This is a genomic window from Paragemmobacter kunshanensis (genome assembly GCF_011059185.1).
GTDB lineage: Bacteria > Pseudomonadota > Alphaproteobacteria > Rhodobacterales > Rhodobacteraceae > Paragemmobacter > Paragemmobacter kunshanensis.
Genome location: NZ_JAALFE010000019.1, coordinates 1 through 85,058, shown reverse-complemented (window position 1 = coordinate 85,058; position 85,058 = coordinate 1). Strand labels below are relative to the sequence as shown.

The following is an 85,058-nucleotide window of genomic DNA, read 5'->3' as shown; positions in this document are numbered from 1 at the left end:
GCCGTCAACGCCATGATTTATATGCGAAATATCACGATTACGACAGCGAAATCAGCGACTTACTTGGAGAATGTGGGATGAAGGGCCAGCGACCGAACCAGCGGCCGACCGCGCTGATCTTTCAGAACCTGGCGCTGTTTCCCCTCATGTCGATCTGGGAGAATATCTCCTTCGGGCTGGAGGTGCGTGGTGTCGACAAGGCAACCCGCCGCGCCAAGGCCGAGGAATTGCTGAGACTGGTCGATCTGCCCGATGCCGCGGACAAGATGGTAAGCCAGCTTTCCGGCGGGCAGAAGCAGCGGGTGGCCATCGCGCGCGCCCTGGCGGTGGAGCCGCAGGTGATGCTGCTGGACGAGCCGCTTTCCGCGCTGGACCTGAAGCTGCGCCAGCACATGCGGGCCGAGTTGCGCGCGATCCAGAAGCGGACGGGGGTGACCTTCATCTACATCACCCATGACCAGGGCGAGGCGCTTGCCATGTCGGACCGGGTGGGGGTGATGAGCCAGGGGCGCATCCAGCAGATCGCCGATCCGCGTGAGATCTACAACAATCCGGTGAATGGCTTTGTTGCCTCTTTTGTCGGTGAAAACAATGTGTTCGCCGGTGACATTGGCACGGTAAGCGAAGGTTTCGCGAACCTTTCCACACCGCATGGCACCTTCCGCGCCCGGATGGCGCCGGGTGTTTCCGGCAAGGGCGTGAAGCTTTATGTCCGGCCGGAACACACGATCATCACCGAAAACCAGCCGGCCGAGAATGCCATCCACGGACGGGTGGAAGAGATCTCCTTCGAGGGCAATTTCATCGCCGTTCATGCCGTGACCGACAGCGGGATGAAGATGGTGGCCGAGTTGCGCAACGACGGCACCTCGCCCGTTCCGGCCATCGACACGCAGGTCTGGATGAGCTTCGACGCCGCCCGCGCCGCCATCCTGCCCGACGCATCGACGAGGGCCTGATCCATGCAGGACCTACTCCGCCGCTATGGGCCGGTTCTGACGGGGTTCATCATCCTGATCGTGGCCTTCTGGCTGCTGATCCTGGTGATCATCCCGAACATCACGCTGTTCGAAAGCTCGTTCCGGCCCTATCTGCCGGTGTCCGAGATCGGCGGGCCGAAGGATACCTATTCGCTGAACAACTATCTGAAGGTGTTCAACGGATCCATCGAGACGTCGTTCCTGGGGCTGAGCTTTCAGGTTCCCGTCCATGTCCTGACCTTCTGGCTGACGATCTGGTATTCGGTCGTGGTGACGGCGCTGTGCTTTGCACTGGCCTATCCGGTGGCCTATTACATGGCCAAGATCGCCAATCCCCGGTCGCTGCCGACGCTGACGCTGCTGCTGTTCGTGCCGCTTTGGGTATCCGAGGTGCTGCGGGCCTTTGCCTGGTGGATCATCCTGGCCTTCAAGGGGCCGCTGAATTCGCTTTTGCTGTTCATCGGTGCCATCGACAAGCCGATCCGCTGGATCACCGATTATGACGCTGTGATGATCGGGCTGGTCTATACCTATATCCTGTTCATGCTCTTCCCGCTCTACAACGCCATCTCGTCGCTGGACACGAACCAGATCGAGGCGGCCGAGGATCTGGGCGCGCCCTGGTGGAAGATCCATTGGCGGATCGTGCTGCCCCATGCAAAGCCCGGGGTGGCATCGGGGGCTGTGATGGTGTTCATGCTGTCTGCCGGTTCCCTTCTGGTGCCGTCGATCCTGGGATCGACCACGTCGCAATGGTTCACGCAGACCATCCAGCAATGGATGAACGATGCGCTGGATTGGAATACGGCCTCGGCCTATGCCTTCCTTCTGCTGTTCCTTTGCACGGCCTTTGTCAGCCTTGTGATGTGGGTCTTCCGCGTCAAGCTTTCCGATATCGCGAAATGAGGGGGATGGACTGATGTACAAGTTCCGCCAATCCCTTGCGCATCTCTACATGGGCGCATTCCTGATCTACCTGCTGATCCCCCTTCTGGTGATGGCCGGCGCGGCCTTCAACGATTCAAAGCTGCCCTCGATCGTGCCCTGGCGCGGCACGACGGGGCGGTGGTTCGTGGAACTGGCCGGGGATGAGCGGATGTGGCTGGCCTTTCGCAACACCCTGCTGGTGGCGGTGGCGGTGGCCTTGCTGGCGATTGTCGTGGGGACTGCGGCGGCCATCCTGATCAACTCCATCTCGGGGCGGGTTCGGACGGTGATCTACGGGATGATGATTTCCACGATCCTAATCCCCGGCGCGGTCATCGGCATCTCGACCCTGCTGATGTGGAACAAGATCGGAGTGCCGCCCGGATTGCATCTCTCGGTGCTGGGTCAGGTCAGCTATATCGCTGCAATGGTTATGCTTTTGGTGCTGGCGCGGTTGCAGAGTTTCGATCCCGCGCTGGAGGAGGCGGCGCTGGATCTGGGGGCGAGTCATGGGCAGGTGATGCGGCGGATACTGTTGCCGCATCTTTATCCGGCGATCGGGGCCGGGGCGGCGGTGGCCTTCTTTCAGTCGATCGAGAATTTCAACGTCACCCAGTTCACGCGGGGCGGGGCGGATACGCTGACGGTCTATGTCTTTTCCAAGGTGCGCGCGGGAATTACACCTACGATCAATGCCTTGGCCGTCATCATGATCGGCATCACCATCGTGGCGGCGATCCTGTATGAGCTGCGCAGACGCCGGATCGAACGCATGATGGCGCGGGTGTCGCCCGAATAGGGCGGCCCCTTTTCGCCGCTTTTCCCCGGAAAGGGCATGTCAGCAGCCGGTGCAGACGGCTGGTGCAGACGGCTGTGCATACGCACGCTGCACGCATGTCCTGTTAACCATGCCGGCCGACCCCGGCCCGGGCGGCCCGGCTAGTGCCAGCCCCGGGGGCCGTTCGACCAGAGGGCCACGGCATCGGGCTGGAACCGGCCAGAGGTATCGGCGCGGAAATGGGTGATCGAGGCCCCGCCGCCCGGCGCGAGGTCGATCAGCGAGAAGGCATTGCCATCGCCGCGCCTGCGGGTGGAAAGGCAGGTGCCCGCCTGCACCGACAGAAGGCCCGGCGCTTCGGGGATCGGGGCGACATGGGTGAAATGCAGATGCCCCGACAGCACCATTTCCACCCCCATGGCGACCAGCGCCTCGCGCGCCTGCCCTGCCCCGCGCAGCGAGGCGGGTTCCGACCGGGGGGGCGAGGGCGGATGATGCATGGCCACGATCCGGCGGCGGTCGCCATGGCGGGCAAAGAGGGCTGCCAGATGGTCAAGCTGGGCCTCGCGGATGCGGCCATCCTTCCAGGCATGGGGATCGGCGGTGTTGATCCCGGCGATGACGGCATCGGGGGTGACGATCTCGGCCTGAAGCGGCAGGGCAAGCCCGCGCCGCCAGTCACGCCAGGGATCGAACAGCCGCAGCGGCAGGTTCCAGAGCGGCGCATCATGATTGCCCGGGATCACGAGGCGCGGCCCGGGACAGGCGGCGAGAAAGCGCCCTGCCGCCGCATATTGCGACGGCAGGGCGCGCTGCGTCACATCGCCGGACAGGACAACGGCATCGGGGCGCAGATCGGCCAGGCAGGCGGCCAGCGCCGCGACAAGGGCGGGCTCTTCGGTCCCGAAGTGGGGGTCGGACAGATGGGCGATGCGCGTCATGTGGTGACGCGATCCACGGCGTCGGGGATGATGATCGACAGGGCATCGGGCCGGATCTCGAATTCCAGCGGGGCCAGCATGCGGCGCTTTTCCCCATCGAAGGCCACGCGGGGGCGGCGGCGCGGGGTGCGGATCGTCAGGCTGTGGGCGCTGAAGAGTTCGACATCGGTACCCGCGACAAGGCGCTTGCGGGCAAGGTGGAAGGCCAGCTTGATCAGGTGCCAGCGCGTGCCCGAGCGGGCGACGAAGACGGCGAAGCGGTCATCGCTGATGATGTCGGCCCCGGAAAGGCCGAAGCGTTCCAGCTGATAGGCCGAGCGGGCGATGAAGATCAGCGGGGTGCGCAGGCTGCGCGTGCCCTCTTCGGTTTCGATGGTCATCCGGGGCGTGCGCTGGGCACGGATGATCGTGGCAAGGACCGTCCAGTAGGCCAGGATGCGAAAGCGGCCGTAGCGGGCATACATCGCCTCGCGCTCCGACAGGATGCGGGGATAGAGGCCGAGGCTGACATTGTTGAGGAAAAGCTGATCATTCACCATGCCCACGGAGATGCGGTGGGGGTGGCCTGCGAGGATGGCGCGGGCCGCGGCCTCGGGGTCTTCGGAGAGGCCCAGCCCGCGCGAGACGAAGTTGAAGGTCCCGAGCGGCAGGATGGCGAGATTGGCCCCCGTGCCGATCAGGGCCTGTGCGATGCCGGTGACGGTGCCGTCGCCCCCGGCGGCGACGATGGTGGTGAAGCCGTCGGCAAGGGCCTGTTTCACCGCATCGGCGAAGGTCTGGCCTTCGGTCAGGCGGCGCAGGGGGACATCGGGGCCGAAGACGGCCATGGCCTTGCCGATCGCGCTGCCGTCGCGGCTGGCGCGGCCCGATCCGGGATTGGCGAGGACGCACAGGCTGTGGCGATCAACGGGCATCCGGGGAAGATAGCCGGATGCCAGACGGTTGGAAGGGGTGTTTCGACGGCTTCACCCCTTTGTCAGGGCGTCGAAGAGGCGGGCCACGCCTTCGGCGCCGGGATCGTTGAAGCCTGCCAGCTTGTCCGCCGTGAGATAGGAGGCGCGGCCTGCCTTGGCCCGCGTCATGGCGGCGGTGGCATCGGCCCCCTTGCGGGCAGCGGCGGCGGCGGCGGGCAGGCCCTGCGGGAGGGCGGCGAGTGCCGGGGACAGCGCGTCGATCATGGTGCGATGGCCGGGGGCGGCCCCGCCCACCTGCATCACCCGGTCAAGCCCGGCGGAAAGCGCGCCGATCCAGTCCTTGCCCGAGGCCGAGGCATCGCCCGCGGCGGCGAAGAAGATCGCCAGCAGCACCCCGGAGGAGCCACCCATGGTCTGTGACAGTTCGATCCCGATGGCGCGGTAAAGCTGCGTCGGGTCGGCAAGCGGCAGGCGATCCAGCGCCGCATGAAGCGCCCGCGCCGCCCCGGCAAGGGTGGAGCCGGTATCGCCATCGCCCGATTTGGCATCGAGCGCGTTCAGATCGGCTTCGCAGGCCACAAGGGCCTGGCAGCAGCGTTCGAGCAGGGCGCGATGGGCGGGATGGGGCGAGGGGACGGGCTGGATCGGGGCCAGCCCATCGGGCAGCGGGCGCAGGTCCGGGGGCGCGAGCCTGGCCAGTGGCGGCCAGGCGGGTGGCGCGGCGGGGGCGGCAAGATGGGCCACCTCTTCGCCCGTGACAGGCAGGAGCGAGACGGAAAATCCGTGCATGTCGAGCGAGGTCATCAACGGGGCGGGGCCGATCATCCATTTCACCCTGCCCCCCAGCGGGGAGCGGGCGAGTTCCTCGGCCAGGACCGACATTTCGAGGGGGGTGGTGGAGCCGAGATTGTTCAGAAGCGCGGCGTGGTCCCCTGCCCCGACATGGGGAAGGAGGCGGTCCACCACCATGGCCATGGCGGCGCGGGCACCCGAGAAATCCACCTGTTCCACCCCGGCCTCGCCATGGATGCCAAGGCCAAGCTCGGCCTTGCCCTGACCGATGCGGTCTTCCTTGGGCGATCCGGGCACGGTGCAGGTATCCAGCGACATGCCGATGGAGATGGCGCCTGCGATGATGCGCTGGGCGGCGGCGGTGATGGTGTCGAGATCGGCCCCGGCTTCGGCCATGGCGCCGGCGATCTTGTGGACGAAGAGCGTGCCCGCGACGCCGCGTGCCTGCGGCAGATCGGGCAGCGCCACATCGTCATCGACGATGACCATCGAGACCTTAAGCCCGAAGGCGCGGGCGCGTTCGGCAGCAAGGCCGAAATTCAGCCGGTCGCCGGTGTAGTTCTTGACGATCAGCAGGCAGCCCGCCTTGCCGGTGACGGCCAGTATCCCGGCCAGCACGGCATCGACGGACGGGCTGGCGAAGACATCGCCGCAGACGGCGGCGGTCAGCATGCCCTGCCCCACGAAGCCCGCATGGCTGGGTTCATGCCCCGACCCGCCCCCCGAGACGAGGGCGACCTTGGACCTGTCCCAATCCGCCCGGACCGCGACCTTGATATGGGGATAGCCGTCAAGCCGCGCGAGACGCCCGTTCGAGGTGCGGATCAGGCCATCCAGCGCCTCGGTGACCAGGGTTTCCTTGCTGTTCATGAACTGCTTCATGGCGGGCTCCTGTCAGATGCGGTTGCCGCTGGCGTCAAACCAGAGCGGGTTTTCGGGGCGGATCGAAAGCTGCTCGCCCGGGGCAAGGGTGGTGTGCGGATCGGCAAGGGTGACGATCTCATGCGCGCCCATGGTGAGGTGCAGGCGGGTCTGATCGCCCAGATGTTCCACGCGGCGCACGGTGGCGGGCTGGCCTTCGCCGAGGATGACATGTTCGGGACGCAGGCCGATCTGGGCGGCCCCGGCGGGCGCGGGACCGAAGGCATCGGCGGGCAGAAGGGTGATGCGGGGCTGGCCGAGGCGGCTGGCGACATAGGCGGAGACGGGGTTTTCATAGATCTCGCGCGGGGTGCCGAATTGCACGAGTTTTCCCTGATCCAGCACACCGACATGGGTGGCCATGGTCATCGCCTCGATCTGGTCATGGGTGACATAGAGGAAGGTCGCGCCCAGTTCGGCATGGATGCGCTTGAGTTCCACGCGAAGGTCGGCGCGGAGCTTGGCATCGAGCGAGGAGAGCGGTTCATCCATCAGGTAGATGCGCGGATTGCGCACAAGGGCGCGGCCGATGGAGACGCGCTGCATCTCGCCCCCCGAAAGCTGGGTGGCCTTGTTGTCAAGCTTGTGGGCGATGTGCAGCACCTCGGCCACTTCGGCCACCTTGCGGGTGATCCGGTCCTCGGGCCAGTTCAGCACCGGCGAGCGCAGGGGGAAGGCGAGGTTCTCGCGCACCGTCAGGTGGGGGTAGAGCGAATATTGCTGGAAGACCATCGCCACGTCGCGCTGGGCAGGCGTATCGGCAAGGACGGAGCGGCCGTCGATGGCGATGTCGCCCGCATCGGGCCGGTCGAGGCCCGCGATCAGGCGCAGGGTGGTGGTCTTGCCCGCCCCGGTGGGGCCGAGCAGCACGACGAAGGCCCCGTCGGGGATCGTGAGGCTGACATCGGCAAGGGCGCGGGTCGCGCCGAAGGTCTTGGTCAGGCCGGAGAGGCGGATGTCAGCCATGATGCACCCCCGCATTCGCCGCCGTGCGCAGCGCCCGGCCCGAGCCGCCGTCGAAGACCGACAGGGTGCGGGCGTCGAAATCGAGGCCGACCGTTTCCCCCGGCCGGGCGACCTGCCCCGAGGGGATGCGCGCCTTGACCGGCCCATGGGCGGTGGAAAGCGTCACGATCTGGGTCGTGCCCAGATATTCCGCCGCCTCGACCCGGCCGCGGCAGGCGGCATCGTCGCGGAAGGAGACATGTTCGGGCCGCACGCCCAGAACCAGCGCGCCCCGCGCGCTTTCCTGCAATTCCGGCACCGCGGCGGCGAAGCTGCCCAGATCGAGGCGGGTCGCGCCGGCCTCTGCCACCCCATCGAAGCGCAGGAAGTTCATCGCGGGGCTGCCGATGAAATCGGCCACGAAGAGCGTGGCGGGATGATCGTAGATGTCCTGCGGCGTGCCGAACTGTTCCACGACGCCATGGTTCATCACGACGATCTTGTCGCCCATCTGCATCGCCTCGAGCTGGTCATGGGTGACATAGACGGTGGTGGCCCCCATCCTGTCATGCAGGGCGCGCAGCTCTTCGGCCATGCGTTCGCGGAATTCGGCATCCAGCGCGCCGAGCGGTTCATCCATCATGAAGGCCTTCGGATTGCGCACGATGGCGCGGCCCAGCGCGACGCGCTGCCGGTCGCCGCCGGACAGGCCGCCGACCGGCTTGTCGAGGATCGACTCGATCCCGAGGATGCGGGCCACCTCGGCCACCTTGGCCGCGATCTGCGCCCGGGGCACGCCCTGGCTGACCAGCGGATAGCTGATGTTCTTGCGCACGTTCAGGTGCGGGTAGAGCGCGAACATCTGGAAGACCATGGCGATGTCGCGCTGGCTGGCGGGGCGCTGGCTGACATCCTCGCCGTCGATCAGGATCTGGCCGGAGGTGGGCAGTTCCAGCCCGGCGATCATGCGCAGCGTGGTGGTCTTGCCGCAGCCCGAAGGGCCGAGCAGCATGAAGAATTCGCCGTCGCGGATGGTGAAGCTGGAGCCCTTCACCGCGGTGAAGGCGCCGAATTCCTTGCGCAGGTTGCGGATGACGATTTCGGCCATGGCTATTCCGGGAAATGCGAGACGATGATGAACATCACCGTTCCGGCAAGGGTGACGAGGAAGCTCCAGGTATAGAGCGCCAGCGCAAAGGGCTGCATCAGCATGAAGACGCCCAGCCCGATGAGCAGCGTGGCCAGCAGTTCCCAGGGGCCGCGGCGCAGGCGGAGCAGGCCGGAGAGGAAGCGGGTCATGGCCGACCCCCACGAATTTTCTGCGAAAATTCAGGGGTCGCGGTGCGGGAGGGAGAATGGGGCGTCATTTGCGGACGGCTCCGAAGGTGATCCCGCGCAGGAGGTGTTTGCGCAGAAGGATGGTGAAGATCATCACGGGCAGCAGGAAGATCGTGGCGCCTGCCGCGACGGCGGGCCAGTCCTGCCCGCCCACGCCGATGATCGTGGGGATGAAGGGGGGCGCGGTCTGGGCCGTGCCGGAGGTGAGCAGCACCGCGAAGGCATATTCGTTCCAGGCGAAGATCAGGCAGAAGATCGCGGTGGAGGCGATGCCGGTGGCCGCCTGCGGCAGGACCACCTTCCGGAAGGCCTGAAACCGGGTGTAGCCGTCGATGAGTGCCGCCTCCTCGTATTCGCGGGGGATTTCGTCGATGAAGCCCTTCAGGAGCCAGACGGCAAGGCTGATGTTCACCGCCGTGTAGAGCAGGATCATGCCCAGATGCGTGTCGGACAGGCCCAGTTCGCGATACATGAGGTAGATGGGGATCGCCACCGCGATGGGCGGCATCATGCGCGTGGAGAGGATGAAGAACAGCAGGTCATCCTTCAGCGGCACCTTGAAGCGCGAGAAGGCATAGGCGGCCAGCGTGCCGAGGAAGATCGACAGAAAGGTCGATCCGAAGCCGATGATCACCGAATTGAGGAAGCGTTCGCCAAAGCGCGAGGGGCCGGCGATGACCATGCCGCTTTCGCGGACGATCGCGTCATACCAGGTTTCGGGCGGGGGGAGGTTCTGGAACTCCTCGGCCGCGACGCGGGTGCGGGTGGTGAAAAGGTTCACATAGCCTTCGAGCGAGGGTTCGAAGACGACCTTGGGCGGATAGGAGATGCTGTCCGGGCCGGATTTGAACCCGGTGGAGATGATCCAGAGGAGCGGCAGGAGGGTGATGACCGCATAGAGCGTGACAAGGAGGCCCGCGACGAGTTTGGAGCGGCCCGTGGGTTCGGTGACGGAATAGGCGGTCATCTTTCCTTAACCTTGTTCAGGGCCTTCACATAGATGGAGGCAAGGCCGAAGACCGTCACGAAGAGGATGATGGCATAGGCGGAGGAATAGCCGGTGCGCCATTTCTCGAAGGCTTCGCGTTTCAGGTCGATCGAGGCGAGCAGGGTTTCGTTGCCGGGGCCGCCGCCGGTGAGCAGGACCACCATGTCGAACATCTTGAAGTTCTCGATGCCCCGGAACAGGACGGCGAGCATCAGGAAGGGCAGCACCATGGGGATGGTGATCGTCCAGAACTGCCGCCATTTGGAGGCGCGGTCGATTTCGGCCGCCTCGTAGATGTAATCGGGGATGGAGCGCAGGCCCGCGAGGCAGATGAGCATGACGAAGGGCGTCCACATCCAGGTATCGACGAGGATGATCGACCATTTCGCAAGCCCGCCGGGGCCGAGCATGGAGAAGGAGGAGGCCGGGGTGCCGGTGACGAGTTCAACGACGTAATTCACGAGGCCGATCTGGGGCTGGTAGAGGAAGGTCCAGAAATTGCCCACCACGGCGGGCGAAAGCATCATGGGCAGGACGATCAGCGTCGTCAGCAGATCGTTGCCCTTGAACTTGCGGTTGATGAGCCAGGCGAGGGTGAAGCCGATCAGGACCTGGAAGAAGAGTGTCCAGAACAGGAAATGGGCCGTGGTCTGCATGTTGGCCCAGATGCCGTCATCGGTGAGGATGCGGATGTAGTTGCGCAGGCCGACCCATTCCACCTCTTCGTTGGGGCGGTTGGCGCGGTAGTTGGTGAAGGAGAGGCGCACCGTCCAGATCAGCGGGAAGATGTTGATCGCGAGGAGCAGGAAGATCGTGGGCGCCACGAAGAGCCATGCGATGGCCCGGTCGGACAGGCCGCGGATGCGGCGGGCGAGCGGGTCGGGCGTGGCGCGGGCGGCGGCGGCGATTGGGTCTGTCATGAACTCGATTCCCTGCGGGAGGAGAGGGCCGGGAAGGCCCCCTCACCCTGCCCTCTCCCCCGGGGGGAGAGGGTTGCGTTGCGCTTGGAGTGCACCTTTGAGCCCGGCCCGTGGACCGGGTGCCCTTCCCCTCTCCCCCTGGGGGAGAGGGGTCGGGGGTGAGGGGGCGCGGGTCAGAGCTTGCCTTCGTCCTCGAAGACTTCGGTCCAGTCCGCGATCAGCCCGTCGAGGGCCTCTTGCGCGGTGCCCTGATCGGCCACGACATAGTTGTGCAGCCGTTCCTGCATCGCCAGAAGCAGCGAGGCATAGGCCGGTTCCTGCCAGAAGTCCTGCACCGCGCCCATGGCTTCGAGGAAGTCGCCCGCGAAGGGGGCGGTGTTCACGAAGTTGGGGTCTTCCAGCACGGCCTTGTGGCAGGAATAGCCGCCCATGGACCACCATTTCTTCTGTACGTCGGGCTGGGCGAACCATTTGATATAGGCCAGCGCGCCATCCATGTTGTCGGTGTAGGAGACGACCGAGATGCCCTGACCGCCCAGCGTGGAAGCGGGCTGGTTCTGGGGCGGGTTCACGAAGAAGTCGATCTTGTCGCCCCCGGTGTTCGGATCGGCATAGAGGCCGGGGAAGAAGGCGAACCAGTTCATCGCCATCGCCACCTGGCCCGATTTGAAGGCATCGAGCGACTGTTCCATATAGGCGTTGTCATAGCCCGGAGGCGTGCCGGTCTTGTAGAGTTCCTTGTAGAATTCCAGCGCCTCGACGGCGGCGGGCGAGTTCACGGCGCCTTCCATGTCGTAGCTGCCGGGGGTGTTTTCATATTTGAAGCCCCAGGCATAAAGCGCGCCGGTCGCGCCCATCGTGATGCCCTCGGAGCCGCGTTCGGTGAAGATCGAGGCGCCATAGACGGTCTGGCCGTCGATTTCGCGCCCCTGGAAGAATTGCGCGATTTCGAGGAGTTCCTTCTGGGTCTTGGGTTCGGCAAGGTCGCGGCCGTATTTTTCCTTGAATTCGGCCTGGATCTCGGGACGGGCGAACCAGTCCTTGCGGTAGAACCAGCCGTTCGCATCGCCCATGGCGGGCAGCGCGTAGTAGTTCGGGTCGCCCTTGGGCCAGGTGGAATAGGCATAGACGGTCGCCGGGGCGAAATCGTCCATGCTGATGCCTTCCTTGTCGAAGAAGTCGTTCAGCTTGACGTAATGGCCGTTTTCGGCAGAACCGCCGATCCACTGGCTGTCGCCGATCAGGAGATCGCAGAGCTGGCCGCCGGAATTGAGTTCGTTCAGCATGCGGTCGGCGAAATTGGGCCACGGCACGAATTCGAAATTCATCTTGATGCCGGACTGCGTTTCGAAATCCTTCGACAGTTCGACAAGCGCGTTGGCGGGATCCCATGCCGCCCAGCAGAGGGTCAGTTCACTGGATTGCGCGGATGCCATGCCCGCGACAGAGAGCGCCGCCGCCGAGCAGGCGGCAAGAAGTCTGGCCTTCATCGAAATTCCTCCCGGTTCAGTTGATTGGTTCTTGGCGGGCCCGTTCAGGCAGCTTTCTGCTGCGGGCCTTCTCTGACCTGACGATATGCCTGCTGATCCGAGTCTGTCCACCAATTTATGAGGTACGTTCCTCAAAAATGACAGAAGGTTAGCAAATCATTTAAATACAGGTATTTATCCAATATCAGGCAGCGCGGATATGGCAGTCGTCGGCAGGTTCGGGGGGCAGGTTCTCGCGGATCACCACCTCGATCCGCAACTGTTCCTGCCCTTCGTCGATGGGTTGACGGTCGGCCTTGGCGCGCAGGACGCGCAGGGCCGAGCGGGCCAGATGGCCGGGATTCTGCGCGATGACGGCATCGAGATGCCCTGAGCGAAGGGCGGATCGGCTGTGCGGCGTCAGTTCATGGCCGATGACGACAAAGCGCCCGAGCAGATCCCTGTCGCGCAGCAGTGCGGCCAGCGCGCGGTGGCCCGAACCCAGCAGGTAGATGCCCACCACATCGGGGGTGGCTGCGAGACGGTCGCCGACGATGCGGTGCAGCACATCGGGGGCGCCGTGGGTTTCCAGCGTGGGCATGGCATCGAGATCGGGGAAATCGGCCTGCAGCACCTCGTCAAAGCCGCGGCGGCGTTCGATGCTGTCGCGCAGCAGCATGCTGTCGGCGATCAGCAGGACCCGGCCCTTCAGCCCGCGGCAGAAGCGGCCCATGAGGACGCCCGCCGTGCGGCCCGCGGCATGGCTGTCGATGCCCACGAAATGATCACGCCCCGTATTGGGCAGATCCGAGCCCAGCGCGACAAGGGGGATCCCCCTGCCCCGCAGCGCGCGCACTGCGTCCCGCACGATGGGCGTTTCGGGGGCCATGAGGGCGACGCCCGCGGTATCTTCGGGCTGCAGTCGGGCCAGGCGGGCGGCGAGGATGTGCATGTCTTCGGGCGGATAGCGCAGCAGTTCCAGTTCCGTCCGGCTGGCGGCGGCAAGGGCCGCGGCCTCGGTCAGGGCGGTGGCGAGGGTCTGGACGAACTGGCTGTCGGTATCGGGCAGCAGGGCCACCATGCGGTAGGACCGGCTGCGCGCGAGGTTGGCGGCGGCAAGGTCGCGGACATAGCCCAGGCGATCAATGGCCTGATGGACGGCGAGGATGGTCTTGGGGCGCACGCCGGGGCGCGCGTTCAGGACACGGTCCACCGTGGCGAGGCTGACGCCCGCTTCGCGCGCGATGTCGTTGACGGTGGGACGTGTCATCCTGCGGACCTGCACTGGAACCATTGGCCTGCCTTCTTTATCGGCAGCATCCTGAGGTACGTCAATCAATCCGTTGGGCAATCCGTTGGGCAATCCGTTGGGCAATCCCTTTGGCAATCCCCTTGGCGGGGTCGCGCGCGGCATGCAAAAGGCCCGCCCCCAAGCGCGAGGGGCGGGCCTTCGGGCCGCGCGGGTTGGCGATCAGGCCTGAACGCGCGGGGTGCCGTGGCCGACGAGGCAGACGATGCTTTCGATGCCGGTGGCCGAGATCGGCTTGGGCAAGAAGCCGTTCATGCCTGCGTCAAAGCAGTTGCGGCGCGAGTCGTCGTCGATATGGCGGGTCAGCGCCACGATGGGCACCGTGGCCCCGCGGCGCGAGCTGGTGCGCAGGTTGCGCGTGGCGGCCAGGCCATCCATGCCGGGCATGGACAGATCCATCAGGATAAGCCCGATGTCATCGCTGTCGGCATAGGTGGAGAGGGCCTGATCGCCATCTTCGGCCTCGATCACCTCATAGCCGCGCGCCTCGATCAGGACGCGGGCGACGAGGCGGTTGATCGCGTCATCATCGACAACCAGAATGCGGGGGCGGCCTGCGGGGGCGGGGCGATAAGCTGTCACGTCGTTGATCCTGCTTTGGCTGTCTTGTGCTGTGGGCATGGCACTGGCCTGCAAATGGGGTGGCGGTCTGGTCTGGTCCTGCCCGCCGCGACATCGGGTAAATCCGTGGCCGCGCCGGTCGTTTGACAAAGCTGCGCCCCTGATCCGGGTCTGGCAAGATGGGCAAAGGGCTGGGCCGGGCCGTAGTCGGGCCGTATGACCGTGCCGTTTAGGCCCGTAAACTTTGGTTTATGCCGGGATTTCGCCGGTTTGCGGGGGATCGTTTCGCGGATTCGAAACAGTCCCGCCGCTGGGGCGGGATCGTTTCCGGGATGGGGAAAATGCGGCTGGCGGCGCTATTCGGCGACGGGTGCCCAGAGGACGCTGTCGATTCTGGGGGCGCCGGTGGCGAGCATCACGAGGCGGTCGAATCCCAGCGCGATTCCCGATGCGGGCGGCATCAGGGCGAGGGATGCGAGGAAATCCTCGTCCAGCGGATAGCGTTCGCCATAGACGCGTTCCTTTTCATCCATCTCAAGGCCGAAGCGGCGGCGCTGTTCGGCGGGATTGGTGAGTTCGCCGAAGCCGTTGGCCAGTTCCACCCCGCAGGCATAGAGTTCGAACCGTTCGGCCTCGCGCGGGTCATCGGTGCAGGCGCGGGCAAGGGCCGCCTCGGCGGCGGGATAGCGGTCGAGGATGGTGATGCGACCCTGGCCGAGATGGGGTTCGACATGGGCGACGAGGACCTTGGAGAGAAGATCGGACCATGTGTCATCGGGCGAGAGCGCCATGCCCTGCCCCGCCATCTGCGCGGCGAGCGCGTCGCGGTCGGTGCTGCCATCGGGGTGGATGGTGGCGAGGAGGTCGAGGCTGGCATGGCGGGTGAAGGCTTCGGCGACCGAGAGGCGTTCGGGCGGGGCGAAGGGGTCGCAGGTCCGGTCGCGGAAGCGCAGGAGGGGCGCGCCGGTGGTGGTGGCGGCAAGGCGGAGGAAGGTGACGGTATCCTCCATCAGTGTGCTGTAATCCTCGCCCACGCGATACCATTCCAGCATGGTGAATTCCGGCGAATGCAGCGCGCCCCTTTCGCGGTTGCGCCAGACATGGGCGAAGGCATGGATGCGGGTTTCGCCTGCGGCCAGCAGTTTCTTCATCGCGAATTCGGGGCTGGTATGCAGGTGCATCCGGCGCGATGTGCCGTCATGGGACAGGGCATCGGTGGAGAAGGCGTGCAGATGCGCCTCGTTCCCCGGGGAAACCTGGAGAGCGGCGGGGTCCACCTCGGTGAAGCCGTGGTCATCGAACCAGCGGCGCAGGGCGGACTGGATGCGGTTGCGCGCGAGAAGGAGCGGGCGGCGGTCGGCGTGGCGGGCGGGGTGCCACCAGGCGGTTGCGGCTGTATCGGTCATGTCGGGCAAGGCTCCGGCGCTTTCGGTTTGAGATTTGGCGCGAGATGCGATAGGTGCAGCGCCAATCGCCTGCTGGATTATGCGGGCCTTTCTGAAACCGCAAGGAAACGACCCGTGAAAGTCATCGCCTCTTCCCTTCGCAAGGGCAATGTCGTCGAGATGGACGGCAAGCTGTATGCCGTGCTGAAAGCCGAAAATTTCCACCCCGGCAAGGGCACCCCCACCACCAGCGTCGACATGCGCCGCATCTCGGACGGGGTGAAGGTGTCGGAGCGCTGGCGCACGACCGAGATGGTGGAAAAGGCCACGGTGGACGAGCGGGAATACGACTATCTCTATAGTGACGGCGAGGGCTATCACTTCATGGAGCCCAACACCTATGAGCAGCTGACCGCGACCGAGGATGTCGTGGGCGAGGATGCGGTCTTCCTGACGGAAGGCATCAAGGTTTACCTGCGCACCTTCGAAGGCGTGCCGATCGCGCTGGAACTGCCGCAGAAGGTGGTGGTGGAGATCACCGAGACGGAGCCGGTGGTGAAGGGGCAGACGGCCTCGTCCTCCTACAAGCCCGCGATCTGTTCGAACGGGCTGCGCGTGATGGTGCCGCCGCATATCGGGGCGGGCACGCGGATCGTGATCAACACGGACGACCATTCCTATGTGGAACGCGCGAAGGAGTGATCCTTCACGCCGGACGGGACAAGGGGGGCGCCTTCGGGCGCCCTTTTGCTTTGCGCGCCTCCCTGCAGGTTGAGGGCCTGCCGCTGCGCGGCGTTCCGCCGTGCTGCGGCGCGGCATGGGCACGCAGAAGAAAGTTTCGCGCCTTGAGCAAATGCGCGCCCATGCCGGGAGAATTTCCGGCAGGATGATGCCGAGAGGGAGGATATTCCAGATCACGGCCGAATTTCAGGAACCGAAACATCCCGTGATGGGGTAACCTGTAGAGGAATCGACTCGGAGGAGTGCTGCCCATGCCCAAGACCCAGACGATTGCCCGCCCCAGCGTCCAGCGCCCGGCAAGAGCGGGGCAGATGGGGGCGATTGCCCTGTTCCTGATGGCCTATCTGGCGATCCTTGCCGTGATGTTCGCGCCGGAGGGCTATTTCATCACCGAAGCCGTCCCGGCCGTGGCGGAGTAAGCGCCGCCCCTGCCCTGCCTTGCTGTCCGTGACCCCATTCTGAAACATCGCAGACACGATCCGCCGCCCGTCGACCGGGCGGCGGCCGCTTCGGCTTGCCGCCCTGCCGGGCCTGTTCTAATCAGGACAGGATAGAAGAAGGCGGACCATGCGTATCCTGATCACCAATGACGACGGCATCAACGCCCCCGGGCTTGAGGTTCTGACCGAGATCGCTGCGGCGATTGCCGGGCCGGAGGGCGAGGTCTGGACCGTGGCCCCCGCCTTCGAGCAATCGGGCGTGGGGCATTGCATCAGCTATACCCATCCGATGATGATCGCCAAGCTTGCCCCCCGCCGCTTTGCCGCCGAGGGCAGCCCCGCGGATTGCGTGCTGGCGGGGATCTATGACGTTTTGCAGGGGGCGCGGCCCGACCTTGTGCTTTCCGGCGTGAACCGGGGGAACAATTCGGCCGAGAACGTGCTGTATTCCGGCACGATCGGGGGCGCGATGGAGGCGGCGCTGCAGGGCATCCCGGCCATCGCGCTGTCGCAGTTCTTTGGCCCCGAGATGGACGGGCTGGCCGACCCCTTCGAGGCGGCGCGGCAGCATGGGCCGGGCGTGGTAAAAGCGCTGCTGGAGCGCGGCATCTGGACGAATGACGATTACCGGGTGTTCTATAACGTGAACTTCCCGCCTTTGCCCGCCGCGCGGGTGAAGGGGGTGAAGGTGGCGGCGCAGGGCTTCCGGCGCGACACCTCGTTCAGTGCCGAGGCGCAGCTTTCGCCCACGGGGCGGCGCTATCTGTGGATCAAGGGCGGGCCGCAGCAGACGCCCACCCTGCCCGGAACGGATGCGGCGGTGAACCTGCAGGGGCATGTCTCTGTCACGCCGATGCGGGCGGATCTGACGGCGCATGACCTGCTGGCCGAGCTTGAGGCGCGGCTGGCATGACAGGGGGCGCGGACTTCGACGAGGACGGGTCCGCTGCCGAACGGAAGATGCGGTTTCTCTATGCGTTGCGATCCCGCGGGGTGACGGACAGCCGCGTGCTTTCGGCGATGGAGGTGATCGACCGGGGGCATTTCGTGCGCGGGCTGTTCGCGGAACGCGCCTATGAGGACATGCCGCTGCCCATCGCCTGCGGCCAGACGATCAGCCAGCCCAGCATCGTGGGGATCATGACACAGGCCCTGGCCGTGCAGCCGCGCGACAAGGTGCTGGAGGTGGGCACGGGGTCGGGCTATCAGGCCGCGATCCTGAGCCAGCTTGCCCGCCGCGTCTATACGGTGGACCGGCACCGGCGGCTGGTGCGCGAGGCGGATGCGCTGTTCCGGGCGCTGGATCTGACGAATATCACGGCCATCACCGGGGATGGCAGTTTCGGCCTGCCAGACCAGGCGCCCTTTGATCGCATCATCGTGACGGCGGCCGCGGAAGACCCCCCAGGCCCCCTATTGGCGCAACTGAAAACCGGCGGTATCATGGTGCTGCCCGTCGGGCAGTCGGATACGGTGCAGAGCCTGATCAAGGTGACGCGGACCGAGCGCGGATTTGACTATGACGAACTTCGGCCGGTGCGCTTTGTGCCGCTGGTGGAAGGGATCGGAACGGAATGAACGGAATGGCTTCGGGGTTTCAACCCGGACCGACGGCAGAGAGGCAGACAATGACCTTCGCACCCCTGACGCTGCGCGCCCTTGGCCTGACTTCGGCCCTGGTGGCGCTTTCGGCCTGCACCGGCGGGCAGCCGGGCATGCTGTCCGATCTGGACTGGGATTTCCGGGGCGGAAGTGCCCTGGACACGACCGATGCCGCAAGGCAGGCCACGGCGGCGCGGCCGATGCCGGATGCGAACGGGCTGATCAGCTATCCGGGCTATCAGGTGGCGGTGGCGCGGCGCGGCGATACCGTGGGCAGCGTGGCGGCGCGGGTGGGCATCAATCCGGCGGAACTGGCTGGCTACAACGCGATCCAGCCCAACGCGCCCCTGCGCGAGGGCGAGGTTCTGGCCCTGCCCCGGCGCGTGGCCTCGACCGGGCCGGGCACGGCCGTGGCTGCGGGCGGTGTGATCGGCAGCGGCAATGTGGCGGCGGCCCCGCTGCCTTCGGCCGGGGGCGGCGCGGTCAGCGTGACCAGCATCGCCACCACGGCGCTGGATCGGGTGGACAGCGGCACGGCCACCCCGGCGGCGAGCGCCCGCCCCGATGACAGCGCGCTGGGGGCCATGGCCCCGACGCGGCATCAGGTGAAGCGGGGCGAGACGGCGTTTTCGATCGCACGGATGTACAATGTCTCGGCCCGGGCGCTGGCGGACTGGAACGGGCTGGGCGCCGATCTGGAAGTGCGCGAGGGGCAATATCTGATGATCCCGACGCCGTCGGGCGCGCCGCCGGAGAAGCCCGTCGAGGTGGTGACGGCACCGGGGGCTGGTTCGCCCACGCCCGAGCCGCCCTCGGCCGCGAAGCCCCTGCCGGATGAAGAGACGAAGCCCGCGGCACAGGCGGCGAAGGACAAGCCCGCCTCGCCCGATCTGGGGCAGCAGCGGACGGCCGCCTCGGCGGCGCAATTCGCCATGCCCGCCAGCGGCAGCATCATCCGCGGCTATGCCCCGCCCAAGAACGAGGGCATCGACATCGGTGCCCCGGCGGGCGCGCCGGTGATGGCGGCGGCGGCGGGGACGGTGGCCGCGATCACCCAGGACACGGCGCAGACGCCGATCATCGTGATCCGCCATGAGGGCGGGTTGCTGACGGTCTATGCCGGGGTGGCGGGGATCACGGTGAAGAAGGGCGACAAGGTGACAAAGGGCCAGACCATCGCGAATGTGCGGTCCGGCAACCCGTCCTTCCTGCATTTCGAAGTGCGGCGCGGCGCGGCCAGCACGGACCCGATGCCCTTCCTGAAGTGAGGCGGGGCCAGGTCAGCCGATCCGCTGGACCAGCACCTTGTCGATGCGGCGGTCGTCGAGGTCGATCACCTCGAACCGCCAGCCTTCGGTGGATTTCGCCTCGCCCAGGGCGGGCAGGCGCCCGAAGAGGTTGAGAACCAGCCCCGCCACGGTTTCATAGCCCCCTGCCGTGTCGCGCGGAATGCCGATGCGGTCGCAGAATTCGTCGGCGGGCATCCAGCCGGAAACGAGAAGGCTGCCATCCGCGCGTTCGACGAGGGCGGGTTCGGCCTCGGTCTGGATGGCGACGGTGCCGGTGATCGCCTCGAGGATGTCGCCCGAGGTGATGATGCCTTCGAAATTGCCGTATTCGTCATAGACGAGGGCAAGGTGATGGGCGGAGCCTTGCAATATGTCCATCACCGCGATGGCATCGGCCATGTCCGACACGACCGGAACTTCGCGCAGGAGGCGGGCGGGATCGAGCGATTGCTTGCGCGAGAGGGCATCGAACGCCTCGGACAGCAGGATGATGCCCAGAACCTCGCCCGTGTCGGGGTTCTGGACGGGCATGCGGGGGCGGGCGATGCGGCGGATGGCGGCGATGGTTTCGGCGGGCGAGGCGGTGATGTCGAGCATCTGCACCTCATGCCGCGGGGTCATCAGGGCCCGGGCGGACCGGTCGGCAAGGCGCATGACGCCGGCGAGCATCTCGCGTTCCTCGGGTTCGATGATGCCTTCATGGTGCGCTTCGGTCAGGAGGGAGTGGACCTCCTCTTCGGTCACGCGGGCGCCCTTGTCGCCGGTCGCGCCGATGAGCCAGAGCAGCGCCTTGCCGGACCGGTCGAGGAACCAGACGACGGGGGCGGCGATGAGGGAGAGCAGGCGCATGGCCGGGGCGACGCGGATCGCCACGGCCTCGGGGTTGCGAAGCGCCAGTTGCTTGGGGACGAGTTCCCCCACGATGAGCGAGAGATAGGTCAGCAGGATGACGACACCGCCCACGCCAAGCGTGGCGGCAAGGTCGGGATCGACCCCCTGCCCCGCCAGCCAGCGCGACAGGCGCGCGCCCAGCGTGGCCCCGGAAAAGGCCCCCGACAGCACGCCCACGGCGGTGATGCCGATCTGCACGGTCGACAGGAAGCGGCCCGGATCTTCGGCAAGGCGCAGGGCAATGGCCGCGCCGCGCGACTTGCCCTCAAGCGGTTTGAGGCGGGCCGGGCGGGCCGAGACGATGGCGAGTTCGGACATCGCCAGAACCCCGTTCAGAACGATGAGGCCAAGGACGATGAGGATTTCGGAAAGCATGCTGTCCTGAACGGAACGGGGAAAGCCGGGAAGGTAGGTGCCCGGCCTGCCCGGCGCAAGGGCCGTCAGGCGATGCGATGGCCTTCGCGGGCGGCAAGGTCACAGAAGAACTGCCAGGCCACCCGGCCCGAGCGCCCCCCGCGCGTGGCCTGCCATTCGATCGCCTCGGCGCGGAGGCGGTCTTCGGCGACGGTCAGGCCATGCGCCGCGCAATAGCCGCGGATCATGTCGAGGTAATCGTCCTGCGAACAGGGATGGAAGCCCAGCCAGAGACCGAAACGGTCGGAGAGCGAGACCTTTTCCTCGACCGCTTCGGAAGGGTTGATCGCGCTGGAGCGTTCATTTTCGATCATGTCGCGGGGCATGAGGTGGCGGCGGTTCGAGGTGGCGTAGAACAGCACATTCTCGGGCCGGCCTTCGATGCCGCCATCCAGCACGGCCTTGAGCGATTTGTAATGCTGATCGTCATGGCTGAAGGAGAGATCGTCGCAGAAGAGGATGAAGCGCAGATGCGGGGCGGCGCGCAGGTGCTGCAGCAGACGGCCGACAGAGGGCAGATCCTCGCGGCTGAGTTCGACGATCTTCAGATCATGCCCTTCGGCGCGGATCGCGGCATGCACCGCCTTGACGAGCGAGGATTTCCCCATGCCACGCGCGCCCCAGAGCAGCGCGTTGTTGGCAGGCAGGCCCCGGGCAAAGTGGCGGGTATTTTCCACCAGCGTGTCGCGCGAGCGGTTCACGCCCACCAGAAGGCCGATATCCACCCGCGAGACCCGGGTGACGGGTTCAAGGCGATCGGGATCGGTATGCCAGGCAAAGGCCTCGGCCGAGAAATCCGGGGCGGGCATCGGGGCCGGGGCCATCCGCTCCAGCGCGGCGGCGATGCGGGCGAGAAGGTCTTCGGTCATGCCTTGGTCGCGGGTTCGGTTTCGTCTGTTTCCTCATCCTCGTCGATCCAGGTGCCATCGGCGCGCATCCGCGCCTCGCGCTGGCGTTCGATGCGGCGGATCAGGAGGATGGACACTTCGTAAAGCGGGTAGATCGCCCCGAACATGATGAGTTGCGACATGACGTCGGGCGGGGTGACAAGGGCCGCGACGACAAGGATGAGGACGATGGCATAGCGGCGCATGGCCGCCAGCCCGCGCGAGGTGACAAGCCCTGCCTTGCCCATCAGCGTGAGAAGGACCGGAAGCTGGAAGCAGAGGCCGAAGGCCAGCACGAAGCTTGTGGTCAGCGAGAGATACTGTTCCATCGAGCCCTGGAAGACGATGCCCGCAGGCGCATCCTCGCCCACCACGCCCGAGGCGGCATCGCCCCCGAAATTCTGCTGGAAGTTCAGGAAGAAATTGAAGGCGATGGGAAGAACGACGTAATAGGCGAAGGCCGCGCCGATGAAGAACATGATCGGAGAGGCAAGAAGGAAGGGCAGGAAGGCCTGCTTTTCGGACCGGTAAAGACCGGGCGCGACAAAGCGCCAGAGCTGGAAGGCGATGATCGGGAAGGACAGGGCAAAGCCGCCTAGGACCGAGATCTTGACCGCGACGAAGAAGCCTTCCTGCAGCTTGATCAGCACCAGCCCGCAATCCTGCTGGCGTTCGGCCAGCGCATCGCAGATCGGATGGGTCAGGAAGTTGAAGATCGGGTTCCAGACGGTGAAGCACAGCACCATCGCCACGATGAAGGCCGCAAGCGAATAGAGGATCCGGTTGCGAAGTTCCGCGAGGTGTTCGATCAGCGGGGCGGAGCTGTCGTCGATATCGTCCTGTCCGGCGCTCATGCGGGCTTGTCCTCGGATTTGCGGGCCCGGGGGGCCTTGGCGGGCTTTGCCTCTGGCGCAGCGGCCGCCTTGGGCGTTGCGGCCTTGGCTGCGGGCGCCTTGCGCGGGGCCTTGGCCGGGGGCGCCGCCGGGGCGGCGGCGGGCGCGGCTTCACCGGCATCGACGGCGCGCAGTCTGGCCGCGGCCTCTTTCGCGATGGCGGCTTTCTGCGCCTGCTTTTCGGCAAGCGCCCGGGTGGCGGGGCCGGGTTGCGGGGCGGGGGCCGGGGCCGGGGTTGCGGGCGCGGCAGGCGCGGCCACCGGTGCGGCGGCAGCCGGGGTGACGGCTGGCGTTGCCGGGGTTACCGGGGGCACGCGGGCGGGCGGCGGGCTGGTGGGTTTGGCCGCGTTCTTCAGCGGATCCCATTTCTCGAACTTGTCGGCGGCACTTTTCACCGCATCCAGGCCCATCGCCTTGGGCGAGGTCACCTTGCGCAGATCCTTTGCCACGTCATCGACGCCGGATTCCTTGGCCGCCTGTTCCATGGCCCGCGAAAACTCGCGCGCCATGGAGCGCGCCTTGGCGGTGAAGCGGCCAAGGGTGCGGAACATTTCGGGCAAGTCCTTGGGGCCGATGACGATCAGCGCCACCACCCCGATGACGAGCAGTTCCGCCCATCCGAAATCCATGCCTGTCTCTCCGTCCTGTCAGGGCCTGCAGTGAAGGGCCGGGTTCAGGCCTTGTCCTTGTCGGCGGCGGCGGGCGTCACGTCGCGTGCGACCTCGGCGCTTTCATTCTCAAGCTCGGCCTTGCCGTCGTTCACGCCCTTCTTGAAGGCGGTGATGCCTTTGCCCACCTCGCCCATCAGCGACGAGACCTTGCCGCGCCCGAACAGCACAAGCACGACGATCGCGATCAGGATCAGGCCCATCGGGCCGATATTGTTGAACATGGTCAGCTCCATCCGTAGGGGCCCGTGGCGGGCCCGATCCCCGTTCTGAGGGTGATGTTTAGGCCCGCTTTCCGCGCGCTTCAAAGGGGAATGGGGTTTCGCCGCGGTTCAACTGACAGTATTTTGTCAGTAGCAGCCTGCGGAAGGACCAGATGAAACGCGATGACCGTCTTTACGATCTGATCCAGATCATGCGCGACGGGCGGCTGCATACGGCCGCGGAACTGGCGGCGGCGGTGGGGGTCTCCACCCGCACGATCTGGCGCGACATGGCGGTGATGGCGCGAACCGGCCTGCCGGTGGAGGGGGAGCGGGGGCTGGGATATATCCTGCGCTCGCCCCTGATGCTGCCGCCCACGCTGCTGACGGTGGATGAGCTGGAGGCGCTGGTGGAAGGGCTGCGCCATGTGGCCGAGGACGAGGCCAATCCCCGCGCCCGGGCGGCGCGGATGCTCTTGGGCAAGGTGGCCACGCTGATGCCGCAGGCGGGGATCGAGACGGCGGGGTGAAGGCTGCTGACAGGGGATGTCGGTTGGGGTCTGGCAAAAGGGGGCATCGGAGCCTTGAGAGGAGAGACCCATGCGCCGGAGACTGACCGTTTCGCTGATTGCCGCCCTGACGGTGCTGCCGCTGCCCGCCCCTGCCGATGGCGGGCGCGGGGGCGTTGCGCCCTGTGTGGAGGTCGTGACCTTTCGTCTTGTGGCAGGCAGCGAGCCTGCGGCATTTCTGGAGGCGGCGCGCGCGACCGAGGCGCCCTTGCGAGGGCAGCCCGGTTTCCTGCGGCGGCGGCTGGTGCTGGGGGCGGATGGGCAATGGACCGACTGGGTGGAATGGCGCGATGCGGCCAGCGCGCAGGCGGCGGCCGCGGCGATGATGGAGGTCCCCGCCTTTGGCCCCTTCATGGCGATGATCGACGGTTCCAGCGTTGTGATGCGCCACGAGGCGCTGGCCTTCGCGATGGATTGACGGGCGCGCCCTGCCCCGCCACGCTTTGCCCATGCGCCGCACAGACCGCCTGTTCGACCTGATCCAGATCCTGCGCGACGGGCGGTTGCACACCGCCCGCGACATGGCCGGGCGGCTGGAGGTTTCCACCCGCACGCTGTGGCGGGACATGGCGACGCTGATCGCCGGGGGCCTGCCGGTGGAGGGTGAGCGGGGCGTGGGTTACATCCTGCGCGAGCCGATCACCTTACCTCCGCTGACGCTGACGGAAGAGGAGACGGAGGCGCTGATCCTGGCATTGCGGTTGCTGGCTGAGGGTGCGGATCCGGGGATGGCCGGGGCGGTGGAGCGGCTGTCGGGCAAGATCATGGCGGTGCTGCCCGCATCGCGGGCGACGCGGGCGGAGCCGCCGGTCTGGATCTTTCCGGGCGAGGAGGCGCTGGCCGCAGCCCGGCATCTGCCGGACCTGCGGCGCGCGATACGGCTGGGGGCTGTGATGGAGCTGGCCTATGCGGATGGCGAGGGGCGAAAGTCCCGTCGGGAGGTGCGGCCGCTTGTCCTGGAGTTCTGGGGGCGGGTCTGGACGCTGGCCGCATGGTGCGAGACGCGGGGGGATTTCCGCAGTTTCCGGGTGGACCGGATTGCCAGCCTGCACGACACGGGGCGTGTTCAGGCACCTGAGGCAGGGCGCGATCTGGCGGCGTGGCGGGCGCGGATGGGGATCAGCGGCTGACAGGGAAGACGAAGCAGCGGTCGCGCCGGATCATCAGCCAGAGCGCGGTGCCCGGTTTGGGCAGGAAGACGCCCGGCACGCTGGCGGTAAGGATGGAGCCGTCATGCTCCATCCGGAAATCCACCAGCGATTCCCGGCCCAGATAGCGCGCGCGCTGGATCACGCCGCGCGCGGGGGTGCCGTCCTGGGCGGTTGGATTGGGGCCGCGCCCGCCGCGATCGAAATCGATCTTGAGGTGCTGGGGGCGGATGACGATCTCCACCTCGGCCCCGTCGGCATGGCCGGGGGTGAGGAAGGCACCGAAGGGCGTATCGGTCAGCGCCCCGCGCGAGGTGCCGCGGATCACGTTGATGTCCGAGAAGAAGGCGGCGGCGGCCTTGTCCACGGGGGCGTTGTAGATGTTGTAGGGCGCGCCGCGCTGCACGATGCGGCCGCCGCGCATCAGCGCGATCTCGTCGGCCATGCGCATCGCCTCGTCCGGTTCATGGGTGACGAGGAGGACGGCGGTGCCTTCCTCCTTCAGCAGGTCCAGCGTGGCATCGCGGATGCCGTCGCGCAGGCGGTTGTCGAGGCCGGAGAAGGGTTCGTCCATCAGCATGACCCTGGGGCGCGGGGCCAAAGCGCGGGCAAGGGCCACGCGCTGCTGTTCGCCGCCCGAAAGCTGATGCGGATGCTTGGGGCCATAGCCGGTGAGGTTCACCCGTTCGAGCAGTTCCTCCACCCGCCGCGCCTGCAGCGCCCTGTCGCGCGGCAGGCCGAAGGCCACATTCTGCGCCACGGTCAGATGCGGAAAGAGCGCGAAATCCTGGAACATGAGTCCGACCGAGCGCGCCTCGGGCGGGCGCGTCGGGCCATCGCCGCAGACGGGCTGGCCGTCGATGCGGATGATGCCGGCATCGGGCTGCTCCACGCCCGCGATCATGCGCAGCGTCGTCGATTTGCCACAGCCCGACGGGCCGAGCAGGCAGGTCACCTGCCCCGCCGCGACGCTGAGCGACACGTCGTCCACCACCGGCCTGCCGCCGAAGGCGCGGGTCAGGTTGCAGATCTCGAGGCGCGGGGGGGAGGGGTCGGGCATTCTATTCCTAGGGAATTGATCGGAATTCTGCCTATCAGCCGGGACAGGACAGGGCAAGCCGGAGGCACCATGTCCTGCGGCCTGCCGGGGCGTGAAAATTTTTCTCCGAAAAATTTTCGGCCCGCGCTGGCGCGGGCCTTCTCGGGGCGGGCTGGCGGGGGCACGGCCCCCGCCGGAAAATTTTTCGACGAAAAATTTTCGCCCTGTCAGAGGGTCGCGAGGGTCTGGCCACCATCGAGCAGGATGTTCTGCCCGACGATGAAGCCCGCCTTCTGCGAGCAGAGAAAGGCGCAGGCCGCGCCGAATTCGGCCGGGTCGCCGTAGCGGCGGGCGGGGATCGTGGCTTCGCGCCGGGCGCGGGCCTCTTCCATGCCGATGCCTTCGGCCTTCATCACGCCCTGGTCGAGCGAGGTGGCGCGATCCGTGGCATGGATGCCGGGCAGAAGGTTGTTGATCGTCACGCCGAAGGGCGCGACCTGGCGCGAGGTGCCCGCGACATAGCCCGTCAGCCCCGCCCGGGCGGAATTCGACAGGCCCAGCACGGCGATCGGCGCCTTCACCGATTGCGAGGTGATGTTGACCACGCGGCCCCATTTCCGCTCGATCATCCCCGGCAGCAGCGCCTTCATCAGGGCGATGGGCGTGAGCATGTTGGCATCCAGCGCGCGGATGAAATCGTCACGGGTCCAGTCCGACCACATGCCAGGCGGCGGGCCGCCGGCATTGGTGACGAGGATATCCACCGCGCCCGCGGCCTGCAGCACGCGGTCGCGCCCCTCATCGGTGGTGATGTCGGCGGCGATGGCGGTGACATTGACGTTGTGGCGGGCGCGGATGGCGGCGGCCGTGGCCTCCAGCGCTTCGGCCCCGCGGGCGTTCAGGACCAGGTCAACCCCCGCTTCGGCCAGCGCCTCGGCGCAGCCCTTGCCGAGCCCCTTGGACGAGGCACAGACCAATGCGCGTTTTCCCCGGATGCCCAGATCCATGTCGATCTCCCCTGTTTTCCTGTTGTGAACCATGCCTAGCGCCCCGGGCGCGGGGCGGCAAGGGTGGCGGCTGCACGCGGGCCGCTGCGGCCCAGTGGACGCGCGCCGCGCTTTGGGCTAATGCGCGGGCATGCTGGACAATCGCCCCACCCTTCCGCCCGAAATCGCCCGCCGCCGGACCTTTGCCATCATCGCGCATCCGGACGCGGGCAAGACGACGCTGACCGAGAAGTTCCTGCTGTTCGGGGGCGCGATCCAGATGGCGGGTCAGGTGCGCGCCAAGGGCGAGGCGCGGCGGACGCGGTCGGACTTCATCAAGATGGAGCAGGAGCGGGGGATTTCCGTCTCGGCCAGCGCCATGTCGTTTGATTTCGGGACGTACCGGTTCAATCTGGTGGATACGCCCGGCCACAGCGATTTCTCGGAAGACACCTATCGCACGCTGACCGCCGTGGATTGCGCGGTGATGGTGATCGACGGGGCGAAGGGCGTGGAAAGCCAGACGCAGAAGCTGTTCGAGGTCTGCCGCTTGCGCGACCTGCCGATCCTGACCTTCTGCAACAAGATGGACCGCGAGGCGCGCGACACCTTCGAGATCATCGACGAGATTCAGGAGAATCTGGCGATCGACGTATCGCCCGCCAGTTGGCCCATCGGCCAGGGGCGCGAGTTCCTGGGCTGTTATGACATCCTGAACGACCGGCTGGAACTGATGGACCGGGCGGATCGGAACCGGGTGGCGGAGACGATCCAGATCAACGGGCTGGAGGATCCGAAGCTGGCCGAGCATGTGCCGGCGGGCCTGCTGGCCAAGCTGCGCGAGGAACTGGAGATGGCGCGGGAACTGCTGCCCGCCTTTGACCGCGCGGCGCTGCTGAACGGGTCGATGACGCCGATCTGGTTCGGATCGGCGATCAATTCCTTTGGCGTGAAGGAATTGATGGACGGGATCGGGAAATACGGCCCCGAACCCCAGCCCCAGCCCACGGCCAGCCGCAAGGTGGCCCCGGAAGAGGCGGCGGTGACGGGCGTCGTCTTCAAGGTGCAGGCCAACATGGACCCCAAGCACCGCGACCGGGTGGCCTTTGTGCGCCTCGCCTCGGGCCATTTCGAGCGGGGCATGAAACTGCTGCATGTGCGGTCGAAGAAGATCATGGCGGTGTCGAACCCGGTTCTGTTCCTAGCCGCCGACCGGGAACTGGCCGAAGAGGCCTGGGCGGGCGACATCATCGGCATTCCGAACCATGGCCAGTTGCGCATCGGGGATGCGCTGACCGAGGGCGAGGCGCTGCGCTTTACCGGCATTCCGTCCTTCGCGCCGGAACTGCTGCAGGGCGTGCGGGCGGGCGATCCGATGAAGGCCAAGCATCTGGAAAAGGCGCTGATGCAGTTTGCCGAGGAAGGCGCGGCCAAGGTCTTCAAGCCGATGATCGGGTCGGGCTTCATCGTGGGCGTCGTGGGGGCGCTGCAATTCGAGGTGCTGGCCAGCCGGATCGAACAGGAATACGGCCTGCCGGTGCGGTTCGAGCCGTCGCAATTCACCAGCGCGCGCTGGGTGGCGGGCCCGAAGGAAGAGGTGGACCGCTTCGTCAATGTCAACAAGGGCCATATCGCCACCGACAATGACGGCGACATGGTCTATCTGACGCGGCTGAGATGGGATATCGACCGGGTGGAGCGGGACTATCCCGATCTGCGCTTGACCGCGACCAAGGAAATGATGGTCTGATCCCTGCCGGGCGTCGCCCGCCCGACATCAGATCCTGAGGCGGGTGCAGGCGAAGAGGATGTCGAGCCTGCGCCCTTCGAGATAGCCCTCCAGCGTGCCGGGCACGGGAAAGAGCGCGTCGACCCAGCCCGCCTCTTCGCCTTCGGGCAGGCGGCGGGCGAAGAACTCCAGATGTTCCCGCGCGGCGGCGCAGGCGGCGGGGGCCTCGATCCCGCTGCGGCGGGCGGTGCGGAGCAGGTCTTCGGCCAGCGGCACGTCGAGCCAGAGGATCGTGCGGGCATCGGCATAGGCGGCCATATGCGTCTGTTGGCCCTTGGGCATCGAGGACCAGTAGAGATCGAGCGTCTGCGCCAGTTCGGGCGAGGGCAGGATCAGCACCGGCCCGCGCCGCCCATCCGCCGTGGCGATGGCGAAATCCACCACGGCGCGGGCGATCAGCCGGTGGAGCGCAAAGGCCTGGGGGGCGGCGGCCACCGCTTCGGGGCTGGCACGGTAGAGCGACATCCATTGCTGCGCGAGGAAGAAGCGGTCGGGCAGTTCCTCGATCAGGTCGGGCATGGACATGTAGGGTTTCATCGCCTGCCGCCGCGAGGTGGTGACGACGGGAATGCGCAGGACGACCGGCCCTTCCAGCAGGTCGCGGCGCAGGACGATTTCAAAGGCGAAACGGATTTCCTCGCCGCTCTTGCTGTCGCCGGGGGGCAGTTGCAGGCCGCCCACCACGACGCGCAGGCGCGCATAGGGGCCGTCGAACTGGCTGTCGGGCAGCATGAGGGACAGGATGGCGCTGCCTTCGGGGGCCTCTTGCGGCAGGGCGGCCAGTGTGGCGCCCGAGAAGACATCGGTGATCGTCAGATCGGGGGCGGGGGCGGGCAGGCCCGCTTCGAGATGGGTGAATTCGAAGCGCAGTTCGGTATCGGCCCGCGCGATGCCGGCCAGCCAGAGCAGGGCGGCGGCCAGAAGGAGGACCGTGGGGCGCAGGGCGGATGGCATCATGCGGGCTTTCTGTTGGTGGATGGCAGGGCAAGGCAGGCGCCGAGGATCAGGGCATCGGCGAGGCGGAGGAATTGCAGCAGTTGCATCAACCCGTCGCGCACGGAGCCGTAGCTGGCGAAATCCGGCGGCAAGGTCTGCGAGATGTAGTCAAGCACGGTGTCATCGCCGAGGAGTGGATGAACCGCGTCGGAGGTGAGGTGCAGTTCGGCCCAGAACAGCAGCAGGAACAGCGTGAAGCAGAGGGCGGCCAGGTAGATGGCCTTGTCGCGCCCCTGGGTGACAAGGCCGTTGGAGGCCACGATCCGCGTCAGCACGAAGGAGCCGAGGCCGGTGGAAAGCTGCATGGCCTGGCTGTATTCGGCCCAGTCCGATGACAGCACCGCCTGCACGCGCAGCATCAGAAAGACGATGCGGGCGAAGATATAGGGATCGCCCAGCGTTTCGGCGAAAGGGTCGGCCTCGTCGGCCAGAAGCGCATCGGTGACCGGGGCCTGCCAGCAGGCATCGAGAAACGTGCCCCAGCAGCCATGGACGGCGACCAGATAGGCGATCCAGGGCAGGTGAACCAGCATGACGCCTGCGAGGATGGCCAGAAGAAGCAGACGCTGGTTATGCGACGCGGCGGCCGATGTGGCGGGGCCGGGTGCGGGGGGCGCGGCGGGGGGCGCGGCGGGGGGCGCAATCGGGGGCGCGAAGGCGGCGGGGGACGCTGCCGCAAGGCCGCCGCCACCCGATGCCGGCAGATAGATCGGCGGGCCTGCCGCCGCGCCATCGGGGGCGGGCAACCAGACGGCATAGTAAAGAAGTGCGGGCGCAAGGGGCGGCGTGGGCAGGCTGTCGGCGGAAGGCGGGGGGGACGGCACGGGGGCCGGGGCTGCCGCATCCGGGCCGCCCTGCCCCGGCTGCGCCGAGGCTACCGGATCGGTCGCCTGTTGCGCCGTTTCCATCCTGCACCAACCCACTCGTCACAACTACCACCGGAAACTTGGTATCTTGGGCTTTCGCAGCCTGTCAACCTTGCCAATCCTTGACCCTGCGCGGCAATTCCGCTACACGCGCGGCAAGTGGCAAGGCCACCCATGACGCCGGGGCGCCCGGAGAGCAGCGTCCCTTCACCTTTGCGGGCCGATCCCGCATCTGCAAGGACGCTTATGACCAAGTTTTCCGACCTCGCGCTGGATCCGCGCGTACTTCAGGCCATCGCGGAAGCGGGCTATGAAACCCCGACCCCCATTCAGGCCCAGGCCATCCCGCATGCGCTGCAAGGGCGCGACGTGCTGGGGATCGCACAGACGGGCACGGGCAAGACCGCCAGTTTCACCCTGCCGATGATCACCCTGCTGGGGCAGGGCCGCGCGCGGGCGCGGATGCCCCGGTCGCTGGTTCTGGCGCCGACGCGGGAACTGGCCGCCCAGGTGGCCGAGAATTTCGACATCTATGCCAAGCATACCAAGCTGACCAAGGCGCTGCTGATCGGCGGCGTCTCCTTTGGCGAGCAGGACAAGCTGATCGACCGGGGTGTCGACGTGCTGATCGCCACGCCCGGCCGTCTGCTGGACCATTTCGAACGCGGCAAGCTTCTGCTGACCGGCGTGCAGATCATGGTGGTGGATGAGGCCGACCGGATGCTGGACATGGGGTTCATCCCCGATATCGAACGCATCTTCCAGCTGACGCCCTTCACGCGGCAGACGCTGTTCTTCTCGGCCACCATGGCGCCCGAGATCGAACGGATCACCAATACCTTCCTGTCGAACCCGGCCAAGATCGAGGTGGCACGGCAATCCACCACCTCGGCCACGATCGAGCAGAAGCTGATCCAGTTCCAGCCGACGCGGAAGGATCGCTCCTTCACCGAAAAGCGGGCCGTGCTGCGGGCGCTGATCCGGGCGGAAGGCGAAAGCTGCACCAATGCCATCATCTTCTGCAACCGCAAGATGGATGTGGATGTGGTGGCGAAGTCGCTGAAATCGCACGGCTTCAACGCGGCCCCCATCCATGGCGATCTGGACCAGTCGCAGCGCATGCGGACACTGGACGGGTTCCGCGATGGATCGCTGCATCTGCTGGTGGCCTCGGACGTGGCGGCGCGCGGGCTGGACATTCCGGCGGTGAGCCATGTGTTCAACTTTGACGTGCCGAGCCATCCGGAGGATTATGTCCACCGGATCGGGCGGACCGGCCGGGCGGGGCGTCTGGGCAAGGCCTTTACGATTGCCGTGCCGTCGGACGAGAAATACCTGTCGGCCATCGAAAGCCTGGTCAAGCAGCAGATCCCGCGCGGCGAATTGCCCGAGGGGCTGGATCTGGCCGGCGAAGGCAGCGACCGCCCGCGGGAAGAGCGTGGCGGCCGCAGCGGTGGCCGGGATCGGGATCGGGATCGCAGCCGCGGACGGGGCAACCGGGACGAGCGCCCTGCCCCGCGTGAGGCGCGGGCCGAGGTGGCGGCCCCTGCCGCCGCCGCAGAAGCCCCGGTCGAGGCAGAAGTTGTGGCCGCAGCCCCGGTTCGCCGGGAAGAGCGTCCGCGCCGCGAGGATGACCGCCCGCGCCGCGAAGAGGAACGTCCCCGCCGCGACGAAGACCGGCGCGACCGGCGCGATGATCGCCGCAGCCGCGACCGCGACGATCGGTCCGGCCCGCCGGTGGTGGGCATGGGGGATCATGTCCCCGATTTCATCCTGCGCAGCTTCAAGATCGCAGGCCCCTCGGCGCAGGACGAGGGCGAAGACGCGCTCGCCGCGAACGGCACCGAGGGCTGACATCGGACGGAACCAAAAGGAAAGGGCCCCGAATTCGGGGCCCTTTCCTTTTTCCCGGCGGCAGTTGCCCTGCGCCCGGGACTATTCGGCCATCAGGCGGCTGACGACGACCGTCACCTCGGGCTTCTTTCCGATCTCTTCCATCGCGACCTGGCGGATGATGCGGCGCAGCGCCTCGTCCAGCTTGTCATCGTCGCGGAGGATCTTGCGCCCTGCCCCATCGAGGAACTGGGCAAGCTCGGCCTCCATCACCTCGGCCAGGGGGCCGGAGCGGCCCTTGGAGGACAGGCCCATGATCTCGACCCAGGCGTCGCCCAGAACCTCGGCCTCGTCATCGAGGATGACCGTCACCATGACATGGCCGTTCAGCGCCATGCGGATCCGGTCGCGGATCACGCCTTCCAGCGCGCCGACATGGGCGGTGCCATCCAGATAGACGCGCCCGGTTTCCACATGGCCGACGACGACCGGCGCCTCGCCCGACAGATCGACCATCATGCCATTGGTGACCACGGCAGAGGCAAGCCCGGCCTCGGCCCCGATGCGGGCATGTTCGCGCAGGTGGCGGTGTTCGCCATGCATGGGGATCAGCATGTCGGGCAGCAGCAGGCGGTGGACATGTTCCAGATCGGGCCGATTGGCATGGCCCGAGACGTGATACTTGCCGCCGCCGTCATCCATGACATCGACGCCCATTTCCGAGAAGTTGTTCATGATGCGCAGGACATCGCGTTCATTGCCCGGAATGGTCTTGGACGAGAAGAGGAAAAGGTCGCCCTGCTTCATCTCCATCCCCAGATACTTGCCGCGCGAGAGCTGCGCGCTGGCAGCGCGGCGTTCGCCCTGCGATCCGGTCACGATCAGCATCAGGTTGCCGCGCGGGATATCGGCGGCCTCTTCGGGGCTGACGGTGCGGGGGAATTCGGTCAGGACGCCGGATTGTTCGGCAGCCGCGACCATGCGCTTCATCGCCCGGCCCATCAGGCAGACGGACCGATCCGCCGCGCGGGCGGCTTCGGCCAGGGTCCGCAGGCGGGCGACGTTCGAGGCGAAGGTGGTGGCGACCACCAGCCCGCCCCGCCCGGCCACCAATTCGCGGATCGGTTCGCGGATGGAGCTTTCGGAGCGGCCGGGATGGAGCGAGAAGACATTGGTCGAGTCGCACATCAGCGCCTTGACCGGGCGTTCCGCCGCAATCTCGGTGAAGCGGGCGTCATCCCAGGGCTCGCCCACGATGGGGTTGTGATCCAGCTTGAAATCGCCCGAATGCACGATGCGGCCTGCGGGCGTGTCGATCAGCAGCGCGGCGCTTTCGGGGATGGAATGGCTGACCGGCACGAATTGCACCTTGAACGGCCCCGCCGTCACCGTTTCGGGGCGCGGAAGGACCGTGCGGATCATCTCGACCGGAAGGCCCTGCTCTTCGAATTTCAGCCGCCCGATGGTGGCGGTGAAGCGGCGGGCATAGACGGGCTTTTGCAGTTTGGGCCAGAGATGCCCCAGCGCGCCGATATGGTCCTCATGGGCATGGGTGATGAAGATCGCCTCGAGCCGGTCGAGATTGTCTTCCAGCCAGCCCAGATCGGGAAGGATCAGGTCCACCCCGGGGGTTGTGTCCATGTCGGGGAAGGTCACGCCCATATCGACCAGGATCAGACGTTCCTTGCCCGCCGGACCATAGCCATAGACATAGGCATTCATGCCGATCTCCCCGGCACCACCGAGGGGAAGATAGATCAGCCGGTTTGCAGTCATGCGGTTTCCAGTTCCTTGTTGTAGCGGTCGATGAGCATCAGGCCATGCATGGTGAGGTCATCTTCGACGCTGTCAAATAGTTCGGTATCCTGCGCGAAAAGGGAGGCGAGGCCGCCTGTCGCAATCACTTTCATCGGGCGGTCGCGTTCCTTGCGAACCTCGCGCACGATCCCTTCGACAAGGCCGATATAGCCCCAATATACACCGGATTGCATGCAGGCCACCGTATTCGTGCCGATGGCGCGGGCGGGGCGGCTGATATCGACATGCGGCAGGGCGGCGGCGGCCATGTGCAGCGCCTCGAGGCTGAGGTTGACGCCGGGGGCGATGACGCCACCGATATAGGCGCCGTCGGTATCGACGACGTCGAAGGTGGTGGCGGTGCCGAAATCCACGACGATCAGATCGCCGCCATGGCGATCATGGGCGCCGACGGTGTTTACGAGGCGGTCAGGGCCGACGGTGGTTCCCTGATCCACGCGCGGCGCGACGGGCAGGCGGCATTCCGGCTTGCCCACGACAAGGGGGCGGCAGTCGAAATAGCGGTTGCAGAGGACGCGCAGGTTGAACACCACGCGCGGCACGGTGGAGGAGATGATCGCATCGGTGATCGTGGCCTCGGTCCTGGTCAGCATCATCAGGGAGGACAGCCAGACGTGATATTCATCCGCCGTCCGCTTGTGATCGGTCGCGATGCGCCAGGTGGCGATGAAGCGGTCGCCGGTCCAGATGGAAAAGACGGTGTTGGTATTGCCGCAGTCGATGGCGAGGAGCATGGGTGTTCCCCTGTCAGAAGAAGACTTCCGCCGCCGGGATGGCGACGGGGCCGTGGGACTGGCGCAGGATGAGGGCGCCGGTGTCGTCGATGGTCTCAAAAGTGCCTTCGCGGGTTTCCGTGCCGGTACGGGCGCGGATGGTTTCGCCAAGGCGGGCGGCATGGGTCAGCCATGCGGTGCGGAGGGGGGCGAAGCCTTCGGTAGTGAAGGTCGCCTCCCATCGTGCATAGGCGGGGGCGAGGGCGTCGAGGAAGGTTTCAGGCGTCACGCGCAGGCCGGTTTCGGCCAGCAGCGTGACGGGGGGCACGGCGCCCGACTCCATCAGCGCGGGGTCCGGCGCGGCGATCAGGTTGACGCCGATCCCGATGGCGAGGTGCTGCACACCCTGCCCTGCGCCGCTGCTTTCCAGCAGGATACCCGCGACCTTGCCGCCGTTCAGCAGCACGTCATTGGGCCATTTGAGCGCGAATGCCTGCGGCAGGCCGGTCAGCGCGACAAAGGCATCGCGCAGCGCAAGGGCCGCGGCGAAGGAGCGGAGGGCGACTTGCGATGCGGGTTCCGTGGGGTGCAGCAGCAGCGTGCCGTGGAAATTGCCGCGCGGGCTGTCCCAGGCGCGGGCGCGGCGGCCACGGCCTGCAGTCTGCTCGCCTGCCAGAATCCAGCAAGGCCCCGCGCTCTGCGGGGCCAGCCGGAAGGCATGGGCGTTCGTGCTGTCGACCGTATCGAGGATGTGGCGCGCCACATCCTTGGGCCAGGCGTCAGCGGACAAGGGCTTCCGCCGCGATGGCGGCTGCGGGTTCGATGCCGAAGAGATTCACGATCCCCGCCACCATGATCACCGCCACCGCCACCAGCATGGCCCATTGCGCGGGGGCCATGCGGGAGTCCATGCCATCCGACTCCTTGCCGAAATACATGAAGAAGACGATGCGGAGATAGTAGAAGGCCCCGATGACCGAGGCCACGGCCCCGGCAAGCGCGAGCCATGTCATGTTCGCATCGACCGCCGCTTTCAGCACATAGAACTTGCCGAAGAAGCCGACCATGGGCGGCACGCCGGCAAGGCTGAACATCAGGACCAGCATGGCAAGCGCCTTGAGCGGCTCTTTCCGGGCGAAGCTGTTCAGGCTGTCGATCGAGGTGACGGGGCGGCCGTCCTTTTCCATCGACAGGATGAAGGCGAAGGTGCCGACGTTCATCGTGACATAGATCGCCATGTAGATCAGCATGGCCTGCACGCCTTCGGCCGTGCCGGAGGCGAGGCCCACCAGCGCATAGCCCATATGGGCGATGGAGGAATAGGCCATCAGGCGCTTGATGTCGCGCTGGCCGATGGCCGCGATGGCGCCAAGGAACATGGAAATCACGGCCAGCGCCGCCAGAACCTGCGACCAGTCGCCCGGGATCGCCCCGAAGGCATCCCAGGACAGGCGGGCCAGCAGGGCCATGGCGGCGACCTTGGGCGCGGTGGCGAAGAAGGCGGTCACCGGCGTGGGAGAGCCTTCATAGACATCGGGCGTCCACATGTGGAAGGGCGCGGCAGAGACCTTGAAGGCAAGGCCCGCCAGCATGAACACAAGGCCGAAGAGCAGGCCCAGCGGCGCGCCATGTTCCAGCGTGGACAGAATGCCCGAAAACAGCGTGGTGCCCGCATAGCCATAGGTCAGCGAGGCGCCATAAAGCAGGATGCCCGAGGAAAGCGCGCCGAGGACGAAGTATTTCAGCCCCGCTTCGGTGGATTTCACGCTGTCGCGGCGGATTGCGGCGACGACGTATAGCGCCAGCGATTGCAGTTCGAGGCCCAGATAGAGCGCCATCAGATCGCCGGCCGAGACCATCATCATCATGCCGACGACCGAAAGCGCAAGCAGGATGGGATATTCGAAGCGCAGCAGATCGCGGCGGATCATGTAATCCTGGCTCATGATCAGGACGGCGGCGGCCGAGACAAGGATCGTCACCTTGGCAAAGCGCGCGAAAGGATCGTCGATGAACATGCCGCCAAAGGCGGCACGCTCACCCTCGCCCCCCGCCCCGATCCAAAGCGCGAGCGCGAGGAACAGCCCGGCCGTGGCCCAGCTGATCAGGGGGGCGACCTTGTCCTTGGTCGTGTAGACGCCGAACATCAGCGCCGCCATGGCATAGACGGCCAGCACGACCTCGGGCAGGACGGTGGAGAAATCTTGCGGGGTCATCTCAATCGTCCCTTCAGTTCTGGGCAAGCTGCGCGCCGTCGGTGACGGGCAGCGCGGCCTGATAGTCGGTGATCAGCGCCGAGACGCTGGGCCCGATGATATCGGTCACCAGCGCGGGATAGACGCCGAGAAGCAGGGTCATGGCGACGAGGGGGGCGAAGATCGCCTTCTCGCGGCGCGTCATGTCGGTGATGGTCTTGAGCGCCTCTTTCAGCAATTCGCCCATGACGACCCGGCGATAAAGCCAGAGCGCATAGGCCGCCGAAAGGATGACGCCCGTGGTGGCGATGGCGGCGACCCAGGTGTTCACCTGGAAGATCCCCATCAGCGTCAGGAATTCGCCGATGAATCCGCTGGTGCCCGGCAGGCCCACATTGGCCATGGTGAAGAACATGAAGATCAGCGCATAGGCGGGCATCCGGTTCACGAGGCCGCCATAGGCATCAATCTCGCGCGTGTGCATGCGGTCATAGATCACGCCGACGCAAAGGAAGAGCGCGCCGGAGATGAAGCCATGGCTGATCATCTGGAAGATCGCGCCGTCGATGCCCTGCTGGTTCGCGGCAAAGATGCCCATGGTCACGTAGCCCATATGCGCGACCGAGGAATAGGCGATCAGCTTTTTCATGTCGGACTGCGCCAGCGCCACGAGCGAGGTATAGACGATGGCGATGGCCGACATCCACAGCACCAGCGGCGCCAGCAGGTCGGATGCCACCGGGAACATCGGCAGCGAGAAGCGCAGGAAGCCGTAGCCCCCCATCTTCAGCAGGATCGCGGCCAGCACGACCGAGCCTGCGGTGGGCGCCTGCACGTGGGCATCTGGCAGCCAGGTATGCACCGGCCACATCGGCATCTTCACCGCGAAAGAGGCGAAGAAGGCCAGCCACAGCAGCGTCTGCATGCCGCCCACGACATGGATGCCCAGCACCTGCATGTCCTCGGACCCGAAGTTGTGGGCCAGAAGCGACGGGATGTCGGTGGTGCCCGCATCCATATACATCGCGATCATCGCGACCAGCATCAGGACCGAGCCGAGGAAGGTATAGAGGAAGAACTTGAAGGCCGCGTAGATACGCTCCTTCCCGCCCCAGATGCCGATGATCAGGAACATCGGGATCAGACCCGCCTCGAAGAACAGGTAGAACAGCACAAGGTCCAGCGCGCAGAAGACGCCGAGCATCAGCGTTTCCAGCATCAGGAAGGCGATCATGTATTCCTTCACGCGATGCTCCACCTCCCAGCAGGCGGCGATGGTCAGCGGCATGAGGAAGGTGGTCAGCATCACGAAGAGGACCGAGATGCCATCCACGCCCATCTTGTATTTCAGGCCGAGGATCCAGTCATATTCCTCGACGAACTGGAAATCCGTGTTCGAGGGATCGAAGCCCAGCAGCACGAAGAGCGAGACGAGGAACGTCGCCGTGGTGGCCAGAAGGGCGAGCCATTTGGCATTCCGCTGCGCCGCCGGATCATCGCCCCGCAGAAACAGGGCAAGGATGGCCGCGGCGACAGCCGGAATGAAGGTGATGATGGAGAGGAGGTTTTCCATATCAGTGCGCGCCCCCCGAGAGCGTCATCCATGTGATCAGGGCGGCGATGCCCAGAACCATGGCAAAGGCATAGTGGAACAGGTAGCCGGACTGCGCGCGTGACGCGAGCCGGGTGAAGAAGGGGATGATCCCCATGGCGACGCCGTTGATCGACCCGTCGATCACCGCGCCATCGCCTTTCTTCCAGAGGAAGCCGCCAAGCCATTTCGCGGGACGAACGAAGACCCAGTCGTAAAGCTCGTCGAAATACCACTTGTTCAGAAGGAAGAGGTAAAGCGGGCGCTGCTGCTCGGCCAGTTTGCCGGGCAGATCGGGGCGGCGGATGTAGAACTGGAAGGCCAGAAGGAAGCCCAGCACCATCGCCACGAAGGGCGAGACCTTCACCCATTTCGGCACGAGATGCGCCTCGTGCAGGACGTGGTTGTCGGGGCCGATGAAGATGGCGCCCTGCCCCGGTTCGGGCTGCGGGAAGGCATGGCCTTCGGCCGCGGCTTCGCCATGCGCTTCGCCTTCGGTGGCGGCGGTGGCGGCGTGGGTTTCGGCGGCTTCGCCTTCCGTTGCCGTGGTGGCGGCGTGGGCATCGCCTTCGGCGGCGGCATGTTCACCCTCGGCTGCGGCATGTTCCGCGACGGGCAGGCCGAACCAGGACCGGACCTTGCCCTCATCCCCGAAGAAGCTGTTGTACCAGATCATGCCCGAGAAGACCGCGCCAAGGGCAAGCACGCCCAGCGGCACCAGCATGACGGCGGGGCTTTCATGCGGTTCGTGATGGCCGTGGCCATGATCGTCATGGCCGTGGCCGTGGCTGTCATGGCCGTGGTGGCCGTGGCCCTGCGCGCGGCTTTCCCCGTAGAAGGTGAGGAACATCAGACGCCAGGAATAGAAGCTGGTCATCCCCGCCGCCACGACAAGCAGCCAGAAGGCATAGTGGCTGCCCACATAGGCGCTTTCGATGACCGCGTCCTTCGACAGGAAACCGGCAAAGCCGTAATGCGTCAGCGGGATGCCGACCCCGGTGATGGCCAGCGTGCCGATCATCATCGCCCAGAAGGTGAGCGGGATCTTCTTCCGCAGGCCGCCATAGTTGCGCATGTCCTGTTCGTGATGCGTGGCATGGATGACCGAGCCCGCGCCAAGGAACAGCATCGCCTTGAAGAAGGCGTGGGTGAACAGGTGGAACATGGCCACCGAATAGACGCCCACACCCGCCGCCACGAACATGTAGCCCAGCTGCGAGCAGGTCGAATAGGCGATCACGCGCTTGATGTCGTTCTGCACAAGGCCGACGGTGGCGGCGAAGAAGGCCGTGGTGGCCCCCAGCACGGTGATGAAGGCCGTGGCGGAGGGCGCGAATTCGTAAAGCGGCGACATGCGGCAGACGAGGAAGACACCCGCCGTCACCATGGTGGCCGCGTGGATCAGCGCGGAAACCGGCGTCGGGCCTTCCATCGCGTCGGGCAGCCAGGTGTGCAGGATGAGCTGCGCCGATTTCCCCATGGCCCCGATGAAGAGCAGCACCCCGATCAGGTTCGCGGCATTCCATTCCCCCCAGAGGAAGGTGAGATTGGTTTGCGCCAGTTCCGGCACCTTGGCGAAGATCACGTCGAAACTGACCGAGTCCGTCAGGAAGAACAGCGCGAAGATCCCCAGCGCAAAGCCGAAATCGCCCACGCGGTTGACGACGAAAGCCTTGATCGCGGCGGCATTGGCCGAGGGTTTCTTGTAATAGAAGCCGATCAGCAGATAGGAGGCGACCCCCACCCCTTCCCAGCCGAAGAACATCTGGACGAGGTTGTCGGACGTCACCAGCATCAGCATGGCGAAGGTGAAGAAGGAGAGATAGGCGAAGAACCGGGCGCGGTAGGGTTCATCGTCGCGCCAGTTGTCGTCATGCGCCATGTAGCCGAAGCTGTAGAGATGGACGAGGGCCGAGACCGAGTTCACCACCACCAGCATGATCGCGGTAAGCCGGTCCAGCCGGATCGCCCATTCCGTGGCAAGGCTGCCGCTTTCGATCCAGCGCATCAGCACGACCTGTTCGGTCACGCCATCATGGGTAAGGAAGATGATCCAGGAAAGCAGCGCCCCGAGGAAGACCAGCGCGGTGGTCAGCACCTGCCCGGTCTTTTCCCCGATGAAGCGCCAGCCGAAGCCGCAGATCAGCGCGCCGATCAGCGGCGCAAAGAGAATGATCGTTGCCATTCGGATCAGCCTTTCATCACGTTGACGTCTTCCACGTCGATCGTTCCGCGGTTGCGGAAGAAGACGACGAGGATCGCAAGGCCGATGGCGGCCTCGGCGGCGGCGACGGTCAGGACGAACATGGTGAAGACCTGTCCGACAAGATCGCCAAGATGCGAGGAGAAGGCGACAAGGTTGATGTTCACGGACAGGAGCATCAACTCGATCGACATCAGGATCACGATGACATTCTTCCGGTTCAGGAAGATGCCGAAGATCCCGATGACGAAGAGCGCCGCGGCGACCGTCAGGTAATGTTCAAGTCCAACCATCTCTCTCGTTCCCTATGGGGCTTGATGCCCCGTCAGTTCGTTTGGGCCGCACCGGCGGCCAGTTTCGTGCATTGCTCGGCCCCGCCCGGCGCAAGGGTGACGGGCACGCCTGCAGCGCGGAGGCTGGCTTCTGTCGCGGCCAGATCGGCAAGACCGACCTTGAGCCGAAGCCGCGCCTGTTCCACGGCGGCGGTATTGTCGTAATCCGGTCCGCGGCGGGCCTGATCGGCGCTGGCGCGGGTGACGCCCGCGCTGAGGGCCGTCTGCGTGCCGCAGTCGATGATGGCAAGGCGCGTTTCGCTATAGCTGTCGCGACGCGGGCCGCGGCAGATTTCGGTATCCGACTTCGTCACGAAGCGCCGCGCCGGATCGCCGAGGACGGCAACCGTTCCATCCGCCTCGCATTTGGTGGCAAGGCCCATGTCCACGGCCTGATCGTCCGAGACGCAGCCCGACAGGGCGGCCAATGCGGCAAGGGCCAGCACGGCGGCAAAGCCGCGCGCGGGTCCTTTCGTCTGCATCCACTGTCCAACCATCTTCGGTTCCCTCGGGCCTTTTGGCCTTGTCTGGTTTCCGGGCGTCACCGCCCGGCCGTAGGGCGGGGTTCACCCCGCCTTGAAGGGGTTCACCCCGCCTTGATCAGAGCCCCTGCCCCGGCTTCACGTCCTTCAGTTCCATCGCCTTGGCCGGATCGCGCCACATCTGCGCCAGCACGTTCTGCCGCTTCACATCCTTACGGTGGCGCAGCGTCAGCAGGATCGCCCCGATCATCGCGACCAGCAGCACCAGGCCCGAAGCCTGGAACAGGTAGATATACTTGTCATAGATCAGCAGACCCAGCGCCTTGGTGTTTTCCACCTGCGCCGCATCGGGGGCCACGGCCTGACGCAGGCCCATCGCGCCTTCGGCCTGGATCCAGGCCCCGACGCCAAGCGAGATCTGCATCAGGATCACCACCCCGATCAGCAGCGCGAGTGGCATGTATTTCGCCATCTCGCCCTTCAGTTCGGCAAAGTCGATGTCCAGCATCATGACGACGAAAAGGAACAGCACCGCCACCGCGCCGACATAGACGATGATCAGCAGCATGGCCACGAACTCCGCCCCCAGAAGGACGAAGAGCCCCGCCGAGGACAGGAAGGCCAGGATCAGCCACAACACCGAATGCACCGGGTTCCGGCTGATGGTGACCAGAAGGCCCGCCGTCACGGTGACGATGGCGAAGGCATAGAAGGCGTAATCTGCAACGCTCATGCGTCTTTCTCCTGAACTTCCGCGAAGACGGACTGGGCAATCTCCAGCGCCTTCTGCATGGCGGGCAGGCCGCCGAACATGCTCATCTGCCAGATCACTTCGGCGATCTCGCGTTCCGTGGCGCCCGCTTCCAGCGCGTGGCGCACCGCCAGCTTCAGCTGCGGTTCGGCCTGTGCGCCCAGCACCGTCAGCGCGGCGATGGTGACCAGAAGCCGTGTCTTGGCATCCAGACCTTCGCGGTTGAAGGTCTTGCCGAACCACATTTCCATCATGTCCTTGGACATGGTCGGAAAGAGCTGGTCGAAGCCCTTCACCGACATGTTCTCCAGCGCAGGGTTGAAGGCGCGGACCATTTCCTGGCCCTGCTCCATCATCTGCTGGATCATCTTGGTGAAGGCGTCAGTCATCTGCGCTCACCGATAGGGCGCGTCGAGTTCGAGATTGCGGGCAATCTCGGCCTCCCAGCGCGCGCCGTTCTCGAGGAGCTTTTCCTTGGTGTAGAACAGTTCCTCGCGGGTTTCGGTGGAGAATTCGAAGTTCGGGCCTTCGACGATGGCATCGACGGGGCAGGCTTCCTGGCAGAAGCCGCAATAGATGCATTTCGTCATGTCGATGTCATAGCGCGTGGTGCGGCGGCTGCCGTCCTCGCGCGGTTCGGCGTCGATGGTGATGGCCTGCGCGGGGCAGACGGCCTCGCACAGCTTGCAGGCGATGCAGCGTTCCTCGCCATTCGGATAGCGGCGCAGGGCGTGTTCGCCGCGGAAACGGGGCGAGAGCGGCCCCTTTTCATGCGGGTAGTTCACCGTCGCCTTGGGGGCGAAGAAATACTTCATGCCAAGGGCAAAGCCCTTGATGAAGTCCTGCAGCAGGAAGTAGCGCGTGGCGCGGGTCCAGTCGATATTCGCCATTTTCAGCCTCCGATCGTCCAGCGGGCCCAGAAGCCGCCAAGCACTTCGAATTTCGCAAGGAAGGCCACGATCACGACCCAGGCGAGCGACAGGGGAAGGAAGACCTTCCAGCCGATCCGCATGAGTTGGTCATAGCGGTAACGGGGCACGATGGCCTTCACCATCGCGAAGAGGAAGAAGAAGAAGGCCATCTTGGCCACCATCCACCACCAGCCATCGGGCAGGCCCGGGATGGGCGACAGCCAGCCGCCGAAGAACAGGATGCTCATCAGCGCGCACATGAGGTAGATCGCGATGTATTCCCCCGCCATGAACAGCAGGAACGGGGTGGAGGAGTACTCAACCATGAACCCCGCGACGAGTTCGGATTCCGCTTCGGGCAGGTCAAACGGCGGGCGGTTGGTTTCGGCCAGCGCCGAGATGAAGAACAGCGCCACCATCGGCAGATGCGGCAGCCAGTACCAGTTCAGAAGGCCGAGGTTGCCGTCCTGCGCCTGCACGATGGCCGAAAGGTTCATCGACCCGGTGGAGATGATGATGCCGATGATGATCAGGCCCAGCGACACCTCATAGGAAATCATCTGCGCGGCAGAGCGCAGCGAGCCGAGGAAGGGGTATTTGGAGTTCGACGCCCAGCCGCCCATGATCACGCCATAGACTTCGAGCGACGACATGGCGAAGACGAAGAGGATCGCCACGTTGATATTGGCCAGCACCCAGCCATTGTCGAAGGGGATCACCGCCCAGGCCATCAGCGCCAGCACGAAGGAGAGCATCGGCGCAAGGAAGAAGACCGGGCGATCCGCCCCGGCGGGGATCACGATTTCCTTGAAGACGTATTTCGCGGCATCGGCCACCGTTTGCAGCAGGCCCCAGGGCCCCACCACGTTCGGCCCGCGCCGCATCTGCACCGCCGCCCAGATCTTCCGGTCGCCATAGACGAGGAAGAGCATGGAGAGCATCACGAAACCGACGAGCAGCAGCGTCTGCGCCGCCACCAGAACCGCCGTTCCCATCCCTGTTGCGAAGAAATCCGTCATGATGCCTTTCCCTCAGACAGTCGGTATCCCGAGCGAGCCGCAATCGCGCACCATCACTTCGGCGTCGATTGTCCTGAAGCCCCTCGGAAGGGCGGCAGAGATGGTATAGACCGCATCCCCCCGCCAGATTTCACCTGAACGCGCCACGGTCGTGCGCACATGCCGCGCAAAGCCCGCGCCGCGGATCAGCGCATATTGGGCCGCCGCGCAGCGCGCATAGGCCTCGACATCCGCATTGTCCCGCGCGCCTTTCATGGCGACGCGGAAATTCACCAGATCCCCGTCCAGCAGGATCGTCTCGATCCCCTGATAGGACGGGTTGAAGCTGCCCATGCTGGACACGCCCGCCGCAGGCGCGCAGGCCGACAGGGCCGCTGCCGCGACCCCTGCCCTTGCGATGATGCCTGCGCGATGTGCCATTCCGGGCTGCCTCATTCCGCCGCCAGCGCAACGCGGGCGCGTTGCGCCGCCATGGCCGACAGCTCGCCCATCAGGGCAGAGGCGCGGGCAACGGGGTTCGTGAGGTAGAAGTCCTTGATCGCAGTGCGGAAATCGGCCTTGGCGGGGGCCTTCACCTCCAGCGGCTGCCATGCGTTTTCGGCGACTTCGTCCACGCGGCCCAGATGCGGATGGGCCGCCACCAGCGCACGGCGCAGCGCGGCCATGCTGTCCCAGGGCAGCGTCGCGCCGAGTTCGGCCGACAGCGCGCGCAGGATCGCCCAGTTCTCCTTCGCCTCGCCGGGTGCGAAACCGGCGCGGAGCGCCAGTTGCGGGCGGCCTTCGGTGTTGACGAAAAGGCCGTTCTCCTCGGTCCAGGCCGCGCCCGGAAGGATCACGTCGGCGCGCATCGCGCCACGGTCGCCATGGCTGCCCTGATAGATGACGAAGGGACCGGGGGCGATTTCCACCTCATCCGCGCCAAGGTTGTAGATCACCTCTGCGCCTTCGGTCGCGGCGGCAAGGCCGCCTTCGGTGACGGCCCCCACGTCCAGCGCGCCGACACGCGACGCGGCGGTGTGCAGGACCAGAAGCTTCGCGCCCGTGGCAGAGCACAGAGCCATCGCCTGCGACAGCACGGCCTCGCCATCCGCCTCGTTGATCGCGCCTTGGCCGATGATCACGACGGCGAGCTTGCCGTCAGGTCCGGCCTTCTGCGCCTCGGCCACGAGGGCGGTCAGCGCGGCGCGGTCGGTGCCGGCGTGGTGGTAGTCATAGGTCAGATCGACCGCAGGCCCGACCAGCGCGACCTTGGCTCCCAGCGTCCAGGCCTTGCGGATGCGGGCGTTCAGGACCGCCGCCTCGACACGCGGGTTGGTGCCGATCAGCAGGATCGACTTCGCGCTGTCGATATCCTCGATGCAGGCAGTGCCGACATAGGCCGAGCGGTTGCCCGCAGGCAGGCGCGCGCCATCGGTGCGGGCTTCGATCTTGCCGCCCAGACCTTCGACCAGTTGCTTGAGGCTGAAGATCGCCTCGACCGGGGCCAGATCGCCGACAAGTGCTGCAACCTTCCTGCCCTTCATGGCAGCGGCGGCAGCGGCCAGCGCCTCGCCCCAGCCCGCCTTCCGCAGCTTGCCATTTTCGCGGATATAGGGCGTGTCCAGACGCTGGCGGCGCAGGCCGTCCCAGACGAAGCGGGTCTTGTCGGAAATCCATTCCTCGTTCACGCCGTCATGGTTGCGCGGCAGGATGCGCATGACTTCGCGGCCCTTGGTATCCACGCGGATGTTCGACCCCAGCGCATCCATCACGTCGATGGTTTCGGTCTTGGTCAGTTCCCACGGACGCGCGGTGAAGGCGTAAGGCTTCGACGTCAGCGCACCGACGGGGCAGAGGTCGATGATGTTGCCCTGCAGGTTACTGTCGAGCGTCATGTTGAGGTAGGAGGTGATCTCGCTATCCTCGCCGCGCCCGGTCTGGCCCATCTGGGTGATGCCCGCGACTTCGGTGGTGAAGCGGACGCAGCGCGTGCAGGAGATGCAACGCGTCATCTTGGTGGCCACCAGCGGGCCAAGGTTCAGGTCATCCGACGCCCGCTTCGGTTCGCGGTAGCGCGAGAAGTCCACGCCGTAAGCCATCGCCTGATCCTGCAGGTCGCATTCGCCGCCCTGATCGCAGATCGGGCAGTCGAGCGGGTGGTTGATGAGCAGGAATTCCATCACCCCTTCGCGGGCCTTCTTGACCATCGGCGACTTGGTCTTGACGACCGGCGCCTCGCCATTCGGGCCGGGGCGCAGGTCGCGGACCTGCATCGCGCAGGAAGCGGCGGGTTTCGGCGGACCGCCCACGACTTCAACAAGGCACATCCGGCAGTTGCCGGCGATCGACAAGCGTTCGTGATAGCAAAAACGGGGGATTTCCACGCCCGCAACCTCGGCCGCCTGGATGATGGTCATGGCACCATCCACCTCGACCTCGATGCCGTCGATGTTGATCTTCTTCAGGTTAGACATGAGCCCGGTCCTTCCGCAGCAGCCCGTTCACCGCGTCGCGCAGGCGGGCCAGAAGCCCCCCGAACGGCGCGCGGGTCGCCTGTTTCGTCTCGTCCTGCCCCGAGAGGGACAGATGTTTCACGCGCGCCTCGATGTCGCGCATAGCCTGTTTCGGGTCCTGGTGTCCGTAGCACATGCCCGTCACTCCGCCGCCACTTGGGTGCAGCGGTGGGATTTCCACAGCTGCGCCTGTTCCATAGGTGCCGGGGCCTGCATCGCTTGGGTCATTCGGTATCCCTCAGCAGATAACCGATCAGCGACTCCTTCGCGATCTCTTCCCGCCCGATGCGGCAGTATTCGGCTTCCTTGCCGGGTTCCGCCCCCTTGGCCTTCAGCCACTCCGCCGCCTCGGCCTTGCCGCGCGCCTTTTCGGTGTCCGACGTGACGAAGGCGCGGATTTCCGCGACCGAATAGCCCTTCTCCTGCGCATAGGCGCGCAGCTTGTTCAATTCACCGAGCGCGCGCAGCTTGCGCGGTTCCAGCGCGGGGCAGTTGTCGGCGATGGCATCGCCGATGAAGCCCTGCAGCAGGATGTGGTTGATATGCGGTTCCTTGTTGATCGGCAGGTCGGCGGCAAGGGCCGGGGCGGCGATCATCAGGGTGGCGAGGGTGAGCGACAGTTTCATGGCCTTCTCCTTGGCAGTTCCTGCCAAGGATTTGGGGGAGATGCGCCCTGCTATGCCATCACAAGCGCGGGTGTGGGCGGATGTCATCGCATAACGGGTCATGCGCAGCCCTCCACATAGACCCATGCGCCGCCCTGATAGCGGTCATAGATCGACGGGCGCAGGGATTTGCCCAGCGCGGCGCATTCCGCCTCGGCCTGCTTCCTTGCGGCGGCGCCTTCCCAATTCGCGTAGGGCGCGCCTTGGCGCACCACGGTCAGGGGCGCAGCCGCTTCCGGTGCGACAGGAACAGCAGACGCGCACGCAGAAAGGCTGACCATTGCGCCAAAGGTTCCGATCCGGGTGAGATTTTCGATCAACACTTCTCCTCCAGCCGGACCAAGTGCCCTTCGCATCCGCTGTCCACAAGCCAACCGTCGCCCTCGCGCACAGCCGGACGTGTTTCGCTCACACGAGCATCAAGGTGCATGCAGACAATATCCGCAGACATTATCGCAATGACGTTGGCACTAGAGCCCGTTAAGCCGTCTGCCGGAGAAATCATTACGCCGAAACGGCGACTTTCTTCATCGAACTGGACGATTTCGATCAAACGATCTTTACCCTCAACGGTCTGGGTTGAACGACGCAAATCGATGTGGAACTCGCCACACTGACGCAACAGCGGATCAGCAAACACCATCTGGCCGGTAGCAAGACCGGTCAAGGAGGCGGTAATGATCGTAGCTTGATGCGTCATATGAATTTATTCCGCCGCGACCGCCGAGAGGCGGCCCGTCTTTTTCGCCTTGATGCGATCCTCGATCTCATCCCGGAAGGCGCGTACGAGGCCCTGGATCGGCCATGCCGCCGCGTCGCCAAGGGCGCAGATCGTGTGGCCTTCGACCTGCTTCGTCACGGACAGCAGCATGTCGATTTCCTCGACCTCGGCCTCGCCGCGGACCAGACGATCCATCACGCGCATCATCCAGCCCGTGCCTTCGCGGCAGGGGGTGCATTGGCCGCAGCTTTCATGCTTGTAGAACTTGGACAGCCGCCAGATCGCCTTGATGACGTCGGTGGACTGGTCCATCACGATCACCGCCGCCGTGCCGAGGCCCGAGCGCTGTTCGCGAAGCCAGTCGAAATCCATGATCGCGTCATCGCATTGCGCCTGCGTGAGCAGCGGCACCGACGATCCGCCGGGGATCACGGCCTTGAGGTTCTTCCACCCGCCGCGCACGCCGCCGCAGTGGCGATCCAGCAGTTCCTTGAGCGGGATCGACATCGCCTCTTCGACCACGCAGGGGTTGTTGACGTGGCCCGAGATGCCGAAGAGCTTTGTCCCCGCGTTGTTCGGGCGGCCGAAGCCTGCGAACCATTCGGGGCCACGGCGCAGGATGGTGGGGACCACCGCGATGGATTCGACGTTGTTCACCGTGGTCGGGCAGCCATAAAGGCCCGACCCTGCCGGGAAGGGCGGCTTCATCCGGGGCATGCCCTTCTTGCCTTCGAGGGATTCCAGCAGCGCGGTTTCCTCGCCGCAGATATAGGCACCTGCACCGTGATGCAGATAAAGGTCGAAATCCCAGCCCGACTTCGCGGCGTTCTTGCCCAGAAGGCCCGCGTCGTAGCATTCGTCGATGGCAGCCTGCAGCGCCTCGCGCTCGCGGATGTATTCGCCGCGGATGTAGATGTAGCAGGCATTCGCGCCCATCGCGAAGGAGGCGATCAGGCAGCCTTCGATCAGGGTATGCGGATCGTGCCGCATGATTTCCCGGTCTTTGCAGGTGCCGGGTTCGGATTCGTCGGCGTTCACCACCAGATAGGACGGGCGACCATCGCTCTGCTTGGGCATGAAGGACCATTTCAGACCCGTCGGGAAGCCCGCGCCGCCACGGCCCCGCAGGCCCGAGGCCTTGACCTGTTCGATGATCGTGTCGCGGCCACGCTTGATGATGTCGGCGGTGCCGTCCCAATGGCCGCGCTTCTTCGCCCCGGCAAGGGTGCGGTCATGCATCCCGTAGAGGTTGGTGAAGATGCGGTCCTGATCCTTGAGCATGTCTTGCCCCTCAATTGCCCCGGCGCTTGCGCCAGATCCCGTATGTCACGACCAGCGCCCAGATGAACGCGGCGATGGCTGCGAGGTCGAAGAGGAAGGCGAAGCGGGTTTCCCAGCCGAACCTTCCCCCGAGAAAGCTTGCCCCCATCCACAGGACCATGGTCCCCGCCAGCACGAAGGCGACGCTGCGCGCCTGCCGTGCAAGGGCCTTGTCCTGATCGCTGGGCGTAGCCATTCCCGCCTCAGTAATCGTTCGTCTTGGCGCGGCGGAGGAATTCCTCCAGCCCCACCTCGCCGATCAGTCTGGCCTGTGCCACCCATTTGTCGCGGGTGACGCGGCCCTTGAACCCTTTCAGGTTGCCGTCCATCCATTCCACTTCGGCCGCGCCCCATTGCGCGATCTGGTCGATGTGGAAAATTCCGTTTTCATTCAAGACCTTTTCCAGCGCGGGGCCGATGCCTTCGATGACCTTCAGATCATCGGCGGCCCCCTTGCGCGCGGCCTTCAGCGCCTTGGGCTTCGTGCCGCCGACGGGGGGCGTGGCCTCCGCGGGCTTGGCGGCCTTGGGCTTGGCGGCGGGGGCGGCCTTGGCGGCGGGCGCGGCAGGGGCCGGGCTGGAGACGGGTGCCGCCGTCGGTGCAGCTGCCGGTGCAGCAGCGGGTGCAGCAGCAACGGGGGCCGACATCACCGCCACGGGCGCCACCACAGCTTCGGGCATGGGGGCGGCGGCGGCCGGCGCGGAAGCGGCTTCGGCGGCGGCGGGTTCGGGATGCGCGTCGGCTTCCGGCTTGGGGATGCGGTCGGCAGCGCCCCAGGGCATGCCCAGCACAAGCCCGGCCACAAGGGCGATGACCACCCCGAAGAAGCCGGAGGTCGTGTAATCGAACTGGCCGACCACCTTTGCCACCGCAAAGGCAATGACCCCGGCCGCGATGGCGATCAGCCATCCCGACAGTGACGGAGCATTCAGGTTTTCGACTCGTTTCATGCGCTTGTCCCTATTCCCGGGGCGTCAGGTCCGCCCCTTCCGTTACCGTTCAGTCATTCCTTTTCCGTCTTTTTCGCGCGCGGGGCGCGGGTCTTCTTTTCGGTGGCCGGGGCCGTTTCCGGCGTGGCTGCTTTCTTTGCGGCAGGCTTTGCCGCGGGCTTGGCCGCAGCCTTCGGCGCGGCTTCGGCCTTTTCAGGCGCGGCGGCCTTGGCGGCCTTCGGCCTTGCGGCGGCGGCAGGCTTTGCGGCCTTGCCCAGCCAGGGCGTCAGGATCGGCACTTCGGTGCCGTCGATCCGCTTCACCGTATCGCCGATATCCACCGCAAGCTGGGCCGAGGCATTGTATTGCTGGCGGCCGGATTCGAACTCCTTGAGCGAGGTCAGCCCCGACAGCGGTTCGGCCGCATAGCGGCCGTTCTGCGGGCCGGGGACCGGCACTTCGCCCTTGGAGAAGCGGGCGATCAGGTCGCGCAGCTTCGCGGCGGTCAGATCCTCATAGTAATCCTTGCCGATCTGGGCCATGGGCGCATTGGCGCAGGCGCCCATGCATTCCACCTCTTCCCAGGAAAACTTGCCATCCGCCGACAGGCTATGCGGCGCGGGGGCGATCAGTTCCTTGCAGACGGCGATCAGTTCCTCGGCCCCGCAGATCATGCAGGAGGTGGTGCCGCAGATCTGGATATGGGCAACAGAGCCAACGGGTTGCAGCTGGAACATGAAGTAGAAGGTCGCCACTTCCAGCGCGCGGATATAGGCCATGCCCAGCATGTCGGCCACGCATTCGATGGCCTTGCGCGTCAGCCAGCCTTCCTGTTCCTGCGCGCGCCACAGAAGCGGGATGATGGCCGATGCCTGACGGCCTTCGGGATATTTGGAAATCTGCCCTTTCGCCCATTCCAGATTGGCGGGCGTGAAGGCGAAGCTGTCCGGTTGGACGGGATGCAGGCGGCGCAGCATTAGCGGTCGATCTCCCCGAACACGACATCCATCGTGCCGATGATGGCGGATACGTCGGCAAGCTGGTGGCCCTTGCAGATGTAATCCATGGATTGCAGGTGCAGATATCCCGGCGCGCGGATCTTGGCGCGATAGGGTTTGTTGGTGCCGTCGGCGACGAGGTAGACCCCGAATTCGCCCTTGGGCGCCTCGACCGCGGCATAGACCTCGCCCGCGGGGACGTGGAAACCTTCGGTGTAAAGCTTGAAGTGATGGATGAGCGCCTCCATCGAGGTTTTCATCTCGGCCCGTTTCGGCGGCGTGATCTTGCCACGGGCCAGCACATCGCCCTTTTCCACCCGCAGTTTCGCGATGGCCTGCCGGATGATCGAGGTCGACTCGCGCATTTCGGCCATGCGGCAGAGATAGCGGTCATAGCAATCGCCGTTCTTGCCGACAGGGATCTTGAAGTCGAATTCATCGTAGCATTCATAGGGCTGGCTGCGGCGCAGGTCCCAGGCGAGGCCCGATCCGCGCACCATGACGCCGGAATAGCCCCAGGTCTGGATATCCTCTTCGGTGACGATCCCGATATCGGCATTGCGCTGCTTGAAGATGCGGTTTTCCGTCAGCAGCGTGTCGATGTCGTCCAGCACCTTGGGGAATTTCTCGGCCCAGGCGTCGATATCGTCCAGAAGCGCGGGCGGCAGATCCTGATGCACCCCGCCGGGGCGGAAATAGGCCGCGTGCAGGCGCGCACCGCAGGCCCGTTCGTAGAAGACCATCAGCTGTTCGCGCTCTTCGAACCCCCAGAGCGGGGGCGTCAGCGCGCCCACGTCCATCGCCTGTGTGGTGACGTTCAGCAGGTGGTTCAGCACGCGGCCGATTTCGGAGAACAGCACGCGGATCAGGCTGGCCCGGCGCGGCACGATGGTGCCGGTCAGCTTTTCGATGGCCAGGCACCAGGCATGTTCCTGGTTCATCGGGGCCACGTAATCCAGCCGGTCGAAATAGGGCAGGTTCTGCAGGTAGGTCCGGCTTTCCATCAGCTTTTCGGTGCCACGATGCAGCAGGCCGATATGCGGATCGCAGCGTTCCACGATCTCGCCGTCCAGTTCCAGGACAAGACGCAGCACACCATGGGCCGCCGGGTGCTGCGGCCCGAAGTTGATGTTGAAGTTGCGGATCTTCTGTTCGCCCGTCAGGGCATCGTCGAAGCTGCCGTCCATCATCCGTGAACCTCTGTCATGTTCTGCCGCCAGTTGCCCGGAAGATCCGGGAAATGGCTGGCGACGAATTCGTATTGCGGCGCAAGCGCCACCCGCGCCCGCGCCCGCAGATCATCGGGCAAGGAAAGCGGCGTGCCTTCATGCACGCGATGTTCGAAATCCCCGGCGATATCGGAAATCCCGAGAAAGGCCTGCAGCCGCGACAGGCCCGGCAATGTCATCATCTCTTCCTGGAACTGGATCAGCAGCCGGTCGGGCGCCACGGCCGCGCGCAGGCGGGAAATCGCGCCGATGTAATCCTCGCGGTCGCGCACGCCGTCGCGGATCGCGGTGATCATCGTCTCCATCATCCGCGCCGCCAGGGCCGGGAATTCCGCGATATCCCCCATCCGCCGCGCCGCCAGCATCCGCGCCTGCGACCACAGCCGCGCGACGGGATCGCGCAGCAGATAGAGAAAGCGCGTCCGCGGCGCGACCTCGGACATGCGGTGAAGCCGTGCCTCGGGCAGAAGGGCATAGGCGGGGGTTATGTCCGCCACCAGCGGGCGTGCGCCCCGGCCATTCGACAGATAGCCGAGATAGGCGTCGAGATTCTCGCCCTCGGCCCCGATCACGGCCTTCCAGTCCAGCGCATCGCGCAGCTGCCGCTCCAGCGAGGGGCGCGGGTTGCCGTCGGCGATGGCGGCGCGCAGAAGCGCGATCTTCTCGCGCAGCAGCTTGCGAAAGCGGCGCTGCGTGCCGGATTCGAGCATGTCGAAGTAATGCAGTTCCTTGATCGAGCGGAGGTGACAATCCGGATGCCGGTGCAGATGGCGATAAAGCCAGGACGTGCCTGCCTTTGTCGCACCCACACAGAACAGGACTGTTGGCGTTCCGCTCACGGATCAGGCCTTCTTCTCGTCGCCGGGCAGGATGTATTCCGCCCCTTCCCAGGGCGACATGAAATCGAACTGGCGGTATTCCTGCACCAGCTTGACGGGTTCGTAGACGACGCGCTTTTGCGCCTCGTCATAGCGGACCTCGGAATAGCCGGTGGTGGGGAAATCCTTGCGCAGCGGAAAGCCGCGGAAGCCGTAATCGGTGAGGATGCGGCGCAGGTCGGGATGGCCCGAGAAGAGGATGCCGAACATGTCGAACACTTCGCGTTCGAACCAGTTGGCCGAAGGGTGGATCTCGGTCAGCGAGGGCACCATCCCTTCGGTATCCACCGCGATCTTCAGGCGGATGCGGTGGTTCTGATACATCGACAGGAAGTGGTAGACGACATCGAACCGCTCGGCCCGTTCGGGATAATCCACGGCCGTGATGTCCACCAGGCTGGTGAACCGGCAGGCGCTGTCGGTGCGCAGGAATTCCACCAGGGACAGCAGGTGGTCCGGCTCGACCTCGAGCGTCAGTTCGCCATGCGCCACCCTGGCCGCGCCCACGGCATCGGGCTGCTTGAAGGTGATATGCGCCGCCAGTTCTTGCAGGGCTTCGGACATGCCTGATCTTCCTCAGCGGGTGATGGTGCCGGTGCGGCGGATCTTCCGCTGCAACTGCAGGATGCCGTAAAGCAGCGCCTCGGCGGTGGGCGGGCAGCCCGGGACATAGATATCCACGGGAACCACCCGGTCGCAGCCGCGCACGACGGAATAGGAGTAGTGGTAATACCCCCCGCCATTGGCGCAGGATCCCATGGAGATCACATAGCGGGGTTCCGGCATCTGGTCATAGACCTTGCGCAGGGCCGGGGCCATCTTGTTCGTCAGCGTGCCTGCGACGATCATCAGGTCCGACTGCCGGGGCGAGGCGCGCGGCGCGGTGCCGAAGCGTTCAAGGTCATAGCGCGGCATGGAGGTGTGCATCATCTCCACCGCGCAGCAGGCGAGGCCGAAGGTCATCCAGTGCAGGCTGCCGATCCGCGCCCAGTTGATGATGTCCTCGGTCGAGGTCAGCAGGAAACCCTTGTCCTGCAATTCGCGGTTCAGGGCCTGGACGGCGACCTCGTGATCGCCACCCGCCTGGTTGGCGGACGTGCTCACTCCCATTCCAGGGCTCCTTTCTTCCATTCATAGGCAAAGCCGATGGTCAGCACGGCCAGGAAGACCATCATCGACCAGAACCCCGTCATGCTGATGTCGCCGAAGGCGACGGCCCAGGGGAAGAGGAAGGCCACTTCCAGATCGAAGATGATGAAGAGGATCGACACGAGGTAGAACCGCACGTCGAACTTCATCCGCGCATCGTCAAAGGCGTTGAAGCCGCATTCATAGGCGGACACCTTTTCCGGGTCCGGATTGCGCACCGCCAGCACCGCCGCCGCCAGCATCAGCACAAGGCCAAGGCCGACCGCGATGGCCAGAAGAATGAGTATGGGAAGATACTCTCGGAGGATTGGGTCCACGAGGCGCTCCTTCGGCTGGCGACATGCGAGCTGCGAACCACTGGCGGGCCGCTTGATCTCTCGCGCATCGTTTACTCTTCCCCCCGGGCGGGGTCAACCGAAGGCAGGGCGAAAAGCGGGTGGAAAGGGACAGGAATTCGGCTTTGTATGCCATGGCACACAAGGCGGGATGCCGCGGCGCGGCACCGGCAGGGAACGGATATCGCGAAGCGAGTCGCCGAGCGTTTCTGTCGGACAAGCCGCAATCTGCCGCCCGGCGACCAAGGCACTGGCATCCGGGGCGGCTTTGCGATTGTCTCGCCCCATCCCCGACCGAGGAGCCCCATGATGCCCATCCTGCCCGGAACGCCTGCCCTGCCCCGCCGCCCTGCCCTTGCCGCGCTGATCCTTTCGGCCTTCCTTGCCCCCTTTTCCGCGGGGGCCGAGGAGGTGGGCAGCATCGGCGTGGACTGGATCGGCAATGACATCCTGATCGAAGCCCTGCCGGATCCCGACGTGGCGGGGGTGACCTGCCATCTGGCTTATTTCGAACGCTCCACCATCGACCGGCTGGTGCAGGGAAACTGGTTCGAGGATCCGTCGAATTCCTCCATCGCCTGCCGCCAGACCGGGCCGATCACCCTGGGCGACATCCGCCGCGGGCCGGAGGGGGAGGAGATCTTTTCCGAGCGGCAGTCGCTGCTTCTGAAGTCGCTTTCGATCACGCGCATCTATGACGAGGCGAACCGGACGCTGATCTATCTGGCCCATGCCCGCGAGGTGACGGAAGGATCGGCGAAGATGTCGATCTCGACCGTGCCGCTGTGGAATGCGCAGGGCGTGGAATAGGCGTCACGGACCTGCGGTCTGCCCAGAGGGACTGCGAATTTTCTGCGAAAATTCAGGGAGTGACGAATTTTCTGCGAAAATTCTCATGCCTGCGGCATGGCAAGACGCTTGCATGGCGGGGACATGATCCTTCGCAGAAGGATCGCCCTGCAGAATTTTCGCAGAAAATTCGTATCCTCAATCGGCCAGAGGAGCCGCGGTTGCCGCCTCTTCCCCGGATTGCTGCACGGCCAGAACCTCGGCCCGGATGATGCGGGCGATCAGCGCGCAATCCTCGGGCGTGAAGGTCAGCGGCACGCGCATGTCGATCAGGCCTGCAAGCACCCGGTCGGTCTGCGGCAATGGTGCAGGATCGGCATAGCGCCAGTGATCGTAGCGGCTGGTGAAGGCCACGGGATCGGGCGCGCCGAACCATTTCAACTCGACCCCGCGCGCAGCGCAGCGGGCGATCACCGCCTGGATGCGCCCGGCCGGCCAGTCCCGCAGCAGGAACTGGAACGAGGAGCCGACATAGACCTCATGCGCGGGCCGCGGGATCAGGTGCAGGCCCGGCGTCTCGGTCAGGCCCGCCTCCAGGCTGCGGTAGAGCAGGCCCCAGCGCCGCACCCGATCTGCCAGCAGAGGCAGTTGCGGGCGCAGGATCGCCGCGCGCAGATTGTCCATCCGGCCCGAAATGTTGGGCGTGTCGAGGCGGATGCCTTCAAAGGCTTCGGGCGGGGGGGCGGCGCGGTGGCGGGCATAGAGCATGTAGCTGCCCGACAGCAGCACGGCGCGGGCGGCGACCTGCGGATCGTCGGTGATCAGGAAGCCGCCCTCGCCGGAATTGACGTGCTTGTAGGTCTGCATCGAATAGGCCGCGACCTTGCCATGTCGGCCCGAGGGGATACCCTTCCAGGTTGCGCCCATCGTATGGGCGCAATCCTCCACCACGGTAACGCCAAGCCTGTCGCAAAGCGCCATCAGGCGGTCCATGTCGCAGACATGTCCGCGCATGTGCGACAGCAGAAGGACGCGCGCGCCCGAGGCATTGGCCTGCTGTTCCAGATGGGCGAGGTCGATGGTCAGGTCTTCGGCGACCTCCACGAAGACCGGCACCGCGCCGATCGAGGCGATGGCGCCGGGCACCGGGGCAAGGGTGAAGGCATTGGACAGCACCCTGTCCCCCGCGCGAACCCCGATGGCGCGCAGGGCACAGGCCATGGCATAGCCGCCCGAGGCCACGGCAAGGCAGTAGCGCGCGCCGGTGAGGGAGGCGAATTCCTCTTCCAGAAGCGCGGTCTCGGACAGTTCGCCGGGGGCGGTGTTGTAGCGATGCAGCCGCCCATGGCGCAGCACGGCGAGCGCGGCCTCGATGCCTGCGTCGGGGATGGGCTCCTGCTGGGTGAAGCTGCCCGTGAAGCGTTCCATCAGCGCACCAGCCTTTCCGCAAGTTCCGGCAGTTCGTCGAAATGATCGAGCAGCGCATCAGGATCAAGGCGCGCGATGTCGCGCCCTTCGGGGCCGAAGGTCACCAGCGCGACCGGCACCCCGGCCGCGCGGGCGGTCTTGCGATCCGTGTCGGTGTCGCCCACCAGCATGGAGCGCGCGACCTGCCCGCCCGCACGTTCGACCGAGGCCGCATAGGGTGCCACGTCCGGCTTGCGCGTGGGCAGCGTATCGGCCCCGATCAGCACATCGAACAGGCTGCGGATGCCGAGGCGGTTCACCAGCGTTTCGGCCAGACCTTCGGGCTTGTTGGTGCAGATCGTGGTGGCAAAGCCCCTGCCCCGCAGCACCTCGACCGCCGCGATTGCGCCGGGATAGAGGCGGGTATGGGTGTCGATGCCCTCGGCATAGGCCGCCAGAAGGCGGGGATATTGCGCGTCGATCATCGTCTCGGACACCGCGCCCAACCGGGAAAAGCCCAGCCGCAGCATGGCCCTTCCGCCGTGAAAGGCGGTCAGCGTATCGGCGGGGGTCAGCATGTCGCCATGCCCCAGATCGCGGAAACAGGCATTCGCCGCGGCCAGCAGATCGGCCGAGGTATCCGCCAAAGTTCCGTCCAGATCGAAGACCACAGTCCGCATCGCTTGAAATACCCCGTAAACAGGTGTGAAGCGGGCAAGGCTTGCGGCCCGCCCGGATGGGGGTAAAACGGGCGCAAGGATAAGGGAAGGGGCAGCATGTCGGTTTCTTTGGTCATTCTGGCGGCGGGACAGGGAACGCGGATGAATTCCGACCTGCCCAAGGTGCTGCACAAGGTCGGGGCCGCCCCGCTGCTGCATCACGCGATGCAGGCGGGCCGCGCGCTGGAGCCGGAAGTGACGGTTGTCGTGACGGGCCATGGGGCCGAAGCGGTGGCCAGGGCCGCCCGCGCCTTTGACGAGGATGTGCAGACCGTCGTGCAGGAAGAGCAGAAGGGCACCGCCCATGCCGTGCTGCAGGCGGCCCCCCTTCTGGAAGGGGTCAGCGGCGATGCGCTGGTGCTTTACGGCGACACGCCCTTCGTGCGGCCCGAGACCCTGCAGGCGATGCTGGCCGCGCGCAGGCGGCATGCGGTGGTGGTGCTGGGATTTCACGCCGCCGATCCGGGGCGTTATGGCCGGCTGATCGCCGAGGGCGAGGTGCTGGAACGGATCGTGGAATGGAAGGACGCGACCGAGGCGGAGCGGGCCGTCACCCTGTGCAATTCCGGCGTCGTCTGCGCCGAGGCGGCCGTGCTGATGCGGCTTTGCGCATCGGTGGGCAATGCCAATGCGGCGGGCGAGTTCTACCTGACCGATATCGTGGCACTGGCGCGGGCCGAGGGGCTTTCGGCCGGGCTGGTGCTGTGCGACGAGGCCGAGACGATGGGGGTGAATACCCGCGCGCAACTGGCCGAGGCGGAGCGCGCCTTCCAGGCGCGGGCGCGGGAGGAGGCGCTGGAGAACGGTGTCACGCTGACCGCACCGGAAACGGTGATCTTCGCGCTGGATACGGTGGTGGGGCGCGATGCGGTGATCGGGCCGAACGTGATCTTCGGCCCCGGCGTGACCATCGAGAGCGAGGCGGAGGTCAAGGCGTTCTGCCATCTTGAGGGCTGCCATATCAGCCGGGGCGCGCAGGTCGGCCCCTTTGCCCGGCTGCGCCCCGGAGCGGAACTGGCCGAGGATGTGCATGTCGGCAATTTCGTCGAGATCAAGAACGCGATCCTGGACGAGGGCGTGAAGGTGGGCCACCTGACCTATCTGGGCGATGCCGAGGTCGGCGAATTCACCAATATCGGCGCGGGCACCGTCACCTGCAATTATGACGGCGTGATGAAGCACCGCACGGTGATCGGCAAGCGCGCCTTCATCGGATCGGACACGATGCTGGTGGCCCCGGTTGCGGTGGGCGATGGCGCACTGACGGGATCGGGTTCGGTGATCACCGAGGACGTGCCCGCCGAGGCCGTGGCCATCGGCCGGGCGCGGCAGGTCAACCGCGCGGGACTTGCGACGAAATTGTTCGAAAAGTTAAAATCCATAAAGGCCAGCAAGGCAAAAGGGCATCAATAATGTGCGGAATTGTAGGGGTCTTGGGCAATCACGAAGCGGCTCCGCTGCTGGTGGAGGCGCTGAAGCGGCTGGAATATCGCGGCTATGACAGCGCCGGGATCGCCACGGTGAACGGCGGCCGGCTGGACCGCCGCCGCGCGGTGGGAAAGTTGGTGAACCTGTCGGATCTACTGGTGCATGAGCCGCTCGCCGGAAAGGCGGGCATCGGACATACCCGCTGGGCCACACATGGCGCGGCAACCGTTACCAATGCCCATCCGCACCGTGCGGGGCCGGTGGCGGTGGTGCATAACGGGATCATCGAGAACTTCCGCGAATTGCGCGAGGAACTGGCGGCGGCGGGCCATGTGCAGGAAAGCCAGACCGACACGGAAACCATCGCCCTGCTGGCGCAGATGCACATGCTGCGCGGGATGACCCCGGTGGAGGCCGCGCGCGCGACGTTGAAGCGCCTGCACGGGGCCTTTGCGCTGTGCTTCCTTTTTGATGGCGAGGATGACCTGATGATCGCCGCCCGCAAGGGCAGCCCGCTGGCCATCGGCCATGGCAAGGGCGAGATGTTCGTGGGTTCGGATGCCATCGCGCTGGCCCCGATGACCGACCGGATCACCTATCTGGAAGAGGGCGACTGGGCGGTGATCACCCGGGCGGGGGCCGAGATCTTCGATGCCGAGGATCGCCGGGCCAACCGGGCCGAGACGCGGATCCAGATCGACAGCGCCCGGATCGAGAAATCGGGCTACAAGCATTTCATGGCGAAGGAGATCGCCGAACAGCCCGTGGTCATTGCGGATGCGCTGAAGCATTACACGGGCGGCGGGGTGAACCCCGCCCTGCAATTGCCGGAAGGCGTTGATTTCACGGGCGTCGACCGGGTGATGATGGTGGCCTGCGGGACGGCGTCTTATGCCTGCCATGTGGCGAAATACTGGTTCGAGCAGATCGCGGGCCTTCCGGCGGAAGTCGATATCGCGAGCGAGTTCCGCTATCGCGATCCCGTCCTGTCCGAGAAATCCTGGGCGGTCTTCGTCAGCCAGTCGGGCGAGACGGCGGATACCCTGGCCGCGCTGCGCCATGCGAAGGAAAAGGTGGCGAAGGTCGTGTCGGTGGTGAATGTGCCGACATCGTCGATCGCGCGGGAAAGCGACCTGAGCCTGCCGATCCTGGCGGGGGTGGAAGTGGGCGTCGCCTCGACCAAGGCCTTCACCTGCCAGTTGACCGTGCTGGCGCTGATGGCGATCAAGGCGGGGCTGGACCGGGGGCGGCTGACGGCGGATCAGGCGGGGGAACTGCTGGTCGGCTTGCGCAACCTGCCGGGGCTGATGAACCATGCGCTGGCCCTGTCGGCCCCGATCGCGGCGATTGCCGAGGAACTGGCCGAGGCGCAGGACGTGCTGTTCCTGGGGCGCGGGGCGATGTTCCCGCTGGCCCTGGAGGGGGCGCTGAAACTGAAGGAAATCAGCTATATACACGCCGAAGGTTATGCTTCGGGCGAACTGAAGCACGGCCCCATCGCCCTGATCGACGCGCGGGTGCCGGTGATCGTTCTGGCGCCGCGGGACGCGCTGTTCGACAAGACCGTGTCGAACATGCAGGAGGTGATGGCGCGGCATGGCAAGGTGCTGCTGATTTCCGACGCGCAGGGCGTGGCGGAGGCGGGGCATGGGGTCTGGCGGACGCTGACCCTGCCGGAAGTGCCCGCCGCGCTGGCGCCGATCCTCTATGCGGTTCCGGCGCAGTTGCTGGCCTATCACACGGCCATCGCCAAGGGCACCGATGTGGATCAGCCGAGGAACCTGGCGAAATCGGTGACGGTGGAATGATCGCCGGGGCGCTGGCGCGGCTGGAAGCGCTGGGGGATGCGGAGAAGGCCGCCGAGATGGCGGCCTATCACAAGATCGCCCGGCGATATCTGGGGGTTGCGGTGCCGCAGATCGAGGAACTGGTCGCCGAATGGCGCGCGGCGCTGTCGGTGGAGGAGCGCGTGGCGCTGGCGGGCGGCCTTTGGGAGACGGGCGTGCATGAGGCCATGGTGGCGGCGGCAAAGCTGCTGACCCAGGCGCGGCTGCGGCCCGATCAGGCCGCCTGGGAGATGATCTGCGGCTGGACCGAGGGCTTTGAGGGCTGGGCGGTGGCCGATCATGCGACCATTGCCGGGCAGAAGCGGCTGGTGGCCGATCCGGCGCGGATCGAGACGGTGGCGGGCTGGACGGCAAGCGGAAACATGTGGACCCGCCGCGCGGCGCTGGTGATCACCCTGCCCTTTGCCAAGATGAATTTCCCGAAGGAACAAGAGCTTGCCATCCGCGAGCGGGCCTTGGGATGGGCGGCCGACTTTGTGGCGGATCGCGACTGGTTCATCCAGAAGGCCGTGGCCTGGTGGCTGCGCGACCTGTCCAAGCATGACGCGGCGCGGGTGCGGGTGTTCCTCGAAGGCCCCGGCGCGGGTCTGAAGAGCTTTGCCCGCAAGGAAGCGGCGCGATACCTCTAGCGGCGGCCTGCGGCATCGGCCCCCGGGGGCTTTGCCCCCGGACCCCCAGGGTATTTTTCCCAAGATGAAGACCGGTTGCTTCGGCAAGGGCGCGTTAACCTTAATGCAGGATTAAGGAGGCGCGCGGCGGGGGCTTGTCTGGCGGCCATCCCCGCGCCTTTCGGGCAGGCACCGGCCTGGGTGGGGATTGCGCGTCGGATCCATCGGGCGGAGCAGCGACGAAGGTCTGACGCGGGCGGGGGGGAAAGCGGCGTTTCGTGGCTTGCGAGGGTGGGGGATAGTTCTTAACCTTGTGTCATGGATGCGCGCCCTGCCCCGCTGATCGACCCTTTCGCCCGACCGATTTCCTATCTGCGGGTGTCGGTGACGGATCGCTGCGATTTCCGCTGTGTCTATTGCATGGCGGAGAACATGACCTTCCTGCCCAAGGCGGACCTCTTGTCGCTGGAGGAGCTGGACCGGCTCTGTTCGGCCTTCGTGCGGCTGGGGGTGGAGAAGCTGCGCATCACGGGGGGGGAACCCCTGGTGCGCAAGGGGATCATGACCTTTTTCCGCGCCATGGCGCGGCATCTGGAGAGCGGCGCGCTGAAGGAACTGACGCTGACCACCAACGGATCGCAATTGCGCAAGCATGCGGCAGAGCTGGTGGCCTGCGGGGTGCGGCGGATCAATGTCTCGCTCGATACGCTGGATGCGGAGAAGTTCGCGCAGATCACCCGCTGGGGCCGTCTGGCGCAGGTTCTGGACGGGATCGCCGCCGCGAAGGAGGCCGGGCTGCGGGTGAAGATCAATGCCGTGGCCTTGAAAGGCTTCAACGAAGACGAGCTTTTTCAACTGGTTGACTGGTGCGCGGCCGAGGGGCATGACCTGACTTTCATCGAGGTCATGCCGATGGGGGATCTGGGGAACGAGGACCGGCTGGATCAGTACTGGTCGCTGAAGGACCTGCGGGCGCGGCTGGCGGAGCGGTTCACCCTGCACGATCTGGCCGAGCGGACGGGGGGGCCTGCGCGCTATGTCCGGCTGGAGGAGACGGGGCAGAAGCTGGGCTTCATCACGCCGCTGACGCATAATTTCTGCGAAAGCTGCAACCGGGTCAGGCTGACCTGCACGGGCGAGCTTTACATGTGCCTGGGCCAGGAAGACATGGCCGATCTGCGCGCGCCCCTGCGGGCGAGCCCCGATGATGCGGTGGTAGAGGCGGCGATCCGGGCGGCCATTGCCAAGAAGCCCAAGGGGCATGACTTCGACTATTCCCGCGCCGGGGTGCGGGGGACGATGTCGCGGCATATGAGCCATACGGGCGGTTGAGGCGACACGGCCTAACCCATTGGGAACGCTGTATTTACCTTTGCCTTTTGACCAAAGTGGCGGTGCCGCGCCCGGTGCAGACAGCCGGTGCAGACGGCGGTGCAGACGCGCGCCCTGGCAAGAAGCCATTAACCATGACTTGAACGGACAGGCTGTCGCATGGGGCAGCCCGTCGCAGCGCCCTCGAATCCGGGGCGGGAGGCCCTATCTGAGGTGCAGTCAGAAAGGTGAGTCATGGATACGCTTTTGCTTTCCCGCATCCAGTTCGCGGCCAATATCTCTTTCCACATCCTGTTTCCGACGATCACCATCGCGCTGGGATGGGTGCTTCTGTTCTTCAAGCTGCGCTTCAACCGGACGGGGGAGCGGAAATGGATGGACCTGTATCTGTTCTGGGTGAAGGTCTTTGCGCTGTCCTTCGCGCTGGGGGTGGTGTCGGGGATCACCATGTCCTTCCAGTTCGGCACCAACTGGCCGGGCTTCATGGAGGTGGTGGGGAATGTGGCGGGGCCATTGCTGGCCTATGAGGTGCTGACGGCCTTCTTCCTTGAGGCGGTCTTCCTTGGGATCATGCTGTTCGGGGCAAGCCGCGTGCCGGGCTGGCTGCATACGCTGGCGACCTTCCTTGTTGCCTTTGGCACGACGATGAGCGCCTTCTGGATCCTTGTGCTGAATTCCTGGATGCATACGCCGGTCGGCCATGAATTGCGCGACGGGATCGTGCATGCGGTGGATTGGTGGGCGATCATCTTCAACCCGTCGATGCCTTACCGCCTGTCGCATATGCTGCTGGCGAGCGGGCTGACGGTGGCCTTCCTGATCGCGGGGCTGTCGGCCTGGCGCTGGCTGCGCGGGCATCGCGGGGCGGAGGTGGAGACGGGGCTGCGCTTTGGCGTGATCCTCGGCGCGGTGCTGATCCCGATCCAGATCCTGGCGGGCGACATGCATGGGTTGAACACGCTGGAGCATCAGCCGGCCAAGGTGGCGGCGATGGAAGGCAACTGGGAGACGCAAGGAAACGTGCCGCTCTTGCTGTTCGCCCTGCCCGATGAGGAGACGCGGAGCAATGCCTTCGAGGTGGGGATTCCGTCGATGGCCTCGGTCATTCTGAAGCATGACCCTGCGGGGGTGGTGCCGGGGTTGAACGATTTCATCACGGCGGAGGGCGAGGTGATGCATCCGCCGGTGGCGCCTGTCTTCTGGTCCTTCAGGGTGATGGTGGGCATCGGGATGCTGATGCTGGTGATCAGTTGGGCGGGGGCGTGGATGCTGTGGCGGCGGGGCGTCGAGGGGATGCCGCGGCCCTATCTCTGGGGCCTGACGGGCATGACCTTCGCCGGATGGGGTGCCACGCTTGCGGGCTGGTACACGACCGAGATCGGGCGGCAGCCCTGGCTGGTGCAGGGCGTGCTGACGGTGGAGCAGGCGGTGGGCGACATTGCGGGGGGGATGGTCCTGTCCACGCTGCTGGCCTATGTGGCGATCTATGTCGCGCTGCTGGCGGCCTATGTGGGGGTGATCTTTCACCTGGCGCGGAAGGGCGGGCGCTATGATGCGCCCGTGGCCAGCCCCGGCATGCAGCCTGCGGAGTGATGGCGATGTTCGATCCCGAAGCTCTGCCCTTGATCTTTGCCGCCCTGATGGGGGTGTCGATCCTGCTTTATGTCGTGCTGGACGGGTTCGACCTTGGGGTCGGCCTTCTGTTTCCCTTTGCCGAAGAGGCGGAGCGGGATCGCATGATCGCCTCGATCGGGCCGTTCTGGGATGCCAATGAGACATGGCTGGTTCTGGCCATCGGCATCCTGCTGGTGGCCTTCCCCGTGGCGCATGGGGATATCCTGACCGCGCTTTATCTGCCCGTCGCCGTGATGCTGATCGGGTTGATCCTGCGGGGGGTGGCCTTCGAATTCCGCGCCAAGGCGCCGCTTGGGCACAAGCGGCCCTGGGATGCGGCCTTCTGGGCGGGGTCGTTGATGACGGCGCTGGCGCAGGGCTTCATGCTGGGCATGTATGTGATGGGGCTGGAATGGACATGGCCCAAGGTGGCCTTTGCCGCGCTGACGGCGGGGGCGCTGGCCGTGGCCTACAGCTTCATCGGGGCGGCCTGGGTGATCCTGAAGACCGACGGGGTCTTGCAGCGGAAGGCCGTGGATTGGGCCAAGGGCGGCATCTGGGGGATGGTGCTGGGGATGGGGGCGGTGTCCGTCGCCACGCCTTTGGTGAGCGCGCGGATCTTCGACAAGTGGTTCCGCTTCCCCGAGATCGTGGCGCTGGCCCCCCTGCCGCTGATGTCGGGGCTGCTGGTGGCGCTGCTCTGGATTGCGCTGCGGCGGCTGCCGACGGCGAATGACAGTTTCGCCTGGTTTCCCTTTGCGGGGGCGGTGGTGCTGATGGTGCTGGGCTTTTTCGGGATGGCCTACAGTTTCTACCCCTATATCGTGCCGGAGCAGTTGACGATCTGGGACGCGGCGGCCAGCACGGAAAGCCTGTCGATCATCCTTGTCGGCACGCTGGTCGTGCTGCCCATGATCCTTGGCTATACGGTGCTGGCCTATGTGATCTTCCGCGGCAAGGCCACGAAGCTGTCCTATGACTAGATCCGCAGGGTGACGGCGATCAGGGCGAGGGCTGCGGGAAGCGCCTGGATGAAGAGGATGCGGCGGCTGGCGGTGGCCGAGCCGTAGAGGCCCGCGATCAGGACGCAGGCAAGGAAGAAGATGGCGAGGGGGCGTCCCCATGAGGTGACGCCCTCGGCCACGGCCCAGAAGAGGCCCGCGGCGAGGAAGCCGTTGTAAAGGCCCTGATTGGCGGCGAGGGTCTTGGTTGCCCGCGCGAAATCCTCACTCGTGCCAAAGGCGCGGCGGGTGCGGGGATGTTCCCAGCGGAACATCTCCAGCACCATGATATAGACATGCAGCGCCCCGATGGCGGCGGTGAGGCCCGCCCCGATCATGCGGCGGGCATCCGGCTTTCCACCATCCCGGCATACCAGCTTGCGCCGAAGGGGATGACGTTGTCGTCGAAATTGTAGGCCGGATGGTGGACCATCGCCGTGTCGCCATTGCCCACGAAGATATAGGCGCCGGGGCGTTCGTTCAGCATGAAGCTGAAATCCTCGGCCCCCATCAGGGGGGCGGTGTCGGGATCGACCTGGCCCGAGACCTGACGCGCCACCTCGACCGCGTAATCGGTGTTCTCATCGGCATTGATGGTGACCGGATAGCCGCGGGCATAGTTGACCGTGGCGGTCGCGCCCAGAGCCAGCGCCGTGCCGGAAACGATTTCCGCGATGCGGGTTTCGACGAAATCCTGCACCTTGTGATCCATGGTGCGGACCGTGCCCTTCATCTTCACCACCTGCGGGATGACGTTATGGGCGGTCGAATCCGTTTCCACGGTGCAGACCGACACGACGACCTGTTTCAGCGGGTCCACGTTGCGCGACGCGATGGTTTGCAGCGCCACGACGATATGGGCCGCGACCACGGTGGTATCCACGCAGTCATGCGGTTTGGCGGCATGGCCGCCCTTGCCTGTCACGGTGATCTCGAACTGGTCGGCGGCGGCCATCAGCGCGCCCTTCCTGATCGCGAAATGGCCCACGGGGATGCCCGGCATGTTGTGCATGCCGTAAACCTCCTGGATCCCCCAGCGATCCATCATGCCATCGGCCACCATCTCGCGCCCGCCACCGCCGCCTTCTTCGGCGGGCTGGAAGATGACGATGGTGGTGCCGTCGAAATTGCGGGTTTCGGCCAGGTATTTGGCCGCGCCCAGCAGCATGGCGGTATGGCCGTCATGGCCGCAGGCATGCATCTTGCCGGGGGTCTTGGAGGCATAGGGGACGCCCGTCTGTTCGATGATCGGCAGCGCATCCATATCGGCGCGCAGGCCCACGACGCGGCCCACCGTATTGGTCTTGCCCTTGATCACGCCCACGACGCCGGTGCGACCGATGCCTTCGACCACCTCGTCACAGCCGAACTGGCGCAAGAGATCGGCCACCTTGGCCGCGGTGCGGTGGACGTCGAACAGCAGTTCGGGATGTTCGTGGAAATCGCGCCGCCAGGCGGTGATCTCGGGCAGCAATTCGGCGAAGCGGTTCTTGACGGGCATGGGCGTTCTCCTTTCGCGCAAGGGTAGCGCAGCCCCGCCCGGGCGCAAGCAGGATCAGCCGAAGCGGCGGCGGGCATCCAGCGCAAGGCCGGTGCCGACCGATCCCAGCATGTCGCCCGTGGCAAGCCGCGCCTGCGGCAGGGCGGCGGCCACAGTGGCGCGCAAGAGCGGCAGTTGCGACGAGCCGCCGGTAAGGAAGACGGTGGCGATGCGATCCGGCCCCAGCCCCGCCGCGGCGATGGTGCTGCCGATCAGCGCGCCGATGCGGGCGACGGGGGCGGCGACGGCCTCTTCGAAACGGTCGCGCCGGGCCATCGGGTTGGGCCCGCCCGTCAGCGCGGAAAGGGCGAGGCGCGTGGCCTCCTCGCCGGACAGGGCGATCTTGGCACGCTCCACCTCCATCGCCAGGGCATGGCCATGGCGCCCTTCGACCACGCGGATCATCCGGGCGATCCGTTCGGGATGGTCCGCCTCATGCGTCAGTGCCTTGAGATCGGCCATCACCCGCTGGCTGTAAAGGCTGTTGATCCGGTGCCAGGTCGCCAGGTCCTGCCAGTAATGGCGCGGCATGGTCCCTGCCCCGCCCCGGGTCGGGGAGAGATAGCCCAGATGCGGCATCACCTCGGCCAGCGAGAGCAGGCGGTCGAAATCCGTGCCGCCGACGCGGATGCCGTCATTGGCCAGGATATCGCCCGCACGCTCGGCCAGCCGCGCCCGCAGGGGCGACAGCCGCAGAACCGACAGGTCGGATGTCCCGCCGCCGATATCGAAGACCAGCACGATCTCTTCCCGCTCCAGCCGCTGTTCGTAATCCAGCGCCGCGGCGACGGGTTCGAACTGGAACTCCACATCGCGAAAGCCGCAGTGACGCGCGATCTCTTCCAGCACGGCCTGCGCGGCGGCATCCCCGGCCGGATCGTCATCGACGAAATGCACCGGGCGGCCGAGCACGACCTGGGTCAATCCGGGCTGGACGGCATCCAGCCGCTGGCGCAGATGGGCGATGAAGCGCTGCAGGATGTCGCGGAAGCTGACGGCGCGATTGCCCACCGCCGTGCGCTCCTGGATCAGCCCCGATCCCAGCGTCGATTTCAGCCCGCGCATCAGGCGGCCCTCATCCCCTTCCAGATAGGCCGAAAGCGCGGCGCGGCCGAAATCGGGCGCCTCCCCATCGGCATGGAAGAACACGGCCGAGGGCAGCGTCACCTGATCCCCTTCCAGCGCGATCAGCCGCGCGCCGCCCGCATCCGCCAGACCGACGGTGGAATTCGAGGTGCCGAAATCCAAGCCTGCAAAGACCGCGCCCATATCCACTGCTCCTGACCGGGGAGGCGCGGCCTAGCCTGCCCCACCTGCCCTGTAAAGCTCTGCCCCCTTCATCCTGGCAAAAACACCCCGGGGGTTTGGGGGCGGCGCCCCCATCAGCCGAGCCGGACGCGCGGCACGCGCGGGAGGCGAGACAAAAGGCTTGCGCGGCCCCTTGGGGGGCGCGCTCCGCATGATTACAGCGAGGGGCCGGGGATGAGCCGCGACCCGTCGGTAAAGCGTGACAGGCGGAAGCGGGTCAGGTCATGGCCCGGATCGCCCCCCGCCACCAGATCGGCCACCACGCGGCCCATGCCGGGGCCGATGCCGAAGCCGTGGCCGCTCATCCCCGTGGCGATGGTCAGGCCCGGCAGGGCCGCCACCCGGTCCACCACGGGCACGACATCGGGCATGGTGTCGATCATGCCCCCCCAGGCCGCGCGCAGGCGGGGGCGGCCCATGCCGGGGAAGGCCTCGGCAAAGGCGGCCTGCACGCGGGCGATCCGGTCCATGTTCGGGGCCGGGTTCAGCACGCGGATGCCTTCGAAGGGCGAAACCTCGTCCCCGCCCCAGCGCCGCCTGGTGCCCCAGGCATCGGGAAAGCCCGCAGGGGCCATGGGGCGAAAGCCGGTGGAGCGAAAATCCTTCTTCAGCACCGGCAGATAGGTGAAGAAATCGCGAAAGGCGTCGGGGCCGACAAAGAAATCATGCCCCGATCCCGGCGCGATGGAATAGCCGCCATCCTGGCGGCGGCGGAAGGCGAAATCGTCGTCGCAGGCATTGCCGGGAAAGATCTCGGCCATGGGTTCGGTCGCGGCGACCGAGGCCAGCACCGCCAGTTGCGGGATATGCACCCCATGCGCCCGCAGGAACAGCGCCGACCAGGCCCCCCCCGCCACCACGACCTGATCGCAGGCGATGCGGCCTGCTTCCGTGAAGACCCCCGCCACGCGGCCCGCCTGCACATCCAGCCGGCGGATGGCGCAATTCTCCACCACCACCGCGCCGCGCGCGATGGCCCCTTCCACCAGAAGGGGCACGGCCTGCCACGGCTCGGCCCGGGCGTCAGAGGGCGTATGCAGCCCCGCGACCCAGGGCTTGGCGCTGCCCTTCAGCCGCTCTGTTACCGCGCCCGATCCCATCATGTGGGTATCCACGCCATGCGGACGGGCCTCGTCCAGCCAGGCTTCGAACCTTTCCACCTCGGCCTCGGTCTTGGCGAGGTAGAGGACACCTTCCTGCCGGAAGCCCAGGCCTTCGCCCATTTCCTGCGCCAGCGATTTCCAGATACGCAGGCTTTCCATCATGATGGGGAGTTCGCCCATGTCGCGGCCCTGCTGGCGGATCCAGCCCCAGTTGCGGCTGGATTGTTCGCCCGCGATGCGGCCCTTTTCGCAGAGCGTGACCTTGAGGCCCTTTTCGGCCAGGAACCAGGCCGTCATCACCCCGATGACGCCGCCGCCCAGCACGACAACATCGCAGGCGGCGGGGGGTGGGCCGGGAAAGCGGATGGGGGAGGCGTCGGAGATGGGGAAGCGCATCATCGGGAAAGCTCGTCCAGCAGGCGTTGCATGAAGCGGTGGCCCGCCTCGAATTCGGCAAGCGACAGCCATTCATCGGGCTGATGCGCCTGGGCGATGTCGCCGGGGCCGCAGATGGCGGCGGAATAGCCCGCCTCCTGGAACTGCCCCGCTTCGGTGCCATAGGAGACGACGCCCGTGGCATTGTCGCCGGTCAGGCGGCGGCAGATCGCCTCGGCCGCGCCGTCCTGTTCGGGTTGCAGGGCGGGGACGCCGAAGAAACGGTCAAGATGGATGCCCGCCTCGGGGCGGATCTGTTTCATCGCGGCGTCGATGCGCGCGGCCTCGGCGATGAAGGCCTGGGCGTGGGTTTCCACCTCTTCCCCCGGCACGACCCGCATTTCGAGGGCAAAGCGGCAATCGGCGGCGGTGATGTTATGCGCCGTGCCGCCCTGGATCATGCCGACATGCAGCGTGGTGAAGGGCGGATCGAAGGGCAGCGCCTGGGCGCTGCGGGGCTGGCCCTGGATCCATGCATTGCGGTCATTGGCCCATTGGATCAACCGCGCGCCTTCCATGATGGCCGACACGCCATAGGGCAGCAGCGAGGAATGCACCTCGAACCCTTTCACATGGACGTGGAACCCCGTGCCGCCCTTGTGGCCGTTGATGACCTTCATCAGGGAGGGTTCGCCGATGATGGCGGCGGCCCCTTTCGGAACCACCCCCTGCATGGCGGCGATCATGGGCGGGGCGCCGGTGCAGCCCACCTCTTCGTCATAGCTCAATGCGATCTGGAGCGGGCGTTTCACCCCGCGCTGATGCGCCTCGACCAGCGCCCAGAGGGCGAGGGCGTCGAATCCCTTCATGTCGCAGGTGCCGCGGCCATAGAGGCGGCCGTCGCGTTCCGTCACCGTCCAGGGATCCGAGGTCCAGTCCTGCCCTTCGACCGGGACGACATCGGTATGGCCCGACAGGACGACCGCCCCCTCTTCCCACGGCCCGACATGGGCGAAAAGCGCGGCCTTGGTGCCATCTTCGTGCCAGTGGCGATGCGCCGTGATGCCGTGGGAGGCGAGGTAGTCCTCGACCCAGTCGATCAGGGGAAGGTTGGTGTCGCGGCTGACGGTGGGGAATTTTACCAGTCGATCAAGGATCTGGCGCGGCGACAGCGTGACGGCGGCGGGCATTCGGTGCATTCCCCTTTGTTGCCGCCAAGGTGGCGGCAAGCCGCCGGGCGGTCAAGGCCCGCGGATGTGACGCAAGGTCAGGCTGCACAAGCGGCTTGCGACAAGGCGAAAAATCTCTAACACTCGCCCCAACACGGCCCGGAGAGGCGCCCGCGCCCTTTCGGAATAACAACAAAAATCAGTGACCTTGGGGGGTCTGCATATGCCCGATGGGGCGGAACCTGTCCTCGATGTGCGGGGTCTCAAGACCGTTTTCAAGACGCGTGGCGGCGAGATACATGCCGTGAACTCCGTCAGTTTCCACCTGCGCCCCGGCGAGATGCTGGGCGTGGTGGGGGAAAGCGGATCGGGCAAGTCCGTCACCATGATGTCGCTGATCGGGCTTTTGCCTTCGCCCCCGGCCGAGGTGCGGGGGGGCGAGGTGCTGCTGGGCGGGCGGGACCTGCTGAAGCTGGCGCCGCGTGAGTTGCAGGCGGTGCGGGGCGCGAAGGTGGGCTTCGTGTTCCAGGACCCGATGACCAGCCTGAACCCGGTCTTTTCGGTGGGCAACCAGATCATGGAGCCGCTGATCAAGCATATGGGGATGACGAAGCGCCAGGCCGAGGATCGCGCGGCGGAACTGCTGGCGCTGGTGGGCATTCCGGATGCGCGGAAGCGGCTGAAAAGCTATCCGCACCAGTTTTCGGGCGGCATGCGCCAGCGGGTGATGATCGCCATCGCGCTGGCCTGCGACCCGGATGTGCTGATCGCGGATGAGCCGACCACGGCGCTGGATGTGACGATCCAGGCGCAGATCATCGAGCTGGTGAAGGAGTTGCGCCAGAAGCTGGGCATGGCGATTGTCTGGATCACCCATGACCTTGGGGTGATCGCGGGCATCGCGGACCGGGTGATGGTGATGTATGGCGGGCAGGTGGTGGAACAGGCCCCGGTGCGGGAGTTGTTCGCCAATCCGCAGCATCCCTATACGCGGGCGCTGTTGAAGACCGTGCCCTCGTTGACGGGGGAACGCGCGGCGCGGCTGGAGGTGATTCAGGGCCAGCCGCCGATCCTGTCGGGCGCGCCGGTGGCCTGCCCGTTCCGGGCGCGCTGCGCCCATGCCCATGATCGCTGCGAGGCGGAGAATCCGCAGCGGCGGGCCATCGACGGCCTGCCCGTCGGTCAGGGCCATGACGTGGCCTGCCACTGGAGCCCGGAGGTGCGCCATGGCTGATGGCGGATCACCCGGCGCCCTGCGCAAGCCGCTGGTCAGCGTGCGGGGATTGAAGATGCACTTCCCCATCTACGCGGGCATCCTGCGCCGCAAGGTGGGGGCGGTGAAGGCGGTGGATGGCGTGTCGTTCGACATCCTCGAGGGGGAAACCCTTGGACTTGTGGGCGAATCCGGCTGTGGCAAATCCACGGTGGGGCGTGCCCTGCTGCGGCTTTATGAACCGACCGCCGGTCAGGTGGTGATCGGGGGCGAGGATATCGCCAGCCTGCCGCCCGATGCGCTGCGCAGGAAGCGGCCCATGATGCAGATGGTGTTCCAGGACCCGCAGGCGAGCCTGAACCCCCGCATGACGGTGGCCGCGATCATCGGCGAGCCGCTGGACGAACATACCGACTGGGACGAGGACAAGAAGACCGCGCGGGTCTATGAACTGATGGATCAGGTGGGCCTGAACCGCCGCTTTGCCAACCGCTATCCGCATGAATTTTCCGGCGGGCAGCGGCAGCGGATCGGGATTGCCCGCGCGCTGGCGCTGAACCCGCGCTTCATCGTCTGCGACGAACCCATCGCGGCGCTGGACGTATCCATCCAGGCGCAGGTTGTGAACCTGCTGGAGGATCTGCAGGACAGGCTGGGGCTGACCTATCTTTTCATCAGCCATGACCTGTCCATGGTGCGCCATATCGCCGACCGGGTGGCGGTGATGTATCTGGGCCAGATCGCCGAACTTTCCCCGCGCGAGGCGCTTTATGCCCGCCCCCTGCATCCCTATGCCAGGGCGCTGCTGTCCGCCGTGCCCGAGGCCGACCCCACGCTGGAGGCGACGCGGCAGCGGATCATCCTGAAAGGCGACGTGCCGTCGCCCGCCAATCCGCCCAAGGGATGCAATTTCTGCACGCGCTGCCCGCAGGTGATGGCGGTCTGCCGCGATGTCGAACCGGAACTGGCCGAGGTGGAACCCGGGCGTTTTGTCGCCTGCCACCTGATGGCGATGGATACAGCCGGGGGGCATGCATCCCCCGGTGCCGAGGTGCGCGAGCACAACCAACAAGGAGAAGTGAAATGAAATTCAGAACCGCCCTTCTGGGCGCTGCGGCGGCCTTCGTGCTGGCGCCTGCGGCCCATGCCGAACGGGGCGCCGACGGCGAGGTAAAGATCTTCTATTACCAGGCCGTGTCGACGCTGAATGCCTATCTGTCCTCGGGGACGAAGGACGTCGAGGCCGGGTCGCTGGTGCTGGAGCCGCTGGCGGGCTTCGATCAGGACGGCCAGCTTTTCCCGCGTCTCGCGCAGGATATCCCCACGGTGGAGAATGGCGGCGTTGCGGCCGACCTCACCTCGATCACCTGGAAGCTGAAGGAAGGCCTCGTCTGGTCGGATGGCACGCCGGTGACCAGCGCCGATGTGAAATTCACCTATGAATACTGCACCGCCCCCGATGGCGGCTGTGCGCAGGGCGCGAAATACGAAGGCATCGCCTCGATCGAGACGCCCGATGACCTGACGGTGATCGTCAAGTTCGAAGGGCCGAAGCCCTATCCCTATCAGCCCTTCACCGGCGGCACCGCGCCGATCCTGCAGAAGGCGCAGTTCGAAGCCTGCCTTGGTGCTGCCGCGCAAAGCTGCGTGGAGCAGAACTCCAAGCCCATCGGCACCGGCCCCTTCATCGTCACCGATTTCAAGGTGAATGACGTGGTCACGCTGGAAGTGAACCCGAATTATCGCGACGCGGCCAAGCCCGCCTTCGGCAAGGTCACCATCAAGGGCGGCGGCGACGCGCTGGCGGCGGCCTCGGCGGTGATGGAGACGGGCGAATTCGACTATGCCTGGAACACCCAGATCAACCCCGATCAGCAAAAGCAGATGGAAGCGGGCGGCAAGGGCACCTTTGTGAACGCCTTCGGCACGCTGGTGGAGCGGATCGAGATCAACATGACCGACCCCTCGCCCGCCCTGCCGGAAGGCGAGCGGTCCACCGTCAAGCATCCGCATCCGATCTTCAGCGATCCGAATGTGCGCAAGGCGCTGTCGATGGCGATCGACCGTCAGGCGCTGGTGGATATCGGCTATGGCGGCGCGGGTCGCCCGACCTGCAACCTGGTGCCGGCCCCGGCCTATCAGGCCTCGGACAATACGGGCTGCCTGACGCAGGATGTCGAAGGGGCCAAGGCCCTGCTGGCCGAAGCCGGCTGGACCGACACCGATGGCGACGGGATCCTGGACAAGGACGGGAAGAAGTTCTCGATCCTCTATCAGACCTCGGTCAATGCGGTGCGGCAGGACTTCCAGGCGCTGATCAAGGGCTGGTGGAATGCCATCGGCATCGAAGTGGAACTGAAGTCGATCGACGCCTCGGTCTTCTTCGGCGGGGATGCGGCTTCGCCCGACACCTTCCAGAAGTTCTATGCCGACGTGGAAATGTACGCCAACAACTTCGACGGCACTGATGCCGAGCCCTACATGTCGCAATACCTTTGCGACAAGATCCCGGGCCCGGAAAACCAGTGGCAGGGCGAGAACATCAACCGCTTCTGCGATCCGGCCTATGACGCGCTGGTGAAGGAGCTGTCCACCACCTCGGGCATCGAGGCGCGGGGCGAGCTGGTGAAGAAGCTGAACGACATGCTGACCAAGGACAGCAATGTCGTCATCCCGCTGGTGGATCGCGGCCGTTTCTCGGCCAAGTCCAACACGCTGGACGGCTTCGTGATGAACTCGTGGGATACCGAGCTGTGGAACGTCCAGGACTGGACCCGCGCGAAGTGATCTGAACGACAAGGGGCGCGCGCGGCGGCATCCGCCAGCCGCGCGCGCCCGCCTGTTTCCAGCCACCCCCTGTTCGGGACGCCCATGCTGACATTCACGCTTCGGCGGTTGCTGACCGCCATACCGACCCTGCTGCTGATCAGCCTGGTGATCTTTCTGCTGGTCGATCTGGCCCCGGGAAGCCCGCTTTCGGATGTGCCGCTGACCGTGCCGCCGGATGTGCGCCAGAAGATGCTGGAGGCGATGGGGGCGGATCAGCCGGTGATGGTGCGCTATTTCCTGTGGCTGAAGCAGTTCTTCTGGATCGAGCCGCTTTACGGCATCGACGCCCTTCTGGGCACGGATTTCGCGCAAGGCGCGCAGCGGATCATCAGCTGGCAATCCAAGGTGCCGGTGTTCCAGATCATCGGCGAACGCCTGCCCCAGACGCTGACGGTGGTGGGGACGGCCTATCTGATCGGGGTGCTGATCGCGCTGCCCATCGGCATCTATTCCGCCTATCGCCAGTATTCCTGGTTCGATCAGGCCGGCACCTTCTTTGCCATGGCGGGCTTTTCGGTTCCCACCTTCTTTACCGGCAACCTGCTGATCCTGATCTTCGCGGTGAACCTTGGCTGGTTCCCGACGATCTATGACACCAACCTTGAGGTGGTGGACTGGGCCAGTTTCACCAAGATGCTGGCGCAGATGGCCCTGCCCGTGACGGTGCTGGCGCTGTTCAACGCGGCCGAGATCAGCCGCTATACCCGGTCTTCGGTGCTGGAGAATCTGGGGCAGGATTACGTGCGCACCGCGCGGGCCAAGGGGATGGGCGAGCAGAAGGTGGTGCTGAAGCATGTGCTGCGCAATTCGCTGATCCCCGTGGTGACGGTGGTGGCGCTGGGTCTGCCCACGGTTTTCGGCGGGGCCATCGTGACCGAGCAGATCTTCAAGATCAACGGGATCGGCGCGGCGCTGATCGGGGCGATCAACGTGTCGGACCTGCCCACCGTGCAGACCGTGACCTTCATCTTCGCGGTGCTGATCGTGATGTTCAACCTGATTGCCGACATCCTTTACGGCATCCTTGACCCGAGGATCCGCTATGACTGAGACCGCCGTGCAGATAGAAAAGGTGCGTGGCCCCTGGGGCGATGTCTGGGCGCAGTTCCGCAAGCACAAGGGCGCGATGACGGCGCTGTTCCTGCTGGGGGGGCTGGCGGTGTTCTGTCTGATCGGGCCGCTGGTCTGGCGGATCGACCCGAACTTCATCGAAAGCGACACGGTGAAAATGTTCAAGATGCGCAATCAGGGGCCGAGCCTGGCGCATCCGCTGGGGACCGATCAGCTGGGCCGCGACATGCTGGCGCGGATGATGTTCGGGGGGCGCATCTCGCTGGCCGTGGGGACGGTGGCGATGCTGGTGGCCATCTTCATCGGCACGACAGTAGGGGTGATGGCAGGCTTCTTCCGGCGGATCGACGGGCTTCTGATGCGGCTGACCGACCTCTTCCTTGCGCTGCCGCTGCTGCCCCTGCTGCTGGTGATGATCTTCCTGTTCCGCGACACGGTGGCGGGCATCCTTGGCCCGCGGCTGGGGACCTTCCTGCTGATCGTCATGGCCATCGGGCTGACAAGCTGGATGCAGGCGGCGCGGGTGGTGCGGGGCGAGGTGCTGGCGCTGAAGGAACGCGAATTCGTGCTGGCGGCGCGGTCGATCGGCACGCCATCGCGGCGGATCATCACGCGGCATATCCTGCCCAACGTGCTGTCGCCCGTTCTTGTGGCGGCGACGCTGGGGATCGCCGCGGCGATCATCACGGAATCGGTGCTGTCCTTCCTGGGCCTCGGCTTTCCGCCGGATTTCCCGACCTGGGGGCGGCTCTTGTATGACGGGATCGCCGAGATCCGGACCTATCCGGAGCGCGTGATCTGGCCGGGGCTGGCGATTTCGCTGACGGTGCTGAGCGTGAACTATATCGGCGACGGTCTGCGCGACGCACTGGATCCGCGCATCCGCGGGCGCTGAGGCGCCCGCGCCCGGGGGGGGCGATTTTTCTGCGAAAAATCGGGGGGGGGCTGTGGCCCCCCCTGCCCTTTGGAAGGCCGTCAGTCGAAATGGGTGCGGATGCGGCGGACCATCAGCCAGACCGCCAGCAGGACCAGCGGGGTCAAGAGTGCCATCAGCGCGCCGTGTGACAGATGCGCCTTGTGCGCCAGCGGTTCCAGCGCATAGGCGGCCAGGTTCACCGCATAATAGCTGATGGCAACGGTCGAGAGCCCCTCGACCGTGCGCTGCAGGCGCAGTTGCAGATCGGCGCGCTTGTCCATGCTTTCCAGCAGTTTCTGGTTCTGCGCGCTGCGTTCCACATCGACCCGCGTGCGCAAGAGTTCCGCCGCGCGTTCGGCCCGTTCGGCCATGCTGCGCAGCCGCGCCTCGGCCGATTTCACCGTGCGCATGGCGGGATCGTAGCGGCGCATCATGAATTCTGCAAAGGTCTGGCGACCCTGGATGCGGGCCTCGCGCATCACCTCGATCCGCTGGGAGACGATGGCCTCATAGGCCGCGGTCGCGCCGAAGCGGAAGGAGAACTGCACGGCAAGGCTTTCCAGTTCCGACGAGATCGTCAGCAATTCGTGCAAAGCCGCCTCGGGCGAGCGTTCGGTCGTATCCAGCGCCGAAACCAGCGCCATCAGCTGCGGGTCGAGCGTGTTGAGCCGCGCGGTCAGCTGGCGCGCGCGCATCAGACCCAGCATCGACATGGCGCGATAGGTTTCCACCTCGCAGAGGCGCTGCACGATGCGGCCCACGCGGCGCGAGCCGGTGCCGGGGCGCACGAAGACGGCAAAGCGCATGTGGCCCGCCGGATCTATCCGGAAATCCCCCGCGACGATGGCCGCGCCATCGACCACCCGGCTGAGCGCGAGGCTTTCGGGAACGAACCAGTCTTCCAGCTTGTCCAGCACCGCGGCTTCGTCCTCGGGCATTTCCTCGACCCGGATCAGCACCGAGCAGATCCGCTTGCCCGGCGCATCGGCGAGCCAGTCTTCGGGGAAAACCTCGGCCTCGGCCGGATCGAAGGGGCGGGCGGAAAGGCCGGGGCCGAAGGCGGAATAGGTGACGAACTCGGTATGGCTTTCCCATTTCAGGTCATGCCGCCCGATGGGGCCGGAGAAATGGGTGGCGTCGGGCTGCGGATGGGCCGAGGCGTGGCGGTCAAGCAGCGCCAGAAGATGCGCGCGGTCGCGGGCGCGGTCGCGGTTGGCGGCATCGACCGGTTCCTTGAAGGCCATGTAGACGGCGTGGCACGGCACCTCGAGCGAGGGGAAGGGCCGCGCGTGCAACTCGTTCACGAGGGCATAGCGAAGGGGATGGTCTGCGATGGTGGCCATGGTCGTCCTGCCTGTCTTTCCCGCGAGGTAGGGCGCGGAAGGCTGCGCTTCCAGTGAAATGGCGGGATACGCGGGTATGCAAGGGCGCTGTTGCAGAAAAGCCCGCAGGATGGGCGGCGGGCGGGCGGGATGCCAAGGATGCGGTCGGGCATGAAAAGGCCCCGGTCCTGCGACCGGGGCCTTTCCCTGGGGCGCGGCCTTGGGGTTTGGCGCTTTGCGCCCTCCCCCCGTCAGTCGATCATCGGCAGAAGCTGGTCGATCGACTTCTTCGCATCGCCATAGAACATCCGCGTATTCTCTTTGTAGAAAAGCGGGTTCTCGATCCCCGAATAGCCCGTGCCTTGGCCCCGCTTGGAGACAAACACCTGCTTGGCCTTCCAGCATTCCAGCACCGGCATCCCGGCGATGGGGCTGTTGGGGTCTTCCTGTGCCGCCGGGTTCACGATGTCGTTCGAGCCGATCACGATGGCGACGTCGGTTTCGGGGAAGTCCTCGTTGATCTCGTCCATCTCCAGCACGATGTCGTAAGGCACCTTCGCCTCGGCCAGCAGCACGTTCATGTGGCCGGGAAGGCGGCCCGCGACGGGGTGGATGGCGAAGCGGACGTTCTTGCCCTTGGCACGGAGTTTCCGCGTCAGTTCCGACACCGATTGCTGCGCCTGCGCCACCGCCATGCCGTAGCCGGGGATGATGATGACCGAATCCGCATCGTTCAGCGCCGCCGCCACGCCATCGGCGTCGATGGCGATCTGTTCGCCCGTCACCTCCATCGCGGGCCCCGTCGTGCCGCCGAAGCCGCCGAGGATCACGGAAATGAACGACCGGTTCATCGCCTTGCACATGATGTAGGAGAGGATCGCCCCGGAGGAGCCCACCAGCGCGCCGACCACGATCAAGAGGTCATTCGACAGCGAAAAGCCGATCGCCGCCGCCGCCCAGCCGGAATAGCTGTTCAGCATCGACACGACGACGGGCATATCCGCCCCGCCGATCCCCATGATCAGGTGATAGCCGATGAAAAGCGCTGCCAGCGTCATGACCAGCAGCGCCAGCGTGGAGCCCGACTGGAGATAGACGAAGAGCAGCACAAGCGAGATGATCGCCGCGCCCGCGTTCAGCGCATGGCCACCCGGCAGCTTCTTGGCCTTGCCGTCCACCTTTCCGGCCAGCTTGCCGAAGGCGATGACAGAGCCGGTGAAGGTGACCGCCCCGATGAAGACGCCGAGGAAGGTTTCGACCCGCAGGATCGCCACTTCAACGGCCGTCTTCTCCGCCACCTTGGCGGCAAAGCCCGTCAGTGCCTGACGCGCGGCCTCGTCCATGCCTGCGATGCTGGTCAGTTCGATATGGGTGTTGAAGCCGATGAAGACAGCCGCAAGGCCGACGAGGGAGTGCATCGCCGCCACAAGCTGCGGCATCTCGGTCATCTGGACGCGCTGCGCCACATACCAGCCGATCGCGCCGCCCACGGCGACCATGATCAGCGACACAAGCCAGTTGCCCGCGCCGGGGCCGTAAAGCGTGGCCGCCACGGCCAGCGCCATGCCGACGATGCCATACCAGACGGCCCGCTTGGCGCTTTCCTGCCCAGAAAGCCCCCCCAGTGACTGGATGAAGAGAACTGCCGCAACGACATAGGCGGCGGTGGTGAATCCGTATTCCATCGCGCGCTACTCCTTACGACTTCTGGAACATGGCGAGCATGCGCCGGGTGACCATGAAGCCACCGAAGATGTTGATCCCCGCCATGAAGACCGACAGCGCGGCAAGGATGACCACAAGCCAGTTGCCCGACCCGATCTGCATCAGCGCGCCAAGGATGATGATCGACGAAATCGCGTTCGTCACCGCCATGAGCGGCGTGTGCAGGCTGTGCGAGACGTTCCAGATCACCTGAACGCCGACATAGACCGACAGCACGAAGACGATGAAATGCGACATGAAGCTTGCCGGGGCATAGAGGCCCGCCGCAAGGATCAGACCGCCGCCCACTACCAGCATCGCCACCTGATCGCGGGTCTGCTTCTTGAAGGCCGCCGTCTCTGCCGCGCGCTTTTCCTCGGGCGTCAGTTCCTTGGCCTTTTCCTTGGGCTTCGCGGCCGCGATGGCCGCGATCTTGGGCGGCGGCGGCGGATAGGTGACTGCCCCCTGATGCGCCACGGTGGCGCCGCGGATCACGTCATCTTCCATGTTGTGGTTGATGACGCCGTCCTTGGCCGGTGTCAGGTCCGTCAGCATGTGGCGGATATTGGTGGCGTAAAGCGTCGATGCCTGCGCCGCCATGCGCGACGGGAAATCGGTATACCCCACGATGGTGACACCGTTTTCGGTGACGATCTTCTGGTCGGGAACCGTCAGGTCGCAGTTGCCGCCGCGTTCGGCGGCAAGGTCCACGATGACGGAGCCGGGCTTCATCATCTTGACCATGTCCTCGGTCCAGAGCTTCGGCGCGGGCCGGCCGGGGATCAGGGCGGTGGTGATGACGATGTCCATCTCGGGCGCAAGCTCACGGAACTTCGCAAGCTGCTTTTCGCGGAATTCGGGGGAGGACGGGGCCGCATAACCCCCGGTCGCCGCGCCATCCTGCGTCTGTTCGAATTCGAGGAAGACGAAATTCGCCCCCATCGATTCGATCTGCTCGGCCACTTCGGGGCGCACGTCGAAGGCATGCACGATCGCGCCCAAGGAGACAGAGGTGCCGATGGCGGCAAGGCCCGCGACGCCCGCCCCCACGATCAGCACCTTGGCCGGGGGCACCTTGCCCGCTGCCGTCACCTGCCCGGTGAAGAAGCGGCCGAAATTGTTCCCGGCCTCGATCACCGCGCGATAGCCCGCGATATTCGCCATCGACGACAGCGCATCCATCTTCTGCGCGCGGCTGATCCGGGGGACCATGTCCATGGCGACGACCGTCGCGCCCTGATCGGCCACCTGCTTCAGAAGCGCCTCGTTCTGGGCGGGCCAGAAGAAGCTGATCAGGGTCTGGCCCTGCTTCAGAAGCGCGGCCTCGGCCGCCTCGGGGCCGCGCACCTTGACCACCACATCCGCGGCGGCAAAGACGGCCTTGGCATCCGGCAGAACCTCGGCCCCGGCGGCGGCATAGGCGGCATCCGAAAAGCCCGCCTTCGCCCCCGCGCCCGATTCGATCACGCAACCATGGCCCAGCTTTGCCAGCGCCTGCACGGAATCGGGCGTCATCGCCACCCGGTTCTCGCCTTCGAAAATTTCCCTCGGTGCCCCGATCTTCACGCTTTCTCCCCCGATTTACGCTGCGGGTGCAGCATCTTTCTGTTTCCGCAAACGCAGATATCACTACGCAAGATTATTTCAAACAAATACCGTCATTCTTTGCGACAATTGCCCACACCCCCGGCGCCCCTGTCACAGCCAGCGCCGCACATGCGAGGACCATCGGTCGAATTCGGCCCCGAACCCGGCGCGGAGGCGGGCTTCCTCGGCCCGGATGAACCTTTCGCGGATCATGATCTGGAACAGGGGCACCAGCGGTAGGGCCAGCGGCACGTCAAGCCAGAGGATCGCCGCCAGCAGGATACCCGCATCGGCAAGGTAGATGGGATTGCGCGACAGCCGGAACACGCCATGGGTGACAAGCGCCGCGGGCTGGCGATGCGGGATGACGGTGGTGCGCGCCTGCGCCATGGCAAGGACAGCCCCCCCGGCGAGCGCCAGCGCCACCACCAGCAGCACCGCCGCCGCGACATCGCCCAGAGGCCCGAAGAGCGGCAGCGGCAGCGCCCGGCCGATCAGCCAGACAAGGCCCAGAAAGCCGATCAGCCAGAGCGGTGGCAGGTCGATGATCTTCGGCACGTCAGCATTCCTTCCCCGGCCCGGATCCCCAGCCCCGTCCCCGGCTGTTTCCCGGCCCCTTCCCGGCCCGGACCTTTCTTTCCGCACCGGCCGGGAATGGCAAGATGCCTTGCATCCGTTTTCGACGCTTTCCACGCCGTTTCCGCCCTTTTGGCCGGGCTGCCGCCCCCTTCCCGCCCGCGGCGGGCGGCGCGGCACGGCTTGTCACCCGCGCGCGGACACGGCATGGATGGGACAGTGCAGGGAGAGACAGCATGACCACCGACTTCACCGCCACCCGCAAGGCCTTTGATATCCCTGCGGGGCTGATCTATCTGGACGGCAATTCGCTGGGCCCCCTGCCCCGGGCGGCGGCGGCGCGCGTGGCGCGCTGCGTGACCGAGGAATGGGGCGGGATGCTGATCACCGGCTGGAACCGCGCCGGATGGATGGACCAGCCCGCGCGAATCGGTGATCGCATCGCCCGCCTGATCGGGGCGGAGCCCGGCACGGTGGTGATGGGGGACACGCTGTCGATCAAGGTCTATCAGGCGCTGGCCTCGGCCCTTGAGATGAATCCCGGGCGGCGGGTGATCCTGTCGGATACCGGCAATTTCCCCTCGGATCTCTATATGGCCGACGGCTTGGTGCGGACCCTTGGCAATGGCTACAGCCTGCGCACGGTGGCCCCGGAAGAGGTGCTGGAGGCCATCGACGAAACCGTGGCGGTGACCATGATCACGGAAGTGGATTATCGCACGGGCCGCCGCCATGACATGGCGGCGATCACCGAAAAGGCCCATGCGATGGGGGCGCTGGCGGTCTGGGATCTGGCCCATTCGGCCGGGGCGCTGCCGGTGGATCTGGCTGGCGTTGGCGCGGATTTCGCGGTGGGCTGCACCTACAAGTACCTCAATTCCGGCCCCGGCGGCCCGGCCTTCATCTATGTGGCCCCCCGCCATGCCGAAGCCGCGCGCCCGGCGCTTTCGGGCTGGCTGGGGCATGAGGCGCCCTTCGCCTTTGACCTGGCCTATCGCCCCGGTCGCGGCATCGAACGGATGCGCGTGGGCACGCCGCCGGTGCTGCAACTGGCCGCGCTGGAGGCGGCGATGGATATCTGGGACGGGGTCGACATGGCCGATCTGCGGGCGCGGTCGCTGGCGCTGACCGACCGTTTCATCGCGGGGGTGGAGGCCGCCTGCCCGATGCTGACCCTTGCCACCCCGCGCGACCACGCGCAGCGCGGAAGCCAGGTCAGTTTCCGCCATGCGGAGGGCTATGCCATCATGCAGGCGCTGATCGCGGCAGGCGTGATCGGCGATTTCCGCGCGCCCGATATCCTGCGCTTCGGCTTCACGCCGCTTTACATCGGCCTTGACGAGGTTGATCGCGCGGTAGGGATCCTGGCGGGCATCATGGCCAGCGGAAGCTGGGACCGGCCCGAGTTCAAGACGCGCGCGAAGGTCACCTGACAATGCCACGAATTTTCTGCGAAAATTCCGGCATTGTGCGCTCCGCCTGCAAGGCGGGCGCACCCAGATTTTTCGCAGAAAAATCGTCCCTTCCGCCGGTCTGCCGCCCGGGCGGCTGGGTCGCCATCTGGCGGCGGATGGGCCAGCTTTCGGTGCTGGATGGAAAGGGCGCCGCTTCCTCCTGATCCCCCCTTTCACGCGATGGAGCAAGCCCATGACCGATACAGCCTTTGATCCCGCCCGCGACGGTGCGCAGATGTCCTTTGACGGGCGCATGTCCTATGGCGATTACCTGCAGATCGACCGCATCCTTTCCGCCCAGCACTGCCTGACCGGCGCGCATGACGAATTGCTGTTCATCATCCAGCACCAGACATCGGAACTGTGGATGCGGCTTGCCCTGCACGAGATCGACGCCGCGCGCCGGATGATCGCCGCCGATCAGGCGCGCGAGGCGTTCAAGATGCTGGCCCGCGTGGCGCGGATCTTCGAGCAGCTCAATTCCGCCTGGGATGTGCTGCGCACCATGACGCCCTCGGACTATTCGCGCTTCCGCGACGATCTGGGGCAGTCCTCGGGCTTTCAAAGCTGGCAATACCGGCTGATCGAATATGCCGTGGGCAACCGCAACGCGGCCATGCTGCGGCCCCATGCGCACCGCCCCGACATCCTGGCCCGGCTGGAGGCGGAACTGGCGCGGCCCAGCCTGTACGATGTGGCGCTGGCCCATGTCGCGCGCCTTGGCCTGCCGGTGCCCGAGGCGGTGCTGGCACGCGACATGCGGCAGCCCTGGCAGGCCGATGACGGGGTGCGCGCGATGTGGGAAGGCGTCTATCGCGATCCGGCCCGGCATTGGGAGGCCTATGAACCGACATTCCCCAAGTGGCCTGCCGCTTGACTTCAAGATCGCCTGATTTTGCTCGCTGGGCAAGCGTTCTTCGCCCCGAGCGGTGTCTGTCGTCGCGCAAACGGCCGAAGTCGGGTGGATCAAGCCTCGAACCCGCAGCATTCTGG

General features: G+C 65.9%; 84 protein-coding genes and 2 pseudogenes. 27 read left to right on the top strand and 59 right to left on the bottom strand.

Going from position 1 to position 85,058, the window contains the following annotated elements; genetic code table 11:
* The 3 genes from G5V65_RS17110 to G5V65_RS17100 form a co-directional block, all read left to right on the top strand.
* Nucleotides 1-959: ABC transporter ATP-binding protein (locus G5V65_RS17110; RefSeq protein ID WP_165052461.1), on the top strand; the 959-nt coding region annotated here is incomplete at its 5' end.
* Between the two features lie 3 nt (nucleotides 960-962).
* Nucleotides 963-1,886: an ABC transporter permease gene (locus tag G5V65_RS17105; protein ID WP_165052459.1), complete on the top strand. Its 924-nt coding sequence runs from the start codon at nucleotides 963-965 to the stop codon at nucleotides 1,884-1,886.
* 13 nt (nucleotides 1,887-1,899) lie between these two features.
* Nucleotides 1,900-2,706: an ABC transporter permease gene (locus G5V65_RS17100; protein WP_165052457.1), complete on the top strand. Its 807-nt coding sequence runs from the start codon at nucleotides 1,900-1,902 to the stop codon at nucleotides 2,704-2,706.
* Between the two features lie 140 nt (nucleotides 2,707-2,846).
* Here the strand turns inward: G5V65_RS17100 and G5V65_RS17095 are convergent, their stop codons facing one another.
* From G5V65_RS17095 to epmA, 12 genes are all read right to left on the bottom strand, one after another.
* Nucleotides 2,847-3,626 carry a metallophosphoesterase family protein gene (locus G5V65_RS17095; protein WP_165052455.1) on the bottom strand — a complete coding sequence of 260 codons (780 nt, stop codon included), beginning with the start codon at nucleotides 3,624-3,626 and terminating at the stop codon, nucleotides 2,847-2,849.
* A complete protein-coding gene (locus G5V65_RS17090) occupies nucleotides 3,623-4,540 on the bottom strand; it encodes a diacylglycerol/lipid kinase family protein (RefSeq protein WP_165052453.1) in 918 nt (305 codons plus the stop codon). The genes G5V65_RS17095 and G5V65_RS17090 overlap by 4 nt, the downstream gene beginning before the upstream one ends.
* Nucleotides 4,541-4,591: 51 nt before the next feature.
* Nucleotides 4,592-6,214, bottom strand: coding sequence for a dihydroxyacetone kinase subunit DhaK (locus tag G5V65_RS17085; protein ID WP_165052451.1), 1,623 nt, complete (start codon nucleotides 6,212-6,214; stop codon nucleotides 4,592-4,594).
* Nucleotides 6,215-6,226: 12 nt separating this feature from the next.
* A complete protein-coding gene (locus G5V65_RS17080; protein ID WP_165052449.1) occupies nucleotides 6,227-7,219 on the bottom strand; it encodes an ABC transporter ATP-binding protein in 993 nt (330 codons plus the stop codon).
* The gene (locus G5V65_RS17075; RefSeq protein ID WP_165052446.1) at nucleotides 7,212-8,306 is read right to left on the bottom strand and encodes an ABC transporter ATP-binding protein; all 1,095 of its coding nucleotides are present in this window, start codon (nucleotides 8,304-8,306) and stop codon (nucleotides 7,212-7,214) included. Before G5V65_RS17075 ends, G5V65_RS17080 begins: the two co-directional genes overlap by 8 nt.
* A 2-nt stretch (nucleotides 8,307-8,308) precedes the next feature.
* Nucleotides 8,309-8,497: a hypothetical protein gene (locus G5V65_RS17070; RefSeq protein WP_165052444.1), complete on the bottom strand. Its 189-nt coding sequence runs from the start codon at nucleotides 8,495-8,497 to the stop codon at nucleotides 8,309-8,311.
* 64 nt (nucleotides 8,498-8,561) lie between these two features.
* A complete protein-coding gene (locus G5V65_RS17065) occupies nucleotides 8,562-9,503 on the bottom strand; it encodes a carbohydrate ABC transporter permease (RefSeq protein ID WP_165052442.1) in 942 nt (313 codons plus the stop codon).
* Entirely contained in the window at nucleotides 9,500-10,444 is a 945-nt protein-coding gene (locus G5V65_RS17060) for a carbohydrate ABC transporter permease (RefSeq protein WP_165052440.1), read from the bottom strand. Before G5V65_RS17060 ends, G5V65_RS17065 begins: the two co-directional genes overlap by 4 nt.
* A 173-nt stretch (nucleotides 10,445-10,617) precedes the next feature.
* Nucleotides 10,618-11,934, bottom strand: a complete 1,317-nt coding sequence (locus G5V65_RS17055) for an ABC transporter substrate-binding protein (protein ID WP_165052438.1) — start codon at nucleotides 11,932-11,934, stop codon at nucleotides 10,618-10,620.
* Between the two features lie 184 nt (nucleotides 11,935-12,118).
* A complete protein-coding gene (locus G5V65_RS17050) occupies nucleotides 12,119-13,183 on the bottom strand; it encodes a LacI family DNA-binding transcriptional regulator (RefSeq protein WP_165052435.1) in 1,065 nt (354 codons plus the stop codon).
* A 201-nt stretch (nucleotides 13,184-13,384) separates the two neighbouring features.
* The gene (locus tag G5V65_RS17045) at nucleotides 13,385-13,804 is read right to left on the bottom strand and encodes a response regulator (protein ID WP_165052433.1); all 420 of its coding nucleotides are present in this window, start codon (nucleotides 13,802-13,804) and stop codon (nucleotides 13,385-13,387) included.
* Nucleotides 13,805-14,139: 335 nt separating this feature from the next.
* Nucleotides 14,140-15,189, bottom strand: a complete 1,050-nt coding sequence (epmA, locus tag G5V65_RS17040) for an EF-P lysine aminoacylase EpmA (RefSeq protein ID WP_165052431.1) — start codon at nucleotides 15,187-15,189, stop codon at nucleotides 14,140-14,142.
* Between the two features lie 114 nt (nucleotides 15,190-15,303).
* Between epmA and efp the strand changes: the two genes are divergently transcribed.
* From efp to G5V65_RS17015, 5 genes are all read left to right on the top strand, one after another.
* The gene (gene efp, locus G5V65_RS17035; protein WP_165052429.1) at nucleotides 15,304-15,870 is read left to right on the top strand and encodes an elongation factor P; all 567 of its coding nucleotides are present in this window, start codon (nucleotides 15,304-15,306) and stop codon (nucleotides 15,868-15,870) included.
* Nucleotides 15,871-16,160: 290 nt separating this feature from the next.
* Nucleotides 16,161-16,328: a hypothetical protein gene (locus G5V65_RS17030; protein ID WP_165052427.1), complete on the top strand. Its 168-nt coding sequence runs from the start codon at nucleotides 16,161-16,163 to the stop codon at nucleotides 16,326-16,328.
* Between the two features lie 148 nt (nucleotides 16,329-16,476).
* A complete protein-coding gene (gene surE, locus G5V65_RS17025) occupies nucleotides 16,477-17,262 on the top strand; it encodes a 5'/3'-nucleotidase SurE (protein ID WP_165052424.1) in 786 nt (261 codons plus the stop codon).
* Nucleotides 17,259-17,927: a protein-L-isoaspartate(D-aspartate) O-methyltransferase gene (locus tag G5V65_RS17020; protein ID WP_165052422.1), complete on the top strand. Its 669-nt coding sequence runs from the start codon at nucleotides 17,259-17,261 to the stop codon at nucleotides 17,925-17,927. Before surE ends, G5V65_RS17020 begins: the two co-directional genes overlap by 4 nt.
* Before the next feature lie 50 nt (nucleotides 17,928-17,977).
* A complete protein-coding gene (locus tag G5V65_RS17015; RefSeq protein WP_165052421.1) occupies nucleotides 17,978-19,219 on the top strand; it encodes a peptidoglycan DD-metalloendopeptidase family protein in 1,242 nt (413 codons plus the stop codon).
* A 12-nt stretch (nucleotides 19,220-19,231) separates the two neighbouring features.
* On the opposite strand, the gene G5V65_RS17010 is transcribed toward G5V65_RS17015, so the two are convergent.
* The 5 genes from G5V65_RS17010 to G5V65_RS16990 all read right to left on the bottom strand — a co-directional run bounded on the left by G5V65_RS17010 (nucleotide 19,232) and on the right by G5V65_RS16990 (nucleotide 23,217).
* A complete protein-coding gene (locus G5V65_RS17010) occupies nucleotides 19,232-20,506 on the bottom strand; it encodes a hemolysin family protein (RefSeq protein WP_165052419.1) in 1,275 nt (424 codons plus the stop codon).
* Between the two features lie 65 nt (nucleotides 20,507-20,571).
* Nucleotides 20,572-21,414 (bottom strand): ATP-binding protein, encoded by an 843-nt coding sequence (locus tag G5V65_RS17005; protein ID WP_165052417.1) that lies wholly within the window; start codon nucleotides 21,412-21,414, stop codon nucleotides 20,572-20,574.
* A complete protein-coding gene (tatC, locus tag G5V65_RS17000) occupies nucleotides 21,411-22,286 on the bottom strand; it encodes a twin-arginine translocase subunit TatC (RefSeq protein WP_165052415.1) in 876 nt (291 codons plus the stop codon). Before tatC ends, G5V65_RS17005 begins: the two co-directional genes overlap by 4 nt.
* Nucleotides 22,283-22,954: a Sec-independent protein translocase protein TatB gene (gene tatB, locus G5V65_RS16995; RefSeq protein ID WP_165052413.1), complete on the bottom strand. Its 672-nt coding sequence runs from the start codon at nucleotides 22,952-22,954 to the stop codon at nucleotides 22,283-22,285. The genes tatC and tatB overlap by 4 nt, the downstream gene beginning before the upstream one ends.
* Before the next feature lie 44 nt (nucleotides 22,955-22,998).
* Nucleotides 22,999-23,217: a twin-arginine translocase TatA/TatE family subunit gene (locus G5V65_RS16990; protein ID WP_165052411.1), complete on the bottom strand. Its 219-nt coding sequence runs from the start codon at nucleotides 23,215-23,217 to the stop codon at nucleotides 22,999-23,001.
* 152 nt (nucleotides 23,218-23,369) lie between these two features.
* On the opposite strand from G5V65_RS16990, the gene G5V65_RS16985 reads away from it, so the two are divergent.
* The 3 genes from G5V65_RS16985 to G5V65_RS16975 all read left to right on the top strand — a co-directional run bounded on the left by G5V65_RS16985 (nucleotide 23,370) and on the right by G5V65_RS16975 (nucleotide 24,895).
* A complete protein-coding gene (locus G5V65_RS16985; RefSeq protein ID WP_165052409.1) occupies nucleotides 23,370-23,726 on the top strand; it encodes a helix-turn-helix transcriptional regulator in 357 nt (118 codons plus the stop codon).
* 70 nt (nucleotides 23,727-23,796) lie between these two features.
* Nucleotides 23,797-24,183 (top strand): hypothetical protein, encoded by a 387-nt coding sequence (locus G5V65_RS16980; protein WP_165052408.1) that lies wholly within the window; start codon nucleotides 23,797-23,799, stop codon nucleotides 24,181-24,183.
* Between the two features lie 31 nt (nucleotides 24,184-24,214).
* Nucleotides 24,215-24,895 carry a helix-turn-helix transcriptional regulator gene (locus G5V65_RS16975; RefSeq protein WP_165052406.1) on the top strand — a complete coding sequence of 227 codons (681 nt, stop codon included), beginning with the start codon at nucleotides 24,215-24,217 and terminating at the stop codon, nucleotides 24,893-24,895.
* Here the strand turns inward: G5V65_RS16975 and G5V65_RS16970 are convergent.
* Entirely contained in the window at nucleotides 24,885-25,973 is a 1,089-nt protein-coding gene (locus tag G5V65_RS16970; RefSeq protein WP_165052404.1) for an ABC transporter ATP-binding protein, read from the bottom strand. The two genes, G5V65_RS16975 and G5V65_RS16970, sit on opposite strands and share 11 nt — an antisense overlap.
* A gap of 206 nt (nucleotides 25,974-26,179) precedes the next feature.
* Nucleotides 26,180-26,959, bottom strand: coding sequence for an SDR family oxidoreductase (locus G5V65_RS16965; RefSeq protein WP_165052402.1), 780 nt, complete (start codon nucleotides 26,957-26,959; stop codon nucleotides 26,180-26,182).
* A gap of 130 nt (nucleotides 26,960-27,089) precedes the next feature.
* Between G5V65_RS16965 and G5V65_RS16960 the strand changes: the two genes are divergently transcribed.
* The gene (locus G5V65_RS16960; protein WP_165052400.1) at nucleotides 27,090-28,688 is read left to right on the top strand and encodes a peptide chain release factor 3; all 1,599 of its coding nucleotides are present in this window, start codon (nucleotides 27,090-27,092) and stop codon (nucleotides 28,686-28,688) included.
* Nucleotides 28,689-28,715: 27 nt separating this feature from the next.
* Here G5V65_RS16960 and G5V65_RS16955 read toward each other — a convergent pair whose 3' ends face one another.
* Together G5V65_RS16955 and G5V65_RS16950 are read right to left on the bottom strand one after the other, a co-directional pair.
* Nucleotides 28,716-29,684: a hypothetical protein gene (locus G5V65_RS16955; protein WP_165052398.1), complete on the bottom strand. Its 969-nt coding sequence runs from the start codon at nucleotides 29,682-29,684 to the stop codon at nucleotides 28,716-28,718.
* The gene (locus tag G5V65_RS16950; RefSeq protein ID WP_165052395.1) at nucleotides 29,681-30,631 is read right to left on the bottom strand and encodes a hypothetical protein; all 951 of its coding nucleotides are present in this window, start codon (nucleotides 30,629-30,631) and stop codon (nucleotides 29,681-29,683) included. Before G5V65_RS16950 ends, G5V65_RS16955 begins: the two co-directional genes overlap by 4 nt.
* Nucleotides 30,632-30,835: 204 nt before the next feature.
* Here G5V65_RS16950 and G5V65_RS16945 point away from each other — a divergent pair, with 204 nt between their 5' ends.
* Nucleotides 30,836-32,443, top strand: coding sequence for a DEAD/DEAH box helicase (locus G5V65_RS16945; protein ID WP_165052393.1), 1,608 nt, complete (start codon nucleotides 30,836-30,838; stop codon nucleotides 32,441-32,443).
* An 81-nt stretch (nucleotides 32,444-32,524) separates the two neighbouring features.
* Here G5V65_RS16945 and G5V65_RS16940 read toward each other — a convergent pair whose 3' ends face one another.
* The 27 genes and pseudogenes from G5V65_RS16940 to G5V65_RS16810 form a co-directional block, all read right to left on the bottom strand.
* Nucleotides 32,525-34,198, bottom strand: a complete 1,674-nt coding sequence (locus G5V65_RS16940; RefSeq protein ID WP_165052390.1) for a ribonuclease J — start codon at nucleotides 34,196-34,198, stop codon at nucleotides 32,525-32,527.
* Nucleotides 34,195-34,974 carry a type III pantothenate kinase gene (locus G5V65_RS16935; RefSeq protein WP_165052388.1) on the bottom strand — a complete coding sequence of 260 codons (780 nt, stop codon included), beginning with the start codon at nucleotides 34,972-34,974 and terminating at the stop codon, nucleotides 34,195-34,197. Before G5V65_RS16935 ends, G5V65_RS16940 begins: the two co-directional genes overlap by 4 nt.
* 13 nt (nucleotides 34,975-34,987) lie before the next feature.
* The gene (locus tag G5V65_RS16930; protein WP_165052386.1) at nucleotides 34,988-35,743 is read right to left on the bottom strand and encodes a biotin--[acetyl-CoA-carboxylase] ligase; all 756 of its coding nucleotides are present in this window, start codon (nucleotides 35,741-35,743) and stop codon (nucleotides 34,988-34,990) included.
* Entirely contained in the window at nucleotides 35,733-37,169 is a 1,437-nt protein-coding gene (gene nuoN, locus G5V65_RS16925; RefSeq protein ID WP_165052384.1) for an NADH-quinone oxidoreductase subunit NuoN, read from the bottom strand. The genes G5V65_RS16930 and nuoN overlap by 11 nt, the downstream gene beginning before the upstream one ends.
* A gap of 13 nt (nucleotides 37,170-37,182) precedes the next feature.
* Nucleotides 37,183-38,721, bottom strand: coding sequence for an NADH-quinone oxidoreductase subunit M (locus tag G5V65_RS16920; protein ID WP_165052381.1), 1,539 nt, complete (start codon nucleotides 38,719-38,721; stop codon nucleotides 37,183-37,185).
* A gap of 1 nt (nucleotide 38,722) precedes the next feature.
* Nucleotides 38,723-40,924: an NADH-quinone oxidoreductase subunit L gene (gene nuoL / locus G5V65_RS16915; RefSeq protein ID WP_165052379.1), complete on the bottom strand. Its 2,202-nt coding sequence runs from the start codon at nucleotides 40,922-40,924 to the stop codon at nucleotides 38,723-38,725.
* A 5-nt stretch (nucleotides 40,925-40,929) separates the two neighbouring features.
* Complete coding sequence (gene nuoK / locus G5V65_RS16910; protein ID WP_023665161.1) at nucleotides 40,930-41,235, bottom strand: NADH-quinone oxidoreductase subunit NuoK; 306 nt, start codon at nucleotides 41,233-41,235, stop codon at nucleotides 40,930-40,932.
* Between the two features lie 32 nt (nucleotides 41,236-41,267).
* Nucleotides 41,268-41,756: a hypothetical protein gene (locus tag G5V65_RS16905; RefSeq protein ID WP_165052378.1), complete on the bottom strand. Its 489-nt coding sequence runs from the start codon at nucleotides 41,754-41,756 to the stop codon at nucleotides 41,268-41,270.
* Nucleotides 41,757-41,874: 118 nt separating this feature from the next.
* Entirely contained in the window at nucleotides 41,875-42,489 is a 615-nt protein-coding gene (locus G5V65_RS16900; protein ID WP_165052376.1) for an NADH-quinone oxidoreductase subunit J, read from the bottom strand.
* Nucleotides 42,486-42,896: a carboxymuconolactone decarboxylase family protein gene (locus G5V65_RS16895; RefSeq protein ID WP_165052374.1), complete on the bottom strand. Its 411-nt coding sequence runs from the start codon at nucleotides 42,894-42,896 to the stop codon at nucleotides 42,486-42,488. The genes G5V65_RS16900 and G5V65_RS16895 overlap by 4 nt, the downstream gene beginning before the upstream one ends.
* Nucleotides 42,897-42,902: 6 nt before the next feature.
* Nucleotides 42,903-43,397: an NADH-quinone oxidoreductase subunit NuoI gene (gene nuoI / locus G5V65_RS16890; protein ID WP_165052372.1), complete on the bottom strand. Its 495-nt coding sequence runs from the start codon at nucleotides 43,395-43,397 to the stop codon at nucleotides 42,903-42,905.
* 2 nt (nucleotides 43,398-43,399) lie between these two features.
* Nucleotides 43,400-44,437 (bottom strand): NADH-quinone oxidoreductase subunit NuoH, encoded by a 1,038-nt coding sequence (nuoH, locus tag G5V65_RS16885; protein WP_165052370.1) that lies wholly within the window; start codon nucleotides 44,435-44,437, stop codon nucleotides 43,400-43,402.
* A 12-nt stretch (nucleotides 44,438-44,449) separates the two neighbouring features.
* Nucleotides 44,450-44,857, bottom strand: coding sequence for a hypothetical protein (locus G5V65_RS16880; protein ID WP_165052368.1), 408 nt, complete (start codon nucleotides 44,855-44,857; stop codon nucleotides 44,450-44,452).
* 11 nt (nucleotides 44,858-44,868) lie between these two features.
* A complete protein-coding gene (gene nuoG, locus G5V65_RS16875) occupies nucleotides 44,869-46,890 on the bottom strand; it encodes an NADH-quinone oxidoreductase subunit NuoG (RefSeq protein ID WP_165052366.1) in 2,022 nt (673 codons plus the stop codon).
* Nucleotides 46,883-47,065, bottom strand: a complete 183-nt coding sequence (locus G5V65_RS16870; protein WP_165052363.1) for a hypothetical protein — start codon at nucleotides 47,063-47,065, stop codon at nucleotides 46,883-46,885. The genes nuoG and G5V65_RS16870 overlap by 8 nt, the downstream gene beginning before the upstream one ends.
* Before the next feature lie 88 nt (nucleotides 47,066-47,153).
* Nucleotides 47,154-47,555, bottom strand: coding sequence for a DUF5333 domain-containing protein (locus G5V65_RS16865; protein ID WP_165052361.1), 402 nt, complete (start codon nucleotides 47,553-47,555; stop codon nucleotides 47,154-47,156).
* A gap of 98 nt (nucleotides 47,556-47,653) precedes the next feature.
* Nucleotides 47,654-47,914 carry a hypothetical protein gene (locus G5V65_RS16860; protein WP_165052360.1) on the bottom strand — a complete coding sequence of 87 codons (261 nt, stop codon included), beginning with the start codon at nucleotides 47,912-47,914 and terminating at the stop codon, nucleotides 47,654-47,656.
* The gene (locus tag G5V65_RS16855) at nucleotides 47,911-48,294 is read right to left on the bottom strand and encodes a hypothetical protein (RefSeq protein WP_165052358.1); all 384 of its coding nucleotides are present in this window, start codon (nucleotides 48,292-48,294) and stop codon (nucleotides 47,911-47,913) included. Before G5V65_RS16855 ends, G5V65_RS16860 begins: the two co-directional genes overlap by 4 nt.
* Before the next feature lie 6 nt (nucleotides 48,295-48,300).
* Nucleotides 48,301-49,596 carry an NADH-quinone oxidoreductase subunit NuoF gene (gene nuoF, locus G5V65_RS16850; RefSeq protein ID WP_165052356.1) on the bottom strand — a complete coding sequence of 432 codons (1,296 nt, stop codon included), beginning with the start codon at nucleotides 49,594-49,596 and terminating at the stop codon, nucleotides 48,301-48,303.
* A gap of 10 nt (nucleotides 49,597-49,606) precedes the next feature.
* Nucleotides 49,607-49,831 carry a DUF5337 domain-containing protein gene (locus G5V65_RS16845; protein ID WP_165052353.1) on the bottom strand — a complete coding sequence of 75 codons (225 nt, stop codon included), beginning with the start codon at nucleotides 49,829-49,831 and terminating at the stop codon, nucleotides 49,607-49,609.
* A 7-nt stretch (nucleotides 49,832-49,838) separates the two neighbouring features.
* Nucleotides 49,839-50,585, bottom strand: coding sequence for an NADH:quinone oxidoreductase (locus G5V65_RS22725; protein WP_165052351.1), 747 nt, complete (start codon nucleotides 50,583-50,585; stop codon nucleotides 49,839-49,841).
* A gap of 77 nt (nucleotides 50,586-50,662) precedes the next feature.
* Nucleotides 50,663-51,541 (bottom strand): annotated as a pseudogene (nuoE, locus tag G5V65_RS16835) (NADH-quinone oxidoreductase subunit NuoE); the annotation flags it as partial.
* Entirely contained in the window at nucleotides 51,541-52,749 is a 1,209-nt protein-coding gene (locus G5V65_RS16830; RefSeq protein ID WP_206526853.1) for an NADH-quinone oxidoreductase subunit D, read from the bottom strand. The pseudogene nuoE and the gene G5V65_RS16830, both read right to left, overlap by 1 nt.
* Nucleotides 52,749-53,630 (bottom strand): sulfotransferase, encoded by an 882-nt coding sequence (locus G5V65_RS16825; RefSeq protein WP_165052345.1) that lies wholly within the window; start codon nucleotides 53,628-53,630, stop codon nucleotides 52,749-52,751. The genes G5V65_RS16830 and G5V65_RS16825 overlap by 1 nt, the downstream gene beginning before the upstream one ends.
* Before the next feature lie 3 nt (nucleotides 53,631-53,633).
* The gene (locus tag G5V65_RS16820; RefSeq protein ID WP_165052343.1) at nucleotides 53,634-54,233 is read right to left on the bottom strand and encodes an NADH-quinone oxidoreductase subunit C; all 600 of its coding nucleotides are present in this window, start codon (nucleotides 54,231-54,233) and stop codon (nucleotides 53,634-53,636) included.
* 12 nt (nucleotides 54,234-54,245) lie between these two features.
* Nucleotides 54,246-54,779, bottom strand: coding sequence for a NuoB/complex I 20 kDa subunit family protein (locus tag G5V65_RS16815; protein WP_165052340.1), 534 nt, complete (start codon nucleotides 54,777-54,779; stop codon nucleotides 54,246-54,248).
* The gene (locus G5V65_RS16810; RefSeq protein ID WP_165052338.1) at nucleotides 54,770-55,135 is read right to left on the bottom strand and encodes an NADH-quinone oxidoreductase subunit A; all 366 of its coding nucleotides are present in this window, start codon (nucleotides 55,133-55,135) and stop codon (nucleotides 54,770-54,772) included. Before G5V65_RS16810 ends, G5V65_RS16815 begins: the two co-directional genes overlap by 10 nt.
* A 327-nt stretch (nucleotides 55,136-55,462) precedes the next feature.
* On the opposite strand from G5V65_RS16810, the gene G5V65_RS16805 reads away from it, so the two are divergent.
* Nucleotides 55,463-55,963 (top strand): CreA family protein, encoded by a 501-nt coding sequence (locus G5V65_RS16805; protein ID WP_165052336.1) that lies wholly within the window; start codon nucleotides 55,463-55,465, stop codon nucleotides 55,961-55,963.
* 177 nt (nucleotides 55,964-56,140) lie between these two features.
* Here G5V65_RS16805 and G5V65_RS16800 read toward each other — a convergent pair whose 3' ends face one another.
* Together G5V65_RS16800 and G5V65_RS16795 are read right to left on the bottom strand one after the other, a co-directional pair.
* The gene (locus G5V65_RS16800; protein WP_165052463.1) at nucleotides 56,141-57,373 is read right to left on the bottom strand and encodes a DegT/DnrJ/EryC1/StrS family aminotransferase; all 1,233 of its coding nucleotides are present in this window, start codon (nucleotides 57,371-57,373) and stop codon (nucleotides 56,141-56,143) included.
* Entirely contained in the window at nucleotides 57,370-58,029 is a 660-nt protein-coding gene (locus G5V65_RS16795; RefSeq protein ID WP_165052334.1) for an HAD hydrolase-like protein, read from the bottom strand. Before G5V65_RS16795 ends, G5V65_RS16800 begins: the two co-directional genes overlap by 4 nt.
* A 96-nt stretch (nucleotides 58,030-58,125) precedes the next feature.
* On the opposite strand from G5V65_RS16795, the gene glmU reads away from it, so the two are divergent.
* The 6 genes from glmU (at nucleotide 58,126) to G5V65_RS16765 (ending at nucleotide 65,880) form a co-directional block, all read left to right on the top strand.
* Nucleotides 58,126-59,481, top strand: coding sequence for a bifunctional UDP-N-acetylglucosamine diphosphorylase/glucosamine-1-phosphate N-acetyltransferase GlmU (glmU, locus tag G5V65_RS16790; protein ID WP_165052332.1), 1,356 nt, complete (start codon nucleotides 58,126-58,128; stop codon nucleotides 59,479-59,481).
* Complete coding sequence (gene glmS / locus G5V65_RS16785) at nucleotides 59,481-61,304, top strand: glutamine--fructose-6-phosphate transaminase (isomerizing) (RefSeq protein ID WP_165052329.1); 1,824 nt, start codon at nucleotides 59,481-59,483, stop codon at nucleotides 61,302-61,304. Before glmU ends, glmS begins: the two co-directional genes overlap by 1 nt.
* Nucleotides 61,301-61,972: a DNA alkylation repair protein gene (locus G5V65_RS16780; protein ID WP_165052327.1), complete on the top strand. Its 672-nt coding sequence runs from the start codon at nucleotides 61,301-61,303 to the stop codon at nucleotides 61,970-61,972. Before glmS ends, G5V65_RS16780 begins: the two co-directional genes overlap by 4 nt.
* Nucleotides 61,973-62,269: 297 nt before the next feature.
* Nucleotides 62,270-63,283 carry a GTP 3',8-cyclase MoaA gene (gene moaA / locus G5V65_RS16775; protein ID WP_165052325.1) on the top strand — a complete coding sequence of 338 codons (1,014 nt, stop codon included), beginning with the start codon at nucleotides 62,270-62,272 and terminating at the stop codon, nucleotides 63,281-63,283.
* A gap of 234 nt (nucleotides 63,284-63,517) precedes the next feature.
* Nucleotides 63,518-64,876 carry a cytochrome ubiquinol oxidase subunit I gene (locus G5V65_RS16770; protein ID WP_165052324.1) on the top strand — a complete coding sequence of 453 codons (1,359 nt, stop codon included), beginning with the start codon at nucleotides 63,518-63,520 and terminating at the stop codon, nucleotides 64,874-64,876.
* Nucleotides 64,876-65,880 (top strand): cytochrome d ubiquinol oxidase subunit II, encoded by a 1,005-nt coding sequence (locus G5V65_RS16765; RefSeq protein ID WP_165052321.1) that lies wholly within the window; start codon nucleotides 64,876-64,878, stop codon nucleotides 65,878-65,880. Before G5V65_RS16770 ends, G5V65_RS16765 begins: the two co-directional genes overlap by 1 nt.
* Here G5V65_RS16765 and G5V65_RS16760 read toward each other — a convergent pair.
* The 5 genes from G5V65_RS16760 to argE all read right to left on the bottom strand — a co-directional run bounded on the left by G5V65_RS16760 (nucleotide 65,877) and on the right by argE (nucleotide 71,414).
* Entirely contained in the window at nucleotides 65,877-66,236 is a 360-nt protein-coding gene (locus G5V65_RS16760; protein ID WP_165052319.1) for a DUF1304 domain-containing protein, read from the bottom strand. The genes G5V65_RS16765 and G5V65_RS16760 overlap by 4 nt on opposite strands.
* Complete coding sequence (locus G5V65_RS16755) at nucleotides 66,233-67,399, bottom strand: M20 aminoacylase family protein (RefSeq protein ID WP_165052318.1); 1,167 nt, start codon at nucleotides 67,397-67,399, stop codon at nucleotides 66,233-66,235. Before G5V65_RS16755 ends, G5V65_RS16760 begins: the two co-directional genes overlap by 4 nt.
* Before the next feature lie 54 nt (nucleotides 67,400-67,453).
* A complete protein-coding gene (locus G5V65_RS16750; protein ID WP_165052315.1) occupies nucleotides 67,454-68,707 on the bottom strand; it encodes an Hsp70 family protein in 1,254 nt (417 codons plus the stop codon).
* Between the two features lie 194 nt (nucleotides 68,708-68,901).
* Nucleotides 68,902-70,245 carry an NAD(P)/FAD-dependent oxidoreductase gene (locus G5V65_RS16745; RefSeq protein WP_206526851.1) on the bottom strand — a complete coding sequence of 448 codons (1,344 nt, stop codon included), beginning with the start codon at nucleotides 70,243-70,245 and terminating at the stop codon, nucleotides 68,902-68,904.
* The gene (gene argE / locus G5V65_RS16740; protein WP_165052311.1) at nucleotides 70,245-71,414 is read right to left on the bottom strand and encodes an acetylornithine deacetylase; all 1,170 of its coding nucleotides are present in this window, start codon (nucleotides 71,412-71,414) and stop codon (nucleotides 70,245-70,247) included. Before argE ends, G5V65_RS16745 begins: the two co-directional genes overlap by 1 nt.
* 202 nt (nucleotides 71,415-71,616) lie before the next feature.
* Here argE and G5V65_RS16735 point away from each other — a divergent pair, with 202 nt between their 5' ends.
* From G5V65_RS16735 to G5V65_RS16715, 5 genes are all read left to right on the top strand, one after another.
* Entirely contained in the window at nucleotides 71,617-72,627 is a 1,011-nt protein-coding gene (locus G5V65_RS16735; protein WP_165052309.1) for an ABC transporter ATP-binding protein, read from the top strand.
* Nucleotides 72,620-73,693, top strand: a complete 1,074-nt coding sequence (locus tag G5V65_RS16730; RefSeq protein ID WP_165052307.1) for an ABC transporter ATP-binding protein — start codon at nucleotides 72,620-72,622, stop codon at nucleotides 73,691-73,693. Before G5V65_RS16735 ends, G5V65_RS16730 begins: the two co-directional genes overlap by 8 nt.
* Nucleotides 73,690-75,393 carry a peptide ABC transporter substrate-binding protein gene (locus G5V65_RS16725; RefSeq protein ID WP_165052304.1) on the top strand — a complete coding sequence of 568 codons (1,704 nt, stop codon included), beginning with the start codon at nucleotides 73,690-73,692 and terminating at the stop codon, nucleotides 75,391-75,393. The genes G5V65_RS16730 and G5V65_RS16725 overlap by 4 nt, the downstream gene beginning before the upstream one ends.
* A gap of 84 nt (nucleotides 75,394-75,477) precedes the next feature.
* Nucleotides 75,478-76,485, top strand: a complete 1,008-nt coding sequence (locus G5V65_RS16720) for an ABC transporter permease (protein ID WP_165052302.1) — start codon at nucleotides 75,478-75,480, stop codon at nucleotides 76,483-76,485.
* Nucleotides 76,478-77,401: an ABC transporter permease gene (locus G5V65_RS16715; RefSeq protein ID WP_165052300.1), complete on the top strand. Its 924-nt coding sequence runs from the start codon at nucleotides 76,478-76,480 to the stop codon at nucleotides 77,399-77,401. The genes G5V65_RS16720 and G5V65_RS16715 overlap by 8 nt, the downstream gene beginning before the upstream one ends.
* Before the next feature lie 80 nt (nucleotides 77,402-77,481).
* Here G5V65_RS16715 and G5V65_RS16710 read toward each other — a convergent pair whose 3' ends face one another.
* From G5V65_RS16710 to G5V65_RS16695, 4 genes are all read right to left on the bottom strand, one after another.
* Nucleotides 77,482-78,765 carry a DUF3422 family protein gene (locus tag G5V65_RS16710; protein WP_165052298.1) on the bottom strand — a complete coding sequence of 428 codons (1,284 nt, stop codon included), beginning with the start codon at nucleotides 78,763-78,765 and terminating at the stop codon, nucleotides 77,482-77,484.
* Nucleotides 78,766-78,995: 230 nt separating this feature from the next.
* Nucleotides 78,996-80,429, bottom strand: coding sequence for an NAD(P)(+) transhydrogenase (Re/Si-specific) subunit beta (locus G5V65_RS16705; protein ID WP_165052296.1), 1,434 nt, complete (start codon nucleotides 80,427-80,429; stop codon nucleotides 78,996-78,998).
* Nucleotides 80,430-80,442: 13 nt separating this feature from the next.
* The gene (locus G5V65_RS16700; protein WP_165052293.1) at nucleotides 80,443-82,014 is read right to left on the bottom strand and encodes a Re/Si-specific NAD(P)(+) transhydrogenase subunit alpha; all 1,572 of its coding nucleotides are present in this window, start codon (nucleotides 82,012-82,014) and stop codon (nucleotides 80,443-80,445) included.
* 132 nt (nucleotides 82,015-82,146) lie between these two features.
* Nucleotides 82,147-82,593: an isoprenylcysteine carboxylmethyltransferase family protein gene (locus G5V65_RS16695; RefSeq protein WP_165052291.1), complete on the bottom strand. Its 447-nt coding sequence runs from the start codon at nucleotides 82,591-82,593 to the stop codon at nucleotides 82,147-82,149.
* Between the two features lie 254 nt (nucleotides 82,594-82,847).
* Here G5V65_RS16695 and kynU point away from each other — a divergent pair, with 254 nt between their 5' ends.
* Together kynU and G5V65_RS16685 are read left to right on the top strand one after the other, a co-directional pair.
* Entirely contained in the window at nucleotides 82,848-84,044 is a 1,197-nt protein-coding gene (gene kynU, locus G5V65_RS16690) for a kynureninase (protein ID WP_165052288.1), read from the top strand.
* Between the two features lie 214 nt (nucleotides 84,045-84,258).
* Nucleotides 84,259-84,912 (top strand): annotated as a pseudogene (locus G5V65_RS16685) (tryptophan 2,3-dioxygenase); the annotation flags it as partial.
* Nucleotides 84,913-85,058: the final 146 nt, after the last annotated feature.

Bases quoted from the DNA above. Each gene is read 5' to 3' on its own strand.
- G5V65_RS17020 (WP_165052422.1), top strand. From the start codon at position 17,259: ATGACAGGGGGCGCGGACTTCGACGAGGACGGGTCCGCTGCCGAACGG.
- G5V65_RS16720 (WP_165052302.1), top strand. From the start codon at position 75,478: ATGCTGACATTCACGCTTCGGCGGTTGCTGACCGCCATACCGACCCTG.
- G5V65_RS16975 (WP_165052406.1), top strand. From the start codon at position 24,215: ATGCGCCGCACAGACCGCCTGTTCGACCTGATCCAGATCCTGCGCGAC.
- G5V65_RS17005 (WP_165052417.1), bottom strand. From the start codon at position 21,414: ATGACCGAAGACCTTCTCGCCCGCATCGCCGCCGCGCTGGAGCGGATG.
- G5V65_RS16750 (WP_165052315.1), bottom strand. From the start codon at position 68,707: ATGGGCGCGGTCTTTGCAGGCTTGGATTTCGGCACCTCGAATTCCACC.
- nuoL (WP_165052379.1), bottom strand. From the start codon at position 40,924: ATGGCAACGATCATTCTCTTTGCGCCGCTGATCGGCGCGCTGATCTGC.
- G5V65_RS16970 (WP_165052404.1), bottom strand. From the start codon at position 25,973: ATGCCCGACCCCTCCCCCCCGCGCCTCGAGATCTGCAACCTGACCCGC.
- G5V65_RS17100 (WP_165052457.1), top strand. From the start codon at position 1,900: ATGTACAAGTTCCGCCAATCCCTTGCGCATCTCTACATGGGCGCATTC.
- G5V65_RS16745 (WP_206526851.1), bottom strand. From the start codon at position 70,245: ATGCGCTTCCCCATCTCCGACGCCTCCCCCATCCGCTTTCCCGGCCCA.
- G5V65_RS16730 (WP_165052307.1), top strand. From the start codon at position 72,620: ATGGCTGATGGCGGATCACCCGGCGCCCTGCGCAAGCCGCTGGTCAGC.
- G5V65_RS17070 (WP_165052444.1), bottom strand. From the start codon at position 8,497: ATGACCCGCTTCCTCTCCGGCCTGCTCCGCCTGCGCCGCGGCCCCTGG.
- G5V65_RS16755 (WP_165052318.1), bottom strand. From the start codon at position 67,399: ATGCCCGTCAAGAACCGCTTCGCCGAATTGCTGCCCGAGATCACCGCC.
- glmU (WP_165052332.1), top strand. From the start codon at position 58,126: ATGTCGGTTTCTTTGGTCATTCTGGCGGCGGGACAGGGAACGCGGATG.
- nuoG (WP_165052366.1), bottom strand. From the start codon at position 46,890: ATGTCTAACCTGAAGAAGATCAACATCGACGGCATCGAGGTCGAGGTG.
- G5V65_RS16870 (WP_165052363.1), bottom strand. From the start codon at position 47,065: ATGTGCTACGGACACCAGGACCCGAAACAGGCTATGCGCGACATCGAG.
- G5V65_RS16965 (WP_165052402.1), bottom strand. From the start codon at position 26,959: ATGGATCTGGGCATCCGGGGAAAACGCGCATTGGTCTGTGCCTCGTCC.
- G5V65_RS16865 (WP_165052361.1), bottom strand. From the start codon at position 47,555: ATGAAACTGTCGCTCACCCTCGCCACCCTGATGATCGCCGCCCCGGCC.
- G5V65_RS17085 (WP_165052451.1), bottom strand. From the start codon at position 6,214: ATGAAGCAGTTCATGAACAGCAAGGAAACCCTGGTCACCGAGGCGCTG.
- G5V65_RS17050 (WP_165052435.1), bottom strand. From the start codon at position 13,183: ATGACACGTCCCACCGTCAACGACATCGCGCGCGAAGCGGGCGTCAGC.
- surE (WP_165052424.1), top strand. From the start codon at position 16,477: ATGCGTATCCTGATCACCAATGACGACGGCATCAACGCCCCCGGGCTT.
- G5V65_RS17090 (WP_165052453.1), bottom strand. From the start codon at position 4,540: ATGCCCGTTGATCGCCACAGCCTGTGCGTCCTCGCCAATCCCGGATCG.
- G5V65_RS17055 (WP_165052438.1), bottom strand. From the start codon at position 11,934: ATGAAGGCCAGACTTCTTGCCGCCTGCTCGGCGGCGGCGCTCTCTGTC.
- G5V65_RS16950 (WP_165052395.1), bottom strand. From the start codon at position 30,631: ATGGAAACGGCGCAACAGGCGACCGATCCGGTAGCCTCGGCGCAGCCG.
- G5V65_RS17065 (WP_165052442.1), bottom strand. From the start codon at position 9,503: ATGACCGCCTATTCCGTCACCGAACCCACGGGCCGCTCCAAACTCGTC.
- G5V65_RS16855 (WP_165052358.1), bottom strand. From the start codon at position 48,294: ATGACGCATCAAGCTACGATCATTACCGCCTCCTTGACCGGTCTTGCT.
- argE (WP_165052311.1), bottom strand. From the start codon at position 71,414: ATGCCCGCCGCCGTCACGCTGTCGCCGCGCCAGATCCTTGATCGACTG.
- nuoI (WP_165052372.1), bottom strand. From the start codon at position 43,397: ATGGCGAATATCGACTGGACCCGCGCCACGCGCTACTTCCTGCTGCAG.
- G5V65_RS16920 (WP_165052381.1), bottom strand. From the start codon at position 38,721: ATGGAAAACCTCCTCTCCATCATCACCTTCATTCCGGCTGTCGCCGCG.
- moaA (WP_165052325.1), top strand. From the start codon at position 62,270: ATGGATGCGCGCCCTGCCCCGCTGATCGACCCTTTCGCCCGACCGATT.
- G5V65_RS17075 (WP_165052446.1), bottom strand. From the start codon at position 8,306: ATGGCCGAAATCGTCATCCGCAACCTGCGCAAGGAATTCGGCGCCTTC.
- glmS (WP_165052329.1), top strand. From the start codon at position 59,481: ATGTGCGGAATTGTAGGGGTCTTGGGCAATCACGAAGCGGCTCCGCTG.
- G5V65_RS22725 (WP_165052351.1), bottom strand. From the start codon at position 50,585: ATGAAACGAGTCGAAAACCTGAATGCTCCGTCACTGTCGGGATGGCTG.
- nuoN (WP_165052384.1), bottom strand. From the start codon at position 37,169: ATGACCCCGCAAGATTTCTCCACCGTCCTGCCCGAGGTCGTGCTGGCC.
- G5V65_RS16895 (WP_165052374.1), bottom strand. From the start codon at position 42,896: ATGACTGACGCCTTCACCAAGATGATCCAGCAGATGATGGAGCAGGGC.
- G5V65_RS16955 (WP_165052398.1), bottom strand. From the start codon at position 29,684: ATGATGCCATCCGCCCTGCGCCCCACGGTCCTCCTTCTGGCCGCCGCC.
- G5V65_RS16765 (WP_165052321.1), top strand. From the start codon at position 64,876: ATGGCGATGTTCGATCCCGAAGCTCTGCCCTTGATCTTTGCCGCCCTG.
- nuoK (WP_023665161.1), bottom strand. From the start codon at position 41,235: ATGGTTGGACTTGAACATTACCTGACGGTCGCCGCGGCGCTCTTCGTC.
- G5V65_RS17095 (WP_165052455.1), bottom strand. From the start codon at position 3,626: ATGACGCGCATCGCCCATCTGTCCGACCCCCACTTCGGGACCGAAGAG.
- G5V65_RS16820 (WP_165052343.1), bottom strand. From the start codon at position 54,233: ATGTCCGAAGCCCTGCAAGAACTGGCGGCGCATATCACCTTCAAGCAG.
- G5V65_RS17010 (WP_165052419.1), bottom strand. From the start codon at position 20,506: ATGCTTTCCGAAATCCTCATCGTCCTTGGCCTCATCGTTCTGAACGGG.
- G5V65_RS17030 (WP_165052427.1), top strand. From the start codon at position 16,161: ATGCCCAAGACCCAGACGATTGCCCGCCCCAGCGTCCAGCGCCCGGCA.
- G5V65_RS16945 (WP_165052393.1), top strand. From the start codon at position 30,836: ATGACCAAGTTTTCCGACCTCGCGCTGGATCCGCGCGTACTTCAGGCC.
- G5V65_RS16845 (WP_165052353.1), bottom strand. From the start codon at position 49,831: ATGGCTACGCCCAGCGATCAGGACAAGGCCCTTGCACGGCAGGCGCGC.
- G5V65_RS16990 (WP_165052411.1), bottom strand. From the start codon at position 23,217: ATGTTCAACAATATCGGCCCGATGGGCCTGATCCTGATCGCGATCGTC.
- G5V65_RS16710 (WP_165052298.1), bottom strand. From the start codon at position 78,765: ATGGCCACCATCGCAGACCATCCCCTTCGCTATGCCCTCGTGAACGAG.
- G5V65_RS16715 (WP_165052300.1), top strand. From the start codon at position 76,478: ATGACTGAGACCGCCGTGCAGATAGAAAAGGTGCGTGGCCCCTGGGGC.
- G5V65_RS16770 (WP_165052324.1), top strand. From the start codon at position 63,518: ATGGATACGCTTTTGCTTTCCCGCATCCAGTTCGCGGCCAATATCTCT.
- kynU (WP_165052288.1), top strand. From the start codon at position 82,848: ATGACCACCGACTTCACCGCCACCCGCAAGGCCTTTGATATCCCTGCG.
- G5V65_RS16815 (WP_165052340.1), bottom strand. From the start codon at position 54,779: ATGGGAGTGAGCACGTCCGCCAACCAGGCGGGTGGCGATCACGAGGTC.
- G5V65_RS17105 (WP_165052459.1), top strand. From the start codon at position 963: ATGCAGGACCTACTCCGCCGCTATGGGCCGGTTCTGACGGGGTTCATC.
- epmA (WP_165052431.1), bottom strand. From the start codon at position 15,189: ATGACCGATACAGCCGCAACCGCCTGGTGGCACCCCGCCCGCCACGCC.
- tatB (WP_165052413.1), bottom strand. From the start codon at position 22,954: ATGGATTTCGGATGGGCGGAACTGCTCGTCATCGGGGTGGTGGCGCTG.
- G5V65_RS16960 (WP_165052400.1), top strand. From the start codon at position 27,090: ATGCTGGACAATCGCCCCACCCTTCCGCCCGAAATCGCCCGCCGCCGG.
- G5V65_RS16880 (WP_165052368.1), bottom strand. From the start codon at position 44,857: ATGGCACATCGCGCAGGCATCATCGCAAGGGCAGGGGTCGCGGCAGCG.
- G5V65_RS16705 (WP_165052296.1), bottom strand. From the start codon at position 80,429: ATGGAATACGGATTCACCACCGCCGCCTATGTCGTTGCGGCAGTTCTC.
- G5V65_RS16780 (WP_165052327.1), top strand. From the start codon at position 61,301: ATGATCGCCGGGGCGCTGGCGCGGCTGGAAGCGCTGGGGGATGCGGAG.
- G5V65_RS16905 (WP_165052378.1), bottom strand. From the start codon at position 41,756: ATGCAGACGAAAGGACCCGCGCGCGGCTTTGCCGCCGTGCTGGCCCTT.
- G5V65_RS16725 (WP_165052304.1), top strand. From the start codon at position 73,690: ATGAAATTCAGAACCGCCCTTCTGGGCGCTGCGGCGGCCTTCGTGCTG.
- G5V65_RS17080 (WP_165052449.1), bottom strand. From the start codon at position 7,219: ATGGCTGACATCCGCCTCTCCGGCCTGACCAAGACCTTCGGCGCGACC.
- G5V65_RS17015 (WP_165052421.1), top strand. From the start codon at position 17,978: ATGACCTTCGCACCCCTGACGCTGCGCGCCCTTGGCCTGACTTCGGCC.
- nuoH (WP_165052370.1), bottom strand. From the start codon at position 44,437: ATGACGGATTTCTTCGCAACAGGGATGGGAACGGCGGTTCTGGTGGCG.
- tatC (WP_165052415.1), bottom strand. From the start codon at position 22,286: ATGAGCGCCGGACAGGACGATATCGACGACAGCTCCGCCCCGCTGATC.
- nuoF (WP_165052356.1), bottom strand. From the start codon at position 49,596: ATGCTCAAGGATCAGGACCGCATCTTCACCAACCTCTACGGGATGCAT.
- G5V65_RS16735 (WP_165052309.1), top strand. From the start codon at position 71,617: ATGCCCGATGGGGCGGAACCTGTCCTCGATGTGCGGGGTCTCAAGACC.
- G5V65_RS16805 (WP_165052336.1), top strand. From the start codon at position 55,463: ATGCCCATCCTGCCCGGAACGCCTGCCCTGCCCCGCCGCCCTGCCCTT.
- G5V65_RS17060 (WP_165052440.1), bottom strand. From the start codon at position 10,444: ATGACAGACCCAATCGCCGCCGCCGCCCGCGCCACGCCCGACCCGCTC.
- G5V65_RS16830 (WP_206526853.1), bottom strand. From the start codon at position 52,749: ATGGACGGCAGCTTCGACGATGCCCTGACGGGCGAACAGAAGATCCGC.
- G5V65_RS16980 (WP_165052408.1), top strand. From the start codon at position 23,797: ATGCGCCGGAGACTGACCGTTTCGCTGATTGCCGCCCTGACGGTGCTG.
- G5V65_RS16940 (WP_165052390.1), bottom strand. From the start codon at position 34,198: ATGACTGCAAACCGGCTGATCTATCTTCCCCTCGGTGGTGCCGGGGAG.
- G5V65_RS16795 (WP_165052334.1), bottom strand. From the start codon at position 58,029: ATGCGGACTGTGGTCTTCGATCTGGACGGAACTTTGGCGGATACCTCG.
- G5V65_RS16935 (WP_165052388.1), bottom strand. From the start codon at position 34,974: ATGCTCCTCGCCATCGACTGCGGCAATACCAACACCGTCTTTTCCATC.
- G5V65_RS16900 (WP_165052376.1), bottom strand. From the start codon at position 42,489: ATGAGCGTTGCAGATTACGCCTTCTATGCCTTCGCCATCGTCACCGTG.
- G5V65_RS16760 (WP_165052319.1), bottom strand. From the start codon at position 66,236: ATGATCGGGGCGGGCCTCACCGCCGCCATCGGGGCGCTGCATGTCTAT.
- G5V65_RS16985 (WP_165052409.1), top strand. From the start codon at position 23,370: ATGAAACGCGATGACCGTCTTTACGATCTGATCCAGATCATGCGCGAC.